Origin of the sequence: Blastomonas natatoria, from assembly GCF_003201955.1 — a bacterium.
GTDB classification, from domain to species: Bacteria; Pseudomonadota; Alphaproteobacteria; order Sphingomonadales; family Sphingomonadaceae; genus Blastomonas; species Blastomonas natatoria.
On sequence record NZ_QJJM01000004.1, the window covers coordinates 1 to 111693 of the forward strand.

Annotated in this window: 110 protein-coding genes, 1 tRNA gene, 1 other RNA gene and 1 pseudogene (1 of these 113 only partly in view); 61 read left to right on the forward strand and 52 right to left on the reverse strand. The window is 63.7% G+C overall.

Annotated features, from left to right (window positions below; translation table 11 throughout):
* The first annotated feature begins 165 nt into the window (after positions 1–165).
* Complete coding sequence (locus C7451_RS05715; protein ID WP_110298022.1) at positions 166–3639, forward strand: class I SAM-dependent DNA methyltransferase; 3474 nt, start codon at positions 166–168, stop codon at positions 3637–3639.
* Between the two features lie 93 nt (positions 3640–3732).
* Here the strand turns inward: C7451_RS05715 and C7451_RS05720 are convergent, their stop codons facing one another.
* The 3 genes from C7451_RS05720 to C7451_RS05730 all read right to left on the reverse strand — a co-directional run bounded on the left by C7451_RS05720 (position 3733) and on the right by C7451_RS05730 (position 6044).
* The gene (locus C7451_RS05720; RefSeq protein WP_110298023.1) at positions 3733–4161 is read right to left on the reverse strand and encodes a hypothetical protein; all 429 of its coding nucleotides are present in this window, start codon (positions 4159–4161) and stop codon (positions 3733–3735) included.
* A gap of 99 nt (positions 4162–4260) precedes the next feature.
* The gene (locus tag C7451_RS05725; RefSeq protein WP_110298024.1) at positions 4261–4503 is read right to left on the reverse strand and encodes a cold-shock protein; all 243 of its coding nucleotides are present in this window, start codon (positions 4501–4503) and stop codon (positions 4261–4263) included.
* A 470-nt stretch (positions 4504–4973) separates the two neighbouring features.
* On the reverse strand, positions 4974–6044 hold the full coding sequence (locus C7451_RS05730) for a L,D-transpeptidase family protein (RefSeq protein WP_167398433.1): 1071 nt from the start codon (positions 6042–6044) through the stop codon (positions 4974–4976).
* Between the two features lie 185 nt (positions 6045–6229).
* Between C7451_RS05730 and C7451_RS05735 the strand changes: the two genes are divergently transcribed.
* On the forward strand, positions 6230–6775 hold the full coding sequence (locus C7451_RS05735) for a murein L,D-transpeptidase catalytic domain family protein (protein WP_244181637.1): 546 nt from the start codon (positions 6230–6232) through the stop codon (positions 6773–6775).
* A gap of 406 nt (positions 6776–7181) precedes the next feature.
* On the opposite strand, the gene C7451_RS05740 is transcribed toward C7451_RS05735, so the two are convergent.
* From C7451_RS05740 to katG, 4 genes are all read right to left on the reverse strand, one after another.
* Positions 7182–8234, reverse strand: a complete 1053-nt coding sequence (locus tag C7451_RS05740) for a TIGR00341 family protein (protein ID WP_167398434.1) — start codon at positions 8232–8234, stop codon at positions 7182–7184.
* 108 nt (positions 8235–8342) lie between these two features.
* Entirely contained in the window at positions 8343–8897 is a 555-nt protein-coding gene (locus C7451_RS05745) for a cytochrome b (RefSeq protein ID WP_110298028.1), read from the reverse strand.
* A gap of 25 nt (positions 8898–8922) precedes the next feature.
* Positions 8923–9627: a VIT1/CCC1 transporter family protein gene (locus C7451_RS05750; RefSeq protein WP_110298029.1), complete on the reverse strand. Its 705-nt coding sequence runs from the start codon at positions 9625–9627 to the stop codon at positions 8923–8925.
* Between the two features lie 56 nt (positions 9628–9683).
* Entirely contained in the window at positions 9684–11912 is a 2229-nt protein-coding gene (gene katG / locus C7451_RS05755) for a catalase/peroxidase HPI (protein WP_110298030.1), read from the reverse strand.
* Positions 11913–12227: 315 nt separating this feature from the next.
* Here katG and C7451_RS05760 point away from each other — a divergent pair, with 315 nt between their 5' ends.
* The 9 genes from C7451_RS05760 (at position 12228) to C7451_RS05790 (ending at position 19940) form a co-directional block, all read left to right on the forward strand.
* A complete protein-coding gene (locus C7451_RS05760; protein ID WP_110298031.1) occupies positions 12228–16610 on the forward strand; it encodes a chemotaxis protein CheB in 4383 nt (1460 codons plus the stop codon).
* A gap of 142 nt (positions 16611–16752) precedes the next feature.
* Positions 16753–17160 (forward strand): glycine zipper 2TM domain-containing protein, encoded by a 408-nt coding sequence (locus tag C7451_RS05765; RefSeq protein WP_208625149.1) that lies wholly within the window; start codon positions 16753–16755, stop codon positions 17158–17160.
* 42 nt (positions 17161–17202) lie between these two features.
* A complete protein-coding gene (locus C7451_RS19915) occupies positions 17203–17349 on the forward strand; it encodes a DUF5670 family protein (protein WP_167398435.1) in 147 nt (48 codons plus the stop codon).
* A 49-nt stretch (positions 17350–17398) separates the two neighbouring features.
* On the forward strand, positions 17399–17566 hold the full coding sequence (locus C7451_RS19920; RefSeq protein ID WP_167398436.1) for a Thivi_2564 family membrane protein: 168 nt from the start codon (positions 17399–17401) through the stop codon (positions 17564–17566).
* A gap of 51 nt (positions 17567–17617) precedes the next feature.
* A complete protein-coding gene (locus C7451_RS05770) occupies positions 17618–17800 on the forward strand; it encodes a CsbD family protein (RefSeq protein ID WP_110298032.1) in 183 nt (60 codons plus the stop codon).
* A 52-nt stretch (positions 17801–17852) separates the two neighbouring features.
* Positions 17853–18179, forward strand: coding sequence for a hypothetical protein (locus C7451_RS05775; RefSeq protein ID WP_110298033.1), 327 nt, complete (start codon positions 17853–17855; stop codon positions 18177–18179).
* A gap of 54 nt (positions 18180–18233) precedes the next feature.
* The gene (locus C7451_RS05780) at positions 18234–18737 is read left to right on the forward strand and encodes a ferritin-like domain-containing protein (RefSeq protein WP_110298034.1); all 504 of its coding nucleotides are present in this window, start codon (positions 18234–18236) and stop codon (positions 18735–18737) included.
* A gap of 100 nt (positions 18738–18837) precedes the next feature.
* Positions 18838–19317: a cupin domain-containing protein gene (locus C7451_RS05785; protein ID WP_110298035.1), complete on the forward strand. Its 480-nt coding sequence runs from the start codon at positions 18838–18840 to the stop codon at positions 19315–19317.
* Between the two features lie 254 nt (positions 19318–19571).
* Entirely contained in the window at positions 19572–19940 is a 369-nt protein-coding gene (locus tag C7451_RS05790; protein WP_110298036.1) for a hypothetical protein, read from the forward strand.
* Between the two features lie 165 nt (positions 19941–20105).
* On the opposite strand, the gene C7451_RS05795 is transcribed toward C7451_RS05790, so the two are convergent.
* The 6 genes from C7451_RS05795 to C7451_RS05815 are packed head-to-tail and all read right to left on the reverse strand — an operon-like array spanning position 20106 to position 25334.
* Positions 20106–21863 (reverse strand): SulP family inorganic anion transporter, encoded by a 1758-nt coding sequence (locus C7451_RS05795; protein WP_110298037.1) that lies wholly within the window; start codon positions 21861–21863, stop codon positions 20106–20108.
* 12 nt (positions 21864–21875) lie between these two features.
* Complete coding sequence (locus C7451_RS05800) at positions 21876–23102, reverse strand: NAD(P)/FAD-dependent oxidoreductase (RefSeq protein WP_244181640.1); 1227 nt, start codon at positions 23100–23102, stop codon at positions 21876–21878.
* 27 nt (positions 23103–23129) lie between these two features.
* Positions 23130–23549 carry a protein tyrosine phosphatase family protein gene (locus tag C7451_RS20185; RefSeq protein WP_244181642.1) on the reverse strand — a complete coding sequence of 140 codons (420 nt, stop codon included), beginning with the start codon at positions 23547–23549 and terminating at the stop codon, positions 23130–23132.
* Positions 23549–23968: a DUF6691 family protein gene (locus tag C7451_RS05805; protein ID WP_110298038.1), complete on the reverse strand. Its 420-nt coding sequence runs from the start codon at positions 23966–23968 to the stop codon at positions 23549–23551. The genes C7451_RS20185 and C7451_RS05805 overlap by 1 nt, the downstream gene beginning before the upstream one ends.
* Positions 23965–24405, reverse strand: coding sequence for a YeeE/YedE family protein (locus C7451_RS05810; RefSeq protein WP_110298039.1), 441 nt, complete (start codon positions 24403–24405; stop codon positions 23965–23967). Before C7451_RS05810 ends, C7451_RS05805 begins: the two co-directional genes overlap by 4 nt.
* Positions 24402–25334, reverse strand: a complete 933-nt coding sequence (locus tag C7451_RS05815; protein ID WP_110298040.1) for an MBL fold metallo-hydrolase — start codon at positions 25332–25334, stop codon at positions 24402–24404. Before C7451_RS05815 ends, C7451_RS05810 begins: the two co-directional genes overlap by 4 nt.
* A gap of 74 nt (positions 25335–25408) precedes the next feature.
* On the opposite strand from C7451_RS05815, the gene C7451_RS05820 reads away from it, so the two are divergent.
* The 5 genes from C7451_RS05820 (at position 25409) to C7451_RS05840 (ending at position 30257) form a co-directional block, all read left to right on the forward strand.
* Positions 25409–26071, forward strand: coding sequence for a peroxiredoxin (locus C7451_RS05820; RefSeq protein ID WP_110298041.1), 663 nt, complete (start codon positions 25409–25411; stop codon positions 26069–26071).
* Positions 26071–26418: an ArsR/SmtB family transcription factor gene (locus C7451_RS05825; RefSeq protein ID WP_110298042.1), complete on the forward strand. Its 348-nt coding sequence runs from the start codon at positions 26071–26073 to the stop codon at positions 26416–26418. The genes C7451_RS05820 and C7451_RS05825 overlap by 1 nt, the downstream gene beginning before the upstream one ends.
* Before the next feature lie 235 nt (positions 26419–26653).
* Positions 26654–27415 carry a hypothetical protein gene (locus tag C7451_RS05830; RefSeq protein WP_110298043.1) on the forward strand — a complete coding sequence of 254 codons (762 nt, stop codon included), beginning with the start codon at positions 26654–26656 and terminating at the stop codon, positions 27413–27415.
* A gap of 50 nt (positions 27416–27465) precedes the next feature.
* Positions 27466–28842: an NAD-dependent succinate-semialdehyde dehydrogenase gene (locus tag C7451_RS05835; protein ID WP_110298044.1), complete on the forward strand. Its 1377-nt coding sequence runs from the start codon at positions 27466–27468 to the stop codon at positions 28840–28842.
* Positions 28839–30257 (forward strand): dihydrolipoyl dehydrogenase, encoded by a 1419-nt coding sequence (locus C7451_RS05840; protein ID WP_110298045.1) that lies wholly within the window; start codon positions 28839–28841, stop codon positions 30255–30257. The genes C7451_RS05835 and C7451_RS05840 overlap by 4 nt, the downstream gene beginning before the upstream one ends.
* Before the next feature lie 36 nt (positions 30258–30293).
* Here the strand turns inward: C7451_RS05840 and C7451_RS20460 are convergent, their stop codons facing one another.
* The 3 genes from C7451_RS20460 to C7451_RS05855 form a co-directional block, all read right to left on the reverse strand.
* Positions 30294–30548 carry a LysR substrate-binding domain-containing protein gene (locus C7451_RS20460; RefSeq protein ID WP_110298046.1) on the reverse strand — a complete coding sequence of 85 codons (255 nt, stop codon included), beginning with the start codon at positions 30546–30548 and terminating at the stop codon, positions 30294–30296.
* A gap of 104 nt (positions 30549–30652) precedes the next feature.
* Positions 30653–31144, reverse strand: a complete 492-nt coding sequence (locus C7451_RS05850; protein WP_110298250.1) for a RidA family protein — start codon at positions 31142–31144, stop codon at positions 30653–30655.
* Positions 31145–31250: 106 nt separating this feature from the next.
* Entirely contained in the window at positions 31251–32861 is a 1611-nt protein-coding gene (locus C7451_RS05855) for a flavin monoamine oxidase family protein (protein ID WP_167398438.1), read from the reverse strand.
* A 759-nt stretch (positions 32862–33620) separates the two neighbouring features.
* On the opposite strand from C7451_RS05855, the gene C7451_RS05865 reads away from it, so the two are divergent.
* Complete coding sequence (locus tag C7451_RS05865) at positions 33621–35885, forward strand: TonB-dependent receptor (protein ID WP_110298251.1); 2265 nt, start codon at positions 33621–33623, stop codon at positions 35883–35885.
* A 70-nt stretch (positions 35886–35955) separates the two neighbouring features.
* On the opposite strand, the gene C7451_RS05870 is transcribed toward C7451_RS05865, so the two are convergent.
* The 3 genes from C7451_RS05870 to C7451_RS05880 are packed head-to-tail and all read right to left on the reverse strand — an operon-like array spanning position 35956 to position 39558.
* Positions 35956–37353, reverse strand: a complete 1398-nt coding sequence (locus tag C7451_RS05870; protein WP_244181646.1) for a mannitol dehydrogenase family protein — start codon at positions 37351–37353, stop codon at positions 35956–35958.
* Positions 37350–38771 carry a glucuronate isomerase gene (gene uxaC / locus C7451_RS05875; RefSeq protein WP_110298050.1) on the reverse strand — a complete coding sequence of 474 codons (1422 nt, stop codon included), beginning with the start codon at positions 38769–38771 and terminating at the stop codon, positions 37350–37352. The genes C7451_RS05870 and uxaC overlap by 4 nt, the downstream gene beginning before the upstream one ends.
* A 1-nt stretch (position 38772) precedes the next feature.
* Entirely contained in the window at positions 38773–39558 is a 786-nt protein-coding gene (locus C7451_RS05880; RefSeq protein ID WP_110298252.1) for a FadR/GntR family transcriptional regulator, read from the reverse strand.
* 271 nt (positions 39559–39829) lie between these two features.
* On the opposite strand from C7451_RS05880, the gene manD reads away from it, so the two are divergent.
* The gene (gene manD, locus C7451_RS05885) at positions 39830–41038 is read left to right on the forward strand and encodes a D-mannonate dehydratase ManD (protein ID WP_110298051.1); all 1209 of its coding nucleotides are present in this window, start codon (positions 39830–39832) and stop codon (positions 41036–41038) included.
* A gap of 4 nt (positions 41039–41042) precedes the next feature.
* Positions 41043–41927 (forward strand): sugar kinase, encoded by an 885-nt coding sequence (locus C7451_RS05890; protein WP_110298052.1) that lies wholly within the window; start codon positions 41043–41045, stop codon positions 41925–41927.
* Here the strand turns inward: C7451_RS05890 and C7451_RS05895 are convergent.
* From C7451_RS05895 to C7451_RS05905, 3 genes are all read right to left on the reverse strand, one after another.
* Positions 41890–43155 (reverse strand): MFS transporter, encoded by a 1266-nt coding sequence (locus C7451_RS05895; protein ID WP_167398439.1) that lies wholly within the window; start codon positions 43153–43155, stop codon positions 41890–41892. The two genes, C7451_RS05890 and C7451_RS05895, sit on opposite strands and share 38 nt — an antisense overlap.
* A gap of 67 nt (positions 43156–43222) precedes the next feature.
* Positions 43223–45118 (reverse strand): sulfatase-like hydrolase/transferase, encoded by a 1896-nt coding sequence (locus C7451_RS05900; protein WP_167398440.1) that lies wholly within the window; start codon positions 45116–45118, stop codon positions 43223–43225.
* A 19-nt stretch (positions 45119–45137) separates the two neighbouring features.
* Positions 45138–47867: a glycoside hydrolase family 2 TIM barrel-domain containing protein gene (locus tag C7451_RS05905; protein WP_110298054.1), complete on the reverse strand. Its 2730-nt coding sequence runs from the start codon at positions 47865–47867 to the stop codon at positions 45138–45140.
* Between the two features lie 423 nt (positions 47868–48290).
* Between C7451_RS05905 and C7451_RS05910 the strand changes: the two genes are divergently transcribed.
* Both C7451_RS05910 and C7451_RS05915 read left to right on the forward strand, forming a co-directional pair.
* Positions 48291–48689: a hypothetical protein gene (locus tag C7451_RS05910; protein ID WP_146215294.1), complete on the forward strand. Its 399-nt coding sequence runs from the start codon at positions 48291–48293 to the stop codon at positions 48687–48689.
* Between the two features lie 155 nt (positions 48690–48844).
* Positions 48845–49234 carry a hypothetical protein gene (locus C7451_RS05915; protein WP_110298056.1) on the forward strand — a complete coding sequence of 130 codons (390 nt, stop codon included), beginning with the start codon at positions 48845–48847 and terminating at the stop codon, positions 49232–49234.
* A gap of 267 nt (positions 49235–49501) precedes the next feature.
* Here the strand turns inward: C7451_RS05915 and C7451_RS05920 are convergent, their stop codons facing one another.
* Positions 49502–50482 carry an acyl-CoA dehydrogenase family protein gene (locus C7451_RS05920; RefSeq protein ID WP_244181648.1) on the reverse strand — a complete coding sequence of 327 codons (981 nt, stop codon included), beginning with the start codon at positions 50480–50482 and terminating at the stop codon, positions 49502–49504.
* A complete protein-coding gene (locus tag C7451_RS05925; RefSeq protein WP_110298058.1) occupies positions 50479–51654 on the reverse strand; it encodes an acyl-CoA dehydrogenase family protein in 1176 nt (391 codons plus the stop codon). The genes C7451_RS05920 and C7451_RS05925 overlap by 4 nt, the downstream gene beginning before the upstream one ends.
* A 178-nt stretch (positions 51655–51832) precedes the next feature.
* Between C7451_RS05925 and C7451_RS05930 the strand changes: the two genes are divergently transcribed.
* Entirely contained in the window at positions 51833–52744 is a 912-nt protein-coding gene (locus C7451_RS05930) for an SMP-30/gluconolactonase/LRE family protein (protein ID WP_110298254.1), read from the forward strand.
* A 27-nt stretch (positions 52745–52771) separates the two neighbouring features.
* Here the strand turns inward: C7451_RS05930 and C7451_RS05935 are convergent, their stop codons facing one another.
* On the reverse strand, positions 52772–53881 hold the full coding sequence (locus C7451_RS05935; RefSeq protein WP_110298059.1) for a helix-turn-helix transcriptional regulator: 1110 nt from the start codon (positions 53879–53881) through the stop codon (positions 52772–52774).
* An 85-nt stretch (positions 53882–53966) separates the two neighbouring features.
* Between C7451_RS05935 and cysD the strand changes: the two genes are divergently transcribed.
* From cysD to C7451_RS05950, 3 genes are read left to right on the forward strand one after another with little or no spacing between them, the layout of a single operon-like run.
* Positions 53967–54896, forward strand: a complete 930-nt coding sequence (gene cysD / locus C7451_RS05940) for a sulfate adenylyltransferase subunit CysD (protein ID WP_110298060.1) — start codon at positions 53967–53969, stop codon at positions 54894–54896.
* A complete protein-coding gene (cysN, locus tag C7451_RS05945; RefSeq protein ID WP_110298061.1) occupies positions 54896–56803 on the forward strand; it encodes a sulfate adenylyltransferase subunit CysN in 1908 nt (635 codons plus the stop codon). Before cysD ends, cysN begins: the two co-directional genes overlap by 1 nt.
* A gap of 16 nt (positions 56804–56819) precedes the next feature.
* On the forward strand, positions 56820–57557 hold the full coding sequence (locus tag C7451_RS05950) for a 3'(2'),5'-bisphosphate nucleotidase CysQ (RefSeq protein WP_208625155.1): 738 nt from the start codon (positions 56820–56822) through the stop codon (positions 57555–57557).
* Positions 57558–57664: 107 nt separating this feature from the next.
* On the opposite strand, the gene C7451_RS05955 is transcribed toward C7451_RS05950, so the two are convergent.
* Positions 57665–57741: transfer RNA gene (locus C7451_RS05955), tRNA-Pro, on the reverse strand.
* Between the two features lie 208 nt (positions 57742–57949).
* Between C7451_RS05955 and yajC the strand changes: the two genes are divergently transcribed.
* The 5 genes from yajC to C7451_RS05980 all read left to right on the forward strand — a co-directional run bounded on the left by yajC (position 57950) and on the right by C7451_RS05980 (position 62307).
* Complete coding sequence (gene yajC, locus C7451_RS05960; RefSeq protein WP_110298063.1) at positions 57950–58276, forward strand: preprotein translocase subunit YajC; 327 nt, start codon at positions 57950–57952, stop codon at positions 58274–58276.
* 133 nt (positions 58277–58409) lie between these two features.
* Positions 58410–60014 carry a protein translocase subunit SecD gene (gene secD, locus C7451_RS05965; RefSeq protein ID WP_110298064.1) on the forward strand — a complete coding sequence of 535 codons (1605 nt, stop codon included), beginning with the start codon at positions 58410–58412 and terminating at the stop codon, positions 60012–60014.
* A 15-nt stretch (positions 60015–60029) separates the two neighbouring features.
* Positions 60030–61016: a protein translocase subunit SecF gene (secF, locus tag C7451_RS05970; RefSeq protein ID WP_110298065.1), complete on the forward strand. Its 987-nt coding sequence runs from the start codon at positions 60030–60032 to the stop codon at positions 61014–61016.
* 11 nt (positions 61017–61027) lie between these two features.
* Positions 61028–61420, forward strand: coding sequence for an Mth938-like domain-containing protein (locus C7451_RS05975; protein WP_110298066.1), 393 nt, complete (start codon positions 61028–61030; stop codon positions 61418–61420).
* Between the two features lie 74 nt (positions 61421–61494).
* The gene (locus tag C7451_RS05980; RefSeq protein ID WP_110298067.1) at positions 61495–62307 is read left to right on the forward strand and encodes a formate/nitrite transporter family protein; all 813 of its coding nucleotides are present in this window, start codon (positions 61495–61497) and stop codon (positions 62305–62307) included.
* Positions 62308–62330: 23 nt separating this feature from the next.
* On the opposite strand, the gene C7451_RS05985 is transcribed toward C7451_RS05980, so the two are convergent.
* The 3 genes from C7451_RS05985 to C7451_RS05995 form a co-directional block, all read right to left on the reverse strand.
* Positions 62331–63101 carry a sulfite exporter TauE/SafE family protein gene (locus tag C7451_RS05985; RefSeq protein ID WP_110298068.1) on the reverse strand — a complete coding sequence of 257 codons (771 nt, stop codon included), beginning with the start codon at positions 63099–63101 and terminating at the stop codon, positions 62331–62333.
* Between the two features lie 37 nt (positions 63102–63138).
* Positions 63139–65610 carry a TonB-dependent receptor gene (locus C7451_RS05990; RefSeq protein ID WP_110298069.1) on the reverse strand — a complete coding sequence of 824 codons (2472 nt, stop codon included), beginning with the start codon at positions 65608–65610 and terminating at the stop codon, positions 63139–63141.
* 141 nt (positions 65611–65751) lie between these two features.
* The gene (locus tag C7451_RS05995; protein WP_110298070.1) at positions 65752–65919 is read right to left on the reverse strand and encodes a YezD family protein; all 168 of its coding nucleotides are present in this window, start codon (positions 65917–65919) and stop codon (positions 65752–65754) included.
* 265 nt (positions 65920–66184) lie between these two features.
* Here C7451_RS05995 and C7451_RS06000 point away from each other — a divergent pair, with 265 nt between their 5' ends.
* A complete protein-coding gene (locus C7451_RS06000) occupies positions 66185–67186 on the forward strand; it encodes a sensor histidine kinase (RefSeq protein ID WP_110298071.1) in 1002 nt (333 codons plus the stop codon).
* An 18-nt stretch (positions 67187–67204) separates the two neighbouring features.
* Here the strand turns inward: C7451_RS06000 and C7451_RS06005 are convergent, their stop codons facing one another.
* The 4 genes from C7451_RS06005 to C7451_RS20190 form a co-directional block, all read right to left on the reverse strand.
* Entirely contained in the window at positions 67205–67648 is a 444-nt protein-coding gene (locus C7451_RS06005; protein WP_110298072.1) for an RrF2 family transcriptional regulator, read from the reverse strand.
* A 69-nt stretch (positions 67649–67717) separates the two neighbouring features.
* On the reverse strand, positions 67718–70231 hold the full coding sequence (locus C7451_RS06010; protein ID WP_110298073.1) for a penicillin-binding protein 1A: 2514 nt from the start codon (positions 70229–70231) through the stop codon (positions 67718–67720).
* Positions 70232–70336: 105 nt separating this feature from the next.
* Positions 70337–71608 carry a serine--tRNA ligase gene (gene serS, locus C7451_RS06015; RefSeq protein ID WP_110298074.1) on the reverse strand — a complete coding sequence of 424 codons (1272 nt, stop codon included), beginning with the start codon at positions 71606–71608 and terminating at the stop codon, positions 70337–70339.
* Positions 71609–71758: 150 nt separating this feature from the next.
* Positions 71759–71866, reverse strand: coding sequence for a PEP-CTERM sorting domain-containing protein (locus C7451_RS20190; RefSeq protein WP_244181651.1), 108 nt, complete (start codon positions 71864–71866; stop codon positions 71759–71761).
* A 4-nt stretch (positions 71867–71870) separates the two neighbouring features.
* Here C7451_RS20190 and C7451_RS20195 point away from each other — a divergent pair, with 4 nt between their 5' ends.
* The 4 genes from C7451_RS20195 (at position 71871) to C7451_RS06030 (ending at position 74531) form a co-directional block, all read left to right on the forward strand.
* Positions 71871–72326 carry a hypothetical protein gene (locus tag C7451_RS20195; RefSeq protein ID WP_244181653.1) on the forward strand — a complete coding sequence of 152 codons (456 nt, stop codon included), beginning with the start codon at positions 71871–71873 and terminating at the stop codon, positions 72324–72326.
* 6 nt (positions 72327–72332) lie between these two features.
* Positions 72333–72860, forward strand: a complete 528-nt coding sequence (locus tag C7451_RS20200) for a ribosomal eL19 family protein (RefSeq protein WP_244181655.1) — start codon at positions 72333–72335, stop codon at positions 72858–72860.
* A gap of 712 nt (positions 72861–73572) precedes the next feature.
* Positions 73573–74037 (forward strand): RNA polymerase-binding protein DksA, encoded by a 465-nt coding sequence (gene dksA / locus C7451_RS06025; RefSeq protein WP_171007712.1) that lies wholly within the window; start codon positions 73573–73575, stop codon positions 74035–74037.
* A gap of 122 nt (positions 74038–74159) precedes the next feature.
* Positions 74160–74531, forward strand: a complete 372-nt coding sequence (locus tag C7451_RS06030) for a PilZ domain-containing protein (RefSeq protein ID WP_244181657.1) — start codon at positions 74160–74162, stop codon at positions 74529–74531.
* A gap of 23 nt (positions 74532–74554) precedes the next feature.
* Here the strand turns inward: C7451_RS06030 and C7451_RS06035 are convergent, their stop codons facing one another.
* Positions 74555–75745: a CaiB/BaiF CoA transferase family protein gene (locus C7451_RS06035; protein WP_110298076.1), complete on the reverse strand. Its 1191-nt coding sequence runs from the start codon at positions 75743–75745 to the stop codon at positions 74555–74557.
* Positions 75746–75965: 220 nt separating this feature from the next.
* On the opposite strand from C7451_RS06035, the gene C7451_RS06040 reads away from it, so the two are divergent.
* On the forward strand, positions 75966–76160 hold the full coding sequence (locus C7451_RS06040) for a hypothetical protein (protein ID WP_110298077.1): 195 nt from the start codon (positions 75966–75968) through the stop codon (positions 76158–76160).
* Between the two features lie 146 nt (positions 76161–76306).
* Here C7451_RS06040 and C7451_RS06045 read toward each other — a convergent pair whose 3' ends face one another.
* The 3 genes from C7451_RS06045 to prfB form a co-directional block, all read right to left on the reverse strand.
* Complete coding sequence (locus tag C7451_RS06045) at positions 76307–77710, reverse strand: NAD(P)H-dependent flavin oxidoreductase (RefSeq protein WP_110298078.1); 1404 nt, start codon at positions 77708–77710, stop codon at positions 76307–76309.
* 92 nt (positions 77711–77802) lie between these two features.
* Positions 77803–78549, reverse strand: a complete 747-nt coding sequence (locus tag C7451_RS06050; protein ID WP_244181659.1) for a class I SAM-dependent methyltransferase — start codon at positions 78547–78549, stop codon at positions 77803–77805.
* Complete coding sequence (prfB, locus tag C7451_RS06055) at positions 78530–79657, reverse strand: peptide chain release factor 2 (protein ID WP_110298079.1); 1128 nt, start codon at positions 79655–79657, stop codon at positions 78530–78532. The genes C7451_RS06050 and prfB overlap by 20 nt, the downstream gene beginning before the upstream one ends.
* A gap of 111 nt (positions 79658–79768) precedes the next feature.
* Between prfB and aat the strand changes: the two genes are divergently transcribed.
* The gene (gene aat / locus C7451_RS06060) at positions 79769–80611 is read left to right on the forward strand and encodes a leucyl/phenylalanyl-tRNA--protein transferase (RefSeq protein WP_110298080.1); all 843 of its coding nucleotides are present in this window, start codon (positions 79769–79771) and stop codon (positions 80609–80611) included.
* 35 nt (positions 80612–80646) lie between these two features.
* Here aat and C7451_RS20465 read toward each other — a convergent pair.
* From C7451_RS20465 to C7451_RS06080, 4 genes and pseudogenes are all read right to left on the reverse strand, one after another.
* A pseudogene (locus tag C7451_RS20465) lies at positions 80647–80919 on the reverse strand (DUF2155 domain-containing protein); the annotation flags it as partial.
* 158 nt (positions 80920–81077) lie between these two features.
* Positions 81078–81473: an NADH:ubiquinone oxidoreductase subunit NDUFA12 gene (locus C7451_RS06070; protein WP_110298081.1), complete on the reverse strand. Its 396-nt coding sequence runs from the start codon at positions 81471–81473 to the stop codon at positions 81078–81080.
* A 185-nt stretch (positions 81474–81658) separates the two neighbouring features.
* On the reverse strand, positions 81659–82564 hold the full coding sequence (rpoH, locus tag C7451_RS06075; protein WP_110298082.1) for an RNA polymerase sigma factor RpoH: 906 nt from the start codon (positions 82562–82564) through the stop codon (positions 81659–81661).
* Positions 82565–82640: 76 nt separating this feature from the next.
* On the reverse strand, positions 82641–83615 hold the full coding sequence (locus C7451_RS06080; protein ID WP_110298083.1) for an RluA family pseudouridine synthase: 975 nt from the start codon (positions 83613–83615) through the stop codon (positions 82641–82643).
* Between the two features lie 16 nt (positions 83616–83631).
* Here C7451_RS06080 and C7451_RS06085 point away from each other — a divergent pair, with 16 nt between their 5' ends.
* The 10 genes from C7451_RS06085 (at position 83632) to rnpB (ending at position 92349) form a co-directional block, all read left to right on the forward strand.
* Complete coding sequence (locus C7451_RS06085) at positions 83632–84042, forward strand: M67 family metallopeptidase (RefSeq protein ID WP_110298084.1); 411 nt, start codon at positions 83632–83634, stop codon at positions 84040–84042.
* 141 nt (positions 84043–84183) lie between these two features.
* On the forward strand, positions 84184–84834 hold the full coding sequence (locus C7451_RS06090) for a histidine phosphotransferase family protein (protein WP_110298085.1): 651 nt from the start codon (positions 84184–84186) through the stop codon (positions 84832–84834).
* 72 nt (positions 84835–84906) lie between these two features.
* Positions 84907–87291: a chemotaxis protein CheA gene (locus tag C7451_RS06095; RefSeq protein WP_110298086.1), complete on the forward strand. Its 2385-nt coding sequence runs from the start codon at positions 84907–84909 to the stop codon at positions 87289–87291.
* On the forward strand, positions 87288–87722 hold the full coding sequence (locus C7451_RS06100) for a chemotaxis protein CheW (RefSeq protein WP_110298087.1): 435 nt from the start codon (positions 87288–87290) through the stop codon (positions 87720–87722). The genes C7451_RS06095 and C7451_RS06100 overlap by 4 nt, the downstream gene beginning before the upstream one ends.
* A gap of 117 nt (positions 87723–87839) precedes the next feature.
* Positions 87840–88205, forward strand: a complete 366-nt coding sequence (locus tag C7451_RS06105; RefSeq protein ID WP_110298088.1) for a response regulator — start codon at positions 87840–87842, stop codon at positions 88203–88205.
* Positions 88206–88230: 25 nt separating this feature from the next.
* Positions 88231–89322 (forward strand): chemotaxis protein CheB, encoded by a 1092-nt coding sequence (locus C7451_RS06110; protein WP_110298089.1) that lies wholly within the window; start codon positions 88231–88233, stop codon positions 89320–89322.
* Positions 89319–90188 carry a CheR family methyltransferase gene (locus C7451_RS06115; RefSeq protein WP_110298090.1) on the forward strand — a complete coding sequence of 290 codons (870 nt, stop codon included), beginning with the start codon at positions 89319–89321 and terminating at the stop codon, positions 90186–90188. Before C7451_RS06110 ends, C7451_RS06115 begins: the two co-directional genes overlap by 4 nt.
* A 67-nt stretch (positions 90189–90255) precedes the next feature.
* Positions 90256–91200 carry a DMT family transporter gene (locus C7451_RS06120; protein WP_110298257.1) on the forward strand — a complete coding sequence of 315 codons (945 nt, stop codon included), beginning with the start codon at positions 90256–90258 and terminating at the stop codon, positions 91198–91200.
* A gap of 67 nt (positions 91201–91267) precedes the next feature.
* On the forward strand, positions 91268–91903 hold the full coding sequence (locus C7451_RS06125) for an N-acetylmuramoyl-L-alanine amidase (protein WP_244181700.1): 636 nt from the start codon (positions 91268–91270) through the stop codon (positions 91901–91903).
* A gap of 37 nt (positions 91904–91940) precedes the next feature.
* An RNA gene (gene rnpB, locus C7451_RS06130) (RNase P RNA component class A) lies at positions 91941–92349 on the forward strand.
* 44 nt (positions 92350–92393) lie between these two features.
* Here the strand turns inward: rnpB and C7451_RS06135 are convergent.
* On the reverse strand, positions 92394–92585 hold the full coding sequence (locus C7451_RS06135; RefSeq protein ID WP_110298092.1) for a hypothetical protein: 192 nt from the start codon (positions 92583–92585) through the stop codon (positions 92394–92396).
* A 184-nt stretch (positions 92586–92769) separates the two neighbouring features.
* On the opposite strand from C7451_RS06135, the gene C7451_RS06140 reads away from it, so the two are divergent.
* Genes C7451_RS06140 through C7451_RS06150 form a run of 3 tightly spaced genes read left to right on the forward strand, consistent with a single transcriptional unit; the run spans position 92770 to position 95500 of the window.
* The gene (locus tag C7451_RS06140) at positions 92770–94608 is read left to right on the forward strand and encodes a caspase family protein (RefSeq protein ID WP_110298093.1); all 1839 of its coding nucleotides are present in this window, start codon (positions 92770–92772) and stop codon (positions 94606–94608) included.
* Positions 94609–94640: 32 nt separating this feature from the next.
* On the forward strand, positions 94641–95174 hold the full coding sequence (locus C7451_RS06145; RefSeq protein WP_110298258.1) for a J domain-containing protein: 534 nt from the start codon (positions 94641–94643) through the stop codon (positions 95172–95174).
* Between the two features lie 29 nt (positions 95175–95203).
* Complete coding sequence (locus C7451_RS06150) at positions 95204–95500, forward strand: (2Fe-2S) ferredoxin domain-containing protein (RefSeq protein ID WP_110298094.1); 297 nt, start codon at positions 95204–95206, stop codon at positions 95498–95500.
* A gap of 62 nt (positions 95501–95562) precedes the next feature.
* Here the strand turns inward: C7451_RS06150 and C7451_RS06155 are convergent, their stop codons facing one another.
* Positions 95563–95943, reverse strand: coding sequence for a glycine zipper 2TM domain-containing protein (locus C7451_RS06155; RefSeq protein WP_110298095.1), 381 nt, complete (start codon positions 95941–95943; stop codon positions 95563–95565).
* 189 nt (positions 95944–96132) lie between these two features.
* Here C7451_RS06155 and C7451_RS06160 point away from each other — a divergent pair, with 189 nt between their 5' ends.
* Positions 96133–96354 carry a hypothetical protein gene (locus C7451_RS06160; protein ID WP_110298096.1) on the forward strand — a complete coding sequence of 74 codons (222 nt, stop codon included), beginning with the start codon at positions 96133–96135 and terminating at the stop codon, positions 96352–96354.
* Positions 96355–96363: 9 nt separating this feature from the next.
* Positions 96364–97272, forward strand: coding sequence for an EamA family transporter RarD (gene rarD, locus C7451_RS06165; RefSeq protein ID WP_110298097.1), 909 nt, complete (start codon positions 96364–96366; stop codon positions 97270–97272).
* Between the two features lie 21 nt (positions 97273–97293).
* Here rarD and C7451_RS06170 read toward each other — a convergent pair whose 3' ends face one another.
* Positions 97294–97959 carry a DsbA family oxidoreductase gene (locus C7451_RS06170; protein WP_167398442.1) on the reverse strand — a complete coding sequence of 222 codons (666 nt, stop codon included), beginning with the start codon at positions 97957–97959 and terminating at the stop codon, positions 97294–97296.
* Between the two features lie 82 nt (positions 97960–98041).
* The gene (locus tag C7451_RS06175) at positions 98042–98911 is read right to left on the reverse strand and encodes a 3-hydroxyacyl-CoA dehydrogenase NAD-binding domain-containing protein (protein ID WP_110298098.1); all 870 of its coding nucleotides are present in this window, start codon (positions 98909–98911) and stop codon (positions 98042–98044) included.
* Positions 98912–98998: 87 nt separating this feature from the next.
* Here C7451_RS06175 and C7451_RS06180 point away from each other — a divergent pair, with 87 nt between their 5' ends.
* The gene (locus C7451_RS06180) at positions 98999–100042 is read left to right on the forward strand and encodes a DUF1176 domain-containing protein (protein ID WP_110298099.1); all 1044 of its coding nucleotides are present in this window, start codon (positions 98999–99001) and stop codon (positions 100040–100042) included.
* 3 nt (positions 100043–100045) lie between these two features.
* On the opposite strand, the gene C7451_RS06185 is transcribed toward C7451_RS06180, so the two are convergent.
* A complete protein-coding gene (locus C7451_RS06185) occupies positions 100046–100513 on the reverse strand; it encodes a GNAT family N-acetyltransferase (protein ID WP_110298100.1) in 468 nt (155 codons plus the stop codon).
* A gap of 141 nt (positions 100514–100654) precedes the next feature.
* Between C7451_RS06185 and C7451_RS06190 the strand changes: the two genes are divergently transcribed.
* Both C7451_RS06190 and C7451_RS06195 read left to right on the forward strand, forming a co-directional pair.
* Positions 100655–101704 (forward strand): isoaspartyl peptidase/L-asparaginase family protein, encoded by a 1050-nt coding sequence (locus C7451_RS06190; protein WP_110298101.1) that lies wholly within the window; start codon positions 100655–100657, stop codon positions 101702–101704.
* Between the two features lie 26 nt (positions 101705–101730).
* Positions 101731–103389 (forward strand): thiamine pyrophosphate-binding protein, encoded by a 1659-nt coding sequence (locus C7451_RS06195; RefSeq protein WP_110298102.1) that lies wholly within the window; start codon positions 101731–101733, stop codon positions 103387–103389.
* Positions 103390–103759: 370 nt separating this feature from the next.
* On the opposite strand, the gene C7451_RS06200 is transcribed toward C7451_RS06195, so the two are convergent.
* Both C7451_RS06200 and C7451_RS06205 read right to left on the reverse strand, forming a co-directional pair.
* Positions 103760–103942, reverse strand: coding sequence for a CsbD family protein (locus C7451_RS06200; protein WP_110298103.1), 183 nt, complete (start codon positions 103940–103942; stop codon positions 103760–103762).
* A gap of 61 nt (positions 103943–104003) precedes the next feature.
* Complete coding sequence (locus C7451_RS06205; RefSeq protein WP_244181662.1) at positions 104004–104420, reverse strand: EVE domain-containing protein; 417 nt, start codon at positions 104418–104420, stop codon at positions 104004–104006.
* Positions 104421–104492: 72 nt separating this feature from the next.
* On the opposite strand from C7451_RS06205, the gene C7451_RS06210 reads away from it, so the two are divergent.
* A complete protein-coding gene (locus C7451_RS06210; RefSeq protein WP_110298104.1) occupies positions 104493–105431 on the forward strand; it encodes an isopenicillin N synthase family dioxygenase in 939 nt (312 codons plus the stop codon).
* A 21-nt stretch (positions 105432–105452) separates the two neighbouring features.
* On the opposite strand, the gene C7451_RS06215 is transcribed toward C7451_RS06210, so the two are convergent.
* On the reverse strand, positions 105453–106397 hold the full coding sequence (locus C7451_RS06215) for a glycine-rich domain-containing protein (RefSeq protein WP_110298105.1): 945 nt from the start codon (positions 106395–106397) through the stop codon (positions 105453–105455).
* A 117-nt stretch (positions 106398–106514) separates the two neighbouring features.
* Positions 106515–107162 carry a hypothetical protein gene (locus C7451_RS06220; RefSeq protein WP_110298106.1) on the reverse strand — a complete coding sequence of 216 codons (648 nt, stop codon included), beginning with the start codon at positions 107160–107162 and terminating at the stop codon, positions 106515–106517.
* A gap of 19 nt (positions 107163–107181) precedes the next feature.
* Between C7451_RS06220 and C7451_RS06225 the strand changes: the two genes are divergently transcribed.
* Positions 107182–108333, forward strand: coding sequence for an IS110 family RNA-guided transposase (locus C7451_RS06225; RefSeq protein WP_066564845.1), 1152 nt, complete (start codon positions 107182–107184; stop codon positions 108331–108333).
* Positions 108334–108588: 255 nt separating this feature from the next.
* On the opposite strand, the gene C7451_RS06230 is transcribed toward C7451_RS06225, so the two are convergent.
* Both C7451_RS06230 and C7451_RS06235 read right to left on the reverse strand, forming a co-directional pair.
* The gene (locus tag C7451_RS06230; RefSeq protein ID WP_110298107.1) at positions 108589–108939 is read right to left on the reverse strand and encodes a hypothetical protein; all 351 of its coding nucleotides are present in this window, start codon (positions 108937–108939) and stop codon (positions 108589–108591) included.
* Positions 108940–109029: 90 nt separating this feature from the next.
* Positions 109030–109569, reverse strand: coding sequence for a hypothetical protein (locus C7451_RS06235; protein ID WP_110298108.1), 540 nt, complete (start codon positions 109567–109569; stop codon positions 109030–109032).
* 275 nt (positions 109570–109844) lie between these two features.
* Here C7451_RS06235 and rplU point away from each other — a divergent pair, with 275 nt between their 5' ends.
* From rplU to C7451_RS06255, 4 genes are all read left to right on the forward strand, one after another.
* Positions 109845–110309: a 50S ribosomal protein L21 gene (rplU, locus tag C7451_RS06240; RefSeq protein WP_060980085.1), complete on the forward strand. Its 465-nt coding sequence runs from the start codon at positions 109845–109847 to the stop codon at positions 110307–110309.
* 29 nt (positions 110310–110338) lie between these two features.
* Entirely contained in the window at positions 110339–110614 is a 276-nt protein-coding gene (rpmA, locus tag C7451_RS06245) for a 50S ribosomal protein L27 (protein WP_023839572.1), read from the forward strand.
* A gap of 177 nt (positions 110615–110791) precedes the next feature.
* Positions 110792–111334: a GNAT family N-acetyltransferase gene (locus C7451_RS06250; protein ID WP_167398443.1), complete on the forward strand. Its 543-nt coding sequence runs from the start codon at positions 110792–110794 to the stop codon at positions 111332–111334.
* A 227-nt stretch (positions 111335–111561) separates the two neighbouring features.
* A protein-coding gene (locus C7451_RS06255; RefSeq protein WP_110298109.1) for a GIY-YIG nuclease family protein crosses the window boundary here: on the forward strand, positions 111562–111693 show its 5' portion. Its footprint extends 192 nt past the window's final position; only the first 132 of its 324 coding nucleotides appear in the window; the start codon lies at positions 111562–111564; its stop codon lies off the right edge, out of view.

Here is a 111693-nt window from a genome sequence, read left to right on the forward strand (position 1 = left end):
GGCTCCGTTGGGGGCCTCAAAACTTATCGAAAAACAGAAAACTATTTGAATGCAAGGGGATACGCCAATGTTCCAAATCCTGCCACCCCAGCCAGCGCGGCAAAAGACCCGGGATGAACCATTCTGCAATTGCCGCGGCCTTGCCGGGATGCTTAATGTTCCGCCATGGGGGACGCTTCGACACAGCACCAGATTGACGCATTTATCGCCCAATGGCGCGATACGGGCGGGTCGGAGCTGGCGAACACGCAGAGCTTCATAAACGGCCTGTGCGCGCTGATCGGCGTGCCCGCACCCGATGGCAGCCGCACCGACGACGCGCACAACGATTATGTGTTCGAGCGCCGCGTGTTTCAGGACAATGGTGACGGCACGCAGAGCTTCGGCCGCATCGACTGCTACAAGCGCGACTGCTTCATCCTCGAGGCCAAGCAGGGCAGCGAGGGCGACCGCGCCGCAGCCGCGCGCGGTGAGGACGATCTCGACCTGTTCGGCCAGTCCGCCAGCGCCCGCGTCAAGCGCGGCACCGCACGGCGCGGCACGCCCGGCTGGACCCGCGCAATGCTGCAGGCCAAGGGCCAGGCCGAACGCTATGCCAAGGCGCTGCCGACCGATCATGGCTGGCCGCCGATCCTGCTGATCGCCGATATCGGCTATTGCATCGACGTCTACGCCGATTTCACCGGCACCGGCAAGGCCTATGCCCAGTTCCCCGACCGCGCGTCATACCGCATCATGCTGGACGACCTGCGCGACGACAAGGTGCGCGAGCGGCTGGCGCTCATCTGGACCAATCCAAAAGCGCTCGATCCTTCCACCCGCGCGGCCAAGGCGACGCGCGAAATTGCCGACTATCTCGCCACCATCTCGAAACGGCTCGAAGCGCGCGGGCATAATGCCGAGGCCGTCAGCGGCTTCCTGATGCGCCTGTTGTTCACGATGTTCGCCGAGGATACCGGCGTGCTGCTGCCCAGAAAGTCGTTCACCGAGCTTCTGAAGGGCCAGCTCGACCATCCCGAACACCTGCACCACCAGCTGACCGCCTTGTGGACCGCGATGGACAAGGGCGAGTTCGCCCCGTCGCTCGGCATCCCGGTCAAGCATTTCAACGGATATCTGTTCAAGTCGCGCGAGGCGCTGCCGCTGGAACGCGAGGAGCTGCTGGTGCTGATCGAGGCGGCGGGCAAGGACTGGACCGAGGTCGAGCCCGCGATCTTCGGGACTTTGCTCGAACGCGCGCTCAACCCCAAGGAACGCGCCAAGCTGGGCGCGCATTACACCCCGCGCGCCTATGTCGAGCGGCTGATCGCGCCGACCATCATGGAACCGCTGCGCAGCGACTGGGACGGGGTGCGAGGTGCGGTGGAAAGCCTGATGGGCGAGGACAAGGTCGATGCCGCCCGCGCCGTCGTCGAAGGCTTCCACGCCCAGCTCGCGCAGACCAAGGTGCTCGATCCCGCCTGCGGCACCGGCAACTTCCTCTATGTCGCCATGGCGCGGATGAAGGAGCTGGAGGGCGAGGTGCTGGAGCTGCTCGCCGAGCTGGGCGACAACCAGTATCTGGCCGAGCTGTCCGGTCACACGATCACGCCCGAGAACTTCCTCGGCATCGAGATCAACCCGCGCGCGGCGGCGATTGCGCAGCTGGTGCTGTGGATCGGCTATCTGCAATGGCATTTCCGCGTCAACGGCAAGGACCGCAGCCCGCCCGAGCCGATCCTGAAAGACATCCGCACCATCGAGAATCGCGACGCGCTGATCGAATATGACAGGCGCGAACTGGTGAAGGACGAGAACGGCAGGCCCGTCACCCGCTGGGATGGCGAGACGATGAAGCTGCACCCCGTGACCGGGCGCAAGGTGCCCGACGAGGACGCGCGGGTGGAGGTGTACCGCTATGTGAACCCGCGCGCGGCGAAATGGCCCAAGGCGGATTTCATCGTCGGCAACCCGCCGTTCATTGGTAACAAGCGGATGCGTGATCGATTGGGAAGAGAGTATGTCGATGCGCTTTTTGGATGCTATGACAGCCCTCAATCCATTGATCTAGTTATGTTTTGGTGGGACATTGCAGGCACCCTTGTTCGGCAAGGTCAAGCTAAGCGGCTCGGGTTCATCACTACCAATTCGCTCACTCAGACTTTCAATCGGAAAATTTTGTCGCGCCATTTAGCTCGCAATGGTGAAATGCACCTCGTTTTCGGTATTGGTGATCACCCCTGGATCGATGAAGCTGGCTCTGCTGCAGTCCGAGTTGCTATGTCTGTAGCAGCGCATGGTCCCGGCACAGGCCAGTCAATCGAGGTTTTACAAGAATCAGGCGTCCCGGGCGAGGAGGTTTTGGCTCGCCGGGTTGGGCTGCTGGGGGCTAACTTGGAAATCGGAGCGAACCTCCTGCAGGCCTCGCGTCTTAAAGCAAATTCTGGGTTGGCGTCGCTGGGGTCAACCCTGATCGGCCAAGGCTTCTTGCTTGAACAGTCAGACGCATACGCACTTACCGACGCGGAGCCAATATCAAGCGAACTCGTTCGACCTTATCTGAGCGGGCGCGACATCACAACGCGAGACCGGAGGCAATTAGTGATTGATGCCTTTGGGATCACCGAGGAAGCCCTACGATCCCGATATCCCCACACTTACCAATATTTGAAAAATGCAGTGTTTCCGGATCGCCAAACGAATGCGCGCAAGTCCTACCGGACCAACTGGTGGATCCACGGGGAGCCCCGGAGCGAGCTGAGGCTGGCGTTATCCGGTCTGTCTCGATATTTGGTCACAGCCCGGACCGCCAAACATCGCATGATGACATTCATGCCGTCATCGACACTGGCCGAGAGCCGCGTGGTGGCGATTGCGCTTGATGACGATTTGCATCTCGGCATTCTAAGTTCACGAGTTCATTCCGCATGGTGCGTAGCATGGGGGGCTAAACAAGGGATAGGTAACGACCTGAACTACAACGTAGGCGAGTGCTTCGACCCCTTCCCCTTCCCCGCCGATGTTCCCGAGCAGCTCAAGGACCGCATCCGCACCGAGGCCGAGGCGCTCGACGCCCTGCGCAAGCGCGTCCTCGCCGCGCATGAGGACCTGACGCTGACCAAGCTCTACAACGTGCTCGAAGCCTTGCGAGCCAATGATGGACGGGGCCGCGCGCTGACCGATCAGGAGCGCGACACGCATGATCGCGGGCTGGTCACGCTCATCCGCCAGCATCATGATGCCATCGACGCGCTGGTCGCCGAGGCCTATGGCTGGCCGGTGGACCTGTCCGACGAGGACATCCTCACCCGGCTGGTCGCGCTCAACAAGGAACGCGCCGCCGAGGAGGCACGCGGCCTGATCCGCTATCTGCGCCCCGAACTTCAGGACCCCGGTTATGCCGCCCCTGTCAACCAGACGCTCGATTTCGGCGAGGCGGCGGTCGTCCTGCCCGACAATATCATCGCCTGGCCCAAGACGCTGCCCGAACAGGTCAGCGCCGTGCAGTCCATCCTCACCGCCGCCCCCGCACCGCTGGCTGCGCAGGACATCGCCCGCAGCTTCAAGGGCAAGCGCGCCGCCACCGTCCGCCCGGTGCTCGAATCGCTGGCGATGCTGGGCATGGCCCGGCGGCTCAAGGACGGGCGGTATGCGGCGTGAAGCGCAGTGGCGGCACGGCCGGGCGCCCCATGGGACACCTTTCGATGAGACATTGGAGACCCATTCAGAACCGCTCGAATCTGTGCTCTGCGCCTAGATATCTGCTTGAGCGCGCTGTCGAGCGAATTCCGCAAGCGCCGATTGCAGATCGGTGTAGACGTACTTGCCGACGAAATACTGCTTCATCACCCGAGAGGTAATCCGCGATGGAACTGATGCCGGGCGGACAGGGTGTCGGAGGGCACCGCCTTCGTTTTCCCACGAACTTGTCGTGGGCGCCGGCATGGGCCCGACATCGCCCGTGTTTTGGGGTTTGCTATCGTCTGCCCCAATGATGACCGTTGTTGTTTCGTTGTCCTGAAGCTCGCGACCCGAGGTGCGCAGCCTTTGCTGAAGCTTGCGGATCTTCTCCGCATAGAGGCGCACCTTGTCGAAATGTCGGTCTTGGTTCTCGCCGTTTTCGGACGCGCTGGCTTTCATGGCAGCCACTTGCTGCCGAGCGAAAAGTTCGTTGAGGTCCATCGTGCCCGTCCTTGTCTGAAATCCCTGTCTGAAATCTGGTGCCAGGCGTTCTGCATATATTGGGAGCCCTTGATATCGGGCTCCCAATATCGGCACAGATCAGGTGGCCTGCTTGGTTGCCGACTCGTGCTGCCCCTGCTGCATTTGCAGCTTGGTCGCATGCGTCTTCCCGCCGTCTGCCTGAACGGTTTCATATTCGAAACGCTGTCCAGCCTTCGGCTCCTGCGCCTGCTCCTGCAGATCCGCCTTGATGAACGCCAGCGCGCTGCCACCGGTTTCCGGTGAAATCATGCCAACGCCCTTGCGGCTGTCATAGCTGTAGATTTTGCCAAAATTGCTCATAGCGACATTCCTTTCTTGCACACATCCAGGCGAAATTGCCCGGATATTGTTCAACTAAAATGCGATGCATAGAGATGGAATTTGAGATTTTCCTAACTTTTCTACAAATCTATTTATAGTCATAACAGATATGGATATTTTATCCCATAATTCAACCTTGCCACAGCAATATAATTATTAGAATACATCATTATATATTATGGAAATTTTCATGTTTTTTCGAAAACATCACAAACGATTTTTATCGATTAGTTTTGGTGGCTCTGCGTGACATGGCGTCGGGGAATGTCTTGGCTACAAGTCCGTCGCAGAATCTTACAGCCATTCCGGAGATGCCCGCAAACGGCCCTGGCCCACGGTTGCCGCTCCGCGCCTGCCGCCTTGCGGATGTTGTAGCTGGAGACTTTCGGGGTTGCGGATTGATCGGCAGTCATGCGGGGGGGTCCGACGACAGGCAGCGTCGAGAATGCTCAGCCTTTGCAGTCACGATCCCTGGTCGCAGCGATGCCGACCTTCGAATCGCGGCGATAGATGTCCGGCTGGAAAGCGATAGTCCCATCGGCATCGGGAGCGGCGGTGAAATAGGCGAGATAGATCGGCATGGCACTGGCGAGATCGAAGGTGACGGTTTTGGCCGATCGCACGGTTGCCGCGATCTCGCTCCTGGTCTTGCTGCCTTCGAGCAGCGCGGTGGCAAATCCGAGCGCATCTGCAATGCGCACGCAGCCATGGCTGAACGCCCGTGTCTCCTTGGCGAAAAGCTGCCTGCTGGGCGTGTCGTGGACATAGACGCTATAGGGATTGGGCATGACCAGCTTCATCTGACCGAGTGCGTTGCCAGGGCCCGGCTTTTGCCGCCACTGTCCGTTCGACTTCACGTACCCCTGGCTGGCTGCAAAACGCCCGCCCTTTTCGCGAACGATGCTGGCGGGAATGTTCCACCATGGGTTGAGGGTGATTCCGGTGATCTGCGCCGCAAAAACCGGCGTGGGGGTCGATGCCTTGCCCACGATCACCCGCCATGTCCGTTCCGGTCGCCCGGCCATCGCCAACCGCGCCTCGAAGAATGCAGCATTCACCAGAACGTAGTTTTCGCCGAGGCTTCGAGGCATCCAGCGCCACCGTTCCATGTTGCGCGCGATCACGGCCTTGCGGGTGCGGTCCGTTTCGGTCGCATAGGCGGCGCGCAATGCGGCATAGTCGGGATGGGCCGGGCGCATCTCGATGAAAAACCTCGCCAGTGTGTCTTCTGCCAGGCTACGGTGCAGCATTTCCCGCACATCGGTTTGCTCGTCAGTGTCGGCAATCTGCCAGCTTGCCTTCTGTTTGGCTGTGGACATGCCCAGCAGATGCAGGCGGGCAAGCGCGAGCGCCAGGGTATCTGCTGTCGCGTCCCGTGCCGGTCCGGGGCCGTCGCGCAATCCGGCGTCAAGCTCAGAGGTGTCGAGCACCGGAAGCCCGTCTTCGGGTGCGCTGGCGACGAACTCGCGCAACTGCCGGACCTGATCGGCACTCCACCCGGAGGCGTGCGCACCTGGCATGCTGCGAAAGTCAGACTCGCAAGGGCAAGGCATGCGTTCATCCGGCTTTTCGACATTTTTGGTTCGCCTGTTTGCGCTTTGCGGTAAGCGTGATTACCTGCACACTATCAGAACGCGCTGGCGACATATCTATGAAACTCACACGACGCCACTTTGTCGGGGCTTTGGGGCTTGGATCCCTGGGAATGGCCGTGCCTTCGGCATTTGCCGCTGCGCGATCATCCCCCACGCCAGACCTGCTTGGTCAGGCCAAGGCCGCTCTGGATCAACACAAGACAAAGGTGCTGCACAGGGATTTCATCGGTCTTGTCGATTTCGCAGCGCCATCAGGAAAGCCGCGCTTTCAGGTGGTCGATCTGGCCAATGGCCGGATCGTCGCCAACAGCCTTGTTGCGCACGGGCGTGGATCAGACCCCGCGAATACCGGATTTCTCCAGCGTTTCTCCAACGATCCCGGCTCGAACGCATCGTCGGGCGGCAGCTTCCTCATGGGCGAAACCTATATCGGCAAATATGGACGCTCTGCTCGCCTCCACGGGCTTGAGCCCCAGAACGACATGGCCTTTGCACGCGCGATCGTCATCCACAGTGCCGATTATGTCAGCCAGGCGATGGCCGCCGCGTCCGGCAGGGTCGGGCGAAGCTTCGGGTGCTTCACGGTACCGCATGACGATATCGGCACGGTGCTGGCTTTGCTGGGGCCCGGCAGGCTGCTCTATTCGGCCAGATAAAGACCTGCGGGCAACGGGTATGGCGTCGGGTGGCCTTCATTTGCCGGCGATAGACCCGGCTGGTTACGGCGGACCTGCGTCCAAACAGAGTTTTGTGGGTCGCATTTGATTGGTGCCCTGTCAACTGGCCGCTTGATTGATCGAGCGAAGTGATAGCTCGGCAAGCAAGCGAGTGAACGACTCGCCTGCCATCCCAAAGTGTCGGGTTTTGGCTAGAACATGCCTTTGCATCTCAGCGCGGGCTTGACGGCTCTGTCCCAAGACTTTCCGGCAGCTCCTGCGCAGACCCCGTCATTCATTTACGCCAATTTGAACGTCTGCCCAGGCCGAGAGCCGCCATGCCCTGCTTATGACCCCAGCTCGGTGGAACCTTGGAACCCAAGCCCTGACAGATCGCGAGAACGGCTCACTGCACGGGCGCGATATCGCCGATCGGACTGCCCCACGAGCCGATGCCCAGAAAAATCGTCCCGGCCATCATCGACATGAGCAGGGTCAGGATCAGCAACCACACCAGCATGATCCCCATCGTCATTCTCCAGCTTTTCGGGGGCAGGCCCTGGAACAGGAAGGTGAGAATTCCCGCAACGTTCACGCACACGAGATTGACCGTGAACAAGAACATGGCGCTTGCGCCTGCATGCGGTAACCCCGCTCCGGTATACATGCCTGCCGCAGTCAAAGGGGGAACCAGCGCTACCGCGACCATTACACCGACGAGGGAGAGCGAAGCTCCCCGGCTGAAGGCAAGCACTCCAGCCGCCCCGCAGGCGAGCGCCAGTGCAATGTCGGAGGGCTGGACCAGTGTCCGGTTCCGCAATTCAGAGGCCTGAGGGTCAATCGGGAGGATAGCACCGATGACCACGCCTGACAGCACCGCCAGCGCGCATCCGAGCGCGAGGGTGATGATCGCTTGGCGGCCAAGCTTCCAATTGCCCACCGTTGCCGCCAGCGCAATTCCCATTGTCGGCCCGAGCAGGGGGGCAATGATCATCGCGCCGATAACGACAGCTACCTGTCCGCTGCGCATTCCAAGCCCGGCGATGATGGCCGAGAACATAACGGTCAACACGAAGGAGGGACGGATCTGCAAGCTCTGGGCTATGTCGTCGTAGATCTCGTCGGTGCTCAGGCGGTCGCGGCTGAAGAAGCGTTCCAGCCGGGTCGGCGGCGGCAGATCAGACGCCAGCGGCAATTCGGTGGTCGGATCTTCTTCGATCGCCGGAAACACGGCTTCAAGCAGGGCGACGTGCGCCGTAAAGGACGGCGCTGCCGCGAACGCTTCTTCCAGCTCGATGAGCAGTCGTTCTGTGTAACGTTGCTGGACGATGCAAGTGTATTTCTCCTGCGCGCCAGGCAAGGTTTCGCGCCAGAACCTTCGTGTGTGGCGCGGCAGGATTGTTTCCAGACGCTCGATCTGGTCTTCCGGCAGGTAGATCTGAACAATTCTGGCTGACATCGATGCATCTACCCTCGGGCTTCGACCCGACGTTAACATCTCGAGCGAGCATATTCACGTAAGCCAGAAAATTGCCGAAAAATTATCAAAGGATCGGTGTCATCTCCATCAGGCACTTCGGTTGCCCGGAAGCATGCGCTTCAGGGTGTCGTCCTTGTAGTAGTAATGGTGCAACAGCGCGGCTGCCGCGTGCAGGCCGATCAGAAAATAGCCGATGGTGCCGATGGTTTCGTGCACTTCCTGGACTTGCGTAGCCAAGGCTTTGCTCGGGGCCACCAGCGGAAACAGGTGCAGTCCGTAAAACGGGATCGTTTTTTCCTCTGCGCTCAGAATTGTCCAGCCCAGCAGCGGCATCACCAGCATGAACGCATAGAGCGCCCAATGCACGCCTGTGGACATCTGAATCTGCCACGCCGGCGGCTGAGGCGTAATCGGCGGCCTTGCGGTGAGCAATCGGGCGGCAATCCGGATGACCGCCAACAGCAGGACTGACAGGCCAAGCATGAAGTGCCAGGTCTTCAAACCTTCGCGCAGGTCGCTGCCGCGCGGGAAGTATCCACGCAGCAGGATGCAGGCATAGCCACCCGTGATCAGCAGCAGCATCGCCCAGTGCAGGACAATCGAGACAGGCGCGTAGCGTTGCTTCATGATTTTTTCGGCCATATTGCACCTCTTGAGATAAAACCCATCAGACGCTCACTCCGAAAAGCCAGCCTACTGCCGCTGTAATGGCCATCGCAAAGATGCCCCAGCCCATTACGCGCACCACCGCCGGCACCAATGGCGCTGCACCGGCCTTGGCACCGAGCGCGCCCAGTATCGCGAGCGAGACAACCGATGTAACCACCACAACAAGGATTTCGGCCGAAGGCGGGGCCAGATAGGCAGCCAGCACGGGAACCGCTGCGGCCACGCTGAACGTCGCCCCTGATGCCAGCGCAGCCTGTAGCGGCCGTGCCGCAAGGTGATCGGACAGGCCCAATTCATCCCGTACATGAGCCGCAAGTGGATCAGCCAATGAAAGCTCACGCGCCGCCATCGCAGCCGTCTTGGCGCTGAAGCCGCGTGACAGATAGATCGCTGCGAGCTCTTCCAGCTCTTGCTCCGGGGATTCTGCCAGTGCTTGCTGTTCGCGGTTGATATCGGCCCGCTCGGAATCGCGCTGGGACGATACCGAGATATACTCTCCCGCCGCCATCGACATCGCACCCGCCACCAGGCCCGCGACGCCAGCCACAAGAATCGCAGCCCGATCGGGTGTGGCCGCCGACACACCCAGGATCAGCGAGGAAACCGAGACGATCCCGTCATTCGCCCCCAGCACTGCCGCTCTGAGCCAGCCGGTGCGGTGGACATAATGAGGGTCATCGGGATGCGGGCTTGCTGATAGCATTGCCTTGGCGCTCCTTTGCCTAAATGCTCGGACGGGTTTGCATCAAGGCTGCGTCCTCACCGGCGACCCCGGTTCATCACGGTGACCCATGCAGCGACGAAATCCTTGGTAAACTTATCGCGCCCGTCATCGGCGGCATAGACTTCGGCAACCGCGCGCAATTCCGAATTCGATCCAAATACGAGATCGACCGGAGTGGCGGTCCATTGCAGCGCATTTGTCGCCCGGTTGCGCCCTTCATACAGCCCGGCAGTTTGGGCCGACTTTGACCAAACGGTCGACATATCGAGAAGGTTCACGAAAAAGTCGTTCGTGAGGACACCCGGCCGCGAAGTGAAGACGCCGTTGGCAGAGCCGCCAGTATTTGCATTCAAGGCGCGCATTCCACCGACCAGAACGGTCATTTGCGGAACGGTCAGATCGAGCAGGTCAGCGCGTTCGACCAGCATTTCAGCGGGCGAAAGGCGGCTGTCGGGGGCGTAATAATTGCGGAAACCGTCAGCCTTGGGCTCCAGCGGTGCAAAGGAGGCGGCATCTGTCTGCGATTGGGCCGCGTCGACGCGCCCCGGAGTGAAGGGCACCGTCACATTCGATCCGGCTTGCTTGGCAGCCTGCTCGATCGCAGCGCCGCCCCCCAGCACGATCAGATCGGCCAAAGAGACCTGTCTGCCTGCTTTGCGCGAACGGTTGAAGTCGGTCTGGATGCCATCCAGCGTCTTGAGGACACCGCGTAATTCCGGAGGGTTGTTGGCCAGCCAGCTGATCTGTGGTTCGAGCCGCAGCCGCGCGCCATTGGCGCCGCCGCGCCCGTCCGTGACGCGGTAACTGGCCGCAGACGCCCAGGCGGTGCGCACCAGTTGCGGGACAGTCAGCCCGGACGCCATGATCTTGGCCTTGAGCACGCCGATATCGCGTTCGTCGATCGCGGCGTAATCGGCCTTGGGCAAAGGGTCCTGCCACAGGAATTCTTGGCTGGGCACGTCCTTGCCAAGATAGCGCGAACTTGGCCCCATATCGCGGTGGGTCAGCTTGAACCACGCCAGCGCAAAGGCATCGGCGAAGAGCTGCGGATCCTTCTGGAAGCGCAAGGCGATCTTCCGGTAAACCGGGTCCTTCTTCAGCGAGATATCGGTCGTGAACATGATCGGCGCGTGGGTTACGCCGGCCACATGCGCGTCCGGAACCAGACTGACGGCATCGGGGTCGCTGGGGATCCATTGTATGGCGCCTGCCGGGCTCTTGGTCTTGACCCATTCGAACCGAAACAGATTGTCGAGATATTGGCTAGTGAAGGCGATGGGATTGGATGTCCATGCACCTTCCAGCCCGCTGCTGACGGTATCCTCGGCAAAGCCTTTGCCGCAGGTGTTTTTCCAGCCAAGGCCCTGCTGCTCGATCGGGGCAGCGGTTGGCTCGGGGCCGACGCAGACGCCCGGCGGGTGGGCACCGTGGGATTTGCCGAAGGTGTGGCCGCCAGCGATCAGGGCGACTGTCTCTTCATCATTCATCGCCATGCGCGCGAAGGTGTCCCGCGTATCCTTGGCGGCTGCCAAAGGATCGGGATTGCCGTTCGGCCCTTCGGGATTGACGTAGATGAGGCCCATCTGCACCGCTGCAAGCGGATTCGCCAGCGACCTGTCACCGCCATGGCGCTGATCGGCCAGCATCTGGTTTTCTGGCCCCCAATAGACCGTGTCCGGCTCCCAATCGTCGGTTCGCCCGCCGGCAAAGCCGATGGTCTTGAACCCCATCTGCTCCAAAGCGACCGTGCCGCTGAGTTCAATCAGATCGGCCCAAGAAAGCTTGCGCCCGTATTTCTGCTTGATCGGCCATAGCAGCCGGCGCGCCTTGTCGAGGCTGACATTGTCCGGCCAGCTGTTGAGCGGTTCGAACCGTTGTTGCCCGCCGCCCGCACCGCCCCGGCCATCGGCGATGCGGTAGGTGCCCGCGCTATGCCATGCCATGCGAATGAAAAAGGGGCCGTAATTTCCGTAGTCGGCGGGCCACCACGGCTGTGACGTCGTCATTACCTTGGCAATATCGGCCTTGAGCACATCCAGATCGAGCGTGGCGAATTCTTTGGCGTAGTCAAAATCTTCGCCGAATGGGTTGGATTGCGGAGCCTCCTGACGAAGCGGCGACAGGTCGAGCCGGTCGGGCCACCAATCCTTGTTCGTCATGGCCTTTTCGGGGGCCTCCACCTGCGCTTTTGCCTCGGTGGCCATCGCGATCGGGGCCAAGGCAACAGACAGGATCGCCGCGAGTTTGATCGCTTGAATTTGCATTGGCCTGAATTCCCTTGGCTGGATTGGAAGGAGCAATATCTTGCTCGTCGGTGACGGACGGCTTGGAGCATTTGCAGTTCTTGCCCGGGCGCGAGAACGAGGCCCGCTGGCGATAGCAGAACCGCGGCGGCTTTTTGCAGGCAGGCGCACGAGGCATAGAGAGCGGCGCCATCATGGGGCAGGGTCGGAATCTACGGATATTGCCGACCCACAGGCCTCTCTCCGACACAAAGCGCGCAGTTTTGCGACCGATCCGATGTTCTTCCCGCTTTGTCGGGTGCATCCCCGCCCGTGATGTGCTAGATTTCATATCTGATGCCGAACAGCAGTCCTCCTCAAGCAGGTGGCGACAGGCTCGTCGGGAAGGTCTTGCACGCCGGGAAGGCGGAACAATGCCCTCCATCGGCAGCGACCAAACTTGGTGGCAACGCCGCATCGTCGGTGCCAGTGGTGGCGATAGGCGCTTCGGCGGGCGGGCTTGATGCGATGACTCGGCTGCTCGATGCGATGCCGGCCCATACCGGCGCTGCCTTTCTGCTGGTCCAGCATCTTGATCCCCACCACACCAGCCAACTGGCCGAACTGCTTGCCACTCACACGCCGATGCGCGTGTGCGAGGCGGGCGAAGGCATGGCGATCGAGGCCGACGCCATCTATGTGTGCCCTCCCGGCCGGTTCATGGCGATCCGGTTCGGCGTGCTGCACCTTTCGCGTCCGCAGTCGGGCGATCACGCCCGGCTGCCGATCGACTATCTGGTCCATTCGCTGGCCGATGAATGCGGCCAGCGCAGCGTCTGCATCATTCTGACGGGAACCGGAGACGATGGCAGCGGCGCGTTGCCATCGCTGCATGAACGTGGCGGACACCTCATCGTGCAGGACCTGGAGGAAGCCGAATATGACGGGATGCCGCGCGCTGCGGTGATGACCGGCCTTGCCGATGCCGTGGTGCCGCTTGCCGGGATACCGAAAGCGCTGGCGGCAATCCTGCGGCGTATGGCCGGCGCCGCCTCAACCCTTGCGATGCCGCCGGATGGATACGGTACCGCGGACATCCGATCGATCATCGCGCTGCTGCTACAGAAGGTAGGACAGGACTTCAGCGCCTACAAACACGGCACGCTGGAGCGGCGTATCCACCGCCGGATGGGGCTGCGCGGCCTGCCGGCAGGTGCGCTGGCGCGGTATCATGAGGAACTGGCCCGCAATCAGGCAGAATGCGAAGCGCTGGCCGAGGACCTGCTGATCAACGTCACCAGCTTTTTTCGCGATCCCGCAGTCTTCGCGCTGCTGGAAAGCGAGGTGCTGCCCGACGTGCTCGCCAATCTCGCAGCCAATCAGGCGCTTCGCGTCTGGGTGGTGGGATGCAGCACCGGCGAGGAAGCCTACTCCCTGGCGATCATCATGCGCGATGTCATCCTCGCCGCGCAGCGCGATGTCAAGCTGCAGGTATTCGCGTCAGACGTCGATGCCCAGGCCATCGCAGTCGCGCGCGAAGGCCTCTATTCGCTGTCGATCAAGGACGAAGTTCCGGCGGATCGATTGGCACGATATTTTGTCGAGGAGGAAGGCGGCTACCGCGTTACCCCGGCCTTGCGCGGATCGGTTGTGTTTACTGTGCAGGACGTGCTGACCGACCCGCCGTTTTCGCGGATGGACATGGTCTCCTGCCGCAACCTGCTGATCTATCTGAAGCCTGACGCGCAGGCCAAGGTAATCGGCCTGTTCCATTTTGCCTTGCGCGAAAACGGCGTGCTGCTGCTTGGCATGGCCGAAACGCCGGGCAATGTTTCCGAACGGTTTGCAGTACTGCACAAGGCCGAGCGGATCTATCGCCACATCGCCCGGAGCAAGCCGGGGGAGCCGGGCTTTCCGCTCAGCTTTGCCCAGAGCATTCCCCGGCTGACCGCCGTCGAAAGCAAGGCGCAGGTGAACCGGCAAACGGCACTGGCCAATCTGTGCCGCGATGCTGTGCTGAAAAGCTATGCGCCGGCCAGCCTGCTGATCAATGCCCAGCATCAGTGCATCTATTCGGTTGGCCCTGTCAGCCGTTATCTGCGCCTTGCCTCCGGCCCGCCGAGCCTCGATCTGCTTGCGCTGGCGCCGGATGATTTGCGTGGCACCTTGCGTTTTGCGATTTCGCGCGCGGATCGCGAGCAACCGCTGGTCACCACCGGCCTGTGCGAGACCGCAGCAGAGGGCATGGCGGTATTCTTCACTATCACAGTCCGCTTCATCGAGAGCGATGGCGAGCCGCTGCATCTGGTCAGCTTCATCGAACAGGCGTCGCAGGTCGGGGTCACCGACCCTGCCCCACAGCATGACAGTCAAGCGCCCTTGCGCGAGCTCGAACGGCAGCTCGAAAGTGCTCATGCCGATCTGCTGGCTGCGATACAGAGCCGCGATGCGCTGGTCCTCGAACAAAAGGCGATCAATGACGAAGCGCTTTCGGTCAACGAGGAGTTTCAGTCCACCAATGAAGAGCTGCTGACCTCGAAGGAGGAGCTGCAATCGCTGAACGAAGAGCTGATCGCGCTCAACAGCCAGCTGCAGGAAACGCTCGACCGGCAACGGATCGCTTCGGACGATTTGCAGAACATCCTCTACAGCACCAATGTCGCCACGCTGTTCCTCGATCTAAAGCTGCGCATCCGGTTCTTCACGCCGGCCACCAAGACCTTCTTCAGCGTCATTCCCGGCGATATCGGCCGCCCGCTGGCAGACCTGCAATCGCTGGCTGATGACGATGATTTGCTGGTCGATGCCCGAGTCGTACTGCTCCAGAGCACGACGATAGAGCGCGAAATCAGTGGTCCGGGCGGGACATGGTTCGTGCGCCGTATCTTTCCCTATCGCACCCATGATGGCCGGGTGGAGGGGGTGGTCATCACTTTCATCGATATCACCGAGCGTCGGCGGACGGCAGCGGCGCTGGACGAGGCGCGGCGGGCAGCCGAACAATCCAACCGCGGCAAATCGCGGTTTCTGGCGGTCGCAAGCCATGACCTGCGCCAGCCGCTGCAATCGCTGGCTTTGATCCAAGAGATGCTGCGACAAAGCGTCACTGATCCCAAGGCGCAGGAACAGATCGCGCGGTTTGGTTTGCTGCTCGATGCGATGGCCGGCATGCTGAACTGCCTGCTCGACATCAACCAGATCGAATCCGGTGTGCTTGAAGTTAGCACGGTGCCCTTCACCCTTGCCGACCTTTTCGATCGATTGCGTAATGAGTTTACGCCTCTGACCGAAGCGCAGGGCCTTGCCCTGGCTGTCGTGCCCAGCAGCGCCACCGTACTGAGCGATGCGCGTCTGCTCGAAGCGATGCTGCGCAATCTTCTCGCCAATGCCATCAAGTATACACCGCCCGGCGGGCGCATTCTTTTAGGGTGCCGTCATCCCGGGGCGATGCTGCGGATCGAGGTCTGGGATAGCGGGATCGGGATCAAGCAAGACCAGCTTGGACCGATCTTTGACGAGTTCTATCAGATCGATAACCCTGGATCGTCACGCGAACGCGGCTTCGGACTGGGATTGACCATCGTGCGGGAAATCGGCCTGCTGCTGGGTCATCCTGTCACGGTGCGATCACGCCCAGACAAGGGCTCGGTGTTTGCCGTGACCGTTCCGTCAGCCCCGTCCGGCGATTATACGGAACAGCTCGCGCCAAGGCTTGTGCCGACCGGCCCGACAAGCGGATGCACCATCGCGCTGGTTGAGGATGATCCGGGTGTGCGCGAGGCGCTGGAAGCGCTGCTGACCGAGGCCGGGCATACCGTGATCTGTGCAAGAGACGGCCCATCGGCACTGGCGCTGGCAAGCGAGGGTGCAATCCTCCCCGATCTGGTGCTGACCGACTATAACCTGCCTCGCGGCATGAACGGCGTGGTTGTGCTGGCCAACCTGCGGGAAGTGCTGAAGCGGCATATTCCCGGAATTGTGCTGACCGGCGATATCTCGAAGGATGCCTTGACCGAAATCGAGCTGGCCGACTGCCTGCTGCTGAGCAAGCCGGTGACCGCCGCCAGACTGCACGCGGCAATCCGCAAGGTGACGCCCGCAAAGGGCACCGATCATGGCTCCAGCGCGCCGCATCCGACGCGGCTGATCTGCATCCTCGAAGACAACCCGGACATGCGCAAGGCGATGTTGAGCGTTTTGGGGTATGAAAATTGGCAGGTTACCACCTATCCCAGCGCAGAGGCCTTTCTGACCGCTGAAAGCAAGGGTGCTGACCGGTGCCTGATCATTGACACCAACCTTCCTGGCATGAGCGGCATCGCCCTCATAGAGATGCTGCGCGCGCGGGGTGACCGCCTGCCCGCCGTGCTGATCACCGGCACCGGCGACATAGCGATGGCGGTGCAGGCGATGCGTTCAGGTGCGAGCGATTTCATCGAGCGGCCTGTCAGCCGGAGAGACCTGATCGATTCTATCAAACGGGCGGTCTCCGGTACCAAGGCCGGGCGCGGGCTGGACGCTGCCGAGGAGGCGATCGCTCGGAAAATGGCCACTCTTACTGCTCGGCAAAAGGTCGTTCTGACTATGGTCATGGCCGGGGAGCCGAGCAAGAACATCGCCGCCGATCTTGCGATATCTCAGCGCACCGTTGAAAGTCACCGCGCGCAGATCATGCAAAAGCTGGGCGTGCGCACGATCCCGGATCTGGTCCGCGCCGTGCTTTCCGCCGGGACTGCCTGACACCTCACTCTGCGTAGATTCCGAGTCTGATCAATCAGCTGAAATACGTCCATTCCTTCCCTGCGACCCGGACTAGGGCGTCCGGATTGAACGTCAGCCCCTGATCGCCGTCTGGACGCCCGCTCTTTTTGAAAGGTAAGCCGTGTTCAAATTGGCTCTTGTGATTGTTGCGGCCGGATTGCTGTCGGGCTGCATCACGGCCCCGCAGAATCGCGATTATCGCTCCGACTGGTCACGCTACGACTACGATCGGCCCGATCCTGCTTATGGCAATTACTATGCCGACCGTTATCACCGCGACGACAACCGACGCTATCGCGAACGCCAGCTCAAGCGCGAAGAACGCGTCTATCGCGGTCAGGACGGGCGCTATTACTGCCGCCGTTCCGATGGGACGACTGGTCTGATTGTCGGCGCGGTGGCTGGCGGCGCGCTTGGCAATGTCATTGCGCCGGGCGGCTCGGAACTGGTCGGCACGATACTCGGCGCCATTGGCGGCAGTGTGGCTGGCCGAGCGATCGACCGCAATCGGGAAGTACGGTGTCGATAGGCTGACGAGTGCCGGCAGCAGCGGGAAAAACGGAGGCGGGCAATGCCCTACAAAGTCATCGCGATCCCGTTGCTGTTTTGGTTGGCCGGGCTGGCCACCTCAGTCATGCTGGGCGGCTGGATCCACCTGCTGTTCATCATCTCGCTCTTCCTCTTCGTCGCAGAATTGATGGCAGATAAAACGGCGTGATGCGTTTCAAATCGGATTTAAGATACAATATTGAATCAAGGAATTAAGCATGACGCCGCTATTCAACGTTATAGTTACTCTTATAGTTGTTGGCATCATTCTTTATCTGATCAACAACTACATGCCAATTGACGGCACTATCAAGAGCATTCTTAACATTGTCGTGGTGATTGCGGTCATCCTATGGCTTCTGCGATCGTTCGGCATGCTCGGCTGACCAGCAAACACTGCCGCAGAACTGTTCTGCGATCATTCAAGGAGACGTATCATGGGTGAATTCAAGGACAAGGCCAGGGGCGCCGCTAACGAAGCCATCGGCAAGACCAAGGCTGCCGCCGGCCGTGCGACCGACAACCCCGAACTGGTCGCCAAGGGTATTGCACAGCAAGCCAAGGGCAAGGCGCAGAACATCTCTGGCACCGTCAAGGGCGCACTTGGCGACAAGATCTGATCTGTCTGCCTTCCCCCGTCGCAACCCGGCGGCTCAATCAAGGAACAACCTGATGTCCAACTCCACCACCGAAACCCTGTCCAGCCAGTTCCAGGACAGCGTCGATACCGCCGCTCATGCGCTGAAGGCTGCCGCTTCGAGCACGCAGGAATTCTCTGCAGAAGCGGGCGAAGTGCTCGCCACTGCAACCACCGAGATCTCAAAGTTGGCCGAAAGCCTGCGCACCCATGCGGTCGATGCTGCCAAGGACGCCGCGCAATTTGCCAAGCACGAGGTCGAAGCCCATCCGCTGGCATTACTCGCCGCTGCGCTGACAGCAGTTGTCGCCGTGATGGGGGTGGTCGCGATGGGCCGCAGTAGCAAACATGCCGCGGAATAAGGCGCGCGCCATCGGCTACACGCTTCACCCAACTTTTCGCGACAGGAGACTTTCATGTCCGAAACATCGCATGACATATCGACGCTGAATGAGCAGAGCGCGACGACCTTCGATAGCATCGATGGCTATACCGACGCGTCCAAGAGCTCGGACAATCCGCGCTTTGCCGCCCTGCTCACCGCGCGTTCGGTGGAACGCGAGGCCGCGATCAGAATGCTGCGGACCGAAGTGATCCGGCTGGGCGGCAGGCCGGATGACAGTGGCACCGTGCTGCGCGGTGCGCACAGGATGTTCATGAACCTCAAATCGGTCATCATCGGTCGAGGCCAATCCGCGATAATCGCCGAGGTCGAACAGGGCGAAGATCACATCAAGGCCAAGTTCGAAGACGCGATCGCCGACGGCGATCTCTCCCCGCAGGTGATGCATACGATCCGCGAATGCTATGTCTCGACCAAGCAGGGACATGACGAGATGCGCAACCTGAAGCTTTCAACGAACCTGACGCATCCGCCACGCGTGCGGGCGACGGGGTTGCCCCGGCACCGGTCCGCATAGCTTGGCCGGTATATTGCTGCGCTCGTGAAACAGGCACTATCGGGCGCAGTAATAGGTTTGCCGCCAACCGCACGCCGATGCCCGTTCGAGGAGACAGATCATGAACCGCGATGCCTCGAGAATCGCAGATATTGGACCGCAGCCCCAATCGTTCGATATTGAACGCGCGACGAATGCGAACCTGGATTACCGGTCAGTTGCTTGGAGCGGTCGATACCTGCAGGTCACGCTGATGGCAATCCCGGTCAGGGGCGACATTGGCCTGGAGGCGCACCCCGAGACCGATCAGTTCATCCGGCTTGAGGCAGGCAAGGGCCGGGTGCGGATGGGCACATCGGCGGATTGTTTGACGTTCGACAGCGAAGTGTCCGATGGCTGGTGCGTCATCGTGCCAGCGGGAACGTGGCACAACATTGCCAACACCGGCACCGTCCCGATGCAGCTCTACACGATCTACGCGCCTGCCCATCACAAGCCCGCAAAGGTGCAAGCTACGCAGGCCTTGGCGGCAAGCGATGATGATGACCGGCCCGCAGACTGGTCAGTCCAGCCCCATCAGGAAGCCGACAAGCACGGCTGACCACCATGTCCTCCGAGCGCAGCAATGTGTGCAAAAGACGATATCCCAACCGGCGTCGTTGGTTTGAAAACTCTCGCCACTTTTCCCGCAGAGCGGCATCATTGTCCCCGACGGATGGGTCGTGTACGCTTTTGCGGTCGGCTTCGATGATACGGCAAGCCCACCGTTCGCTCATCCAATTGTGCGGTAGGTCCGACAGCACCCGCGCAAAGGGCGGAACCGCGCGGCGCTGCACGCCCGGATGGACCCGCGCGATGCTGCAGGCGAAGGGTCAGGCCGAACGCTATGCCAAGGCGCTGCCGATCGATCACGGCCGGCCGCCGATCCTGCTGATCGCCGATATCGGCTATTGCATCGACGTGCACGCCGACTTTACCGGCACCGGCAAAGCCTATGCCAAGTTCCCCGACCGGGCGTTGGACCGCAGGATTCTGGACGACCTGCACGACGATAAGGTGCGCGAGCGGCGTTCAGTTCCGCGTTTTGAACTCGGCAGCAGGGCGCGCGGTCGTGCCCGTTTCGGGGGTGAATACCGCAGTGAATTCAGCAGGATTTCCGAAAAAGCACATCCAGGGATCGTCCGCCCGATCGTGCCTTCTGATCGCTCCGGAGTTGATGCCTAAAGCGGATCACTGCTTTGCAGGCGACCGTTATTCGGTGAATTCTTGACGAAATACCACTTCTCATTGGCTCAGGATGAGCATGAAAGCGGACAAGCTGGACGCAATGTGTCGGCATTGGACAAGATCAGTTTCATCAATCGGAAATCGATCCGGATTGCCTCTGCCTCAAATCAGACCGCGTGCCTCGTCGGCCAGCGGCGAAGGAGCATCCTCACCCGTGTCATTGGCCAGCGCGGCAAAGGCGCTGTCCTGCGACAGGAACACCTTGCCGGAAAGATGTTCGAGCAGATGGCTCCGCTTCAGCCGGTCCATTACGGGACCCTTCACTTCCGAAAGGTGCAGCCGGATTTCGCCATCGGCAAGGCGGTGGTTGATCGCTTCAAGGCTTTCGAGGCCAGAGGCGTCGATCGCGTTGACCGCGCTCGCCATCAGCACCACGTGCCGCAGGGCGGGCCGCTCGGCCACCTGCTCAAGCACATATTCTTCCAGCCAGCGGGCGTTGAGATAGGTCAGGCTTTCATCGACGCGTATGGTCAGCAGGTGCGGCAGGGTGAGCACCTTGTGGCGCTCCACATTCCGGAAATGCTCGGTGCCCGGCACTCGCCCTACAATCGCGGCGTGAGGACGGCTTGCGCGCCACAGATAGAGGAGCAGGCCAACGCCGACGCCCGCGATCACGCCCATCTCCACTCCGGCCAGCAGCGTGACCGCAATGGTGGCGGCATGGGCTGCGAAATCTGCCCTGGAATAGGCCCAGAGATGACGCGGGGTCCTGAAGTCGACGAGGCTCAGCACCGCGACGATGATCGTCGCGGCGAGGGTCGCATGGGGCAGATTGTAGAGCAGCGGCGTCAGGAACAGGCTGGCAAGCGCGATGCCGACGGCGGTAAAGGCCCCCGCTGCCGGGGTCTGCGCGCCCGCATCGAAATTGACCACCGATCGTGCAAAGCCACCTGTCACCGGATAGCCGCCCGACAATGCGCTGGCGATGTTCGAAGCCCCCAGCCCGACCAGTTCCTGATCCGGCACGATCCGCTGGCGCCGCTTGGCAGCGAGCGTCTGCGCAACCGAGACACTCTCGACAAAGCCGATCACCGAAATCAGCAGCGCGGGCACCCATAGCGACTCGATCAGGCCAAGGTCGGTCGACGGCAGCATGAAAGGCGGCAGGCCCTGCGGAATCGCGCCGACGATCGAGACGCCGCGCGCCTCCAGACCGAAGCCCATGACCGCCAGGATCGACAGAGCCACCGCCACCACCGGTCCGGCCTTGGCGGTCATGTCAGCTGCGCGAGGGGAAAGACCCAGGCCTTGCAGGGCAGGTTTCAGGCCCTTTCTCACCCAGAACAGGAACAAGGTCGCGGGGATGCCGATGGCCAGCGTCGCCAGGTTGATATTTCCCAGCTGGCTCACGAGACCGGCCAGCATCTGCGGCCATGTCTCCCCGCCTGCCTTGACGCCGAGAATGTGCTTCAGCTGGCTGGTGGCGATCAGCACGCCGCTCGCGGATATGAACCCGCTGATCACCGGATGCGAGAGCAGGTTGGCGAGGAAGCCCAGTCGCAGCAGGCCCAGCACCACCAGCATCGCACCCGAAAGCGCGGCGAGCGTGATCGCCGCCTCCCAATAGGCCGCCGTCCCCGGCACCGCCACTGCGCCCGCCGCGCTCGCGGTCATCAGCGAGACCACCGCCACCGGGCCGACGGCCAATGTCCGGCTGGTCCCGAACACGGCATAGGCGAACAGTGGCAGGATCGAGGCGTAAAGGCCGACGACCGGCGGCAGCCCCGCGAGCATCGCATAGGCAAGGCTTTGCGGGATCAGCATGATCGTCACGATCACCGCCGCCAGCAGATCGCTGGTCAGCGCAGGACGATCATATTGCCGGCCCCATTCGAGGATGGGGAAGAAGCGCGCGAGCATGACGGGACGCCTTTACTGAGCGATCAGGCCGCCGGGGCCGGCCAGCCATTCGCGGCCCTTGAGCATCCCGTTCCAGTAGATCCACGGTAGCAGATCGGCCTTGAGCATCCAGGACAGGCGCGCAGGCCGCGTGCCGTCTATCAGCCAGGTCGGAAAGCTGGGGGCGAGCTTGCCGCCATAGGCAAATTCGGCGAGCACGATCTTGCCGCGCTCGACCGTGAGCGGGCACGAGCCATAGCCATCGTAACCCGCTGTCGGGCCCTTCCGGTCGAGCTGTCTGAGGGCGTTCACCGCGACCACGGGCGCCTGCTTGCGGGCTGCCGCAGCCGTCTTGGCATTGGGCGTCGAACCGCCGTCGCCCAGGCCGAAGACATTGGGATAGCGCACGTGTTGCAGCGTATGCTGGTCGACATCGGTAAAGCCGCTCGCCGCTGCCAGCGAACTGTCCGCAAGAAACTGCGGGGCGACCTGCGGGGGAACGACATGGAGCATGTCGAAGCCGACCGTCTCCTCACCCTCGGCAGTCGTGAAGGTCGCCTGCCTGGCGGGACCATCCACCGCCACGAGATTGCTGCCAAGCTCCAGCTGGATGCCGTATTTGTGGACATATTCCATCAGCGCAGGAACATAGTCCGCCACCCCGAACAGGACCTGGCCCGCGTTGCGGAATTGCACCTCGATATCGCCCAGCACGCCCGTTCGCCGCCAGTGATCGCAGGCGAGATACATTGCCTTTTGCGGAGCACCTGCGCACTTGATCGGCATCGGCGGCTGAGAAAATATCGCCCGCCCGGCCCGCGTGGCCTGAACCAGCTCCCAGGTATAGGGGGCAAGATCGGAGCGATAGTTGGACGTCACCCCGTTCCGGCCCAGCGCGGCCTCGAGCCCTGCGATCTTCTCCCAGGCCAGGCGGATGCCGGGGGCGACGATCAGCACGTCGTAGGTCAGCGTGCTGCCGTCCGCGAGTGTTACCTGATTGGTGTCGGGCTGGAAGCTGGCACAGGCCTGTTTCACCCATGTCGTGCCCTTGGGCATGACGCTTGCCATCGGGCGCATGGTCGTGGCCACATCGAAAACGCCCCCGCCGACCATCGTCCATCCCGGCTGATAAGCATGGGTATCGGATGGTTCGACAATCGCGATGTCGAGGCCGGGTCGGCGCTTCAGCATCGAGGCTGCTGTCGCGATCCCGGCTGCGCCGCCGCCGATCACGACGACTGTGTGCTTGGTGTTGACCATGTCCTATCCCTCGCTGAGCGCGCAGCCCTAGCCGCTTGCTTCCATCCGCTCGGCGAGCGCCGAGAGGTCATATCCGGCCGCACCAGCACGGCTGAGCCGCTCGGCGACGGTCCGTCCGTGCACGTTCGCCAGTGCATCGAGCGTCGCGGCTCGGGTGCCTGTGCGGCAATAGGCCAGCACCCTGCCCTGCGTTCCGCGCCGGATCGCGCCAAAGGCCGCGATGGCAGCGGGCGGGAAGATGCCGCCGGTGACCGGAATGTGATGAAAGGCCATACCTGCAGCCTGCGCCGCATCGCGCATCGCATCGAGCGGCGGCTGACCCGGCTCCTCGCAATCCGGGCGCGTGCAGATGACGGCGACAAAGCCATGTCCGGCAAGAGCGGCAAGCTCCTGCGGCTGTATCTGCCCGGCAACAGCAAGGCCATCGTCGATCACTTTGAGTTCCATCACCCGTGCCCTTCCATCAGCCGGACCACCAGCATTCCGGCAAGCATCGCAGCGACGAAGATCGCTGCCGAGCCGGGTGCGATCGCGAGCGCCGCAAAGCCCGGCCCGGGGCACAGCCCGGCAATCCCCCAGCCAATCCCGAACAGCGCCGATCCTCCGACCAGGCGGGGGGTCAGGTCGTTGCGGTCGGGCAGCGAGAACCGTTCCGCAAAGACGGGGCGCTGCATCCGCCGCTGCATCATCCAGGCCAGCGCCATGACCAGCACTGCTCCGCCCATCACGAAGGCCAGCGTCGGGTCCCAATCGCCGAACAGATCAAGAAAGCCCCGCACCCGTGCCGGATCGGTCATGCCGCCGACAGTCAGCCCCGCGCCGAAAATCGTGCCAGCTGCGAGCGGAACGATGATACGGCGCATCATGGCAGCACTTCCAGCCCGAGCGCGTTCATCGCCGCGACGGTGGCAAAGCCGGTCGCCATGAAGGTTGCCACCGCGACGAGCGATCGTTGCGAGAGTCGGCTGATGCCGCACACCCCGTGTCCGCTGGTACAGCCCGAGCCGAGCCGCGTACCGATGCCAACGATAAGCCCCGCGATCATGAGCGTGCCAGGGGCGGCAAAGCTGGGCGTCGGCAGCTCGGTGACAACAACCGCTCCAAGCGGAAGGCCGATGACGAAGGCCCACGCACCTATACGCGGCATGGAGCTGTCCGCCAGCCCGAAGGCGCGGGCGGCGATACCGGACACCCCGGCGATCCGCCCGGCCCCCAGCAGCATGATCGCAGCCGCCAGCCCGATCATCACCCCGCCCGCAAGACCCGCGAGCGGGGCCGCATCAGGAAATCCCGGCAGGGTCATACGGCATTGACCGGGATCTTGAGGTAGGTGACGCCGTTATCGTCCGGCGGCGGAAAATGACCGGCGCGCATGTTCACCTGCACGCTCGGCAGGATCAGGCGCGGCATGTCGAGCGTCGCATCGCGTGCCTCGCGCATCTGCACGAACTCGTCCTCGGTGATGCCGTCATGGGCATGGATATTGCCCTCGCGCTCGGCTGCTACCGTGGTCTCCCACACATAGGTCGTGCGGCCCTTGGGCAGATAGTCGTGGCACATGAACAGCCGGGTTTCCGGCGGCAGCGAGAGGATGCGGCGCAGCGAACGGAACAGCTGGCGCGCATCACCGCCGGGAAAATCGGCGCGCGCCGTGCCGTAATCGGGCATGAACATCGTATCGCCCACAAACACCGCCTCACCCACGACATAGGCAATGTCGGCAGGGGTGTGGCCGGGGACGTGCATCACCGTGACCGGCAGACTGCCGATGGTGAACGTGTCGCCATCCCTGAACAACGCATCGAACTGAGACCCGTCGCGTTCGAAATCGGTACCGGCATTGAACAGCTTGCCGAACACGTTCTGCACCGTCGTGATATTGGCACCAATCGCGATCTTCCCGCCCAGCTTCTCCTGCAGATAGGGAGCAGCCGAGAAATGGTCGGCATGAGCATGGGTCTCGAGCAGCCATATCACTTTCAGATTATGCGAAGTGATATAGTCAATCACTCTGTCGGCAGACGCAGTGGCGGTGCGACCAGAATTGGGATCGAAATCGAGCACCGAGTCGACGACCGCCGCCTCCATGGTGGCCGGATCGTGGACCACATAGGTCACCGTAAAGGTTGCAGGGTCAAAAAAGCTCGCGATTTCGGGGCGCACCGCAGCATCAGAAGCAGCGCGTAAAACCTGTTCGGTCGCCGTATCAAGCACAGCATCAGTCCGGGTCATGGCATCTCTCCAAATCACTTTCATAAAATGAGTATATATATTGCAATCCTGATGTCAAGTGATATGAGGACGCGATGAACCAGCCCAACCCTTCCGCCCCCACGAATGCTCCCCCGTGCGCCGGTCTGCGTATCGGTGATCTTGCGCCCGATTTTGAAGCGCGCAGCACGATCGGCCCGGTCCGGCTTTCATCGTTCCGAGGACGCTGGCTGATCCTGTTCTCGCATCCGGCGGACTTCACTCCGGTATGCACGACGGAATTCATCGCCCTTGCCCGCGAGGCCGCCGCTTTCGACGCGCGCGATTGCGCGCTGATGGCGCTCTCCGTCGACAGCCTGTTCTCGCACTTTGCCTGGCTGCGAATGATCCGCGACCGCTTCGGGGTGGAGGTGCGCTTTCCGATCCTCGAAGACCCGACGCTGGTGATCGGCCGCGCATTCGGCATGGTGTCTGCGCAGGACAGCGACAGCGCGACGGTGCGCACGACATTCTTCATCGATCCCAAGGGCGTGATCCGGGCGATGACATGCTATCCGGCCAATCTCGGCCGCTCGATTCCCGAGATGCTGCGCATCATCGACGGCCTTCAGGCGATCGATGCGCGGGGCGGCCTTGCGCCGGCCAACTGGCAGCCTGGCGAGGCGCTGCTGTGTCCGCCAACCCATGATCTGGACGCTGTCTTCAAGTCCGAGGACGCTGTCGGCTGGTTCCTGCGCGATAGCGGAGATCAGGGCTGATGAGCGACGACGATCTGATCGAAACGCTCAAGGCGCTGGCCCATCCCGTGCGCTGGCGCGTTCTGTGCGCCCTCGCCACCGGCGAGCGCAATGTTGGCGAGATCGAAGCGGCAACCGGGATCGGTCAGCCCGGGCTTTCGCAGCAGCTTGGCGTGTTGCGCAAGGCGGGCCTGGTGACCACTCGCAAGGAAGCCAAGCTGGTCTTCTATGCCATTGCCGACAATCCGGTCGAAGGCGCGCTCGCCCGGATCGCCGCGTTGAGCGGTGACGCGCGTACCCCTGCCCCGCAGTCCGCCGTCATGGAAACACCGGCGCCTGGCGTCGCGAATTTCGCAAGAATGTTCTGACTTCCCGGCCGATCGGCTTCAGCGCAGCATGCGTGCCGCCACAAGTCCTTCATGTCAGCGGGTCCCGCCCCGTGCCTAAAAAGTCCGTGGCCCTGGTGCGAGCAGCCCGCACGAGTTCGCCTGATGCCGCCGATCTGCGGCGCTGATCCAGCCGGTCGGAAAAGGCCCGCAGGAACTCTCGGGGCGCGCGCTCGTAACCCTGTTGCCTGTGCCGGCATCAAGGATTGTGAGACGCGTGAGACAGCTACATCAGGATTACTGGAATTTCCGCGGCTCGTTCAAGATTGCCAGGATCGTCGACATTGGTACGCACATGTCGCTCGTACGGCGCGGCAACGGCCGCTTTCTCGCGCTCGACAGCTATGAACTCGACGATGACGATCGCGCCCGGTTGCTTGAACTGACCGATAATGGCCGCCTTGTCGATGCCATCCTCAATGTCCACCCGTTTCACACGCTGCACTGCCCGGCGCTTGCCGACACTCTGCCCGGCGTTCGTCTGATCGGCACACGTCGGCATCTGGCGCAGCTTCCCGGGTTGAACTGGGATGAGCGTGTAATCGAGGATGCTTCAACCCAGGCGGAGTTTGCCGACGACCTGTCCTTTTCGATACCCGCGGGCGTCGATTTCATCAGCGACGACGAGAAGGTGCATGTCGCCTCGGTCCTGGTGCGCCACCGCGCGAGCGGGATCGTGCATGTCGATGATACCATCAACGTGCTGGCGCCGCCGGAGCTCCTGTCGGCGATCCTGCCGGAGCAGAAGCTGCGCTTTCATCCGATGCTGGCCAAGGCTCTCGAGCAGCGCAGCGGCGCGGCGGACGACTATGCGCGCTGGGCAGAGAGCCTGTCACGGGAATGGTCCGATACACCCTTCGTCTGTGCCGCGCATTCCACCGTCCGCGAGCTGCCGCCCGGCGGCTGGCAGGCCGAGATTCTGGCGGCGCTCGACGATGTCGAGAGCACGCTAGCAAAGCACCGCGCGGCGCACGGCTGAAGCCGTCGCTATCCGCGCCTTTCACCCCCCTTTTCCATGGAGATTGCATTATGACTGACCGCAGCTTTGAAACCGTCAACCCGCTGACCGAAGAGACGATCCAGACCTACCACTATATGACCGACGAGCAGGCCGAAGCGGTCGTCGTGAAGTGCCATCAGGCGTTCCAAGACTGGCGCATGCGCAGCCTCGACGAGCGCGCCGAGGTCATCGGTCGGATCGGTGAGGAACTGCGCGCCTCGAAGGACGAATTCGCGCAGTTGATGACGCAGGAAGTGGGCAAGCTGCTGCGCGACAGCCGCCAGGAGATCGATCTGGTGGCGGCGATCTGCGATTACACCGCCCAGAACGGCCCCCGGGCGCTGGCCGATGAGAAGCGGCAGACGCCGAATGGCGAGGGCTATGTCACCCATGCACCATTGGGTGTCATCTATGGCATCCAGCCCTGGAACTTCCCCGCCTATCAGGCCGTGCGCTACTCGATCTCCAGCCTCATGGCGGGCAATGGCGTGCTGCTCAAGCATGCGGAAAGCTGCACGGGAAGCGGCTTGTTCCTGCGCGACGTGTACGAACGCGCCGGGTTGCCCGAGGGCCTTTTCGGCGTTCTCCTGATCGATCACGACCAGTCCGATCGCATCATCGAGAACAGGCTGGTGCGTGGCGTGACGCTGACCGGGAGCGACAAGGCAGGCCGCACGGTGGGTGCCAAGGCTGCATCGGTCGCCAAGAAGACCGTGCTCGAACTGGGTTCCAACGACGCCTATATGGTGCTCGACGATGCCGACCTCGATCTTGCGATCGAAACCTGCGTGCAGGGTCGTATCTACAATAACGGCCAGACCTGCGTGAATGCCAAGCGCTTCATCGTGACCGATGCCAATTACGATGCCTTCGTGAAGGGCTATGTCGAGAAGTTCGAAGCGCTGAAGATGGGCGATCCCTCGGCCGAGGATACCGAGCTTGGCCCGCTGGTCACCAAGCGCCAGCGGGATCAGTTGCACGATCAGGTCGAGAAGAGTGTGGCCAAAGGTGCACGGGTGCTGACCGGCGGCGAGATTCCGGACCGCAAGGGATGGTTCTACCCGGCCACCGTGCTGGTCGATGTTCAGCCCGGCCAGCCTGCCTATGACGACGAGCTTTTCGGTCCTGCAGCATCGATCATTCGCGCGAAGGACGACGAGGATGCGATGCGCATTGCCAATGACAGCCGCTACGGCCTGGGGGGCGGCATTTTCTCGCGGGATATCGAACGCGCAAAGGATCTTGCGGCACGGCATTTCGATACGGGGATGGTGTTCATCAACAATTTCAACGTGGCCTCGCCCGACATGCCCTTTGGCGGCGTCAAGGACTCGGGCTATGGCCGCGAGCATGGCGACGAAGGCTTCAAGGAGTTCGTCAACGCCAAGGCGATTCTTGTCGCATGAGCCAGCCCCGCACATTTCAGTGCGATGTCGCGATCATCGGGGCCGGCACTGCCGGCCTCGCGGCCGAAAGGGCCGCACGCGGCAACGGTGCATCGACGCTGCTGATCGATCCGGATTTCAGCGGCACGACCTGCGCGACCGTGGGATGCATGCCTTCCAAGCTGCTGATTGCGGCCGCGAAGGCGCATCACGCGGTATCGCGCGCCGATCAGTTCGGCATCACCGTCGGCGAGGTCGGCCTTGACGATGCCGCCATCTTCGGCCGCGTTCGGGCAGAGCGTGACCGGTTCGTGGCGCTGACGCAGAAATCGATCGGCGAGATTCCCGAATCGGTCAGAATAAGGGCGCGCGCGAGATTATCCGGCCCTGGCAAGCTGGAACTGGATGACGGACGGCATGTCGAAGCCCGTGCCATCGTCATCGCCACTGGCTCTCGCCCCGCCATGCCCGACGCGCTTGCCGCGCTGGGCGATCGCGTTCTGACCAACGAGACCGTGTTCGAGCTGCAAAGGCTGCCCCGCCGCCTCGCGGTGATGGGATCGGGAGCGATCGGGCTGGAAATGGCCCAGGCCTTCGCCCGGCTGGGTGTGGAGGTTGCATTGTTCGACACGTCCCGCACCATGGCGAGCCTTCGCTGCCCGCGCGTGCACGCGGCGCTGCAGTCGATTATTGCGCGGGACGTCGATATCCATCTTGGGGTAGACGCCAGACCTGAGCCCTGCGGCGACGGGATACGGATGCATTGGACGGGCGCGAGCGACGGCGAGGCGACATTCGACCAGGTGCTGGTGGCAATTGGTCGTCCGCCGGCGCTCGACGGCCTTGGCCTCGACACGGCCGGGCTGGCACTCGATGACCGGGGCGTTCCATGCCATGACCGCAACACCATGCGTTGCGGCAACAGCAACGTGTTTCTGGCTGGCGATGTCGCTGGCGACCATCCGCTGCTCCACGAAGCCTCGCACGATGGCGCGATCGCGGGGCGCAATGCTGCCGCCTGTCCTGCACCGATCAAGGTCGATCGCCATGTGCCGTTCAGCATCATCTTCACCGACCCGCAGGTCGTGACCATCGGCCAATCGGAAGCAGACAGCGCCGTAAGCGGAACCGCCGATTTCGGAGACCAGGGCCGCGCACGCGTGGAAGCGCGCAACGAGGGCGCGCTCACGCTCTACGCCGCTGCGCCCGATGGCGTGCTGATCGGCGCGGATCTGGTGGCACCTGACGGCGAACATCTCGGCCATCTGCTGGCATGGGCGATCCAGCAGAAGATGACCGCGACCCAGGTGCTGCAAATGCCCTTCTATCATCCCACGATCGAGGAGGGCCTCAAGCAGGCCTTGCGCACCGTCTGCGCGGCCACCCCGATCAGCATTCCCGACGATCAGGACACAGGTTCGCCGCCCGGCGCCTGAACAGGTCGCCGCAAGCCGGAGCTGCGAGCAACCGCTTCAGCCGCGCCGCCGCCGATTGACGACCGGGTCTGCGCGCAGTCTGCTTGTGGCGTAATCGACAAAGCTGCGCACCTTGGCCGAGGCGCGGCGACCTTCAAGATGGACCAGATGCACCGGCAGGGGCTGACGCTCGAATGCCTCGAGCACCAGCCTTACCCGGCCGTAAGTGACCGACGGGCCGACCTGACAAAACAAGAGCCGGCTGACGCCCCCGCCCTGCTCGACGACATGCAGAAACGGCGGAATTGGTATCGCACGTCAGCGAGGGGTGGATCCGGACCGTCAGGCGATCGTCCTCGCCAAAGCGCCATTCCCGGCTGCTGAGCGCACTGGTCGCCACGATCAGCCGGTTGCTGCTACCTGACCTTGGCTGCGGTCGCTTCGATCTCGATCAGGAACTGCGGCCCGGCGAGCGCTGCGACCTGAACGGTCGAGCGGGCGACCAGATTGGGATTGGCCGCCGTGCCGAAAAACTCGCGATAGCCGGCATTGAACCCGGCAAAGTCCATCTTGCCGCCCAGCTTGGGGTCGCCGACGACGAAAACCGTCAGCTTGACGACATCGGACATCGCATAGCCCTGTTTGGCCAGCGCTGCCTCGATCTTCCGGAAAGTGCTGACCGTCTGCGTCTTCGTGTCGCCATAGGCCTCGATGCCTTCAGTTCTGGCGGGATCGATCGGGCTGGCGAGCTGGCCGCTCAGCATCAGAAGCTCCGCGCCCGGCGGAATGGTGACACCGCCCAGGATGATCGCGGGCGGCGGATTGGTGTGGCGCACGATCGTCTGCGCCTGGACCGGGGCAGCGGAGAGAATGGCGGCGAGCGCGGGTGCGGCAAGATATCGGATCAACACAAGTTCCTTTCGCGTGGACAAAGTTCGAGGTGTAAAGCCCGGAAGGCCAAGTCGCAGCATATCTGCCGCAACCGGACGGACATTTGCGGGGCCTGGCCGATCTTCATGCTGCAGCGGCTCGCACCCGCGGTTCGGCGAGCGCCCGCGCACGCATCTGGTCGACCAGCGCAGCGACGGTGGCATGCGCCGATTGCAGCGCCCCTTCCTGCCAGCCGGGCGTCTGGCTGAGCGCGGCGCTGGCGAAGAAGATGCGGCCATCGGGCTGGTTGAGCAGACGGAACGCTGGCGTATCCGTCATCGGATGCTCGCCGCGATTGCGCACGCCAGGGATCCAGTTGGGCCAGGGACCCAGGCTGTAGGGTATCTTGCGCCAGTTGACGACCAGCGGCGCGCTGCAATCGGCGCCATGGCCCGGATGGACGCTGTCGATCGCGGCGCGCGCCATGGCGATCTGTTCGGCCATCGGCCGCCTGGCGAAGGCCTTGCCGGGCTCGCCCGAACTGTAGCAACCGACGATCATGCCGCGATCCTCATGCAGACCCCAGGAAGGATACCAGATCAGGCTGGTCTCGCCACCGACAAAGGTCAGTCCGCCATAAATCTGGTCGCGTTCCCAGAAACGCGGTGCCTCGAATGCGACCTTGTTCGAATCCTCGTAAACCACGCTTGCGATGGCGCTGGCGACGGGCGCCGCAAAATTTGCCTCGATACCGGCGAGCACCGGAAATGGTATGGTGCACACGCAATAGTCGGCGCGCATGATCCGGGCCGCGCCGCTCGACTTGTCGATCCAGGCAATCTCGACCCCGGATTCCAGCTGGCGTATGCGCAGAACCTCTGCATCCAGCACCGCACGCTTCTTCAGATGGCGTTCGATGCCCAGCGAGATCTGGTCCATGCCGCCCACCGGCTGGAACATCGTCGCCTGCATGTAGAGATTGTCCTCGAAGCCCATCATCGCGAGCTGCTCATTGGCCAGCAGATCGGCGAGCGGCACCGGCGCGTTGGCGGTCTCGAAGCTCGAAACCCCCGCCCCCGGCCCGGTCCGGAACCCCGAGCGCGTCGTGCCCTTGAACGCATAATCGCCCTGCAGATCGCCATAGGCCTTGAGAAAGGGCAGCAGCTTGGCCTTTTCGTCCATGCTCAGCGCGCTGTCCAGCGCACCCTGGTTGACCGCCTTGGCCAGAAGTTCCGATACATGGCCGCGCATGTCGTTGATCGCGGTGCGCATCCGCAGCTTGTTGCCGTTCTTCGCGACCAGATAGGCCGATCGGCTGGAATTGACCTCCACCTCCAGCGGCACGCCAAAGCGCTTGGCATAGCCCAGAATGCCCTGATGGAAGCTTGGCAATCGCGCGGGGCCGGCGTTGAAATACAGCCCTTCGGAAAAATGCGCGATCTGGTCCTGCTCACCCTGCATCGCGATGCGGTCGCCATCGCGCACCGTCCAGGCCTTGCCGCCGACACGGCCGCGTGCCTCGATCACGGTGACGTCAAAACCGCGCTGTTCCAGTTCGAAAGCAGCTACCAGCCCTGCAATTCCCGCACCCAGTACCACCACCGAACGCCCCTGGCCGAGATCGCCAGGCATCTCCTCGAGCGACGCCGCCCGTGCGACCCCGAACCACCCCATCGATTGCATGGCACCGGCGACCGCCGTCAATCCGCCGACAGCGCCGATCCGGTGCAGCATGGTCCTGCGTGTTATCGTCATGAATGCCCCCATTCTTCCCAATGCAGGCCTTCAGTTCATCCGTCTCCCTGACCATCGCATGTTCCGGAGTTCGCGGAGAGAATTCGACCCATGGGTCAAAATCGACCGTCTCATCCGGCTGGCTGGCCTATTGTGCAACGCAGCGAAATTGAACGAGAAATCCGACGTGCCGCGCAACAAGATTACGCCTCACGCCTATAGAACAGCAGAAAAATCCAAACTTGGCTGGTCCGGAAATATGAACATTTTGCGGAAGATCGATCAAGAGATTCTTTCGCACCTGCAGCATGGGGATGCTCCCCTGCCGGATCGGGGGCTGAAATCGGGCAACTGCATCTCCTTTCGGAGGTCGAATTGCCCCCGCAGTGGCAGGCCGGGCATCTGGGCCCTTTCACCCCTTGCAGGGCGCCGGATGGTTGGCCAAGCGGGCCTCATGCCCGAACACGCGTGAACCACACTGGTCAGGCCATATCCGGCATTTCGCGGCTGCTGATACGAAAGAGGTTTTGCCGATTTGCCACATATGGGGCAGCCGTCCGCCTGCCGGCTCAGGCACCCAGCGCCGGGCATCAGCATCGCCTCCTGGATACCGTCACGACAAACTCGCCCGAGCCACCGGTCTGTTTCATCTATGGCATCCGGGATACCCCAGCCGAAACGATAAGGCAGATCGATAGTTTTGAATAGCACATATAAATTTGCATGGCCTATCCAAATATGCAAACTGGCATGACCAATAAGCATAAGGGAGGATTTCTGATGTCCGCATCCAGGCCATGGGCCACCTACGCATCCCGTACCGCCATCGCCCTCGCGTCCGCAGCCTTGGCCTTCTCCGCAAACGTCCAGGCGCAGGATGCCGATGCCGAAAGCGAGGCCAGCGCCGAAGACAATGTCATCATCGTCAGCGCGCAGAAACGCGATCAGAACATTCTGGACGTGCCGGCAGCCATTTCGGCCGTGGGCCAGGATGTGCTGCAGGCGGCGCAGGTCGACCGCTTCACCGAGCTGACCGCCATCTCGCCGTCGCTGACCATCACGACCAGCGGCAACCGCAACCAGAATCCCATTTTCCTGCGTGGCATCGGGACATTCAGCTTCTCGACCGCAGCCGAACCTGCCGTGCTCGTCATGATCGACGATGTACCGCTGCTGTTGCCGGGACAGGCGCTCAGCAACTTTGCCGATGTGGCCCGAATCGAGGTTCTGCGTGGTCCGCAGGGCACGCTGTTCGGCAAGAGCGCATCGGCGGGCGTGATCAGCATCGTCTCCCAGGCGCCGGCAAACCAGCTGACCGGGTTTGTCGAGGCATCACTCACGGATGACGAGGAATTCCGCGTCCAGGGCGTCATCTCCGGCCCCGTGGACGAGAATGGCGGCTTCCGAATTTCCAGCTTCTACAACAATTTCAACGGCTTTTTGCGCAACACCCTTACCGGAAACAAGCTCGGTCAGGAAGAATCCTGGGGCCTGCGCGGACGGTTCGATTACGAGATCGGCAGGGCCCAGCTTCAGCTGACCGCTGATTACAGCGAATTCTTCGACAATGGCGGCGACAATACCTATCGCCAGGTCACCCGCACCCGGCCCGATGGCACCCCGGCCAATCGCCAGCTGGATCTGACTGGGATCACGCCGGGGCCGACCAACCGGAACCTGCGTATCAACGATGAGGCGGTGAACGATTCCAAACAGTTGCTGCTCTCCAGCCGGTTCAGCCTGGATCTCGATTTCGCGACACTGACCTCGATCACCAGCTATCAGTCGTGGAAATACGAAGCCCAGAATGACCAGGATCTCCAGCCAGTCCGGGACAGCTTCCAGGATACCTTCTACGACACCCGCACCGTCACCCAGGAGCTGAGGCTGACCTCGCCGACCGATGGAGCATTCGATTATATCCTTGGCGTCTATATCGCGGACGGCGATACCGACCGGAGCTTTCTCCGCATCGCGCCGAACACGCCGCCGCTGCGCCAGAACTGGGATTCCAACGCCTCGGTCCGCAACTATGCAGCCTTTGCGCAGCTGGGATACGATCTGTCGCCCAAGACACTGGTGTCGCTCGGCGCGCGCCTGAACTATGAAAAGATCGACGTCTTCTTCCAGGACAACCGGACGGCGATACCGGGCATCTTCCGGGGATCGGATTCGGACACCGCCTTTACCGGGAAGCTGTCGCTCCAGCACTTCTTCGACAGTGGCATCATGGCCTTCGCTTCGGTCGCCACCGGCTACAAGGGGCAGGCCTATGACATCTCGTCGGGCTTCAACCAGCGGCGCGCCGACAATCCGATCCGGTCGGAAAGCAGCGTGGCCTATGAAGTCGGCCTCAAGGGCCAGGCACTCGACGGCAAGGCCCAGTTCCAGCTGGTCGGCTTCTGGGTCGATTATGATGATTTCCAGGCGCAGGGTATCAACAACGAGCTGATCGTGCCGCAGTTCGAGCTGGTCAATGTCGGCAAGCTGCGGACCCGTGGCGTCGAGCTGGAAACCTCGATCCGGCCGACCGATGGCCTCACCGTCTTTGCCTCGGGCGCCTATGTCGATGCGCAGATCAAGGAATTTGCCGGTGCGAACTGCTATTTCGGCCAGACGGTAGCGCAGGGATGCGTCCGCAATCCGACAACCGGTCTGTTTTCGCAGGACCTGGCAGGCAAGCAGCTCAACAACTCGCCCGACTTCAAGTTCAATGTCGGACTGATCTACGAAAAGCCGATCTTCGGGGATGTCGAGCTGGTACTCAACGGAAACTATACCTGGCAGAGCGGTGTCAATTTCGACATCGGCAACAATCCGCGGACAAAGCAGCCGGCTTATGGCCTGGCCAATGCCTCGATCGGCCTGCAGGGCGATGACAAGAACTGGCAGGTAAGCCTGTTCGTCAACAACCTGTTCGATCAGGATTACGTGACCCAGATCATCGACGATACATCGACCCGCGTCGATCCGTTCATCCTGCTGCAGCAGATTCCGCGCAACGCGAACCGCTTCTTCGGCATCCGCGCCCGTTTCGGCTTCTGAGCCAGGGCATGCAAAGGGCCGCCCACCGGGAAACGGTTGGCGGCCCTTCTTGCAGGTTCAGCAGGTTCAGCTAGCCGAGCTGCTGGACCAGATATTCCAGATTTTCCGGCGGGGCCTGCCAGGTCGCCCCGAACAGCCCATCCGGCCCGAACAAGGCTGCAGCCATTGAGCCTGCGCCATGGCGCTGCCAGAGCGCCGCCAACTGTGCGGCCTGCGGATCGTCGACGACGCGCACATCGCCGCGCACGTGCCGCATCCAGGCGGCGAGCGCCTGCAGTGTGGCCGGGCTCGATCGGCCTGCGGCCTGATTGATCGCCAGCGGCTCGAGCCAGCGCTGCGGGATCTTCTGCGATCCATCCATCGCGATCTGCATCAGCTTGTGCTGCAATGCGCTGTTGGCGAAACGATCGAGCAGCTGGTCGGCATAGGCTGTCGTGTCGATGCCGCTCGCCTGATCCAGCGTGGCGGCGGCTTCCTGCCGCATGATCGTCTCGATCACCGAGCGGATGGCGGGATCGGCCACGACCTGATGGACATATTCGTGCCCCGCATCGAGCCCGAGATAGGCCAGGGCCGAATGCGCGCCGTTGAGCATCCGCAGCTTTGCCGCCTCGTACGGGCGCACGTCCTCGACCAGCTGTGCGCCCACCGTCTCCCAGCGCGGACGCGGCCCGGCAAAGTCATCCTCGATCACCCATTGGGTGAACGGCTCGGTGATGATCGCGCCTTTGTCCTCAAGGCCGATCTGCCCGGCCACCCAGGCCCGGTCTTCGGCCGTCATCGCTGGCACGATGCGGTCGACCATCGTGCCGGGGCAGCGGCAATGCTGCGCGAACCAGTCGGCCAGCGCCGGGTCGGTGGCCGTGAGATAGCTGCGCATCAGCGTGCCCAGCTGGCGGCCATTGTCGGCAAGATTGTCGCAGCTGAGCAAGGTCAGGCCGGGCAGACCCGCCGCCTTGCGCCGGGCCAGGCCTGCAGCGACGAAGCCGTAGATGGTGCGCGGAACGCCGCCCGACAGATCGGCCGCCAGCGCGGCATTGTCGGTGTCCAGCGTTCCGTCGGCGCGGCGGACATAGCCCTTTTCGGTGACGGTGAAGCTGACGATATGCGTGCTCGCGCTGGCAATGGCGTCGATCACCGCTCCGGGGTTTTCGGGCGCGACGAGAACGCTCGCTACCGATCCGATCAGCCTTGCCGATACCGTGTCGGACGACCGCTCGATCAGGGTATAGAACCCGTTCTGCGGGTTCAGTTGCTGCGCCACATCCGCCGATCGCAGCGACACGCCGATGATGCGCCAGTCAGCATCGCCCGCCGCCATCGCAGCGTCGGTATAGGCCGCCTGATGCGCCCGGTGGAACGCGCCGATGCCGAAATGGACGATGGCACAGGCCTGCGCCGCCCGGTCATAACCGGGGCGTTCGACACTCGCGGAAAGCTGCGCCGCCGTCTCGCAGGTGAGCCTCACAGCCTGTATGCCTTTTTCGCAAGGGTATAGCTCAGGTCGTGCGCCAGCTCGGCCGCTTCCCATTCCTCGATGCGGTGCTCGGCGACCAGTTGCGCCAGGAAGCCGCAATCGATCCGCCGCGCGACATCGTGCCGCGCCGGGATGGACAGAAATGCGCGGGTGTCGTCGTTGAAGCCGACGGTGTTGTAGAAACCGGCCGTCTCGGTCATCGCATGGCGGAAGCGGCGCATGCCTTCGGGACTGTCGTGGAACCACCAGGCAGGCCCCAGCTTGAGCGCAGGATAATGACCCGCCAGCGGAGCCAGTTCGCGCGCATAGACCGATTCATCCAGCGTGAAGAGGATGATCGTGAGATCAGGATTGTTGCCGTGCCTGGCGAGAAGCGGACGCAACGCGTTCACGAAATCGGTGCGGCTGGGCATGTCGGCGCCCTTGTCGCGCCCGAACCGGGCGAAGACTGCGGGGTTGTGGTTGCGGAAAGCACCGGGATGGATCTGCATCACCAGCCCATCCTCGGCGCTCATCGTCGCCATTTCGGTGAGCATCTGCGCGCGGAACAGCTCTGCCTCGCCCGGTGTGACATCGGGGCGGATCACACGGGCGAACAGCGCTTCGGCTTCATCTCGCGGCAGGTCTGCGGTCTGCGCGGTCGGATGACCGTGGTCGGTAGAGGTGGCGCCGTTCTGCGCGAAGAAGGCGCGGCGCTTGCGGTGTGCGGCCAGATAGCCGGACCAGTTGAACACATCCTCGCCGGTCAGCTCGCCGAACCGCGTCAGATTGTCGAGAAAGCCCTCGAATTCCGGATCGATCACCGGATCGGGCCGATAAGCCGTCAGCACCCTGCCCTGCCAGCCGCTCGCCGCAATGGCCTGGTGATGTTCGAGCGTATCGAGCGGCGATTCGGTGGTGGTGATGACCTCGATGCCGAAGCGATCGAACAGCGCGCGCGGGCGAAATGCAGGCGTCGCGAGCTGCGCAGTGATATGGTCGTAATAATGGTCCGCCGTGCCGGCATCGAGCTGAACGTCGATGCCGAACGCTTCGGCAAACACCCAGTCGAGCCACATGCGCGAAGGCGTGCCGCGGAACAGATGATAATGGTTCGCCAGAATGCGCCACGCCTCGCGCGGGTCGACCGCAGGTGCACTTGTTCCAGACACCGGTGTCAGCCCAAGAGACTCCAGCGAAATGCCCTGGCTGTAGAGCATGCGGAACACATAATGGTCCGGCTGCAGCAGCAGCGCGGTCGCGTTCTCGAACGGCGCATCGCTGGCAAACCAGGCAGGATCGGTATGGCCGTGCGGGCTGATGATCGGCAGATCGCGGACCGCAGCATAGAGCCGCCGCGTGATGCTGCGAACCTCGGGATCGACCGGAAAGAGGCGGTCGGGGTGAAGCTGTAATAGTCGTGTCGTCATGTCAGAGTTGCGCTGCCCTTGCATAGCGTTCGCGGGTGGAGGCGACGTTGCGCCTCGCGGCCTCAATAGCCTCTTCTTCGGTGGCGAACAGCAGGTGATTGATAACGGCGGACATATGGCCGCGCATCGCGGCGCGGGCGGCGGCCGGATCGCGCGCCTTGAGCGCATCCAGCACGGCCTTGTGCTCCTCGACGACCGGCTGGACATTGGCGGTCCGCGCCTTTTCGAGCAGCAGCGCGCAATTGGGCGAGGTCGAACGCAGCCGCCACATTTCCTCGATCTGGTTGCGGATCACCGCATTGCGGGTCGCGGTGGCGATCAGCATGTGAAAGGCATAATCGGCATTGGTGCTGCCGCCGGGCAGACGGTTTTCCTGCTCGATCTCGGCGACAAGTTGCTCGAGTTCGGCCAGTTCGTCCTCGCGAATATGCACGGCCGCCAGCGCTGCCGCCTCGCCTTCGATCAGCAGCCGCGCCTCCATCAGCTCGAATGCCGTCACGGTGAAGCCGGGGGCATCGGACTCGCCGGGCAGCTTGCGCACATAGGCGCCCGAGCCGATGCGGACCTCGATCAACCCCTGCACTTCCAGCGCGATCATCGCCTCGCGCACGGCGGGACGCGAGACATTGTACTGCACGGAAAGCTCGCGTTCGGCCGGCAGGCGATCGCCCACCGCATAACGCCCGGCAACCAGATCGGAAAACAGGTCCTTCGCCAGTTTCTGATAGAGCCGCTCGGGCGGCAGCGCGGGTTCGATGGCGGGTGCGTTTTTCCTGGGTCGCGCCATGCGCTGCTGCTCCTGATCAAAGGCCTGACCAATTGCTGGCAACCGGCCACCGCCATCCATGCCACAGCCCCGGCTGGATCGACAATGCCTAATGCGCCGCGCGATGATCGGCTGAGGGTCGCGAACCGGAGCCGGGGTGATGGAGCCGACGAGCGGAATGATCAGCTTCAAGACAGGTTTTCTAAATAGGTATTACCAATTCTGTTGCAATTGATGTCCGGGGCGTTACCAATGGCCCGAGATGTTGACCAGCAGGGGAGAGGCGTATCTCATGAAGATACAATCGGCCAAGGTGATCGTGACGTGTCCCGGGCGCAATTTCGTGACGCTCAAGATCGAGACCGATCAGGGGGTGTACGGCATTGGCGATGCGACGCTGAACGGACGCGAGCTTTCGGTCGTCTCCTATCTGGAAGACCATGTCATCCCCTGCCTGATCGGCATGGACCCGCAGCGGATCGAGGATATCTGGCAATATCTCTATCGCGGTGCCTATTGGCGGCGCGGGCCGGTGACGATGCGCGCGATCGCTGCGGTCGACATGGCGCTGTGGGACATCAAGGCCAAGCTGGCGGGGATGCCACTCTACCAGTTGCTCGGCGGGCGGAGCCGAGACGGCGTGATGGTCTATGGCCATGCCAATGGCAGCGATATTGCCGAAACCGTCGAGGCGGTCGGCCAGTATATCGACATGGGCTACAAGGCGATCCGCGCGCAGACCGGCGTGCCGGGCATCAAGGACGCCTATGGGGTCGGGCGCGGCAAGCTGTACTATGAACCGGCGGATGCCGCCCTGCCCTCGGTCACCGGCTGGGACACGCGCAAGGCACTGAACTATGTGCCGAAACTGTTCGAGGAATTGCGCAAGACCTATGGCTTCGACCATCATCTGCTGCACGATGGCCATCATCGCTATACCCCGCAGGAGGCGGCAAATCTGGGCAAGATGCTCGAGCCCTATCAGCTGTTCTGGCTGGAGGACTGCACGCCGGCCGAAAACCAGGAAGCGTTCAGGCTGGTGCGCCAGCACACCGTCACCCCGCTGGCTGTGGGCGAAATCTTCAACACGATCTGGGATTGCAAGGACCTGATCCAGAACCAGCTGATCGACTATATCCGCGCGACCGTGGTCGGCGCAGGAGGGCTGACGCATCTGCGCCGCATCGCCGATTTCGCCAGCCTGTACCAGGTGCGCACCGGCTGCCATGGCGCGACCGATCTGTCGCCGGTGACGATGGGATGTGCGCTCCATTTCGACACCTGGGTGCCCAATTTCGGCATACAGGAATATATGCGCCATACCGAAGCCACGGACGAGGTCTTCCCGCACGACTACCGGTTCGAGGCGGGGCTGATGTATTGCGGCGAGACGCCCGGCCACGGCGTCGATATCGACGAAGCACTCGCTCAGAAATATCCCTACAAGCCTGCCTATCTGCCCGTCGCGCGGCTCGAGGACGGGACGATGTGGAACTGGTGAGGCGATGCGCATCGTCCTGATCGGCGAGGCCATGCTGGAGCTGAGCCAGCGGGGCGAGCATTGGCATATGGGCCATGGAGGCGACACGCTGAACACCGCGCTGCATCTGGCGCGGGCCGGGCATGATGTCGGCTTTCTGACCGCCCTGGGCAGCGATCCGTTGAGCGCCGGATTGATCGACCGCTGGCGCGCAGAGGGGCTGGACACCGCGCTGGTGCTCCACCACCCCGACCGCTCGACCGGGCTGTATGCCATCAGCACCGATGATCGCGGCGAGCGCAGCTTTGCCTATTGGCGCGACCAGAGCGCTGCGCGCGCGATGTTTGCGCTGCCCGATGCGGCAAGGGCACTGGATCAGGCCGCGCAGGCCGACATGATTGCGTTTTCGCTCATCACCCTGGCCATTCTGCCACCCCAGGGCCGCGAGGCGCTTTACGCGCTCGCCCGTTCGGTGCGCCAGCGCGGCGGACAGGTGGCGTTCGATGGCAATTACCGCGCCAGGCTTTGGGCGGATGGCGCAGAGGCCCTCGAGGAGCGCGACCATGCCATCGCGCTCGCCACGCTCGGCCTGCCGACGCTCGACGACGAAGTGCTGCTGTCCGGCGAAACCGACGCGGACGCGGTCGCCGCGCATTGGCAGGCGCTGGGCTGTAGCGAGACCGTGGTCAAGCTGGGCGAACGCGGATGCCGCCTTGCCGATGGCGCGATCGCCGCGCCCCCCGAGATACTCGACCCGGTGGATACCAGCGGGGCTGGCGATGCCTTCAATGCGGGCTATCTGGGCGCACGGATGAAGGGAGCGACGCCGGTCGAAGCGGCGCAGGCCGGGCATGTGCTCGCCGGGTGGACCGTCATGCGGCCCGGCGCGATCCCCGACCGCGATCCCTGAGCAGCGCCCAAAGCACTGCCGCGGCGAGCAGATCGAGGCCGGCCAGCGCGACGAACAGCGGATCATAACCGAAACTGTCTGCGCTCTGCCCGATCAGCAGCGTGAACAGCATGCCGCCGATCCAGGCCGACGTTCCCGCCATGCCGCTTGCGGTTCCCACGGTCTTCTTGTCGAACACGTCGGCGCACAGCGTGATCAGCGCGCCATTGAGCATCTGGTGCGCAAATCCGCCGATGCAGAACAGCGCGATCGCCATTCCGGGCGACGTTGCCAGGCCGATGCACGCCGGGCCGACCATGCACAGGGCGCCGATCGTCATCGTGATCTTGCGGCTGGCCAGCAAGCCCGCCCCGCGCTGCATCAGCCAGCCTGGGAGCAGCCCCGCCGCGAGGCTGCCGAAATCGGCTGCAAGGAATGGCAGCCACGCCCAGAGCGCGATTGCCTTGAGATCGAGATTCCAGGCCGAGACCAGATAGAGCGGGATGAAGAAGTTGAACGTCTGCCATGCCGGTTCGGACAGGAAACGCGGCGTCGCGATGGCCCAGAAAGATCGGCTGCGCAGCACGTCGCGCTTGGTCGCCGGCTTGGCCATGACATCGTCGGCACGTCCTGCCTCGATCAGGTCGCGCTCGCCCTGCGAAAGCCGGGGGTGGTCGGCCGGGTCGCGATAGCCGAACCACCACAGGCCCGCCCAGACCAGGCTGAGCACGCCGGTGACGATGAAGGCGGCTTCCCAGTTCCAGGCGAGGATGCAGAAAGCGACCAAAGGCGGCGCAATCATGTTGCCGACACTGGTGCCCATCTGGAACAGGCTGGTGGCGAGCGACCGTTCGCGCGGCGGGAACCAGGTCGCGACGGTCTTGGCCCCGGCCGGGATCGCCGCCGCCTCGGTCGCACCGAGCAAGGTACGAAAGAATGCAAGGCTCTGCCAGCCAGTGGCAAAGGCATGCGCCATGTTCGAAAGCGCCCAGCCGATCGCGAACAGGAAGAAGCCGAGCCGCGTGCCCAGCGCATCGAGCACCGTGCCCGCCACGGTCTGCATCACGGTATAGCTCGCCTGAAACGCGAGCACGACCCAGCTATACTGTTCGGTCGTCATCGCAAATTCGGTCTTCAGCGTCGGCGCGGCGACCGAAAGCGTCGAGCGCGCGAGATAGTTCAGGATCGTCCCCAGCGTCACCAGACCGATGATCCACCAGCGCAAGCGCCCGGCCCGAATTGCATTCATCGGCTTGCCTTCAAGAAAAAAGGGGCCGGGCACGCGGCCCGGCCAAGGGGAGATGATCGGGCATCCGTCAATTGCCCGCGGGCGCACCAGCGGCGCGCGGTCTGCCGGTGGGCATGGCGGGACGGAAATTGCCTTCCAGCACCGCGACCAGATAGCGCGCGGCGCGGATGACATAGTCGTTCTCGTCATCGACGATCGCCTTGATCGCAGGCAAGGCCGGGCGCGCGCGTTCATCAAGCGCATCGAGCGCGTTGAGCGCCATCAGCCGCTGCTGGAACGGCTTGCCCGAAGCGACAGACTGTTCCAGGACCGCCAAGGCGATGCCCGGATCACCGATATTGCCGAGCGCTTCGGCGGCGGCGATCCGCACCGCTGGCGACGCATCACGGGCGACAGTCTCGGCCAGCGCGGCTTTGGCAGGCAGCGCTGCCTCGCCCAGAACCACCAGCCCGGTCGCCGCCCAATAGCGGATCACCGCATTGCGGTTCCGCAGCAGCGCCGCCAGCCGCCGGGCATTGCGCGCCTCGCCGCGCGCGGCGACCGACGCCACCTGCATGATCTGGCGCAGCGGATAGGCCGCCTCGCTGCGCGTCGCTTCATAACCCTCGCCCGGCTCGCCTTCGGGAAGGAAGCCGTTGTCGCGGATCGCCAGCATATGTGCATCGAGCGCCTTGCGGAAACGCGCAAGCGTGGCGGCCTGTTTGGCCTCATTCGCCAGATTGGTGAGCTGATAGGGATCGGCCTCGAGATCGTAGAGCTCCTCGTACGGCTTGCGTCCGAAGAAGCGCGACTGATCGGGCGTCAGCGTCCCGGCGATCCGCGCCTCGTCCCACGACTGATAGCCCTTGGCGATCCATTCGAACGACGAATAGGCGCCCCAGGGCCGGTGCGGCATGTAGTTGCGGATATAGCGATAACGCCCGTCACAGGCGGTGCGAACCATATCGTAACGCTCGTCCATGCGGTCGCGCATGCCGAAGGCATAGGGCGAGCGCTGGCCGACCTCGCTGCCCAGAAAAGCCTGCCCATGCATCTGCGTCGGTTTTGCCACCCCGGCCAGCGAAAGGAGCGTGGGTGCAAGATCGACCAGGCTCACCGGCTGGGTCACTGTGCTGCCCATCGGCACCGGCGCGAGGTGCTGCCATTTGGGCGGGAAATGCGCGATCAGCGCGACGCGCAGGCCTTCTTCGTAACAATAGCGCTTGCTGCGCGGCAGCACCCCGCCATGGTCCGAATAATAGAAGACAATGGTGTCTTCGGCGAGCCCGTCCGCCTCCAGCTCCTTCAGCCGCGCGCCAATCTCGCCGTCCATCCGCGCGATCAGGTTGTAATAGCTGGCAAAATCGGTGCGCATCGCCGGGGTGTCCGGCAGATAGGGCGGAATGCGGACCAGATCGGGCGTAACCGGCCCCTCGACCGGCCTGGGCCCGAACAGCCGCGATTCATGCGTGGTCATGTGATTGAACACCGCCATGAAGGGTGCGCCGTCGGGCCGGCCCCGCCAGTGCGCCTTCGCGCTGGACTCGTTCCAGATTCGCTCGGGCTCGACGTTGCAATTGTAATCGGTCTTGTCGTTGTTGGTGCAGTAATAGCCCAGGCTGCGCAGATATTCGGGATAGGTGCGCATGACCGTCGGCAGGTTCGCCATCGCGCGCATGTGCTGCGCAGGCGCGTTGCTTTCAGGATGGCAGCCGGTGAGAATCGCGAAGCGCGACGGCGCACATACCGGCGCATTGGCATAGGCGCGAGCATAGAGAATGCCCTTGGCAGCCAGCGCATCAATGTTGGGCGAATGCGCGATGGGATCGCCATAACAACCCAGGAACGGGCTGTGATCCTCGCTCACCAGCCAGAGAATATTGGGCAGCGCCGGGCTCCGCTTGGTGGCGTGCGCGAGTGTCGGCGCGGAGGCCGCCACCCCGCTTGCCGCCAGCGCCTTGATTAGGCCGCGCCTTGAAACCATGGCCTTGCCCTCCGAACCGTCAGCGCGCCGGGCTGACGGAAATTGCGGAGACCACTGCACCGCCATCGCCGCCGCTGAAATCGAGCTTCAGCCCGCCGCTCGATGTCACGTCGAAGCGGTGGGTCACCGCCTTGAGCGACCCGCCGCCTGCCTTGGCCGGGTTGAAACCGGTCAGCACCGGTTTGCCATTGGCACGCACCGTCATGCTGCGCGCTGCGGCCTTTGCGGCATCGGTTTCGGGCTCGAACAGGTGCAGCGTGACCGTCCAGCGGCCATCGGGCAGCGGCAGGTCGTACGTGAAGGCACCCTGGCGATAGGAGGCGTAAAGCTCGGGATCGGTAGTACCGGTGACGTTGCTGGGCGCGATTCTGGTGCGGCCTGCCATGCGCAATTCGGACGCCTTGCCGCCGGTAAAGAAATTGTCCGAACCGAAGCGCAATCCGGCAGACGTCGTCTGCCCGGTCAGATGGCCAGCGCGGACATGCAGCCCGTTAGCTGAATCCGGCGCCGTCCAGGTCAGGCTGTCGGTCAGCGCCTTCCCGCCGCGCTCGGCCGAGGCGGCGATCTGATTGTCGCCTGCGCGCAACCGCACGCCGGGCCAGACGCAGATGCGGTCAGGGCAGTCCACCGTGCCGATGGCCTGGCCGTTGACCGTCAGGCTGGCGCGCGGCGCATTGCTATAGGCGCGCACGTCCAACACCGGATAGGCGCGGTCGATATAGCGTCTGCCGGTCAGGTGCAGCACCGGCTCTTCGGACCATTGCGCCTTGTAGAAATAGAAGGCGTCCTTGCGGGTCTTGCGGTCATAGCTGACCAGTCCCTTGTCGTTCAGGTCATAGGCCTCGCCTTCCTCGCGACTGGTGGAGGCGAAATCGAACATGTTCCAGATCCAGCTGGTCGAGAGGAAATTGGCCTGCTTGAGAACCTTCCAGTTCTGTTCATGCACCCAGGCCTGGAACTCCTCGGGATGCGGGCGGCCATTGGCGTTGACCGGCCCGCCGAGCGGATTGTCGGTATGCTGGCTGAATGCGCCGCCTGCGCCATATTCGGTCACCGCCATCGGCCGGTCCGGATAGCGGCTGCGAAGGCTGGTCAAGGCGCGCGACAGGTCCTGAGGCTGGCCGTAATACCAGCCGAAATAGCGATTAAGCCCGACCACATCGGTAATGTCGTTGAGCACTTGCGCGCCCGGACGAGCGAGGGGAGACGGCGTGCCCTCGCAGCAATCGGCATAGAGCGTCGGCCGGGTGGAGTCTTCCTGCTTCGCCAGCGCGTTCAGTTCGACCAGCATGTCGCGCGATTTGGCCGGAGCGCCCTTGCCGCCCTTCATCAGCGCGGCGATGGCGGCGCCGATATCGATCTCGTTGCCCACCGACCAGAGCATGATCGAGGGGTGATTGTAATTCTGCCGGATCAGTTCGAGCAACTGCTGCCGCGCATTGGCGACCAGCTCTGGCGCGGGCAGCGATTCATCGAAAGCGGACTGGTGCACGAACGGCAGCTCTGCCTTCACCACCATCCCGTTGCGATCGGCAAGGTCGCTCCATTCCTGCGCGTGCTGGTAATGCGCATGGCGCACCGTATTGACGCCCATTTCGGCCATGATCGCCATGTCGGTGGCATGATCTTCGGCGGTGAGCGCCCATCCCTTGCCCTGCCAGTCCTGATGGCGCGAGGCACCGTGCAGCCGCATCGGCTTGCCGTTGAGAATGAAACCCTGGTCCGCGTCCCAGGCGAAGCTGCGCACGCCGAGCGGCTCTGTCACGCTGTCGATCACGCGGGCGCCGTCGCGCAGCTCGACGGTGACCGAATAGAGATAAGGGTCGCTGCGTCCCTGCCAGAGCCTGGGATTGGTGAGAGAAAGTGGCGTGGTCAGCTCGCTTGTCTCGCCCGGCCCGAGCCGCCGGGCAGGCCCCGACGCGCTCGCAACCGTCCGGCCATCGGCATCGGCGATGCGGGTGACCACGGCCAGCTTGCGCGCCTTTTGCCCCGAATTGCGCAGCCGCGTGAGCACCGCAACCTCGGCCTTTTCGGGTGTGACGCTGGGGGTCGAAACATAGATGCCGGGCCCGCCGTGGTCCATGAGATCGATCGACGCGGCATCGACCTCGATCAGCGAGACGCCGCGATACAGGCCGCCATGGATGAAGAAATCGCCCCCCAGCGGGATGACATGCTCGGTGCTGCTGCCCTTCTCGGGCTTGCTGTTGTCCGCACGCACGACGATGATGTTCGCCTGACCCGGTTTGAGATGATCGCTGATGTCGAAGCGGAAGCGCGAGAAGGCGCCCTTGTGCTGCCCGACATGCTGGCCATTGACCCACAGGTCGGCAATCGCGCCGACGCCATCGAACTGCAGGATTGCGCGCTTGCCCCTGGGCAGCGCCACCTCGCCCAGCCGCATCCGGTACCAGCCGGTCCCTTGGCGAACGTCCGAACCCTCGGCGCGCACGGGCGCGTAATTGCCCATGCGATTCCAGCTGTGCGGCAGGCTGACCTGCTCCCAGCGGCTGTCATCGAATTCGGGGGTGCGAACGGAATCAGGGACGTCGCCAAACAGGAACCGCCAGCCCGTGCCAAGCTCCATGACCTTTCGGGCGTCGCTCGCAGCCGGGCGAGCCGGTGCTGCAGGATCTGCTGCTGCTGGCTGTGCCAGGCCCGGCCCCGCCGTGACCAGCACCGCCACTCCCAGCGCTGCCGCGGCCGCACCCCGCAGCGCGCGCGATCCCGTGCCGCGTCCCTCAGTCATTGCACCACTCCCTGATTATTGGTTAGACCAAATACGATTAAACTGAGGGTGTCAACCTTAAATGAAACCGGCCGGCATGCTGCGGCAATGCCAGGGCGCGGCTCGCACTGACCGAGCGCCTGAACAGCCAAAATCGGTTTCGAGATACGATTTCATGACAGCGATCCTGCAGGATCAGCAGGTTCGGGCAACAACCCTGCGCAACCAGCCAGCGCTTTGCATGGCCCCCGAGGCGTTGACAGATATGGTGGATCGATCAGAATTGGTAAGATCAAATTCTGGAGCAGTACAGGCAGACCCGCGCCAGGCGGCATCGAATGCCACGACCAGCTGAGCGGCAGCTATCGCTTCAACTCGGCCGAAACCGGAAATTCGTTTTCCGACCCCGTAGCGGACAATCTTAGACACTGATAAGTTGAGTTCGTGAACCTTTTTCGATTCAATGCCGGTGTGATGTGGCTTGCCGCCCTTTGTCTATCAGGCTGTGAAACGAATGCGCCGACAGAACCGACGCCGTCGAAGCCTTTCTGGTTGTCCAAGCCCCGCCTGCCAGAGCGCCCCAAAGACTTCTGTATCATCGCTTCTTCGCAATTGCGGGACACTCTTGCAGCCACCCAAATTCGATGCTCCGAGACCCTAGCCGGCGCTAACGGGATTAGAGGGAAGACCAAATATGCCGAGATCGTGATCTTACAGGGCGCGAACGAGGAATGGACGGCTTTCGCGTATCTGGCTGGCGGGATAACTCAGAGTCACGAGACGCCGAGCGAAGCCGAACTGAACGAGGTCGTCGCGCGAATTGAGGCTGCATTCGATCGCTAGCGAGAACGTCCCCAATCCACCCATTTCCGGTCATGAGCCGGGCCGAACTTCGGTCCCAAAACCCTCCAGGCCGCTTTGCCCTGCTCGCGAAAAATTTCTGCCATTCAGCAAACGACCCCGTTGCTGCCGTTTCAAGAGAGGGTTAGTTTGCGCCAGTGATCCGCGCTTTGCTCCTGTTGGTTCTGTCCATTGCTGTGGGCGCCTGTGATGACGCTTGCACCAACGAAGTCATAACCCGACTTGTTTCGCCAGATGGCAAGCACGAAGCGGTGATGTTTCAACGCGACTGCGGCGCGACTAGCGGATACTCGACGCAAATCTCGATTATGGAAGCCGGACAAGCCGCAGCGGGCAGAGGCAATACGTTCCGCGCAGATGACGATCATGGGGCCGCAAAAGTCGGAGATTGGGGCGGCTCATGGGCTGAAATCAAATGGCTTGCTTCAGACCGCCTACTCATCCGGCATGCCGAAAAGTCTCGGATCTTTGAACAGGATAACTCGGTTGCTGGCGTTTCGGTCAGCTATGAAACCGTCTCAATGTAAGCGGCAACTTTCCACCCAGTTGCAGCAATTCAGACAGCCGGGCGTTTTCATGAGGAGCGGACCGTATCGGGATACTCGATAGAGCGCAGCCGTGATCACCTGCCCATGACCGCTTCCCTCGGGCCGCCGATCAGCACGAGACAGCGCACCGGATGCTCGGCCATGGTCCGCCGGTTGCCACAGGCTTTGCGATAGCCGGCCGGGGCGTTTTCACAATGCCCGCAACGCTGCTGAACTCCTCCCGTCAGCATGGCGCCCGGGCCGCATTCAACGGCAATGCAACCGGGCGAAATCGACCGCCGTATCGGCGCTGGCCAGCATCGCTCCGCCCAGCAGATCGTTCCAATAGCCTTCCGACCCGTCGCTGAGCCGCCATTCGTACAGCCTGCGCGTGTAAAGCTGCAGGTCATGATCGTGGCTGATGCCGATCGCGCCGTGCACCGCATGGGCGGTTGCGGCGATGCGGACTGCGGCCGCGCTGGCGACCGACTTGGCGCAGGCGGCAGCTGCGAGCGACGGGGTCAGGCCCGACGCACAACCGATCTGCGACGCGATACGCGCGGCCAGCGCCTCTTCGGCCATGACCGCCAGATTCTGCTGCAACGCCTGCTGCCGCCCTATGGGCTTGCCGAACTGCACCCGATCATTGCAATAGCCCGCCGTGACGGTGACCAGGTGATCGGCCGCACCGGCGATCAGCGCGGCGCGCAGCACGGCAGCCATCGCGCGCAGCCCGCATTCGGGCCTTGCGATCCACGCGAGACCTTCCAGCGTCTCCCAGCGCATGCTTGCGCCAAGGTCGCCTGCCACACCGGTCGGCTCGCCACGCGCGGATGCAGCAGGCGCCAGATACAATTGCCTGCCGTCGTCGACCAGCACATGCTCTGCGACCCGCCCCAGCGGCACCATCGCGTCCTGGCCCGGCGCTGCCACCGCCAGCGCGATCGGGCCACCGGGAGCCGGAACCCCTGCCCCCGCCAGCAGCGCCCGGGCGATCATGGTCTCGCCGACCGGCAGCGGAACGATGTGGCGCCCCAGCTCCTGCCACAGGCCATGCGCGCACAGGCCATCAAGGCCGGCACCGCCGTCGCGCTCTGCAACCAGCGCATCGAGATAGCCCGAGCCCGCGATCTCGGCCCAGAGCGCGTCGATACGGGCGCCCTGCTCGATCGCGCGAACGGTGGATGCGGGCGCGATGGCCTGCAGCATCCGGGCAAATGGCTCGACCAGTTCCTGAATATCCATCATCTCAGCCCCATTCCCCGTGCAATGATCCCGCGCAGGATTTCGCGCGTGCCGCCGCGCAGCGAGAAGCTGGGAGCAAGGTGTGTGACATAGAGCAGCGTGCGGTGCAGTTCGGCATCGACCGGCTCGTCGGGATGCGCTGCAAGGTCATCGCCGATCCGCACCGGCAGTTCCTGTTCGAAACTGGTGCCCAGATCCTTGACCAGCGAGGCTTCGACGACCGGGCTTTCGCCCGCTGCCAGCCGCGCGGTGCAGGCGATCGACATCGCGCGCAGCATGGCGAGCCGTGCGGTGAAATCGCCGACCAGCGTGCGCGTCGCGCGGTCGTCGCGACCCACCGACCGGAGATGGCCGACCCAGGCATCGAGCAGCACGACACTCGAATAGATCCGCTCCGGGCCGCTGCGCTCGAAGGCGAGTTCGGCAACGACCTGCTGCCACCCTTCGCCCTCGGCGCCGATCAGCGCGTCCGCAGGCAGATCGACATCGGTGAAGAAGACCTCGGCAAAATGCGCGTCCCCGGCCAGATCGACGATGGGGCGGATGGTAACGCCGGGCGCCCTGAGATCGATGATCAGCTGCGACAGGCCATTGTGCCGGTCTGCCGCCGTTCCCGATGTCCGCACCAGCGCGATCATGTAATCGCTGTGCATCGCATTGGTGGTCCAGATCTTCTGCCCGTTGAGCCGCCAGCCGGCCGCGGTCCGCTCGGCACGGGTCCGAACGCTCGCCAGGTCCGATCCCGATCCCGGCTCGCTCATGCCGATGCAGAAGAACAGCTCGCCCCGGCAGATTTTCGGGATATAGGCCTGGCGCTGCTCCTCGGTGCCGAAATTCAGGATCAGCGGCGCGCTCTGCCGATCGGCGATCCAGTGCGCCGCCACTGGCGCTCCCGCCGCAAGCAGTTCCTCGACCACCACGAACCGGGCAAACGGCCCGCGCCCGCCGCCGCCATAGGCGCGCGGCAAGGTCAGCCCCAGATAGCCCTCCGCTCCGAGACGGCGGCTGAAATCGGCATCAAATCCGGCCCAGGACCGCGCCCGGCGATCGGTCGGAAGTGTCGCGATCGCATCGGCAATCAGCGCGCGAATGGCAGGACGGATGTCCTCGTCCTCCGGCGGCAAGGCTGCAAGGGTCAGGCTGTCAAACACACGCTCTCCTGCGGGTCGGGTCATCGTGCCCCTGTCTCGGGAAGGGCTTTATCGCTGCCATAACGCGGGGTTGAAGCACCGCAAAGTTCAAAGCGATGCGATCGATCGGCCAGAGCCGGTCATGGGCATCGGCACGCGGGAAAGCGCTGGACCTGGTGCAGGCCGCAGGGCAGTCTGGTCGGGACCGGAAAGGGAGCGGGCAATGAGAATGATGGTGATCGCGCTGATACCGGCGCTTCTGGCGAGCGCGCCGGGATCGGCGCAGGAGTTCAAGGCAGGCGAACCGCTGGGGACCGTCAACGAAGCGGGCATCGCCACCCCGATCAGCAGCAACGTCCGCGTGTTCGGCAGCTTCCGCTTTGCCGAAAGCTGCACCTATGATCCTGACCGCAACCTCATCGTCGCGATGAACGCCGGCGTCACCCAGGACCTGCAGCAAAATGACGGTTTCGTCTCGCTGATCCGTCCCGATGGCAGCGTCCATACATCCAAATGGATCGGCGCCACCCGCGATGGGCTCGTGCTCAATCACCCGCTCGGCAGCGCAATTGCCGGGGGCATTCTCTACGCGGCGGATATCGACACGGTGCGCCGTTTCGATCTGGCGACGGGCAAGCCGCTTGGCGCGACGACGGTTCCGGGGGCGACCTATCTCAACGGCATCGCGGTGGCACAGGACGGCACGGTCTATGCCACCAACACCCGGCCGGAATCGCGCGTCTATCGCATCGCGCCCGACGGGTCCGTTTCCGTATTCGTCGAGGGCGCGCCGCTCGCCAATCCCAATGGCATCGCCATCGATCCCGAAGGCCATGTCGTGGTCGTCAATCTGGGCGACAATGCGGTGATGACCTTCCACCCCGACGGGCGGCTGATCCGGACCGAGCGCTCTGCCGAAAGCGGCAATGACGGTCTGGTCATCCTGAAGGACGGCACCAGATATGTGAGCAGCGTGCGCTTCGGCAGCGTGACACGCATCCGTCCCGGTTCGGCTGCCGAGGTGATCGCGGTCGGCATCCCCAGTGCGGCATCCATGTGCCATGACCCGGTGCAGAACCAGCTGGTCATTCCGATGAACCCGCATAACGCGCTGGCCTTCCTGCCGCTCGGCTGAAGCCCCGATGTCCGGCGCTGGCCGACATCAGGCCAGAGGTGCCAGGCCGCACAGGATGGTCCGCACCAGATCCGCCTGCCCGCGCGATCGCGTCTGCGCGTAGATGCGCTTGGAATAGTTCCGCGCGGTTTCATCGGTAAGATGCAGGTGGCGCCCTGCCTCGACAATCGTTTCGCCCCGGCTGATCTTCTGCGCCAGCGCGGCTTCGCGCGGGGACAGGCGGAACTGGGCACGCAGCACCGCAGCACCCTGGCGCTCGTCCTCGCGCGCCGCGATGCGCAGCGTCGCGATCGCCACGAGCTGCACCATCGCCTGAGACAGCGGCAAAGCTGCCGGCTGCAGCATCAGCATCATGCCATCATCGATCTGGATCAGCACCGGCTCCGCATCGGCGTTGCCTGCCCCCACCGCTGCGCAGTAGCGCTCGAGCCGGTCGGCCGCCGCAGCGGGCAGCAACAGCTTCCTGCCGGGCCGACCATCAGGCGTCTCGACAAAGCCGAGATGGCGCTCTGCCACCGCGTCGGCCACCATCACCCGAGCAGAATGATCGAGCGCAATCTGTCCGATGCCCAGCCGCTGCAACGTGGCCTGCGCCATGGCCCGCGCCAGCTGCTCCTCCGACAGGGCCATGAAGGCGCGCAGCGCCGCGCGCACATAGGGTGCGGTCGAGGACAGGGTGGCCACCGCCGCAGAGCTGAAATCCTCCCGCTCGCGGGTCAGCAATATCCAGGCATCGGTCAGCCGGTCGACCGTCACCCGCATCCATCGGCCGAACCGGATGCCCTGCGCGTCCAGCATCGCGCGCTGGCGATCACGTGTGGCCGGGTCATCATGATCGAGCAGTTCCTCGATCGCATAGACCCGGCCCGGACGCAGCGAGCGAAACGAGCGCAGCCCGATGTCATGCAGCAAATCCCTGTCGATAACCGGATCGTGCGCCGCGCGTGGCGCGGCAAGATGCAGAAAGCTGGGCTCGTCCTCGGACGAAGCATTGGCCTGCGCGATCAGCATCACGGCATGGCGGGCCTGGGTCCGCGCCATCAGTGCCGCAAGGAACCGCTGCCATTGTTCGACCTCGCGAATGCCTTCGACCAGCGGCAGAAAGATATCGTCCTGGCGGGACATCTCGATGATCATGCCATTTTACTCCCATATGGGAGTTATGGAATAGACCGCCAGCCACGATTGGCAATGGCAAGAAAATCTTCGGACGGGGAATGCAATGCCACAAGAAGGAAATCCGTCGGTGCTGACACATCTCGAGCGCCTTGAGGCCGAGGCGATCCACATCATGCGCGAGGTGGTGGCCCAGGCCGAAAAGCCGGTGATGCTCTATTCGGTCGGCAAGGACAGCGCGGTGATGCTGCATCTGGCACGCAAGGCCTTCTACCCTTCCCCGCCGCCCTTCCCGCTGCTGCATGTCGACACGACCTGGAAGTTCAAGGACATGTATGCCCTGCGCGACAAGATGGCGCGCGAGAGCGGCATGGAACTGCTGGTCCATCAGAACCCCGAGGCGGCAGAGCGCGGAATCAACCCGTTCGACCACGGCCCGCTGCACACCGACATGTGGAAGACCGAGGGGCTCAAGCAGGCGCTCGACCTGCACGGCTTCGATGCAGCATTCGGCGGCGCGCGGCGCGACGAGGAGAAGAGCCGCGCGAAGGAGCGCATCTTCTCGTTCCGCACCGCCAGCCACGGCTGGGACCCGAAGAACCAGCGGCCGGAACTGTGGAACCTCTACAACGCGCGCAAGAACAGGGGCGAGAGCATCCGGGTCTTCCCGATCAGCAACTGGACCGAGCTCGACATCTGGCAGTATATCCAGCTCAACGACGTGCCCATCGTCCCGCTCTATTTTGCCGCCGTTCGCCCGACCTTCGAATGGGAGGGCCAGCTGTTCATGGCCGATGACATTCCGCGGCTGGAAAAGGTGCTGGGATGCACGCCCGAGATCACCGAACGCTCGATCCGCTTCCGCACCCTGGGCTGCTTTCCGCTGACCGGCGCGGTCGAGAGCACCGCCAGCACTTTGTCCGAAGTGATCCAGGAAACGCTGCTCACCACCACCTCCGAACGCCAGGGCCGCGTGATCGACAAGGATGCAGGCGGCGCGGGCATGGAGAAGAAGAAGCAGGAGGGGTATTTCTGATGAGCGAGCCCGTTTACCAGACCGAGGCGCTGATTGCCGAGGACATCGATGCCTATCTCGCCACGCATCAGCACAAGTCGATGCTGCGCTTCATCACCTGCGGCAGCGTCGATGACGGCAAGTCGACGCTGATCGGGCGACTGCTCTATGACAGCAAGATGATCTTCGAGGATCAGCTCGCAGCACTGGAGGCAGACAGCAAGCGCGTCGGCACGCAAGGCGCCGAGATCGACTTCGCGCTGCTCGTCGACGGCCTCGCCGCCGAACGCGAACAGGGCATCACGATCGATGTCGCCTATCGCTTCTTCAACACCGAAAAGCGCAAGTTCATCGTCGCCGATTGCCCGGGCCATGAGCAATATACGCGCAACATGATCACCGGCGCGTCGACCGCCGATCTCGCCGTGATCCTGGTCGATGCGCGCAAGGGCGTGCTCGTCCAGACGCGCCGCCATTCGTACCTCTGCCACCTGATCGGCATCCGCAACATCGTGCTGGCGGTGAACAAGATGGACCTGGTCGGATACGATCAGGCGGTGTTCGACGACATCGTCGCCGACTATGCCGAATTTGCGCAGAGCATCGGCATCGAAGGCTTCACTGCCCTGCCGATTTCCGGCTTCAGGGGCGACAATATCACCGCGCCTTCCGAAAACACGCCCTGGTATACCGGGCCCAGCCTGGTCGAGCATCTCGAGACGGTCGAGGTGCTGTCCTCGGTCGAGGCGGGCAAGCCCTTCCGCCTGCCCGTGCAATGGGTCAATCGGCCCAATCTGGATTTCCGCGGTTTTTCCGGGCTGATCGCGACCGGCTCGGTCAAGCCGGGGGATGCGGTGCGCGTGCTGCCCTCGGGCAAGACCAGCACGGTAACGCGCATCGTCACGCTGGATGGCGACCTTGAACAGACGGTCGCCGGTCAATCGGTCACGCTGTGCTTCGCCGACGAGGTGGATTGCTCTCGCGGCGATGTGATCGCATCGGCAGAAAACCCGCCCCAGGCCGCAGACCAGTTCGAGGCGACCCTGGTCTGGATGGATGACGAACCGCTGATCGTCGGGCGCGGCTACTGGCTCAAGCTGGGAACCCAGACTGTCTCTGTCACGGTCCAGCAGCCCAAATATGCGGTCAACGTCAACACGATGGAGCATGTCGCGGCCAAGACGCTTGACCTCAACGCCATTGGCGTGGCCGAGATCATCACAGACAAGCCGATCGTATTCGAACCCTATGCGGACAATCGCGCGCTGGGCGGTTTCATCCTGATCGACAAGATCACCAACCGCACCGTCAGCGCCGGGATGCTGCATTTTGCGCTGCGCCGTGCACAGAACGTTCACTGGCAGCCGACCGATCTCAGCCGGGAAGATCATGCCCGGATGAAGAACCAGACTCCGAAGGTGTTGTGGTTCACCGGCCTTTCGGGGGCGGGCAAGTCGACCATCGCCAACGAGGTCGAAAAGCGGCTCGCCTTGATGAACCGGCACACCTTCCTGCTCGATGGTGACAATGTCCGCCACGGCCTCAACAAGGATCTGGGCTTTACCGAGGCTGACCGGATCGAGAATATCCGCCGTGTCGGCGAGGTCGCCAAGCTGATGGCGGATGCAGGGCTGATCGTGCTCACCGCGTTCATCAGCCCTTTCCGCGCCGAGCGCGAGATGGTGCGCAAGATGCTGCCCGAAGGCGAGTTCGTCGAGATTTTCGTCGATACGCCGCTCGAAGTGGCCGAGGCACGCGACGTGAAGGGCCTGTACAAGAAGGCGCGTTCGGGCGCGCTCAAGAACTTCACCGGCATCGACAGCCCCTATGAGGAGCCATTGTCGCCGGAAATCCGGATTGATACGGGTGCGATGACGATCGAGGAAGCGGCCGAATACGTGATCCGCCAGTTGCTGCCGCTGAAATAAGGGAAACCCGATGGCCATGACCGACGCCGAGCTTGCCGCGCACCTTGCCGAGGTGACCGGCAGGCTGTTGACCGAGGTGCGCAGCAGCGGGGTCCTCAGCCTCAAGGCGCTGGGCAAGGCGGGCGATGCCGTCGCCAACCAGTTCCTTTGCCATGCGCTGCGCGAACAGCGGCCCGGCGATGCCCTTCTGTCCGAGGAGGAAAAGGACAATCTCGATCGGCTCGCAGCCTCGCGCTGCTGGATCGTCGATCCGGTTGATGGCACCCGCGAATATGGCGAGGCCCGCTCCGACTGGGCGGTACACGTCGCGCTCGCTGTCAATGGCGCCGCCGCTCTCGGCGCGGTGGCGCTGCCGGGGCTCGGCAAGGTGCTGCGTTCGGACCAGCCGGTCGTTGTTCCGCCTGCCCCCGATGTTTTGCGCATGGTGGTCAGCCGCACGCGCCCCGCCCCCGTCGCGCAGGCGGTGGCGGCCAGCCTGGGCGCAGAGCTGGTGCCGATGGGCAGCGCCGGCGCCAAGGCGATGGCGGTGATCCTGGGCCAGGCGGATATCTATCTGCACGCGGGCGGCCAGTATGAATGGGACAGCTGCGCCCCCGTCGCGGTGGCGCTGGCGCATGGGCTCCACGCTTCGCGCATCGACGGCTCGTCGCTCATCTACAACCAGGCCGATACCTATATGCCCGATCTGCTGATCTGCCGAAAGGATCATGCCGCGGTGGTGCTCGACAGGATAGCAGCGCTAAAGCCGGGCTGACGATCCGGCTGCATCGGGAGCGAGGCGCACATACGGCGCAAGCGAGCATGAAAGTGTTCGAGGGCAGGAACCTGACGCCGCGCGCCAACAGGGTTCTTTGAACATATTGGTCGGGACGAGAGGATTCGAACCTCCGACCCCCACACCCCCAGTGTGATGCGCTACCAGGCTGCGCTACGTCCCGACCGTGGCCCTGCCGCGTCTGCGGCAAAAGCGAAGCGCGCGTATATGGCGATGCGACGCGCTTGGCAACCCCGTGATGCACAAGAACGCCAAGGTGATCGACAATTGCCTTAAGCTGCCGATGATGATAGGCGCGCGCATCACTGCGACCGGCTGTCTACAGGCCTGGCGCTCCCCTTTTCCTTTCAGACATTCGGATATTACAGCCCATGGACTCGACACTCTTGCTTGCACTGGCCGCCGCCGCCCCCGGCGCTGCTCCGGCCTGGACCCAGCTTCTGATGTTCGTGCCGCTGCTGGCGATCTTCTATTTCCTCATCATCCGCCCGCAGCAGCGCCAGATGAAGGCGCACAAGGCCAAGATCGATGCCGTCAAGCGTGGTGACCAGGTGATCACCGGCGGCGGACTGGTCGGCAAGGTGACCAAGGTGGACGAGGCCTATGTCGAGATCGATCTGGGCGGCGCCAAGGTGCGCGCCGTCAAGGCGACGCTGAGCGATGTCGTCCAGCCCGGTGGCGCGCCCGCCAACGACTGAGCGGCGACAGGAAACGACCTGCCGCCTTGCCGCCTGTTGCGCGCATGAATATATGGCCCGCACATCCGGCCAGCACTCGGGCGATACTGCAAGCCGCCGCGCCTGAGCCAGCACTGCCAAGGAAGCAATAAGAATGCTAGATTTTCCGCGCTGGAAAACGATCTCCATCAGCCTTGTACTCGCCTTTGGCGTGCTGCTGGCGATCCCCAGCCTGCTGCCTGCAGGCGCGGCCAAATATTATCCCTCCTTCCTGCCGCAGGAAATGATCAACCTGGGTCTCGACCTGCAGGGTGGCAGCCACATCCTGCTGGAGGGCGACCCCAGGGATGTCGCGGCGCAGCGCCTGCAGAACATGGAAGAGACCGTGCGCGCGGCGATGCGCAATGCCAAGCCGCGCATCGGCATCGGCGACATCTCGCGCGAGGGCGGCAAGCTTTCCTTCCTGGTGCGCGACGTGTCGCAGGTCGATGCCGCGCGCGAGCTGATCCTGCCGCTGACCAGCGGCGCGGGCCTCACCGGGCAGCGCGACTGGGATATCGAGGTGCGCGATACCAGCCGCATCGTGCTGACGCCGACCGAAGCGGGCCTTACCCAGGCGCTCGATCAGGCGATGGAAACCGCGACCGAAGTGGTGCGCAAGCGCATCGACGAAATGGGCACGCGCGAACCCACGATCATCCGCCAGGGCGACAACCGCATCGTGGTGCAGGTGCCCGGCCTCGACGATCCCGAGGCGCTCAAGGAACTGCTGGGCCAGACCGCCGAGCTGGAATTCAAGCTGGTCGACCAGAATGCCAGCCCCGAGGATATTGCCGCGGGCCGCGCGCCGGTGGGCAGCGAAATCGTGCCCTATCCCACCAACCCCGCTGGCGGCACGCCGATTGCCGTGCGCCGGCTGGGCGGAATTCGCGGCGACAAGCTGACCAACGCCCAGGCGAGCTTCGACCCGCAGACCAACGAGCCGGTCGTGTCGATCACCTTCGACCGCGATGGCGGCGCGCGGTTCGCGCGTCTGACCCAGGAAAATGTCAACAAGCCCTTCGCCATCATTCTCGATGGCGAAGTACTCTCCGCCCCCAATATCAACGAACCGATCCTCGGCGGATCTGCCCAGATTTCCGGCAGCTTCACCACGGAAAGCGCGAACCAGCTCGCCATTGCGCTGCGCTCGGGCGCGCTGCCGGTGGAACTGAAGGTGGTCGAGGAACGCTCGGTCGGGCCTGATCTGGGTGCGGAATCGATCCAGCTCGGCCTCATTGCAGGCGGCATCGGCACGCTGGCGGTGCTGGTGTTCATGATCCTCACCTATGGCCGGTTCGGCGTCTATGCCGATATTGCGCTGGTTCTGAACATCCTGCTGATCCTCGGCATCATGGCATTGATGAATGCCACGCTGACGCTGCCGGGCATCGCCGGTTTCGTGCTCACCATCGGTGCGGCCGTCGACGCCAACGTGCTGATCAACGAGCGCATCCGCGAGGAACGCAAGAACGGCAGGCGCATCATCCAGGCGATCGAGGTGGGCTATACCGAAGCATCGCGTGCGATCTTCGATGCCAACATCACCAACGTCATCGCCGCAGTGCTGCTGTTCCTGTTCGGCTCCGGTCCGGTGCGCGGCTTTGCCGTCGTGCTGATGATCGGCATCGTCACCTCGGTATGGACTGCCGTCTATGTCACGCGCATGTTCGTGGCGCTGTGGCTCAAGCGCGCCCGCCCGCGCGAACTGCACATTTAAGGAAGGCTTGACCCCATGAAGCTCCTCAAGCTTGTCCCCGACAACACCAATTTCCGCTTCCTGCGCTGGCGCAAGCTGGCTATGGCGATCAGCCTCCTGTCGATCGTCGCCTCCATCGTGCTGGTCAGCGTGCGCGGCCTCAACCTGGGTGTCGACTTCGTCGGCGGTCAGATGATCCAGGTGACCTTCGACAAGGTGGCCGAAGCCCCGGTCGGCGAACTGCGCGACGATATCGAGGCGCTGAACCTGGGTGAATCGACCATCCAGCGTTTCGGTCAGCCCAATCAGGTCTCCGTGCGGATGCGCCTTGCCGGCGACAATCCGGATGAAATCGCCGCAGTGACCCGGCAGGTCACGACGATGATCACGAAGGAATATGCCGCCCAAGGTGCGCGCATCGATGGCGTCGATTCCGTGTCGGGCAAGGTTTCCGACGAACTGCTGACCACCGGGGTCTATTCGCTGGTCTTTGCGATGATCGCGATCGCCATCTATATCTGGTTCCGCTTCGAATGGCAGTTCGGCGTCGCCGCGCTGTTCGCGCTGTTCCATGACGTGGCGCTGACTTTCGGCTTCTTCGCGCTGACCCAGCTCGAGTTCAACCTGAACATCATCGCGGCGCTGCTGACCATCATCGGCTATTCGCTGAACGACACGATCGTGGTGTTCGACCGCGTGCGCGAGAACCTGCGCAAATATCGCAAGATGGACATGATCGCGCTGCTCGATCTTTCGACCAACGAGACTCTGGCGCGCACGGTGATGACGTCGCTGACCATGCTGATCGCGTTGCTGGCGCTGCTGCTGATCGGTCCGGGCGTGATCTTCGGCTTTACCGCTGCCATGACGCTTGGCCTGTTCGTCGGCTGCTATTCGTCGATCTACATGGCCAACCCCATCCTGGTCTGGCTGGGCGTGGGTCCGCACAGCTTCGTGCCGGAACAGACCGATGCCGACAAGGCCGCAGCCAAGCTGAAGGAAGGCATGGGCGGACAGCCCTGAGCCGATAGCCGATGGCCGAATTCACCCAGGACCCCCGCGCCTCCGGCCCGGTCATCACCGGATTTACCGCCGGCGGCTTCAAGCTTGATGGCGACAATCTGGGCCCGCGCAGGGTGGATGGCAGCCTGGTGCTGACCCCTGTGTCGGCCATGCCCTGGAATGCGCCTGCCATCGACGCGCTCGATGTCTCGGCAATGGCGCAGGTGCTTTCGCTCACCCCTGCGGCGGAATTCATGCTGCTGGGCACCGGCAGCTCCATGGTTCACCCGCCGCGCGCCTTCATCCGGGCGATGGAAGAGCGCGGGATCGGCGTCGAGGTGATGGACAGCCGCGCCGCTGCGCGGGCCTGGGGCATCCTGCGCTCCGAGGAACGCTGGATAGCTGCCGCCATCATGGGGCTTTAGCCCGGATCTACGCCCCTGCAACGATCCCGTGCACTGCGCGTTATGGACGGCAGACGCGTTCAACCGGGGGCAAAATGGCACGAAACAGCAGACGCAAGGCAGCAGAGCCTGCGCTCGACGAACTGGCAGACGTCACGACGGCCCTAATGTACCGCGCGATCAGCCGTTCCGGCCGTCACGAACTCAACCGCTCCTTTTCCGCGCTCTGGTGGTCGGGCGTCGGTGCCGGCCTGGCGATCAGCCTGTCGATCCTGTGCAAGGGTCTTCTGACAGCCATGCTCCCCGATACCGCATGGGCGCCGGCGGTCACCAACCTGGGTTATTCGGTGGGTTTTCTGGTCGTGATCATGGGCCGGATGCAGCTGTTCACCGAAAATACGGTCACGCCCATCCTGCCGCTTCTCGCCTATCCCTCGGCATCGCGCCTGACCCAGACGGCGCGGTTGTGGGTGATCGTCTTCGCCGCCAACATGACCGGATGCCTGCTTGCAGCCATCCTGATGGTGCATGCAGGCATCGTCCCGCCCCTGCAGATGGAAGGCGTGCTTGCGGTCTCGCGCCATTATGCCGAGATCGCGCCGCTCGATCATCTGCTCTGGGGAATGCCTGCAGGATTCATGATCGCTTCGCTCGTCTGGATGCTCCCGCGCATCGAAAGTGCGGGCGAGGTGCTGATGATCACGATCGTCACCTACATGATCGGGCTCGGCGGCTTCTCGCATGTCGTCGCCGGTTCGACCGAACTGTTCATCGTCATGCTGAAGGGTGAGATCTCGCCCCTCGCCGCCATCGGAGGAGGCATCCTGCCTGCCCTGGTCGGCAATATCATCGGTGGCACCGTCATCTTTGCAGCGATGGCCTATGCACAGGTGCGAGAGGAGATCTGACAGGCCTCCCCTCGCCCACCGTCTCAGCCCAGTGCCTTGTAGATGCTGTAGATGCTGGTGACGGTGAGCACCGTGCCGACCATGAACAGCAGCAGGCGGGGGCGAACATTCTTGGCCAGTATGGCGCCGAAAGGCGCAGCAATGACCCCGCCCAGCAGCAGGCCGACGGTCGCGGTGGTGAAGGCCTCGAACCCCATGGTCAGGATGAAGGTGACCGAGATCGAGACGGTGAGGAAGAATTCGGACGCGCTCACCGTACCGATGGTCTTGCGCGGCTCTCCCCCCTGGATGAGCAGGTTCGAGGTCACGACCGGCCCCCATCCGCCGCCGCCAGCCGCATCGAGGAAACCGCCGGCCGCACCGAGCGGCGCCACGATGCGCGGGTCCTCGAACCTGGGTGTCGGAAAGCGCCAGGCGCGATAGAGCAGCACCAGCCCGATACCGGTCAGATAGGCCATGACCAGTGGCCGGGCCACGCCTGCGTCGATATTGGCCAGCACATAGGCTCCCAGCACCCCGCCTGCGACACCCGGCAGCACCAGCTTGGCGAACAGTCCCCAATCGATGTTGCGGTGCCAGGCATGGCTGAGGCCGGATGCGCCCGTCGTGAACACCTCTGCCAGATGGACCCCTGCCGAGGCCTGGGCGGGCGGCACCCCCAGCACCGAGACGAGCAAGGTGCTGGAAATGACGCCAAAGGCCATGCCCAGCGCACCGTCCACCATCTGCGCGGCAACACCGACCAGCAGATAGGGCCACAGATCGGAAAAGTTCAGTATTCCAAGGTCCGGCACGTGCGGTCCCTTCTGCAGGAGGAGCGATCAGACACCGTCAGAACCGCGCCGAGACCGTGAGGCCGGCGGTGCGGGGATCGGGCATCTGAGCGGAAATGAGGCCAGTGTTACCGGGCGTGACGGCAAGCGATTCGAAATAGTTCTCGTCAAAGGCATTGCGGATCCAGACGAAGAAATCATAACGGTCGTTGCGGAAACCGGCGCGGAAATTGTGCAGCGAATAGCCATCGATATCGGTATAGATCGATCGCGACGCGTTGGACGAGAATTTCGAGCGATAGTTCGCATCGTATCCCGCATAGGCATTGCCCTCGATCCCGAACACGGTGGCGGGGACATTATATTCCGCGCCCCAGGAAAACGCCCATTTCGACACGCCCGGCAGCCACTGGCCCGATACATCGCAATTGGCCGGGCTGAGCGCGCCTGGGGTCGCGGCAGGCCCCGGCACCTGATTGCCGGTGACCGTGGTGCCACCCGCAAGCTCGGGAGGGCACGGCGCATCGACGAAGCGCACGAACCTGGCATCGGTGAACGCACCGCTGACATAGGCCGTGAAGCGGTCCGACGGCTGTATGCTGAAGTCCGCCTCGACGCCGCGGCTGCGCACCTGGTCGGCATTGGCGAGATAACCGCGCAGCACATTGCTGCCGCTGACATTGCTGATGACGCTGGCCTGGAAATCCTGGATGTCGGTCCAGAAGGCGGCGAGGTTGAGAGTCGCCTTGCGATCCAAGAACTGCGTCTTCAGACCGATCTCGAAATGGTCGACCTTTTCCGGCCTGATCACCGCGACTTCCAGCGCCGCCGTACCGTCCGCACGGCTGGGCACGCCGTTCAGATTGACCCCGCCCGTCTTGAATGAGCGCGCATAGGTGGCATAGGCGTTGACGGTATCGCTGATCGCATACCCCAGGTTGAGGTCGTACGAGAGATTCCAGTCGCTGAAATCGACCTCGAAGAATTGCGAGGCCTGTACACCGCGTTGCGCGGCGATCCAGGGGTCGTTGAAGAAGGGGCTCGTCGGCACATTGCTGACGATCTGCCGGGTGCCGTTGGAAGCATTGCCAGTGACGACCGAATCGTACTGGCCTTCCTTCTTGTCGTAGTTGATGCGGATGCCGGGTGAGACCGTGAAGCGGTCGGTGACTTTCCAGTTGAGCTTGCCGAAGGCTGCGAAACTCACATTGTCGAGCCGGATATCGTTGTTCGCGATCACGCCGTTCAGCACCGCCGGATTGTTCGATAGCGCGCTGGTCGGATTGAGCAGCCAGGCGCTCGCCGCCGGCCCCTGTTCCTGCACGCCCTGGGTACGGATCTCCTGATAGAAGGCAAAGGCTCCGACGACGAAGTTCAGCCGCTCGGCCTCGTAATTCAGGCGGAACTCCTGGGTGTACTGCTTCTGCTGGGTGGGGTTGTTGACCTTGAGGAAGATCGGCAGACCGGTAAAGTCGCGGTCATTGGCCGGCGTCCAGTCCCAGTAGCGATAGGCACTGACCGAGGTCAGCGAAACCTTGTCCAGCTCCCATTCCGCCAGCGCCGACACGCCGCCATGCTCGTTGCGCGCGCGAATATTGGCGTCGAGATCGGTCAGGCGGTCGAACGGATCGGTGCTGGGCACGCGATAGCCTGGAAAGCGCGCAATCAGCGCGGCATATTGCCGGTTTGCAGCGCGCTGCGTCGTGCCGACGCGTGCATAGATCTGTACGCAGCAGATCGGGTCCTGAACGTTGTAGTCGCCCGACAGCGTGACCTTGAACGTATCGCTGGGCTGCCAGAGGACAGCCCCGCGAATGCCCAGATTGTCGAGGCTGTTGACGTTCTGGCCTGTTGTCACGTTGAGGATGGTACCGCGCCGGTCGGTCGAGGACAGGCTGAGCCGCGCGGCGATGGTGTTCGAGATCGGACCCGACATCGTCGCCTTGGCCTGCTTGAAATCGTAATTGCCGACGCTGATTTCCGTCCGGCCCTCGAAGGTGAAGCTGGGCGCGCGCGTCCTGATGTTGATGGCCCCTGCGGTCGTATTCTTGCCATAGAGCGTGCCCTGCGGCCCGCGCAGCACCTCGACCTGCTCGACATCGACGAAATCGAGCGTCGCCGAGGCTATGCGGTTGTAATAGACCTGGTCGATATAGATGCCGACACCCTGTTCGAAGCCATCGTTGGTGAGGCCGAACGGCGCGCCGATGCCGCGGATGTTGATGAAGGTGTTGCGCGGATTGGTCGAATAGAATTGCAGGGTCGGCTGGACCTGAGTCAGCCGGTTGATGTTGAACAGTCCTTGCGAATCCACTTGCGCTGCGTCGATCACGGACAGCGCAATCGGCACGTCCTGCACATCCTCGTCGCGGCGGCGGGCGGTCACGATGATCACGTTGTCGCCCTGCTCGTCGGCAGTATCGGCCTGTGCGGCGTCCTGATTGATTTCAACTGCCTGCGCCGGGAACGGAACAGCAGGCGCAAGGGCAAGCGCAGCGATCGACGCGCGCACAGGTACGGAACTGGACATTGGGAAAGACCCCCTGGTTGGGAAGTGCTTCCGGCTGTCCGGTCGGCACGCTGTTCTGGTTGCAGCATCTGGATTGCTCGAAAAATGCCGGTCCGGTCGGCCCGGTCCCGGCAGTCAGAGGGATAAGGTCGGCATGTCCGATCAGCTGAACCGCTGGCGCTCGGTCACGTCCATCTGCACCAGCTTGCCGTCATGGACGGTCAGTGTGATGGCACCATAGCGCAGGCGGGAAATCGCATCGGAGATTGTCGAGAGCGGCAGTGGCGCGCGCAGCGCGCCATTGTCGGGCTTGGCAGGAGGCACAGGCATTCTCCCTAAAGGAAACTGGTGCGGACCGGCTGCATGCAGCATGGCCCGCAGGAGGAAAGCTATTCTCTACCATTTAACTTGGCAAGATAGTTTTTCTTGCCCCCCTGCCCCGCTGGACGAGCCGCCCTGCGACTGCGCCCAAGTGAGGCGATAGCCCAGAATTGGCTCTATTCCGCACATCCCGGCCCTTGCCCGCAGTTTTAATGGCTTTTACAAGCAGGCTTTGCCGACGTTTGCAGCCACAGCCTGCCGGATGAGAGTGACAATGGATCGGTTCTTCAGGGCAGGCATCCTCGTTCGCCGCGACTGGCGATTGGGCTATGGCCTGGCCCTGGCCAGCTTCGCGCTCGCCCTGTTCGGCCGCTTTCATCTCCAGGGAACGCTTCCACCAGGCTTTCCCTATCTGACCTTCTTTCCCGCGGTCATCGTCACGACCTTCATCGCCGGGCTGTGGCCGGGCATCCTGTGCGCCGTGCTCTGCGGTCTTGCTTCGCTCTATTTCTTCATCCCGCCGTTCAACAGCTTCACCATGGATGGCGCGAGCGCGATTGCCATCGGCTTCTACGTGTTCATCGTCACGGTGGACATTGCGCTCATCCATTTCATGCACCGCGCGGCCGATCGGCTGGAGGCGAAAAAGAGGGTGACGGAAGAGCTTTATGATCAGCAGCGCACGATGTTTCAGGAACTGCAGCACCGTGTTGCCAACAACATGACCTTCGTGTCGGCGCTGCTGCAATTGCAGAAGCGCAAGATCACTGCGGATCCTGCATCGGCAGCCAGCGCAATTGATGAAGCGCAGAGCCGCATCGAGACCATGTCGCGCATCCATCGGCGGCTGTACGACCCTGCCTCGGTCGATCTGCCGGTCGCGGACTATTTCCAGGAAATCTGTTCGGATCTGCTGCAGGCCACCGGCGCACGCAACATCGTGTGCCTGGTCGACATGCCGGCGGTGAAGCTGGACATTGCGCGCCTGACCACGCTGTCGCTGCTGGTCACCGAACTGGTCACCAACAGCCTGAAGCACGCGTTTGTCGATGGCGGCGGCACGATCACGCTCAAGCTTGAGCGGCTCGATCCGGCACGTCTGGCACTGACCGTCAGCGACAATGGCCGCGGCATTCCCGCTGACATCGACATGGCTGCGAGCAAGGGACTGGGAACGCGGATCATCCAGTCGCTGGCAGCGCAGCTGGGCGGGGAAGTGCAGGCCTTGAAGGGGTTGCGGCAGGGTGCTGCCTGGCAGGTCGTGTTCGCGGCCTGAGGCCGTGCGACCGGACGATCAGTCGGTCATGGCCGCATCCAGGGCGCCGACCGGGGCGATCGGATCGGCGAGCGTGATCTGATCGAGGATCACCGCTGTCTCGTCACGAACCTTGAGCATCAGCGCGCGCAACCGGCACTCGTCCTCGGCCAGGCAGTTCTTGCACTTTTCATAGGCATAGCGGCTGGCACAGGGCACCAGAGCCAGCGAACCACTGGTGATCCGGACGATATCGCCATAGCGGATGTCGATGGGGGAAAGGCCAAGCTGATAGCCGCCGTCCTTGCCCCGCTGAGAATGGACCAGCCCGGCGCGCGCCATTTCGGACAGGATCACCGTCAGGAACTTGGGCGGAATGTTCTGCGCCGTGGCGATGTCGTCCAGATGCACCAGTCCCTCGCCATAATGGTCGGCAAGGTGCTGCAGGGCACGGATGGTGTAACGGACTTTCTGACTGAGCATGGTCAGATGCTCAGTAGCGCCACAGCCCCACTTTTTCAACCCGAATGGTAGAGTGAGCCTGGGTTGCGGTCAGTAGATGCCGCCCTGCTGTTGCAGGAACTCGCTGTCGCTCCGCGCCCGTGCGGCAGGTCCGGTCCGCTTCTGGACCGCCTTGACCGCGGCCATCTCTTCCTGGCGGATCGTGCGGCGCGGTTCGGTTTCGGGCTTGAACGCTTCCCAGATCACGGCCGCCTTGGCTTCGTCGCCCGGCCATGCCCCATAGACGCGGCGGCCCGATCGGCGATCGATGCGCACCATGCGGGTCCCGGCGGGCGCAAGGAACTCGCTGACCGGCATGGTCGGCAGGACCTGCTTGGCGAACTGCTTGAAGATCGGTGCAGCCAGCCTGCCACCCTGGGCATAGCCGCCCATGCTCCGTGGCTGATCGAAGCCCATGTAGATGCCCGCAACCATGTCGGGGGTGCCGCCGACGAACCAGACGTTCGTCGGGCCGCTGGTCGTTCCGGTCTTGCCGAACATCGGACGCTTGAGGTCCGCCAGCGTGACTGCGGTGCCGCGCGTGATCACGCCTTCCAGCATGTGCACGACCTGATAGCTGGTGATCGGGTCGAGGATCTGGCGCCCGCGCTGGGCAAAGCGCGGCATCGGCTTGCCATCCCATTTGGGCATGTTGCAGCGTTCGCAGGTGCGCGGATCGGAGCGGAAGATCACCTTGCCGCGCCGGTCCTGCACATAATCGATCAGCGTCGGCTTCAGCTCGCGGCCATGGTTGACCAGCATAGAATAGGCGTTGGTAATCTTCATCACCGTCGTGTCGCCCGCGCCCAGAGCGATCGAGAGATACGGCTTGTAGTCGCCGATGCCGACCGCCTTGATCGTCTTGACCACATTGGTCATGCCCGCATCATTGGCGGCGCGCACCGTCATCAGGTTGCGCGACTGTTCAAGGCCCCAGCGCATCGTCTGCGGGCCCGCCCCGCGCGAGCCGCCGAAATTGCGGAAGCATTTGCTGCCCAGGCTTGCCGACTGATAGACGCAGAACGTGCCATCGACGATCTGCGTCGCCGGGGTCATGCCATTGTCGAGCGCGGTCGCATAGACGAACGGCTTGATCGTCGATCCTGGCTGGCGGTCGGCCTGGGTGGCGCGATTGAACGGGCTGATCTGCGAATCGAACCCGCCCTGCATCGCATAGATCCGGCCCGAGCGCGGGTTCTGCACCACCATGCCGCCCGAAATTTCCGGCACGTTGCGCAGCGCATAGGTGTCCCCCGACATCGGCGCGACGGCGATGATGTCGCCCGGCTTCATCGAATCGAACGCGGTACCGCCAGCGCGCTTGCGCGGCATGGTCGCGGTCGATCGGGGCAGCACACCCTTGTCGCCATTGGCAAAACCGATTTCGGCCGCGCTCGCCGACTTGTCGATTACCACCGCGACGCGCCAGTTCTCGTAATCGATATCGATATAGGTCGATGCCAGGCGCGAGGCCCATTGATCGTCCATCTCGATCCTGTTGAGCGGACCGCTCCAGCCGCTGCCGCGATCGTAGCGCAGCAAGGCGTCGCGCAGCGCCTCGGTCGTCGCGCGCTGCATCAGCGGGTTGAGCGACGTGCGCACCCACAGACCGCCGGCATAGACGCTGTTCGGCCCGTCCTCGCGCTTCTCGCCGAACTTCTCGACCAGCTGGCGGCGCACCTCCTCCACGAAATAGCCACCGATCTTCTCGAAATTGTCGCCGGTGCGCGGGATGGTGCCGAGTGGCTCGGCCTGCGCCGCGCGCATCTGCTGCTGCGTGATCCAGCCATTCGACTGCATGGCACCCAGTGCCCAGTTGCGGCGCTCGAGCGCACGCTCCATGTTGTTTTCAGGGCGATAGTTCGACGGCGCCTTGGGCAGGATGGCGAGATAGGCCGCCTCGTGCAGCTTGAGATCGGCGACATCCTTGCCGAAATAGGCCCGCGCCGCCGCCTGGACACCATAGGCGTTGCGGCCCAGGTAGATCTCGTTGAGATAGAGTTCCAGGATTTCCTGCTTGGTCAGCACAGCCTCGATCCGATAGGCAAGGATGGCCTCGCGGATCTTGCGGGTGATCGAATATTCGTCGCCCAGCAGCAGGTTCTTGGCGACCTGCTGAGTGATGGTCGATCCGCCGCGCGCGCGCTGGCCAGAGCCCAGCTTGGTGACATAGTCGAAGACGGCGGAGGCCAGCCCCGGATAATCGAGACCGTTGTGCGAGAAGAAATTCTTGTCCTCTGCCGACAGGAAGGCGCGGATCAGCGGCAGCGGATAATCCTTGTACTGCAACTGGACGCGGCGTTCGCGGGCATAGCTGTTGATGATCTCGCCATCGACGCCGCGCACCATGGTGGGAAGGTCCGGCTCGTAATCGACCAGCGTTTCAGCTGAAGGCAGGTCGCGCGCAAAAATGACCCAGATCAGGAACACGCCGACCAGCGCCAGCCCCAGAAGATAGGCGGCCCAGCGCACCCAGCGCTTCTGCCACGCATCGCTCAGGGGCGATCCCCCGTCATCACCGCGCCGCATGCTATAGGCGGAACTGCCGCTGTCACCCTCGCTCATGACCGCGCGGTTAGCACAGGATTCCCGAACAAGGCCAGAGCGGATTGGCGCAAGCGGCGGGATGCGCGGTCAACGCTTGCCCGGCCGCCGCCAGCGCCATCGCGATCAGGGGCGCAGCACATCCAGCCCGCCCATATAGGGCTGCAGCGCGTCAGGAACGCGGACAGAGCCATCGGCCCGCTGGTAGTTCTCCACGATCGCAACGAGCGTCCGCCCGATCGCGAGCGCCGAGCCGTTCAGCGTGTGCACGAACTCGGTGCCCTTCTCGCCCTCGGGCCGATAGCGGGTGTTCATCCGCCGGGCCTGATAGTCGCCGCAGTTCGAGATGCTGGCAATCTCGCGATAGGCGCCCTGCCCCGGCAGCCAGACTTCCAGGTCATAGGTCTTGCGGCTGGCCTGGCCCATGTCGCCGGCACACAGCAGCATCTTGCGATACGGCAGCCCCAGCGCCTGCAGGATCGCCTCGGACGCGGCGCACATGCGCTCATGCTCGGCTTCCGACTGGTCGGGCGCAGCGATGGTGACCAGTTCGACCTTCTCGAACTGGTGCTGACGGATCAGGCCGCGCGTATCGCGCCCGGCAGAGCCTGCCTCCGACCGGAAGCACGGGGTCAGTGCGGTCAGTCGGATGGGCAGCTCGGCCGCGGTCAGGATCTGCTCGCGCACGCTGTTGGTCAGGCTGACTTCGGAGGTGGAAATGAGCCAGCGGCCATCGGTGGTCTGGAACAGGTCCTCGGCAAATTTGGGCAGTTGCCCCACGCCGAACACCGCCTCGTCGCGCACCAGATAGGGCGTCGCACATTCGGCATAGCCGCGATCGACCTGCGCATCGAGCATGAACTGCCCCAGCGCCCGGTTCATCCGCGCGATGCCGCCGCGCAGGAAGGTGAAGCGCGCGCCGGAGATCCTGGCCGCCGTCTCGAAATCCATGCCGAGCGCAGGACCGATATCGGCATGTTCCTTCGGATCGAAATCGAACTGCGGCAGATCGCCCCAGCGGCTGATTTCGACATTGCCGGTCTCGTCCACACCTTCCGGCACGTCGGCAGCGGGAAGATTTGGCAAGGCCGCCAGCCGCTCGGCCAGTGCGGCGTCGCCCGTCCGGGCCTGCTCTTCCAGCTCGGCCAGGCGGGTCTTCAGCTCCGCCACTTCCGCCTTCAGCGCCTCGGCCGTCGCCATGTCCTTCTGCGCCATGGCCTGGCCGATCAGCTTGGATGCTTCGTTGCGGCGGGCCTGTGCCGCCTGCGATTCGTTCAGCGCCTCGCGCCGTCTCGCATCGAGCGCGATGATCTCGGCGGCAACGGGCTCGGCGCCCTTGCGGACCAGACCGGCGTCAAAGGCTTGCGGATTTTCGCGGATGAATTTGATGTCGTGCATGGGCTGAGCCTATGCCCTGCCCGCCTGCCCCGATGCAATCGGTAAAAGCGGGGGCGGGGCATGCAAAAAGGGCGACCCTGGCATGACCGGGATCGCCCTTTTCGGTATGCGGTCGATGGCGGGCAGCGGTGACGGTCGCTGCCGGCCGGATCAGTCCGCGTTGCGCTTTGCATCTTCCTTGCGCTTGGCGAAGCGGCGACGGGCCGCCAGGGCCACCGCGCCCGCGCCGAACAGCAGGATCGCGGGCGGCGCCGGCACATCGGTGCCGCCATCGGGGGGCGGCGGGCCACCGCTCGAACCGGACGACGTGCTCGACGAAGAAGAGGAGGAGGAACTGGAACTCGACGAGCTGCTGCTCGATCCGGTCGAGCTGCTGCTGCCGCTGCTGGTGCCGCCGAAGCTCGACGAGGTGCTGCTCGAGGTCGCGCCCGAAGAGGTGCTGGTCGAGGAGGAGCTCGACGAGCTGGAGCTGCTGGACGACGAAGAGGAACCTGACGAGCCGCTGGAGCCTGACGAGCCGCTCGAACCTGACGAACCGCTCGAACCACTCGATCCCGAAGAGCCGCTGGAGCCCGAAGAGCCAGTCGAACCCGATGAACCGCTCGAACCCGACGAGCCGGACGAACCACTCGATCCCGAAGAGCCGCTGGAACCGGACGAGCCGCTGGAGCCCGACGAACCGCTCGATCCACCCGGCTTGCCGGGCTTGCCCGGATAGCCAGGCTTGTCACCGCCCGAGGACGACGAGCTCGACGAAGACGAACTGGACGACGACGAGCTCGAGGAGGATGAAGACGAGGACGACGAGGAGCTGGAAGAGCTCACATTGCCCGAAGAGGTGCTGACACCGCCGGTCGAGGTCGAGGTGCTGATGCCGCCGGTGGACGTGCTGACGCCGCCGGTGGACGTGCTGACACCGCCCGTCGAGGTGCTGACGCCCCCGGTCGAGGTCGAGATGCCACCGGTCGAGATGCTGCCCGACGAGGTGCTGGTCGAGCCGCCGGTGCTGGTGAAACCGCCGGTCGACGTGCTGGTCGATCCGCCGGTGCTGGTGAAGCCGCCGGTCGAGGTGCTGGTCGAGCCGGTCGACGAAATCACGACGCTGCCGCCGCCTCCGCCACCGCCGCCGAAGAAGCCGCCAAAGAACCCACCACCGAAGCCGCCGCCGAAACCGCCGAGACCGCCGCCGACAACGACGGGGAAGCCGCCGCTGCCGCCACCGGAAAATCCACCCGAATCCTGCTGCGGATAGGCGGGCAGCGGCAGAGGGATCGGCGCCTGTTGCGTGGTGACGGTAATCACCTGCGGCTCGACCGGCGTGCGGGCGACCATCCGCCTGGCGCGCTTGACCTTGCGGACAGGCGCCTTGGCGATCTTGCGACCGCGAATCGGCTTGGTCGTCTTCACCTGCCGGTACTGCTTGACCTGTGCGGGCGGCGTGTCGGCCACATGCACCGCGCCCCCCCCGATGATCGCGCCACCGCAGGTGCATGCACACAATTTTGCCAGGGCCATCCGTACAGACATGGTGTTTTCTCTCTCAGACCTGGGATCGTTCCTCGGCCGGTGGCCTTGCAGCCATGGGCGGATTGGCATCCCGATATGCATGGCAAGCCAGAACAAAGCGTTAAGCTCAATGGTGTTAACCCTGATTTGGCGAGCCGTGCGACAAAAAACTGTGGGGTTCCGGGCTTCCGAAGCGGGCGTGTCCCGATTTGAAACCGAAAGCCAGCGCCAAATTAACCCAAATCAGTCTCGATGGCGCGGTCGGCCTGACGATTTTACATTGACGGTACGTCCGGCAGGGGTTCGTCCCGGAAAGCGCCATTAGCCGCTGATTCTGCAGCTTTTGCCGCTTGTATGCCCCCTTGCCGCTGGCTATAGGCCGCTCAACCAAAGGCCGACGGGACGTGTCCGACCGAGGGCACGTGGCGGCGGTGCTGCAAGACCACCGGGAGCATTTAATGGCGTCTATCTCCACGGCTATCGACGACATCGATGTGCTGGCCAAGGCGCGCAGGAACATCGCGGGCGATTATTTCCCCTCGCCTGACGAAGAATACATGTCTCCGCGCCAGCTCGAATATTTCCGAACGCTTTTGCAGGAATGGAAGCGTTCCATCCTGGCGGCATCCAAGGACACGCTCCAGCAGCTGCAGGATGGCCCGATGCGCGAGCCCGATCTTAACGATCGCGCCTCCAGCGAAACCGATTGGGGGATCGAACTGCGCACCCGCGACCGGCAGCGCAAGCTGATCGCCAAGATCGACTCCGCGCTGCGCCGGATCGACGAGGGCGAATATGGCTATTGCGAGGTTACCGGCGAGCCGATCGGCCTTGGACGACTGGTCGCCCGTCCGATCGCGACGATGACGGTCGAGGCGCAGGAAGCGCATGAACGGCGCGAAAAGATTTCCCGCGACGACTGAGGTTTAACCCGCCGGAAAGGCCGGAAATTAACCAATTGGCTACGGTCTTGGCGGTATAGACTGGCAATGCAATGCCTCGCCCGGACAGGGCGGGCATCCATTGCCATCTGGAAGCCCGTTCGATGAACATGCCCGTCAGCCCGCAAAGTCTGGACAGCCAGGAGACCCGTGCAAGGGACAGCCTGTTCCTGCTCGCCGAGCTTACCGTGGAAGACACGGGCGGGCAGCACAAGGTCAAGGTCCGCAACCTTTCGGCCGGCGGCATGATGGTCGAATCGGACATCGAAGTCAGCCAGGGCCTGCGGATCGTCGTCGATCTTCGCAACATCGGCCCGGTGCGCGGGCAGATCGCCTGGGTGCGCAGCGGACGCTTCGGGGTGGCCTTCGACCGGTCGATCAATCCCAAGCTGGCTCGCAAGCCGGTGGGAGCCCCTGCCGAAACCCCGCGCTATCTGCGCACCCCATTGACATACAGCGCCTCCTTCCCGCGCTGAACAGCCGACGCGGGTCGGATCGCTCAATCGTTGGCCGGCTGCGGAAGTTCGGCGTTCTGCGCCCCGATGCTCTGCGGTGCCAGGCGCTGGTTCGCGGGGCTGCCGCCGAAGGCGATGGGATGGCGCAGCGTCCGATAGGCCCCGATATGCGGCGCTTCCATGTCCATGAAAAAGCCCGTCGCCTTCAGATGCGGATCGTCTGGCACCGTCTCGATCGGGTTGAAGCGCATCGCCGGAATGTCTTCCTTGTCGAGCAGTTCGACCCATTCGTCGGTCGTCTTGGTTGCCGCCACTTCCTCGATGATCGCATACAGGTCGCCCGTATGCTTGGTCCGCTCCTCATAGGTTGAAAAGCGAGGGTCGTCGAAAACGCCGGGTCGCCCGCCAATCTCGAAGAAGCGCGCCCATTGCCGGTCGACATAAGGCACGATCGCGATGAAGCCGTCCCTGGTCGGATAGGGCCTGCGCCGCGGATTGATCGAGCGGGTGTAGCCGAACTTGCCGTTGCCGGGAAATGTCTGGCCGTAGAGATTTTCCACCATGTTGAAGAAGGTGAAGCACTCGAACATCGGCACCGATACGAACTGCCCCTCGCCCGTGCGCTGCTTGTGGACGACGGCAGCCAGCGTGGCGATGGTGGCGAACAGGCCGACTGTCTTGTCGGCGACCAGCGACGGCGTATAGCTCGGCGGCCCATCCGAACGCTTGGCATACAGGTCTGCCCATCCCGATGCGGCCTGGACCAGATCGTCATAGGCCTGGCGCTTGCCATAGGGGCCGTCTGCACCATAGCCGCAGCAATGGATGTAGATGATGTTCGGGTTGATCGCCCTGACCGATTCATAGTCGAGGCCCAGGCGCGCCATTCCCGCCATGCGGACATTGTGAAAGAACACATCGGCCTCGCGCAGCAGGGTTTCGAGCTGTGCCTTGCCCAGCGCATCGCGCCCATCGATGGTCACCGCCTTCTTGTTGCGGTTGAGCGCCATGAAGATCGGACCCAGATCGCCGGTCGGCGAAGACCCGGCATAGCGCATCATGTCGCCGGAATGGGTGCTGCCCTTGTTCTCGACCTTGATGACATCGGCCCCCATGTCGCCCAGCATCATCGTCGCAAGCGGCCCCATGACCACGCTCGACATGTCGAGCACCCTGACCCCCGCAAGCGGACCCGTCGCGGCGATGTCGCTAATCTTCCAGATTGATTCTGCCACCTGGTTGCTCCTTCATCCTAAAATTTTTGTCCGGGCTCATGTCAGTTTTCGGGACGACCTGCGTCCTATCGCGTAAAATCTGGCAGAAAGACCTGCCAAATTGGGTAGCGGCGCCCGTCTCGCGGTTGCGAAATCCACCATTTTAAGGCTATCATCTGCCCAGGGACGAGGGGTGCGTCCATATTTCAGCACGGATCGCAACGCGTCCCCTGGGGGGTTTATGGTATTGAGCTTGTTCGAGAGCGCGACACAGCGTCGGCGCGACGATGATGAATTGAAGACGATGCACCGCAAATATGGGGCGGAGATCGTCAGCGTGCTCGAGGCACGCACGCAGGACACCAGCCTTTCCGACCGCGACCGCAAGCACTGGAACCGGTTACTGCGCAAGGCTCGCTCGCGTTTCGCCGATTGAGCCGGGCAGAACCTGCTGCTGCAGCGACAAGCTGATATCCATCTCCCGCATCCCCGTGTTAATCGTCCGGTTAACATGGGGATGCGGGAGAAAAGGGCCTGCGTCAATGGCCAGTTGTTGCTGGCACGGCAAAGCCTGGCAGTCGGTCAGTCCCCGGTCAGGATCCGATCCACGAGCTGCTTGACCGTGGGCACGAAACCATTGGAATAGAACGGATCGGTGCCGAAATTGTACGCGGCATGGCCTGCGAACATCAGGTTCTTGTCCGGATCCTCGCCATGCGCGATGTTCTGCAGCGCCTTCTGGATGCAGAAGCTGCGCGGATCGGCGAGATAGCCCGTCGAATTGTTGTCATGGTCCTTCCAGGACGAAAACGCGCAGTGCGACAGGCAGCCCATGCAATCGGTCTGGTCCTTGCGGATTTCGGCGCGCTCGTCCGGCGTGACGAAGACCAGCGTGTTGTCCGGCGTCTTGAGCGCGGTGGTGAACCCTTGCGCATCCCAGCGGCGCGCGCGGTCGAGATCGGCCGGTGCCACCCAGAAATTCTTGCCCTTGACCCCGCAATCAAGCTGGACGGTATGTTCGCCCGCCATCTCGGTCGAGAACGGAATCTGCCGTTCCGAGCGCGCTTCCAGCGATTGCAGGAAGGGGTTGCGCACCGCGCTGGAATAGAAGCCGGTCGGGCTGAAGCGCTGCAGCAGCACGTCGCCTTCCTTGATCTTGGTCAGCTCGTCCTTCCACTTCTGCGGGATCGGGCTTTCCTGCGTCAGCAGCGGGCGGGTACCGTACTGGAACGCGATCTGGCCGAGCTCTGGATTGTCGATCCAGTTCTCCCAGTCGCGCAAGTACCAGACGCCGCCAGCCATGATGATCGGCACGTCGTCCGAAATGCCCTCGGCGCGCATCGTGTCGCGCAGCGCCTTGACGCGCGGATAGGGGTCCTGCGGCTGGCGCGGGTCCTCGGCATTGGACAGGCCGTTATGCCCGCCTGCCAGCCAGGGGTCCTCATAGACCACCGCCGCCATCAGTTCGCTCACCTTGTGATAGGCGCGCTTCCACAGCGCGCGGAAAGCACGGGCCGAGCTGATGATCGGCAGGTAGTTCACGTTGTATTGCGCAGCAATTTCGGACAGCTTATAGGGCATGCCGGCGCCGCAGGTGACCCCCGCGACCATGCCGCGCGTGCGCTCAAGGATGCCGTGCAGGATATGCTGCGCGCCGCCCATTTCCCACAGGACGTTGATGTTGATCGCCCCCTGCCCGCCGGCGATCTCGAACGCGCGCTTTACCTGCGCGACACCTCCTTCGATGCCGTAGCGGATCAGCTCCTGGTGGCGTTCCGCGCGGGTGCGGCCATGATAGATCTGCGGGATCACATTGCCGTTTTCGTCATAGCTGTCGGCATTGACTGCCGAGACCGTGCCGATGCCGCCTGCTGCGGCCCATGCGCCGGAACTTGCGTGATTGGTGGCCGATACGCCCTTGCCCCCTTCGACCAGCGGCCAGACTTCCCGCCCGCCATAGACGATCGGCTTCAAACCCTTGAACACGTATTCGCTCCCACATTGCCCCATGCCGGTATAGGCATGCTGCGCACAAAAAGACCAATGAAAAACCGTTCAGCCCCGGCCAGGGTTGCGTCTCACGCCCCCGGCTGATCGCAACCCCTGATCGCGTCCGGCTTCAGGGCGGGGCCCTGCGCCTCGAAACGCGCGAAATAGCCTGCGATATCGGGCTTCTCGATGAACTCGACCAGCTTGTAGCCCACCGCCTCGAACTCGCAGAACAAGAGCTTGGGCGGGATGCCGTGGCGGTTGGTCGGACGGTCGACATCGACCACGATGACCTGCCCACCCTTTTTCAGCGCCGGGCGCAGCCGCCAGATAAATGCATAGGGCTCGGTCACCTCATGATACATGTGCACCATGAAGATGCGGTCGAAACTGTTTTCCGACAGGCGCGGATCGTCGATATCCCCCGGCTTGATCGAGACATTGTCCAGCCGCTCCCGCTCGACACGCACGCCAAGCCGCTTGAGCGCGGCATCATCGATATCCTGCGCCAGCACGCGGCCCTCGGCACCGACCCGCTCGGCCAGACGCACGGTATAATAGCCATTGCCCGCACCGATATCGGCAACCGTCATCCCCGGCGCGATCCCGGCCAGGTCCATCACCTTGGTCGCTTCATTGCGGTCGTCGCGCGCTTCCTCATTGGAAAACTCGTTGCTCACGACACCTGCCACAGGCCGGTCGGCACGCGGAAAGGCGCGTGCGGTCTCGGGCCGATCGCCCTCGTCACCCGACGCGGGCTGACAGGCGGCCAGCACCGCCGTCGCCAGCAGCAGCAAGGAAAACCGACCCGGACGGTCAGTCGACATCTTCGACATCGACCTTCTCGCCGGTCACCTTCTGCGACAGCGCCGCCGCCATGAACGGATCGATCGCGCCATCGAGCACATCGCCCGGAGAGGTGGAGGTGACGCCGGTGCGCAGGTCCTTCACCAGCTGATAAGGCTGCAGCACATAAGAGCGGATCTGGTGGCCCCAGCCGATCTCGGTCTTCGCGGCATATTCGCCCGAAGCCTCGGCCTCGCGTTTCTGCATCTCGGCCTCGTACATCCGCGCCTTCAGCATGTTCATCGCGGTCGCGCGGTTCTTGTGCTGCGATCGGTCGTTCTGGCTGGCGACGATGATGCCCGATGGGATGTGCGTGATACGCACTGCGGAGTCGGTGGTGTTGACGTGCTGACCACCCGCACCCGATGCGCGATAGGTATCGATCTTGAGATCGCTTTCCTTGATGTCGATCTCGAAGCTGTCGTCGATCACCGGATATACCCAGACGCTCGAGAAGCTGGTGTGCCGCCGCGCCGAGCTGTCATAGGGCGAGATGCGCACCAGCCGGTGGACGCCGCTTTCGGTCTTGGCCCAGCCATAGGCGTTCTCGCCCTTGATCAGCAGGGTCGCAGACTTGATGCCCGCCTGCTCGCCCGCATGATAATCAACCAGCTCGACCTTGTAGCCGCGCCGTTCGGCCCAGCGCGAATACATGCGCTGCAGCATCTCGGCCCAGTCCTGGCTTTCGGTCCCGCCGGCGCCGGCATGGACTTCCAGATACGTGTCATAGCTGTCCGCCTCGCCAGCGAGCAGCGCCTGCACCTTGTCGCGCTCGGCGCGCTCGGCGAGCGCCTTCAGCGTCGCCAGCCCTTCGGCGATGGTCTCGTCATCGCCTTCCGCCTCGCCCAGTTCGACGAACTCGATCGCATCGGCCATTTCCTGGCTGATCTCGTTGACGGTGCCGATCGCCTGTTCCAGCCGCCGCCGCTCGCGCATCACCTCTTCGGCCGATTTGGGATCGTTCCACAGGGTGGGGTCCTCGACGCGCGCATTCAGCTCGTCAAGACGACGCAGCGCGCGGTCCCAGTCCAGGAACTTGCGGACCAGCGCCAGCGCGGCGTTGATGGTATCGATATGGGCCTGCCCTTCGGCACGCATGGGGGTCACTCCTGAATAAATCGAGCCGCGCTCTAGCCGATTGCCCGGCAATCGCAAAGCCCTGCCCGCAATGCCGATTGAACTTGCCCTCCAAGCGCCTAGATTGATGGCATGCACGGCACCCCCGGTCCGGTCACCATCGATCTCAACATGCTGATGCGGGCCTATGCCATCGGCATCTTCCCCATGGCCGATGCGCGCGACGATGTCGATGTCTTCTGGGTCGAGCCCGAGATGCGCGCCATCCTGCCGCTGGACAATTTCCACTTCTCGACCTCGCTGCGCAAGGCAGTGCGCCAGGACCGGTTCACCGTCACCTGCAACCGCGCGTTTGCGCGCGTCATCGCCATGTGCGCGCAATCCGCTGAAGGCCGCGAGCAGACCTGGATAAACCGCACGATCGAGGCAAGCTTCATCGCGCTGCACAGCCAGGGCCGCGCGCACAGCGTGGAATGCTGGCGCGATGGCGAGCTGGTCGGCGGATTGTACGGGGTGGAGATCGGCCGCGCGTTCTGCGGCGAGAGCATGTTCAGCCGCGCGACCGATGCGAGCAAGGTCGCGCTCGCCTGGCTGGTCGCGGCGATGCGCAAGGGCGGGCTGACCCTGCTCGACTGCCAGTTCATCACGCCGCATCTGGCCTCGATGGGAGCGATCGAACTGCCGCAGGGCGAATATCTGGCGCTGCTGAACGAGGCGATAGCCGATTCGCCCTATGCGCCGCCACGGGTCCAGCGGCCGCACCCGGTCATGCCGGGGCTTTATTCGGTATCGGTCGCGGGCGTGGCGGGACCGGAGGCAGGCCGAGGCGCGGAATCGGGACTGGTGGCCGGATTTTCCGCATTGGCAGGGGCCGAAGCCGTGGGCGCAGCCGATGGAGCACCCTTGCCGGCTTCTTCCACCGGCGCGTCCTCGCCCGGATATTCCATTGCGCAGTTCTTGACCCAGACGTCGTAGATCGGGTGTTCGACGACGTTGAGCGAGGGCGATTCCTTGAACACCCAGCCGGAAAACACGCGCTTCCAGACGGGCTCTGACGACCGGGTTTCGCGTTCCTGGACCAGCAGCTGAACGAAGGCGCCGGTTTCCGGCACCTGCTCCCACGGCGCGGTGCGCTCGCAGGCCGACAGGCGGACGATCGCATTGCCGATGCGGCGCGATTCGCCTGGCTTCATCTCCAGGTCGCGGATCTCGCCATTGCGCTTGTTGAGCAAGGCGAGGGTGGCAACCCGTTCGGCCAAGGGTGTGGCATCGCCCTCGGTCATCTGCACGGGCGTGGGCGCGGGTGCCGCCAGCGGGACACGCTGCGAGGCGGCGGACTTGCCCGAATTCAGCAGCTGCCGGCCGTATTTATAGCCGCCAAAATACCCGGCCCCTGCAAGCGCGGCGACAACGATGAGAATGGCGATGATTCGCCCGCGCGTCACGCCTCGGGCGTCCACGCTTCATAATCGCCGGTGGCAGCAGCACGCACACCGCCGCGCTCGAGCGCGCCGGCAGGGCGATAGGCGGCGGACGTGCCGGTCAGATTGGGAACATAATCCTTTTCCCAGATCCGCGGCGGCGGCAGATGGCTTTCGGGAATGGCGTCATAGCTGTGGTGCAGCCAGCCATGCCATTCGGACGGCACCCGGCTCGCATCATTGGCGCCCTTGTAGATCACCCAGCGGCGCTCCTTCATGCCCTTTCTGGGCTTGGAGCGGAAATAGGTGTTGCCCTGATGGTCTTCGCCGACCTTCTCGCCGTTCAGCGCGCTGAACAGATGCGTTCCGACGGTCGCGCCGTCCCACCAGGTGAAGATTTTAGCCAATAGTCCCATGAGCGCCCGCTTAATGCGTAGCGACGGAAAGGGGAAGATGCTTTTGCATCGAAAAGCCCCGGCAACAGGCCTTTGTTGTCGTGCATGAAGGTGAAGCGGGACGGCAGAGCCATCCCGCTTCTATCCATCAGGTGCGACCCGTCGGGATCCCTGCGGCCGGGACAGCCTCGCCCCGGCAATCACGATTAGCCGGCCAATGCCATCTGCTTGTCCGAAACAAGCCGGTGCATCGCCTTTTGCAGCTTTTCGAAGGCGCGCACCTCGATCTGGCGCACACGCTCGCGACTGACATTGTAGACCTGGCTCAATTCCTCAAGCGTCTTCGGATCATCGACCAGACGCCGCTCGTTGAGAATGTGGCGCTCGCGCTCGTTGAGCGACTGCATCGCCTCGCCCAGCAGCGCATGGCGCATTTCAGCCTCCTGCGCATCGGCCACGGCGACATCCTGCAACGGACTCTCGTCCGCCAGCCAGTCCATCCATTGGCCGTCGCCATCCTCGCGCATCGAGACGTTCAGCGACGCATCGCCGCCCATCGCCATGCGACGGTTCATGTTGACGACTTCGGTTTCAGACACGCCCAGCTTGGTGGCGATCGCCTTGACGTCGTCGGGATGCAGATCGCCGTCCTCGAACGCGCGCAGGTTGTTCTTCATCCGGCGCAGGTTGAAGAACAGCTTCTTCTGCGCGGCGGTGGTGCCCATCTTCACGAGGCTCCAGCTGCGCAGGATATATTCCTGGATCGACGCCTTGATCCACCACATCGCATAGGTGGCGAGGCGGAAGCCGCGATCGGGCTCGAATTTCTTCACACCCTGCATCAGACCGATATTGCCTTCGGAGATCAGCTCGCTCACCGGGAGGCCATAGCCGCGATAACCCATCGCGATCTTCGCCACGAGGCGCAGATGCGAGGTCACCAGCTGGGCCGCAGCTTCGGGATCCTGATGTTCCTGATAGCGCTTGGCCAGCATATATTCCTGCTCGGGCTTGAGCAGCGGATATTTGCGAATTTCGGTGAGGTAACGGTTCAGGCTGGCCTCGCCTCCAAGGGCGGGGATCGTTGCCGGGACACTTCTGGTCGCGCTCATTTTTTCCCTTTCTGCCAATCCGTTATGCGGGCCTCGATGGAGCACCCTTCATGGGGATCGCATTTCGACTTGCAACCTAAACACGCAATCTATCCAAAAGTTCCGCCATGTCGGCCGGAATCGGACTAAAAAAGTCGCATTCAGATCCAGTCACAGGATGTATAAAGCCCAGCCGCTGGGCATGCAATGCCTGACGACGGAAATCCGCGGCTTTCAGCAGGTCGCGCAGGCCCTTTGGCGGGCGCGAATAGAGCGGGTCACCGAGCAGCGCATGCCCGATGCTGGCCATGTGCACCCGCACCTGATGGGTGCGGCCGGTCTCCAGCCGGCACTCGATCCGCGCTGCATCCCTGAGCCGTTCCTCGGTGGTGAAATGGGTCACCGCATGCTTGCCGCGCCCCTCGCCCACCAGCGCCATCTTCTTGCGATCATGATCGGACCGGCCGATATTGCCGCGCACCGTGCCATTGGCGGGACTGGGCCTGCCCTGCACGATGGCGACATAGCGCCGGTTGATCGAATGCTCGGCGAATTGTGCAGCAAGGCCCAGATGCGCGGCATCGGTCTTGGCAACCACCAGCAACCCCGATGTGTCCTTGTCGATCCGGTGGACGATGCCGGGCCGCGCCACCCCGCCAATGCCCGAAAGCTGGCCCGCGCAATGGTGCAGTAGCGCATTGACCAGCGTGCCATCGGCATGGCCGGCTGCGGGATGCACCACCAGCCCGGCGGGCTTGTCGACGACCAGCAGATGCTCGTCCTCGTACACGATATCGAGCGCGATGGCCTGTGCCTCGGCATCGAGCGGCTGAGCTGCAGGCAGGCGTATGACATAAGCCATGCCCGCTGCCAGCTTGCCCGAGGGCCGCGTGACAGGCTTGCCATCCAGCATGACCGCGCCTTCCAGGATCAGCGTCTTGATCCGTTCGCGCGACAGGTCGGGCGCGGCCAGCGCGAGGCCCGCGTCGATGCGCAGACCTGCCGCCGCATCCGGGACGAGCCCGGTTCTCACCTCGGCTGACGAACTGCCACTGGATTGCCCATCATTCATCGCTATCCTCTGGCCGATGCCGGTCCTGCTTTCAAGCGCACTCCACCAACAGTTGCTGGCCGAGGCCGCAGCAGCGCATCCGCTTGAATGCTGCGGGCTGCTGCTGGGAACGGCGGATCGCATCGCGGCTGCGCTGCCCTGTGCCAATGTCGCGGATGATCCGCACGTCCGCTTCGAAATAGACCCTGCCGCCCTGATCGCTGCCGAGCGCGCCGCGCGCGCGGGCGGGCCGCAGGTGCTGGGCCATTATCATTCGCACCCCAATGGCCTCGCCACCCCTTCCCCGCGCGATGCTGCCGATGCGGCGCGCGACGGACGGATATGGCTGATCGTCGCGTCCGGGCAGATCACGGCCTGGCGCGCGGTGACCAGCGGCGTGCTGCACGGCGCGTTCGATCCGATCGAGCTTGCACTGCCTGCCGCATGACGGGCACCGCCAGACGCCATGACGGCCCATTGCCTGATTAACACTTGAACCCATGCGGCATTTTCGCCACATCGACGCATAGCGGCATCAGCCGGTATTTCTCTTCTACTTTTGTCTCCGCCACAAGGCCAGCACCCCATCATGCCCAGCTCTGCAGATCTGAACGAAACCGAACTCGCCAGCCTGTTGTGCTCGCGCCTCTGCCACGATCTGCTGAGCCCGATCGGCGCGATGAACAATGGTCTGGAACTGCTCGCCGACGAGACCGATCCCGAGATGCGCGCGCGCTGCGTCGAACTGCTGACCGACAGCGCACGGGCCTCTGCCAACAAGCTCAAGTTCTTTCGCCTCGCCTTCGGCGCAGCCGGCGGCTTTGGCGACAAGGTTGATGTCAGCGAACCGCGCCAACTGATCGAAGGACTGGTCGCGGACAAGCCGCGCGTCGAGATGCAATGGCATGTGCCCAGCGCGATGCTCGCCAAGCCGGCGGTCAAGGTTCTCCTCAACCTGGCGCTGGTCGGGCTCGACGGGCTGGTGCGGGGCGGGCAGCTGATCATCGCGGCAGAAGAGCAGGATGGAACCTGTGAAATCGCGGTCAATGCCACTGGCCCCAAGGTGGTGATCGATGAATCGCTCGCCGCTGCGCTGCAGGGCGACATCGCAAACATGGTGCTGAGCCCGCGCACCGCGCCTGCCTTCATGATCGAAAGGATCGCGCGGGCCCATGGCGGCACCATCCAGCTGGCCGCCGCACCCGAATCGCTGGTGATCGGCGCCATGCTGCGCGTCTGACCTTCAGCAAGCGCAACCTGATCTTAACCATATTCAGCGCACACCGTCCGCCAGCGCTTGCGGACGGTGAAAATGGACGACCTGATTCAGGAATTTATTGCTGAGACCCGCGAAACGCTGGACGCGCTTGCCAGCGAGCTGGTGCTGTGGGAACAGAACCCCAGGGACAGCGCGCGACTGGACGCGATCTTCCGCTTCGTCCACACCGTCAAGGGCAGTTGCGGCTTTCTCAACCTGCCCCGGTTCGAGCGGCTGAGCCATGCCGCCGAAGACGTGCTGGCCCAGGTGCGCGACGGCAAGCGCGAGGCATCCGGCCCGCTGGTCGACGCCGTGCTGGCTATCATCGATCGCATCGGTGAACTGATCGTCGTCATGGAAACGGGAGATGCCCTGCCCGATGGCGCCGATGCCGACCTCATCGCCGCGCTCAACCGCAACATTGCCCCGCCGACCGCCGATCCCGACGAGGAAGAGATCACTGTCCGCGACGAACCCGATCCGGTCCGGCGACAGAATGTCGTGCGATCGATTCGTGTACCGCTCGAGCTGATCGACCATCTGATGAACGGTGTGTCGGACATGGTCCTGGCGCGCAACGAGGTCGCCCGCTGCCTGCGCGACGAGCATAGCGGGGCAAGCCTGGAAAACGCGTTCGAACGCCTATCCGCCTGTATCGCCGACATGCGCGATGCCATCGGCCAGACGCGCATGCAGCGGATCGAGCGCATCTTCTCTCCCCTGCCCCGCCTGGTGCGCGACCTCAGCACCGAACTCGGCAAGCAGGTCGATCTGCGCACCTCGGGCAACAATGTCGAGCTGGACCGCGAGATGATCGAGATGATCCGCGATCCGCTGACCCATATCATTCGCAATGCCATCGACCATGGCATCGAGACACCCGCGAGGCGACGCGTGGTCGGCAAGCCGGAGACTGGCAGGCTCAGCATCTCGGCCCGCCAGTCGGGCAACCAGATCCTGATCGAGATCGCCGACGATGGCCGGGGCATCGACATCGAGAAGCTGACCGCGCGCGCGCTGGCCGCCAAGGTGCGCAGCTCGAGCGAAATCAACGGCATGAGCGAACGCGCCAGGCTGGAACTGATCTTTGCGCCCGGCCTGTCCACGGCCGACAACGTGACCGCGATTTCGGGCCGGGGCGTCGGCATGGATGTCGTGCGATCGAACATCGAGCGGATCGGCGGCTCGATCGACCTTGAGAATTATCCGGGCCGCGGACTGCGCGTGATCCTGCGCGTACCGCTGACGCTGACGATCATCCCGTGCCTGACGGTGCGCGCCGGCGGCCAGGAATTCGCCATGCCGCGTTCGGCGATCCGCGAGATCCTGTTCGACAGCAACAGCCAGGTCCGCATCCAGCAGGTCGGCGGCAGCGACCTTGCCTATATTCGCGGGGAATGCCTGCCCTATGTCGCGCTCGAAACGCTGCTCGGGCTCGATATGGACGCAGAGCCCCAGACCCGGTACCGCACGATCGTGACCGTCAACGCGGCATCGGACCTGCGTTATGCCCTTTCGGTCGAAGCGGTGATCGACCATGAGGAACTGGTCGTGCGCCCCGGCGCCCCGGTGATCATGGCCGACGGGCTGTATGCGGGCACGACCTTGCCCGATAACGGGCGTCCGATGCTGCTGCTCGATCCATTGGGCCTTGCCCATCGGGCACGGCTGAACGAAATGCCCAGGCCCGAGCGCAGCCCGGCCGAAACCGACGAGGCCTCGCCCGAAAGCGATGGCGGATCGGCCCTGCTGTTCCGCGAGCTGAGTGGCCAGCTGCGCCTGATCGCGCTGGCCGCAGTCGAGCGGGTCGAGGACGCCGACACCGCCCGCATGGCGATGGTCGCCGGCAATGTGCGGCTCAACATCGACGGCGAAAGCCGCCCGGTCATCGGGCTGTCCGCCTTGCCCGAAGAGGACTGCGCCAAGCTGCTTCACCTGACCGACGGACGCCTGCAGGCGCTGTATGCGGTCGACGACGTGATCGATATCGTCCGGCTGCCGTCGCGGATCGACCCCGCATCGCAACCGGGTCTGGTCGGCGGCATCGCGCTGATCGGCGATCTGCAGCTCGAGGTGGTGGACGTGCACTGGATCTTCAGCATGCTGCTCGGCGCGCCACCGGAAAGCGTGCGCCCGGCCTGCGGGCTGATCGGCGGCGACGATCCGTGGACGCGCCACATTCTGGCACCACTGGTTGCAGCGGCCGGCTATCGCCCGGTCATGGTCGACGGCGAGGCAGGCGGCCTCGACGGTCTGGACCCCGCCATCACCATCATCGTGGGCGACAGCGCAGCATCGCCCGGCCAGCTGCGCGGCCAGGTCATCCGGCTCAGCGACACGATGAACGCAGCGGGCGCCGACCCGGACACCATCTATCGCTACGATCGGGCGACCCTGCTGGGCCGACTGATCGCTGGCCAGCAAAGGCAGAGCGCATGAAGGATCTCTACCTGATCGCGGTGATCGCCGGCGAAACCGTCGCGATCCCGTCCGAGCGCATCGACAGTGTGGTGAAGGTCCGCGAATCGGTTCCCGTGCCGTCCTCGGCACCGTTCATCACCGGTCTTTTCGCGCTGCGCAGCCGGGTGCTGACGCTGATCGACTGCCAGTATTTCGTCACCGGCGAACCGGCCGACCTGATCGCGGGCCAGCCGGCGATCGTCGTGGATATCGGCGGTTGCTGCTATGGCCTGCTGGTCGATGACGTCCTCGACGTCCTTCCCATCCCGACTGACACGCTGCCGCTGCCGAGCCAGCTTCCGGCCGGCTGGAGCGAGATTGGCCGTGCACTGCTGGAACTGGGCGGCGAGACCTATCTGCTGATCGACCCGGATTACATGGTCAATCCGGCCATGCGCCGCGCGGCATGAGCTGATCTGCCCCTTTTTGCGACAAAGCGCGGAACGACGGCGGGTCCGTTAAGGTGCTACTTACCAATCGGCCATAAGGTCGGGCACCGGCACACATGCCGCAGGGAGGCCGCTTTGATGAAAACATGTCTGGTCGTTGACGACAGCAAGGTGATCCGCAAGGTCGCGCGGCACATTCTCGAGACGCTGGATTTCGCCGTTGTGGAAGCTGCCGATGGCAGCGAAGCGCTGGAACAGTGCGGTCGTGCGATGCCCGACGTCGTGCTGCTCGACTGGAACATGCCGGTGATGGGCGGAATGGAATTTCTCTGTGCACTGCGCAAGGAAGAGGGCGGCGATCGCCCCAAGGTCGTTTTCTGCACGACCGAAAATGGCAGGGGACATATCCAGGCGGCGATCGAGGCGGGCGCCGACGAATATGTGATGAAACCCTTCGACCGCGAAACGCTGCACAGCAAACTGCAAATTGTCGGCTGCGCCTGACCCGCGATTCAGGGGGCGTCGCGCAATGCCACGATCGGTAGAGGGGGCGACAGCCCGCCCCGGACCTTATGGGGTGCCGCCCCTGGTCGCGGACTGCCGCGTCCTGATTGTCGATGATAGTCTGGTGACGCGCTCGATCGTCCACCGTATCGTCGATTCGCTTCCCGGGTTCGGAGTCGCAGCCAGCGTCGTATCGGCCCATGCCGCTCTGGCCTTTCTGCAAGGGCATACCGTCGACATCATCCTCCTCGATATCGAGATGCCCGATCGCGACGGGCTGGATGCGATGGCCGATCTGCTGCAGGCTGGGTATCCGGCCCGAATCCTGGCGCTGTCCTCGCATTGCGGCATAGGCGCGCCCGCCACGATCAAGGCACTGGCCATGGGGGCCAGCGACACGCTAGCCAAGCCCGACCGCCATTTCTACCATGATGCGTTCGTCGAAGCGCTGCACCAGCGCCTGCAGGTGCTGGCCGAACCGCCGACCGCGCGCGCCGCACGGCCGGTCGTCGTCACCCGCCCGATCCACAAGCCATGCGCGCTTCAGTGCATCGCGATCGGATCGTCGACCGGCGGCATTCCCGCCATCCACGAATTGCTGGGCGCACTAGACCCCCGGGTCGATGCCCCGATCCTGATCACCCAGCATCTGCCGCCCGAGTTCATGCCGCATTTTGCGCGGCATATCGAAGAGCTGGACCTTCGGCCGGTGCACGTGGCGAGCCATGGTGCCTGGTTGCGGCGGGGCCATGTCTACTGCGCCCCGGGCGATGCCCATCTCGGGCTCGAACGCGCCAATGGCGACGTCCGCATCGTGCTGCGGCCCGATTGGTCGGCCAGCGCCTACAAGCCCTCGGTCGATCCGATGCTGGAGTCCGTCGCACGCTGTTTCGGCGCGAATGCGGCGGGTGTGATGTTGAGCGGAATGGGTTCCGATGGCCTGGCCGGCGCGCGCATTCTCGCCGAACAAGGAGCGCCGATCTATGTTCAGGATGTCGATACCAGCACCGTCTGGGGCATGCCCGGCAGCGTCGCGCGCGCCGGGCTGGCCAGCGTGATGCTGCCACCTGCCGAAATCGCCCGTTTCATCGCCGAATGCTGGCTGGAGGACGCATGATGCACGCCCAACCTGCGGCGGATGCAACGCGCATCCTGGCCGGCCTACTGGAAAACCGCACCGGCCAGCAGATTGCGCCCAGCCGCTACTGGCGCATACAGACCGCGCTGGCGCCACTGCTGAAGCAGCACGGCATCCCTGATCTGGACGCGCTGGTTGCCGTGCTGTCCGACCCGGAAAACGAGAGGCTGCTGCAGGAATCGCTGGAACTGATGCTCAACAACGAAAGCTTCTTCTTCCGAGACATAGCGCTGTTCGCCTCGCTGCGCAGCGAGGCGCTGCCCATGCTGCGCCAGCGTCGGGCCAGCCGCAAGACCCTGCGCATCTGGTGCGCAGGCACATCGACCGGCCAGGAAGCCTATTCGGTCGCGATGCTGATCGACAGCGACCGCGAGCTATGGGCCGACTGGAAGATCGAGATTATCGGAACCGACATTTCCGCTGCGGTCATCGCCAAGGCACGATCGGGCCGCTACAGCCAGTTCGAGATTCAGCGCGGCCTTTCGGTCGATTACATGCTGCGCTATTTCGCCCAGGATGGCGACGACTGGATCATCGACCCGCGCCTCCAGCAGATGGTGCAGTTCCAGCAGGAAAACATCCTCAAGCCGCGCACCGATCCCGGCAGGTTCGATATCATTCTGTGCCGCAACGTGCTGATGTACTTCGCGCCGGAAACCCGGGCGATTGCCTATGCCAAGCTCGAACGCGCGCTCGAGGATGACGGCCTGCTGATGCTGGGCGCGGCGGAAACCGTGATGGACCAGACCCAGCTCTTTTCCGGTACGCGCGAAATGCGCGGCCTGTATTGCAAGGCCACGCCGGGACTGAGCGGGCGATCGGCGCTGCCGCCGCCGCTGTCCTGACCCGCTGATCCTTCGCACACGCAGCAAAAGGCTGTCCTGCACCGGCATTTGTCCTATGCCTGCGCGCATGCAGCCCGATTCGCAACTTCAAGACCTGCCCGACCGCGGCTTCAACCGCCTCGACTGGGCCGTGGCCGTGATGATGATGCTTCTGTGGGGGTTCAATATCATCGCCATGAAATCGGCTGTGGACAGCGCCGGCGCGCTGCCCGGCGCGTTCCTGCGCCAGGCGATCGTGGCCGTTGTCTGCCTGCCCTTCCTGCGCATTGTGCCGGGGCGGATGAAGCTGATCTGTACCTTGGGCGTGCTCAGCGGTGGGCTGTTCTATGTCGCGGTGGGCCTGTCGCTCAAGGTGACCAACAATGTCAGCGCGCTGGCCATTGCAGGCCAGCTCGGCGTGCCCTTCTCGCTGATCCTCGCGGTCATCTTTCTCAAGGAGAAGATCGGCATTCCCCGCCTGATCGGCATCGTGCTGGCGCTGTTCGGCGTGTTGCTGCTGGTGTTCGATCCGGCGGCAGGCAAGGAACTGCCAGCGATCGCCATCTCCGCTGTCGGCAGCCTGATCTGGGCCACCGCGACGCTGATCCAGCGCAATCTGGGCGGCATTGGCGTGCTCAACATCAGCGGCTGGCTGGGGCTGATCGGCTCGCTCGTCATCCTGCCCTTTGCGCTACTGCTAGAACCCGATGGCATGGCGCTATTGCCGCACCTCAGCGCCGAAACCTATGCCTGGACCGCCTATGCCGCCATCGGCTCCAGCATCGGCGGGCATGGCGCGATGGTGTGGCTGCTGCAGAGGCACAGCGTCTCCACCGTCAGCCCGCTCACCATCCCCACCCCGGTCATCTCGGTCGCCTTTGCCACCTGGTGGTTCGGCACGCCGCTCACCTGGCTGATGATCGCTGGCGGATTGATCGCGCTGCTGGGCGTGTCTATCGTGGCGGTCCGCAACGCCCAGAAGGCGCGCGAGCTCGCCGAAGCGCGGCTGATGAAGGAAGGCACACGGTCATGACGGAAGGAATGGCGGCTTGATCGACACCCCGTCGCCCAATTTCGACGAGCGCAAGCTGCCGATCACCATGCTGGTGCTGCACTATACCGGCATGCCCGATGCGCCCTCCGCCATCGAATGGCTGGCCAATCCCGCCTCCAAGGTGTCCGCCCATTATGTCGTGACCGAGGACGGCCAGATCATCCGCATGGTCGAGGAATCGGGCCGCGCCTGGCATGCAGGCCGCTCGCACTGGCGCGGCATCACCGATGTGAACAGCGCCAGCATCGGCATAGAGATCGTCAATCCGGGGCATGAATTCGGCTATCGCCCCTTCCCCGAGGAACAGATGTCGGCGCTGATCCCGCTCGTTGCCGACATTGTCGACCGCTACAACATCCCGCGCGCCAATGTGGTCGGGCACAGCGACATCGCGCCTGCGCGCAAGCAGGATCCGGGTGAGTTGTTCGACTGGCAGCGGCTGGCGCGCGTGCGGCTGGCGCTTCCCATCCCCGACGGGCGGCTGGTCGATCCCTATTGGAGCGACGGCGCGTTCATGCTCGCGCTCGAACGCTTCGGCTATGACATTTCCGACGGTCGCGCGGCGACCACCGCCTTCCAGCGGCGCTGGCGGCCCGGCACGATCACCGGCGAGATCGACGGCGAATGCCGCGCGATCCTGTTCGCCCTGCTGCTCGACCGCGATGCGGGGCGCACGCGCTGATTGCGCTTTGCCCCGTTCCGCGCTAGGCCGCACGCAGCCAGAGGGTCGGGCAGCCGCGGCCCCGTTGAAGAACGGGGGCGAGGAAAGTCCGGGCTCCACGAAACAGGGATGCCGGGTAACGCCCGGCGGGGGCGACCCCAGGGACAGTGCAACAGAAAGCAGGTTGCCACAGGCTTCGGCCCGGTAACAGTGAAAGGGTGCGGTAAGAGCGCACCGCGCGGCCGGCAACGGTTCGCGGCACGGTAAACCCCATCCGGAGCAAGACCGAATAGGGGCGGATTTGGCGATACGGTTTCCGCAAGTCGGAGGCGCGTCCCAGGGGAGTTTCGGCCCCTTGCCGCCCGGGTTGGTTGCTTGAGCGGTGCAGCAATGCCCCGCCTAGAGGAATGGCTGCCCATGACCGGCAACGGTCAGGACAGAACCCGGCTTACAGACCCTCTGGCGATTTTCCTGAATCGGGCGAGCGCGAAACGCCCCTCCCCCGCAAGCCTCAGAGCGAGGCAAGCACCAGCTTCGACGGCACCGAATAGTCGATCGATGCGGGCGACTGCTCCAGCTCTTCAAGATCGCACTGCGCAAAATCCTGCGCCGCATCGCCACCGGCATAAGCCGTGGAGCCGAGCACGAACGTCGCCATCATCGCGATGGAGAGCATGGCTGCGAACATCAACTGGCGGCTCATTGTCGGCAAATCCCTGAAACGTCTTGAATTGCAATCTATGCTGCGGATGCGAGGTAGTTAGCAGGCCAGTGGTTTCAAGACCCTTAGCGTTCGACGAACGACATGGGGGAGCGATGAAGGGGGCGTGGCCGTTGCGCAATTGCCGCGCCGGCTGTAGTTTCCCCCCCAGATCAGGGGGATCGCCATGGGGACGCCAAAGTCGCTGGTTCATCATCTGCTCTCCGGGGCGGCTCTAACGCTGGCCGCCATGGCGCCCATGGTCGCCTCTGCACAGGCGCCCTTGAGCAAACCCGGCGCCGGGCGCAAGGAATGCGGGGCGGCGGCGCAAACGCAGCGGGTAGCGTTGCTGATCGGGAATGGCGGCTATGACGGGGCGGACTGGGACGGGCTGAACAACGCGGCCAATGACGTCGAACGGCTGTGCGATGTCTTTGCCCAGGCCGGGTTCCGGGTGATCCGGCTGGTCGATGTCAACGCTGCCGCTGCGCGCAGGGCCGTCGACGAGTTTGCATCGCTCTCCGCTTTGGCCGATACCGCGCTGATCTATTATGCCGGCCATGGCTTCGAATTTGGCGGAGAGAATTATCTCGTCCCCGTCGATGCTCCGCGATATGCCAGCAAGAACGGGCTCGCCGAGCATTTCCTGCCGCTCGATGCGCTGATGGGGGCGGCCCGGGCGAAGCGGTTCAACCTGTTCTTTCTCGATGCCTGCCGCTCGTTCGATGCGGTGGTCGAACTGACCGATCTCGACCCCGGCGGGCGCGATGGAACGGTGAGCACCATCGGTCTGCCGCGCGGCGGCAAGGGCGTGGTGTTCTATTCAACCGTCAAGGGCAGTCCGGCGCTCGACGATGCCCCGCCCGAGGCCGATGCGATCAGCCCGTTTGCCGCCGCGATCGCCAAGTACAGCGCCACGCCGGGGCTGGAACTCGACCAGTATCTCAAGATCGTCGCGCGCGATGTCGAGGAGCGCACACGACCGGTGATCGATCCGGCGCAATATCCGGTGCGCTACGGGCAGTTTCGCGAGGATTTCTTCCTGATGCCGCTTCCCGGCAGTTCGACGCAGAATGCCATAAAGCCGCCCGCAGGCGCGGCGATCGGCGGGATTGCAGGGGCGCCTGCCCCCACCGCCCGTGTCCGCACGGGGGCGATTCGCAGCAGCCCCGGCGCGCTGCTGATGATGATGCCGCAGACGATGACTCTGCTTGCCGACTTGACGCTGGAACGCTTGGGGACCGAGGACGAACCCTATCTCGTCGCCGATCTGCTGACCCGGTCGAACGTGCCTTCGCTGGTAACCGCAGCGGAAACGAACGACGATCCGGTGGCGCAATATCTGCTGGGCTATATGTACGAATTCGGGGTGGGCCTGCCAAAAGATCTGGTCGCAGCCCGCACCTGGCTCGAGAAATCTGCCGCGAAGGGACATCCCGCAGGGCAGTTGGAACTGGGCTATTTCCTGCGCGCGCATGCGCCGCAGGAAGCGGCGCGCGCCCGCGAACTCTACGAGCTTTCAGCAGCGCAGGATTATGCCAAAGCCAAGTCGCATCTGGGCGATCTGCTGATCGTCGAGGCACGCAGCGAGCGCGATCTGGCGAAGATTAAGGCACTAACGGACCGGGCACGCACTCTGTTCGAACAGGCAGCCGCCAAGGGCCATCCCTTCGCTATGTTCGCTCTGGGAGCACATATCGGCGATACGAAGACCGCCACGACGATGCTCAATGCGCTCGCCGACAAGGGCAATCGCGAGGGCGACCATTGGTTGTGCGAACTGGCTTATTTCCGCAATGCGCTGAGCAGCGCCGAGGCCGAGCGCCACTGCACGCGCGGGGCTAGCGGCGGCTTTGCAGGGTCGCAGTTCCTTCAAGCGCGGCGCCATGCGGACGGGTTGGGCGTACCGCGCTCGCCCAAGGAGGCCGACTACTGGGCCAGGCTGGCGCTTTCGCACAAGGAACTCGATCCGGGTCGGCGCGCCGTGCTTGCCAGCATCGTGCTGCCCGATCGCGCTACCCCCTAGCCCTTCCCCGCTCGCATCGCTAAATGCGCGTGATGGCAGGCAGACGATCCACCGACTGGGGTTTCCCGCGCTGGCGGGGCTATGGCGCTTCGCGTGACGCGCAACAGGTGCGGATGTGCGACCGGCATGGCTGCGATCAGCCGGGCAACTGCCCTGCGCCAAAATCGCCCAACAGCCGCGATCGCTGGTATTTCTGCGAACGCCATGCGGCCGAATACAACCAGGGCTGGGACTATTTCGCGGGCCTCGACAAGGAAGAGGCAGCGGCGCGGGCGGCCGAAGAGCAGCGCGACGCTTCGGGTTATCGCGAATCCGCCTTTCACGGCTGGACCGGCTCGGGCGACGGATCGCGCAGCCGTGACGAGATGCGCGCGCTCGACGTGCTCGAATGCGATGTCCATGCCGAGTTCGAGGACGTGAAAAAGGCCTATCGCCGCCTCGCCAAGGCCAATCACCCCGATACCAACCAGGGTGACAAGGAAGCCGCCGCGCGCTTTCAGGCAATCCAGGCGGCCTATGCTGTGCTGCGCAGCGCCGAGGAGCGAAAGACCTGGAAGGGCGTGTAATCGGGCCGCTGCGCCCCTATCTGTCGTCCATGAAAACCGAAATCAACGCCAACTGGTCGCATGCGCTGCTGGTGTGCAAGAAGTGCAGCAAGCGCGCCAAGGCCAGTTTCGGCCCAGAGGGCGACCGCTCGCTCGCCAAGGCGCTGAAGCGCCGCCTGCCCGCTGGCAAGGGCCGCAAGGCGCGGCTCGGCGTGATCGAGGTGCCCTGCCTCGACATCTGCCCGAAAAAGGGCGTGGTCCTGATCGACACGCGCCAGCCCGATCGCTGGCAGATCGTGCGCGAGGATGCCGATATCGACCGGCTCGCCGAACAGCTGTCCGCATAGCAAAAGGCCCCTCCCGTTCCCGGGAGAGGCCGTTCACTTCGGTCAGGGAAGACGCGAAAAACTTAGCGGCAGCGCACGTTGCCGCGGTCGATCTCGCGACCGATCGCTGCGCCACCCAGGCCGCCGATCACGGCGCCGAGGGTCTTGTCGCCGCGGCCTGCAATGGCGTTACCGGCCAGGGCGCCGACGCCTGCTCCGACCAGCAGACCGGTGGTGCCGTTGTCGCGGCGGCAATAGTAGCGACCGTCATTACCGCGCCAGTAGCGATCGCGGGCCTCGCGGCGACCGTCACGACGGCCTTCGCGATAGGCGCGGCGTTCGTCCCGACGCTGGAAATCGGCAGCTTCCTGCGCATAGAAATTGGTGCTCACCGGAAGCGCGGCAGGGGCAGCGGGCGCGGGGTTCAGGAACGCGGCGGCGCTGGCAAGGGCAAGGTTCAGCATGGTTTGTCTCCACATGATGCTCCGGACGTTTGGCCCGGCTCGAACCTAACAACATTCATCCTCAAAGGCAGTTTCATGAACGGGAAACAACAAGGCGGAATCCGACGGTTTTGCCGGTGAAACGAGCTTTTTCAGCGATGAACCGTGAAAACTCTTGCAACGAAGCGCTGTCTTATCCATATAAGACACATGCTCAACATCCTCTCGATCATCATCGGCCTGGTCGCGCTCGTGCTCGCGATCCCGGCCTTCCTTCCACTGCTCGGTGCGCTCAACTGGCTGATCGTGCCGATCGCGCTCGTCGGTGTGCTGCTGGGCTTTCTGTCGAGCAGCAACAGCGGGCGCAACCTGTGCCTGATCGTGCTGGCCGTATGCATTATCCGGCTATCGCTGGGCGGCGGCATCCTCTAACGCGCCGCCATGAGCGGTGATGCCAAGCGCCTGAATGGCCTGCCCGAAGCGGTAGGCGCCTATACGATCTGGGGCTTCATGCCGCTGTTCTTCAAGCAGCTGCAGGGCATTTCCCCGGTCGAAATCGTCGCGCACCGGGTGATGTGGTCGGTGCTGCTGGTGCTGGCGATCCTCTGGGCACGCAAGTCGCTGCACGAATTCCGCACCGCGATCGCCGATCCGCGCACCCGGCGGTTCATGATCGCCAGCACCACGCTGATCGCAGCCAACTGGCTGATCTATATCTGGGCGATCACCAACCAGCACATCCTCGCGGGAAGCCTGGGCTATTACATCAATCCGCTGATCAACGTGGCGCTTGGCGTCCTGTTCTTCGGCGAGCGCATGAACCGCACGCAGATGATCGCGATCACGCTGGCGGCAGCGGGCGTGCTGGTGCTGGCAAGCGAGTCGCTGGCGTCGATCTGGATCAGCCTGTCGCTGGCTGGCTCGTTCGGCCTGTATGGCATGGTCCGCAAGATGGCGCCGGTCGGTTCCCTGCCCGGCCTGGCCTGCGAAACGGTGCTGCTGCTGCCCTTCGCGATCGGCTATGCGCTCTGGGCGCACCTGTACGACCCGACGCCGGGCTTCGGCTATTCCACCTATACCGATGCGTTCCTGATCGCCGGCGGCGCGATCACCACCGCGCCCTTGCTGCTGTTCGCCAGCGCGGCGCGCAAGATGCCGCTTTCGACGCTCGGCTTCGTCCAGTTCATCGGCCCGACCATCCAGTTCATGCTCGGCGTCTTCGTCTATGACGAGCCGTTCACCCGCGCGCACGCGATCTGCTTTTCGCTGATCTGGAGCGCGGTGGTGGTCTTCTGTCTGGATGGCGTGCGCCGCTCGAGGGCCGCACGGCTGGCGCAACAGGCGGCGTGATGCCGCCTGGGCTGCTGGCGGTCAGGCCAGCGCCTTGTCGCGCACCTTGCGGATCACGTTGACGAAGGTTTCTGCTTCCTGCGCGCCGGGGACCAGATACTTGCCGTCGAAGATGATCGCGGGAACGCCACTGATGCCCTGTTCGATCCAGTGGTCGAGATGCGCGCGGACTTCAGCCTCGTTGTCGGGATCGTTGAGCACCGCGCGGCCTTCATCGGCATCGAGCCCGGTATCGGCGACGACCTGCAGCAGCACCTCCTCGTCGCTGACGTCGAGATTGCGCTGGAAATAGGCTGCGAACAGCGCCAGCTTCAGCCGCGTCTGTGCCGCGCTGCCATAGATGTCCCCCGCCCAGGTGAGCAGCTGGTGCGCCTTGAACGTGTTGTAGATACGCATGTCCGGGCCGTACTGGAACGCGAAACCCAGCCGGTCGCCGAGCTCGGTCAGCCGCTGGCGGTTGCCTGCGCTCTGCTGCGGCGTCGCGCCGTATTTGCGCGCGACATGCTCGGAAATCGCCTCGCCTTCGGGCACCATCTTCGGGTTGAGCTCGAACGGATGCCAGGTGATGTCTGCCTCGACATCGTCGCCCACCATCTCGAGCGCCTTTTCGAGCTGCTTGTAGCCGATGATGCACCACGGGCAGACCACGTCGGAGACGATATCGATCTTGAGCTTGTGGGAAGTCATCAGCGGTCTCCGAGTAATGCAGCCTGGCCCGACGGCGCGAAGTCTATCGCAATCCGCCGGGCCTGTCAGCAACAGTTGACACTCAGCGTGTCGGCACCGGGGTTTCGCCCGAATAGTCGTAGAAACCGCGCTTGGTCTTGCGGCCCAGCCAGCCGGCCTCGACATATTTGACCAGCAGCGGCGCCGGACGGAATTTGGGGTCGCCGGTGGTGCTGTGCAGCACCTGGGTGATGCTGAGGCAGGTGTCGAGCCCGATGAAATCGGCCAGCGTCAGCGGCCCCATCGGGTGGTTGAGCCCGAGCTGCACCGCCGCGTCGATGTCCGGAATCGTCGCCACGCCCTCGCCCAGCGCGAAGCAGGCCTCGTTGAGCATCGGCAGCAGGATGCGGTTGACGATGAAGCCCGGCGCGTCATTGGCCTGGACCACGCGCTTGCCGATCCGCTCCGCATAGCCGCGCACCGCATCGACCGTCGCGTCGGAGGTGGCAAGGCCGCGGATAAGCTCGATCAGCCCCATCACCGGCACGGGGTTGAAGAAATGCACGCCGACGAAGCGTGACGCATCGGGGCTGGCGGCGGCCATGCGCGTGATCGGGATCGAGGAGGTGTTGCTCGCAAGGATCGCGTCTGCGCCAAGCACCTTTCCGACAGCCTCGAAGATCGCACGCTTGATGTCCTCGCGCTCGGTCGCCGCCTCGATGATGAGGCCCGCTTCGGCCATCGGGGCATAATCGCCCACCGGCTGGATGCGGCCCAGCACCGCTTCGGCCTCGCTCGCCTCCATCTTGCCCTTGTCGACCGCGCGCGCCAGCTGCTTGCCGATCCCCGCCTTGCCCTTTTCCGCCAGCTCGACCGAGACGTCGGAGAGGAACACGTGGATGCCGGCCTGCGCGCTGACCTGCGCGATGCCTGCGCCCATCTGGCCTGCGCCGATGACTGCCATTTTATCCATGATGCACCTCTTTCTGCTGCTGCCGGAATCGGATAGGGCCGGCGCATAACCCAAGACCCCGAGTCTGGCTAGGAGCGAAAATCCACGATGTTCAGCCCGTTTCTGCTGCTCGCTGCCGCCGCCGCATCCCCGACAGGCCCGGTTCCGGGCGAGGTCAGGATCTTCAAGGACTGGTATGTCGCCTGCGACAATATCTGGTCGTGCGAGGCGGGAACGCTGTCGGATGACAGCAGCGAGCTGTTCACCGCGCAGGTCGTGCGCATCCGCCGCGAGGGAGGGCCCGATGCGCGCTTCCGCATCGTGCTGCGCCCGCAGGAAGAGCAGGCCAAGGGCGCAGCCACGCTGGTGATCGATGGCGCGGCGCCGCTCACCGGCGAGCCGGACAGCGAGGGCGATACCTGGCTCGACGAGACACGATCGATGGCCACCGCGCGCGCGCTCGCCAATGGCAAGTCGGCCAGCGTGAAGCTTTCGGATGAAAGTGCGATCCCGATCTCGCTCGCCGGATCATCGGCGGCCTTGCGCTATATCGATGCCATCCAGCAGCGCGCGGGAACCTCGGGCGCGATCGTCGCCACTGGTCCGAAGCCCGATACTGCCCTGCCCCCCGCTGCGCCCGAGCTGATCGCCCGCGCCGCCACCAAGCTGATCGCGCTGCCCGATCTCAAGCGCTATCCGGAGGTCATCGCCGAGACGGGATGCGAATATCGCATGGAAGGTGCCGAGGACACGGTCGAGCCACTGGGACAGCGCGGCGGCAGGGACATGGCGCTGGTGCTGATCGCATGCGATTCGGGGGCGTATAATTTCGGATCTGCGGTGATGATCGCCGAGCGTCCGATGGAGGACCCCAATGCCGACTGGACCTTCACCAGGGCAAGGTTCGACAGCGAGACCGGCTGGGGCGAGAATGCGGACGTTGCCCAGGTGGTCAATGCCAGCTTCGAACCGGCCACCGGCCGCCTGGCCGAGTTCGCCAAGGGGCGCGGCCTCGGCGATTGCGGCACCGCCAGTCAATATGTCTGGGATGGCGAGCAGTTCCGCCTGGCCGAGCGCCATGTGATGGACGACTGCCGCGGCGCGTGGGACTGGCCGCGCGTCTGGGTGACGGACGTATCGGTCGTCAGGTGATGGTCATAGCGCCCGCGTCATGCACAGGCTGAACGGGTCTTCGGTGTAATCGCCAAAGGGCGGACATTCGCTGAAACCGTGCTTGCGATAGAGCGCATGCGCCGCGTGAAAGGGCTCGGGCTTGCCGGTTTCCAGGCTCAGCCGCGCATAGCCCCGCGCCCGCGCCTCGGCCATCAGGTGCAGCAGCATCGCCTCGCCAAGGCCGCGTCGCAGGAATTTCGGATCGGTGCGCATCGACTTCAGTTCGCCATGGCTTGCGTCGATCTGCTTGAGCGCGCCGCACGCGGCGAGCTGGCCGTCGACGCGCAACGCGTAGAAGCTGACATCGGGCGCGCGCAGCCGCTCGACGGGAAAGGCATGGACCGAGCATATCGGCGAGTGCCGGACCATCTGATCGAGGTGATAGCGCAGCAACGCGACAATATCCGCACCGGTCAAATCGTCTTCGGCAATCGTGATCTGCGCTTGCATCGTCTTCCCCCGGATGGAACCTTTGCCCCTGCCCGGACATTGCGACGGTAGGGCGGATCAATCCACACAAAGTTTGCGTGGAAGGGCAAAGCCGCCTAATCGCGGCCCCCTGTTTCCCCGCCTCACCCGGAGCCTGCCCCCATGTCCGATGTTTTGTCCGAAACCACCGCCGATCATGGCTGGTCGCTGGTCATTCATGGCGGATCGGGCCAATTCGAACGCGGCCGTCTGAGCGCAGAAGCCGATGCGGGCGCGCGCGCCGGGCTCGATCGGGCGCTGGCGGCGGGATCGGAGATCCTGGCGCAGGGCGGCAGCGCACTGGACGCGGTCGAGGCGGCGATCGTCGTGCTGGAGGACGATCCGCATTTCAACGCCGGGCACGGATCGGTCTATACCTATGAGGGCAAGATCGAGCTCGATGCGGCGGTGATGAACGGGGCGAACCGCACCGCCGGCGCCATCGCCCGCGCGCACCATACGAAAAACCCGATCCTGCTTGCGCGCAAGGTGATGGAAGACAGCCCGCATGTGCTGCTCTCCGGCGAAGGGGCGGACCGCTTCTCGGCGGAAATGGGCCTTACCCAAGTCGACAACGCCTATTTCGGCACGCCCGAGCGCCTGCGCCAGCTAGAGGAATTGAAGGCCAACAGCACGGGCTGGTTCGATGTCGACATGAAATACGGCACGGTCGGCGCCGTCGCGCGCGACATCAACGGCCATGTCGCCGCAGGTACCTCGACCGGGGGGCTGACCGGCAAGCGCTATGGCCGCATCGGCGATTCGCCGCTGATCGGCGCAGGCACCTATGCCGATGACCGGTCGTGCGCGATCTCCGCCACCGGCGCGGGCGAATTCTTCATTCGCGTCGGCGTGGCGCACGAAATCTGCACGCGCATCCGCCTGAAGGCCGAGGCACGCGCCGAGTTTCTGGCGCAGGAGGCCGAGCGCAGCGGCGCACCGCTCGATGAACCAGCGCGCGGCAGGCTGCTCGCCACCGCGCTGTCATCCGAAGAGGTGCAGGAGATCGTCGATGCGGTGATGGCCGAGATGGTCGATCTGGGCGGCACCGGCGGGGTCATCTACCTCACTCCCTGGGGCCATCAGGGCTATGCTTTCCGCACGCCCGGCATGTATCGTGGCATGGCAACAAGTGCCGGGGCGAGCAGCGTAGCCGTCTACGGCGACGAATAAGCAACGATAACAGGCGAGGACGTTTGATGACTGGCATTTCCCCCCGCACCGGCGGGCGCATTCTTGTCGATCAGCTGGTGGCGCAGGGCTGTGACCGCATCTTCACCGTGCCGGGCGAGAGCTTCCTTGCGGTGCTTGATGCTCTGCACGATGTGCCCGAAATCGACACCGTGGTCTGCCGTCAGGAGGGCGGCGTCACCTTCATGGCCTGTGCCGATGGCGCGATGACCGGACGGCCGGGCGTCGCCTTCGTCACGCGCGGGCCGGGGGCTACCAATGCCAGCATCGGAGTGCATGTCGCCATGCAGGACAGCAAGCCGATGGTGCTGTTCATCGGCGATGTCGACCGGGGGATGAGGGACCGCGAAGGCTTTCAGGAGGTCGATTTCCAGGCGATGTTCGCGCCCTTGTGCAAATGGGCGGCGCGGATCGACGATGCGGCGCGCATACCCGAATATGTCGCGCGCGCCTTTTCGGTGGCGATCTCCGGACGGCCCGGCCCGGTGGTGCTGGCGCTGCCCGAGGATATGCTGAAAGATGTGGCGCAAGTCGCCGACCGCCCGCGTGTCACCCGCCCGGCGCAACCGGTCTGCCCCAATGGCTTTGCCGTGCTGATGGAGATGCTAGGCCAGGCGAAAGCCCCCATTGCGATCGTCGGCGGGGCGGACTGGTCCCCGTCGGCGCGCGCGAATTTCCGGATCTTTGCCGAGCGCATCGGCCTGCCGGTGGCCTGCGCCTTCCGCCAGCAGGACGCATTTGACAACGCCTCGCCGGTATGGGCGGGCAATCTGGGCTATGGCCCCAATCCCAGGCTGGTCGCGCGGGTCAAGGCGGCGGACCTGATCCTCGCGGTCGGCGCGCGGCTGGGCGAGGCGACCACCGATGGCTATACGCTGATCACGACCGAGCATCCCGGCCAGACGCTGGTGCATGTCCATCCCGACCCCAATGAGCTGGGCCGGGTCTATCGCACCGACCTGCCGCTCTGCGCCGACATGGACGAGTTTGCCGAAGCTGCCGCCCTATGGGATGAGGACGACGTGCATTTCGCTAGCGGCGCCGAGGCGCATGCCGAATGGCTCGCCTGGTCCGACCCGCAGCCGACCGGCGCTACGCTCGATCTCGGCCAGTGCGTCAAGGCGATGCGCGAGGCGATGCCTGCCGATACCGTCATCTGCAACGGTGCGGGCAATTTTTCGGGCTGGTGGCACCGCTACTGGCCTTATGGCGAAAAGCCGAGCCAGCTTGCGCCCACCGCCGGCGCAATGGGCTATGGCGTGCCCGCCGCCGTCGCCGCCGCGCTGCGCCTCAAGCACCGCAAGGTGGTAGCGCTGGCGGGAGATGGCGATTTCCTGATGAACGGGCAGGAACTGGCGACCGCGGTGCAATATGGTGCGGACCTGCTGGTGCTGGTGATCGACAATGGTGCGTACGGCACCATCCGCATGCACCAGGAGCGCGAATATCCGGCGCGGCTCTCTGCCACCACATTGCACAATCCCGATTTCGCGATGCTCGCGCGTGCCTATGGCGGCTGGGCGGCGACGGTCGAGCGGACGGAGGAATTCGCCCCCGCGCTCGCCGAGGCGCTGGCGCAGCCGGGGCTGAAGCTACTGCATCTGAAGACCGATATCGAGAATATCGCCGCGAGCGGGGCGACGGTGACGGGATTGCGGGAGCGCTGACCTCAACCGCTGCTGCCCCCTCTCCCAGCTCCGGCTAGGTTCGCTGCGCGCACCAAGCCTGCGCAACCCTCTTTCTCGGAGGGGAGAGGGCTAACACTGCGCGCCACTCAAACCTTCTCCCTTGATGGGAGAAAGATACGCAGCCTTGCTAAGCGCAGCGAAGCTAGGCGGAGTTGGATGAGGGTGATGTGCGCGAACGGTGGCGCATCTTCACCCTCACCCCGCTTCGACTAGGGCCATGCGGCCCAAGTCTTCGCAGCCCTTTCCCATCAAGGGAGAGGGATTGACCACCCGGCACACAAAAAAACCGGCGCTCCCTGTTAGCTCGGGAACGCCGGTTTTTTCAAATCAGCCAAAGTGGATCAGAAGATCACACCTTGTCGCCGAACGCGCCTTTCACGTCGCCGCTCAGCTTCTGGGTCTTGCCCTTGAGCTGCTGCGCTTCGCCTTCGGCTTCGAGTTCGGGGTTGTTGGTGGCGGCACCGATGCCTTCCTTGACCTTGCCGGCCAGATCGTTTGCGGTGCCTGCGGCCTTGTCCTTGAGTTCACCCATGATAATGCTCCTTCTTGCGGCAAGTCGGGGAGGCCTGCCTTCGGAGCATTTACGCAAGGCCTTACTCGGCGTTCCCGGCGAGCCGGAGAATCTCCTTCCATTCGTCGCAAGTTACGCCAGCGACCGACAGGCGCGACTGGCGCAGGATGGCCATATCGGCCAGTTTCGGATTCGCCTTGATCGCCTTGAGCGAAACCGGCCGCTTCAATGGATCGACCGGCTGCACCTTCACCGCGACCCAGCGCCCGGTCTCGTCCCTGGGATCGGGAAACGCCGCCGCGCTCACCCGCATGATGCCGACGACCTCCAGCCCGGTGCGCGAATGGTAGAACAGCGCCAGATCGCCCTCGCGCATCGCTTTCAGGTTGTTCGAGGCCTGCGCGTTGCGCACCCCGTCCCATACCCCCTCGCCGTCGCGCACGAGGTCGTGCCAGCCATATTCCTCGGGTTCGGACTTCATCAGCCAATATTGGGTCATGATTTTTCCCGTCTGAGCGCCTAAGTGAGCGCATCGCTCGAACTTCGAGACTCAGCTATTGCGGACGACCTCATGATACAACTGCCCATTCTCTCGCTCACCGACGAACCTGCCGCGCTCGCGCAGAAGCTCGGCGACAGTTTCTCCACCTATGGCTTTGCGATGATCAAGGATCATGGCCTCGATCCCGCTTTGGTGCGCCAGGGCTGGGACAAGACGGCCGAATTCTTCGCGCTGCCCACCGACGAGAAGCGCCGCTATTATGACGCTGAGGCCGGCGGCCAGCGCGGCTATACGCCGTTCGGCACCGAGATCGCCAAGGATGCCAAGGCGCACGATCTCAAGGAATTCTGGCATGTCGGGCGCGAGATCGACCCCGCAAGCCCGATCGCGCACACCATGCCCAGGAATGTCTGGCCCGAGCGCCCCGAGCATTTCCGCGAGACCTTCGAGCCGCTGTTCGCCGAGTTCGACCGGGTCGGCAATATCATCCTGTCGCGCATTGCGGTCTATCTGGGCCTGGATGCCGACTGGTTCGAACCGGCGGTGCACGAAGGCAATTCGATCCTGCGGCTGCTGCATTATCCGCCGATGGATGCCTCGCAGGGCGAAGAAGGCGCGATCCGCGCGGGCGCGCACGAGGATATCAACCTCATCACGTTGCTGCTGGGGGCCGAAGAAGGCGGTCTCGAGATTCTCGCCAGGGACGGATCGTGGATCGACATGCGCCCGCCCGAAGGCGCGCTGGTCGTCAATGTCGGCGACATGCTGCAACGGCTGACCAACCACGTCCTGCCCTCGACCACGCACCGCGTGCGCAACCCTGCGGGCGACCGCGCGCGCTACAGCCGCTATTCGATGCCCTTCTTCCTGCACCTGCGGTCGGATTTCCCGATCCGCACGCTCGAAGGCTGCATCAGCGCCGAGCGGCCCAACCGCTATCCCGATGCGATCCTGGCCGACGATTATCTGCACGAGCGGCTGGTCGAGATCGGTCTCGTGAAAGCCTGAGAGGCTCGATCGGCGGGGGCGTCAGTCCCCGCCGCACCCTCCGCAGCCGCTACTGCAGCCGCTGTCACCACCCGAATCGCTGCCGCCGGCCCCGTCATCCCAGCTGGCATCAGCCCCGCCACCGCCAAAATCGCCGCCAGCTGCAAAGGCTGCGCCGCCCGCCGCTGCGGTATTTCCTCCGGCAGACGACCAGCTATCGAAAGACCCGCCCGAACTGTCGCGGCTGCTGTCGTCCCGCCGACGCCGCCGCGCGACTGCCCTCGATCCTGCCCCCGATCCTGCCGACGCGCGCCGCCGAGCCAGCAGCATTCCGACGAGGATGAGGAGCGCGAATATCGCGACGATCAGCAAGGGGATGCCGTAATCCGACTGGAGAAACGCGTTCCAGCCCGACCCGGAAGCGATATCGGATGCAGGTCCGCTTGTCCTGGCAACCAGCGCGGTACAGGCCGCGAGCAATGCCGCACCGCCTGCCATGCCCGCGATCGACACCATCCTGCGCGGCAGCAGAAAATGCCGGCGGGTATCGACCCATTGATAGCGCGTCCCGAAACGCAGGTCGGAGGGCGGCCAGATATCGCATGGCGGTTCCTGCCCGAACGTCTCGCGGTAGCGCCGCAGCGTCTCGGCATAAAGTGCGCGGTACTTGCGCCCTTCGGATGCACCGCCCGCGGTCGGGCCATGGTGCAACGGCCGCCCGATGATCCGTGCGCACAATTCTTCCCAGTAATGCCGGGTATAGGTCAGGTGCAGATGCCAGGCCTGATCGACCTGATCGGAGGGGGTGACCTCGCCGCTGCCGGTTGCGGCGAGATAGAGGAAGCGGCGGTATTCGTGGAAAACCGCCTCGGCATGGCTGCGCGACCAGCCATTTTCGCGGGCCAGCCGCCGGGTGAAGCCGAGCGCCGCGCCCTCAGGCTCGATACGCATGGCAGCCAGCGCCTGCCAGATCGGGTCATCCACCATCACCGCCCTCCCGCCGTATGGTGAACGGGAAGCTATCGACTCATTTCCGACTCGGCAATCGCGAATGTAAAACGAGGCAACATCGCTTCCGTCGAAGGGATGCTGCCTCGTTCCGGGTCAGCGACGCACGCGGGCACGCGTCTCAAGATCGGTCAGCCGGCGATCGAGATAGGCGCGATCATCGGCGCTGGCGTTGAGCCGTGCATAGGCGGCCTCAAGCCGGGTCAGATCCTCATGCTCGACACGCAGCTGCGCCTGACCGCTGGCGGAAAGGCCGCTGGAAGGCAGCGCCCGGGCGATGGCATCCAGACGCGCACGCGGGGTCTGCACCGCGCTGCCGCCACCGGTCGAGGCCATGTCGCCGACGCGGGCATCGAGCGCCTCGAGCCGGGTATAGAGATCGTCGCGCTCCTGATCGGTGATGCGGCCATCGCGCAGATAGGTCGCCTCGGTGCGCACCAGCGCCGCGTAATCGGTCTTCAGCCGCGCGCCAGCCACGCGGGTGATGCGCCGTGCGGACACCGCAGCATCGACACGCTGGTTGAATTCGGTCTGCCCATCGGCCACCGAGATGCCGATGTCCGATTCATATTCGTCGCCATAGGCCCCGTCGGCGATCACCTGGGTCAGCCGCGCATAGCGCTCGGCCAGTTCCTCGCGCTCCTGCACGGTGAAGCGACGGTCGGCGCCGTAACGCGCCTCAAGCTGGACGAGATCATAATAGATCCTATGCAGGCCGGATCGGCTATGCCGTTGTTCCGTCAAACCCCACGGAGAACGCTAAATGGAGAACTCGTCGTCAGATTACTGCCCCAAGACTTCTGTCATTGTCAGCGTTGAGCTCAGCAAGCGCAACTGGCTTGTTGCTTCGCTCTCGCCAGGAGCCGCGAAGCCTTCGCTACGGACAATTCCTGCCGGGAACAGCGCGGCACTGATCAGTCACCTTCGCAATCTTGAGTGCAAGGCCGCTGATCGTATCGGTGAACCTGCCGCCATTCGCCTGTGCTTCGAGATTGGATATGATGGCTTCTGGCTCGCAAGGCTACTGCGGTCGAACGATATCGATACATATGTGCTGGATCCCGCCAGCTTCCTCGTGTCGCGGCGAGGCAGGCGCGCAAAAACCGACCGGATCGACGCCGAAGCAATGATCGGAATCCTCAAAGCCTATCTCGCTGGCGACAAAAGCGTGTGCCGTGTCGTGGACGTGCCCTCCCCCGAGGAGGAGGACGCGCGCAGAGTAATGCGGGAGCGCGGCGATCTCGTGCACGAGCGCACCCGAATTATCTCTCGGATCAGGGGGCTACTTGCATTACAGGGCATACGATCTGTCAAAGCCATCAAGGGCGGTGACTGGTCAAAACAGCTCGACGACATGCGCACCGGCGATGGGCGGCCTTTGCCACCAAACCTTCGTCGACAAATTGAGCGCTGTTTCGAACGGCTCGCGTTGCTCAACGATCAGATCAAGGACATCGAGCGGGACCGGGCTGAAGTTGTGCTCCATGAGGAGTCTACCTTCCCATGCCGAGAGAAAGCGGTTCGCCTTGAGCAGCTGAAGGGCATTGGTCCGAACAGCGCGGCAATGTTGGTTGCTGAGGTTTTTTGCCGAAAGTTCGAAAGCCGACGACACGTCGCGGCCTTCCTTGGGTTAGCTCCGGCGCCCTTCGCCAGCGGCGACGTGTCGCGTGATCAGGGCATCAGCAAAGCCGGTAACCGAAGCACACGTGTGCAGATGGTGGAACTTGCCTGGTGTTGGTTGAAATATCAGCCAAGTAGCGAACTGACCGTTTGGTATCGCAACCGGTTCAAAGGCAACGGCGCTCGCGCGGCAAAGGTGGGGATCGTTGCGCTCGCCCGAAAATTGTTGATCGCGCTTTGGCGCTTTGTGGAGACCGGTCTGGTCCCTCAAGGTGCCGAGCTCCGCGCCGCCTGATGCCTATGTTGCAACAGGCTCGATAAGGCGACGCGGATTGGTGTGATGCGTGACCGGGAAAGTTGATGGCGCCTGAAAACGCCCAGTAGTAGTTTGGTCCGCATCCGCCTTTGCTCGATCCGGGGATGTGAATACGGATTATGGTGCGCGGGAACGGCCGCGACCGGATACAAGTCTATGCACGGATAGTGCATCAGCTGACCTCGGAACGAATGAAGCCAATCCTTGAGCATTGCGTGTGGGGCCCCCAACGCGTCAACAGAAGGAACCGTTCAATGCGATCTTGACAAGGCCCGGATCATACAAGTCGCTCTTCAGCCGGTCGCCGGTGCGGCGGTCGATCTGGCCCGAACGCACATCGGCATCGACCCGCGCCTCGAACTGCCCGCGCTGGGTCGCGAGCGGGGTGCGCCCGAACGACCATTGCGCCTCGATCGACTGGGTCGATCCGGTACGGTCGCCGAACAGCGCGCCGAAGATCGAGTTCAGCCGCTCCTGCTGGCGCGAGCGCTGCTGGTCGGTGGTAGTAGTGTCGGCCTGAGCGAACGCGCTGGTGCCGGTCAGCATCAGGGCGGCAGCGGCGGTGGCGGTATAAAGGCTCTTCATGACGCAAATTCCTCGTTGAACGATGCGGGCAATACGTGCCGCTGCGACGAGGGTTGCGACGAGCCGAGGGGCGCGCCCGGTAAAATCAGGTCAACTGGCGAGGCTGGCCTTGAGACGGGTGATGACCTCATTCTGATTGGCAAGAAGCGCCAGAACGTGCTGCCGCGCCTGTTCGATCTGGTCGCTGCCGCCCGATTTCAGCTCGCCAGCCGCCTCTTTCTGCAATCGCGCGACATAGAGCTCCTCCAGATCGCCGAGGATCTGCGCCAGTTCGCGCCGGGGCGCATCGAGCGCGCTGATCCGGGTCTGCGCCACCGACCAGAGCTCGCTGCCCACGTCCTTGCCCCGCGCGGCGCCTGCCGCCTGCTGCGCGGCAGAGTGCGCCACGGCAAAGTCTGCCTCCGCCGTGTCCGCGCGCGCCAGCATCGCGGCCAGATCGCGGGCCAGCGCCGGATCGACCGCGGATTCCACCGGCGGCGGCGGCGCCTTGGCCTCGGCCTCGCGATCACGCAGCTCGACCGCGCGACGTTCTAGCGAGGGCAGTTCGGCCATGGGCTTGAGACACCCTCCCAGCAGCAGCGGGGCAGCGGACAGCACAAGGCGGGCGATATTTGCCGGGGTGACTTTCATGGCCCCAGGCTCTAGGACAGCACGCAATCGCGGGCAACCGGCTTGCGTCGCGGCGCAGCCTTGATGCGCATAACCGCCCAAAAAAGCCGCCGCGGCGGTTGACAGCACCGCCGCTTTCACCTAACGGGCATGGCTTTCCGGCGCGGGACATCCCGTCGCAGGGCAGTGGTTTTCACTCTGCCGATTCGGGTCTGGCAACAGGCAAGATGAAACAGGCGATCATCACAATTTGCGTGCCCGGAACCCGATTGAAGCAAACAGAAACGAGACAACCCATGTTCGCTATCGTGCGCACAGGCGGCAAGCAGTATCGCGTTGCAGCCGGAGACAAAATCGCAGTGGAAAAGCTGGCCGGCGAGGCTGGCGACGTCATTGCGCTGAACGACGTTCTGCTGGCCGGCGACGGCGGCGAGGTCAAGGATGTGGCCGGTGTGGTCGTCTCCGCCGAAATCATCGCCCAAGCCAAGGCTGAAAAGGTGGTGATCTTCAAGAAGAAGCGTCGCCACAACTATCGCCGCAAGCTCGGCCATCGTCAGCAGCACACGATCCTGCGCATCGTGGCCGTGGGCGAAGAAGCCAAGAAGGCTGCGCCGAAGAAGGCCGCCGCTGCCAAGACCGAAGCTCCGGTCGAAGCCGCTGCCGAAACCCCCGCTGCCGAGGCTGCACCCAAAAAGGCTCCGGCCAAGAAGGCTGCCACCAAGAAGGCCGCTGACACCGATTCGTCGGCTGACAACGCCTGATCGCGCGCGAACCCAAGGAGTTTTGAGAAATGGCACATAAGAAAGCAGGCGGTTCGTCGCGCAACGGTCGTGATTCCGCAGGTCGTCGTCTCGGCGTGAAGAAGTTCGGTGGCGAGCCCGTCATCGGCGGCAACATTATCATCCGCCAGCGCGGAACCAAGGTCTATGCCGGTGCCAATGTCGGCATGGGCAAGGACCATACGCTGTTTGCGCTCACCGAAGGCCGCGTGAAGTTCCACGAAGGTCGCCTTGGTCGCAAATACGTATCGGTCGTGGCCCCGGCCATGGCGGAAGCCGCCGAATAACGGACGATCGATGACGGGTCGTCCTTCAAGGGATGACCCCGGCCGGTGAAAACCCGGACCAGATGACAGGGAGATGGGGTCCGTCCCGTCTCCCTTTCTTTTTGTCTCCCTGTCACCGCACTGACTCCGGCCTGTCATCATAGGCTGGCATGGCGCGGGCAACACAGGAGAGACATAATGTTCGCAAGAACGCAAAGATTGTTGCTGCGGCCAGTCTGGCCCGAAGATGCAGAAGCGCTGTTCGCAGGCATCAACGACGCAGGCATCGTGTGCAATCTTGCCCGCGCGCCCTGGCCCTATAGCGCTGAACACGCACGCGAATTCGCCGCGCGCGCGCAGGACCCCTTCTATCCGCATTATCTGCTGACCCTGCCGGGCGATGCCGGGCAGACGCTGATCGGCAGCTGCGGTCTCGGGCAGACAGATGCGGGCGAGGCCGAGCTCGGCTACTGGATCGCACGCGACCATTGGGGCCAGGGCTATGCGACCGAGGCGGCGCGCGCGGTGATCGCCAATGCCTGGACACTCGGCCACCGCCGGATCGTCGCCAGCCACTATATCGACAACCCCGCGTCGGGCGCGGTGCTGCGGCGTCTGGGCTTCACCCCCACCGGCACCACCCGCCCCCGCTTCAGCCTGGGCCGTGGCTATGAGGCGATGGCGCAGGAATATGCGCTGGAGAGCGACATGGCGGAGGCAGAACGACCGCTCGCGGCGTGAGTGGTTGGGGGGTGAGGGATGAGCGGCGAGCGACGCTCCCCCAAGCCCCACTCCTGCCCCGTCACCCCCGCGAAAGCGGGGGTCCCGCTTTGCGGTATAGCTCGAGGAAATTGGCTCGCTGGCCCTAAGGCCGCTCAGTCTGCGCTTGCCAAAGGCAACGCGCCCTCTGCACCACCCCCGCTCAGCCTGAGCTTGTCGAAGGCCCCGCGAAACCGCTATTCTGGGCTATGGCCTTTTACGCGTATCTTTTGCGATGCAGCGACGGCAGTTATTATGCCGGGCATACTGACGACCTCGAATACCGGATGTCCCAGCACACCAGCGGTTCCTGCGGGGGCTATACCGCGAAAAGACGGCCT

Excerpts from the sequence above, each read along its gene's own strand:
- C7451_RS06175 (WP_110298098.1), bottom strand. The coding sequence starts at position 98,911 with ATGGATAAAATGGCAGTCATCGGCGCAGGCCAGATGGGCGCAGGCATC.
- C7451_RS06205 (WP_244181662.1), bottom strand. The coding sequence starts at position 104,420 with ATGACCCAATATTGGCTGATGAAGTCCGAACCCGAGGAATATGGCTGG.
- C7451_RS05895 (WP_167398439.1), bottom strand. The coding sequence starts at position 43,155 with ATGAATGCAATTCGGGCCGGGCGCTTGCGCTGGTGGATCATCGGTCTG.
- rpoH (WP_110298082.1), bottom strand. The coding sequence starts at position 82,564 with ATGAGCGCGACCAGAAGTGTCCCGGCAACGATCCCCGCCCTTGGAGGC.
- yajC (WP_110298063.1), top strand. The coding sequence starts at position 57,950 with ATGGACTCGACACTCTTGCTTGCACTGGCCGCCGCCGCCCCCGGCGCT.
- C7451_RS05890 (WP_110298052.1), top strand. The coding sequence starts at position 41,043 with ATGCGCATCGTCCTGATCGGCGAGGCCATGCTGGAGCTGAGCCAGCGG.
- secF (WP_110298065.1), top strand. The coding sequence starts at position 60,030 with ATGAAGCTCCTCAAGCTTGTCCCCGACAACACCAATTTCCGCTTCCTG.
- C7451_RS06235 (WP_110298108.1), bottom strand. The coding sequence starts at position 109,569 with ATGAAAGTCACCCCGGCAAATATCGCCCGCCTTGTGCTGTCCGCTGCC.
- C7451_RS05920 (WP_244181648.1), bottom strand. The coding sequence starts at position 50,482 with ATGATGGATATTCAGGAACTGGTCGAGCCATTTGCCCGGATGCTGCAG.
- C7451_RS06095 (WP_110298086.1), top strand. The coding sequence starts at position 84,907 with ATGGACGACCTGATTCAGGAATTTATTGCTGAGACCCGCGAAACGCTG.
- C7451_RS05990 (WP_110298069.1), bottom strand. The coding sequence starts at position 65,610 with ATGTCCAGTTCCGTACCTGTGCGCGCGTCGATCGCTGCGCTTGCCCTT.
- C7451_RS06005 (WP_110298072.1), bottom strand. The coding sequence starts at position 67,648 with ATGCTCAGTCAGAAAGTCCGTTACACCATCCGTGCCCTGCAGCACCTT.
- rarD (WP_110298097.1), top strand. The coding sequence starts at position 96,364 with ATGAGCGGTGATGCCAAGCGCCTGAATGGCCTGCCCGAAGCGGTAGGC.
- C7451_RS06030 (WP_244181657.1), top strand. The coding sequence starts at position 74,160 with ATGAACATGCCCGTCAGCCCGCAAAGTCTGGACAGCCAGGAGACCCGT.
- C7451_RS05740 (WP_167398434.1), bottom strand. The coding sequence starts at position 8,234 with ATGTCAGCCAGAATTGTTCAGATCTACCTGCCGGAAGACCAGATCGAG.
- C7451_RS05770 (WP_110298032.1), top strand. The coding sequence starts at position 17,618 with ATGGGTGAATTCAAGGACAAGGCCAGGGGCGCCGCTAACGAAGCCATC.
- C7451_RS06150 (WP_110298094.1), top strand. The coding sequence starts at position 95,204 with ATGAAAACCGAAATCAACGCCAACTGGTCGCATGCGCTGCTGGTGTGC.
- C7451_RS06040 (WP_110298077.1), top strand. The coding sequence starts at position 75,966 with ATGGTATTGAGCTTGTTCGAGAGCGCGACACAGCGTCGGCGCGACGAT.
- C7451_RS05995 (WP_110298070.1), bottom strand. The coding sequence starts at position 65,919 with ATGCCTGTGCCTCCTGCCAAGCCCGACAATGGCGCGCTGCGCGCGCCA.
- C7451_RS05905 (WP_110298054.1), bottom strand. The coding sequence starts at position 47,867 with ATGACTGAGGGACGCGGCACGGGATCGCGCGCGCTGCGGGGTGCGGCC.
- C7451_RS05730 (WP_167398433.1), bottom strand. The coding sequence starts at position 6,044 with ATGCCAGGTGCGCACGCCTCCGGGTGGAGTGCCGATCAGGTCCGGCAG.
- C7451_RS05865 (WP_110298251.1), top strand. The coding sequence starts at position 33,621 with ATGTCCGCATCCAGGCCATGGGCCACCTACGCATCCCGTACCGCCATC.
- C7451_RS06200 (WP_110298103.1), bottom strand. The coding sequence starts at position 103,942 with ATGGGTGAACTCAAGGACAAGGCCGCAGGCACCGCAAACGATCTGGCC.
- C7451_RS06050 (WP_244181659.1), bottom strand. The coding sequence starts at position 78,549 with ATGTCGAAGATGTCGACTGACCGTCCGGGTCGGTTTTCCTTGCTGCTG.
- C7451_RS05805 (WP_110298038.1), bottom strand. The coding sequence starts at position 23,968 with ATGATGCGCCGTATCATCGTTCCGCTCGCAGCTGGCACGATTTTCGGC.
- C7451_RS05950 (WP_208625155.1), top strand. The coding sequence starts at position 56,820 with ATGACCGACGCCGAGCTTGCCGCGCACCTTGCCGAGGTGACCGGCAGG.
- C7451_RS06215 (WP_110298105.1), bottom strand. The coding sequence starts at position 106,397 with ATGGTGGATGACCCGATCTGGCAGGCGCTGGCTGCCATGCGTATCGAG.
- C7451_RS05835 (WP_110298044.1), top strand. The coding sequence starts at position 27,466 with ATGACTGACCGCAGCTTTGAAACCGTCAACCCGCTGACCGAAGAGACG.
- C7451_RS05925 (WP_110298058.1), bottom strand. The coding sequence starts at position 51,654 with ATGACCCGACCCGCAGGAGAGCGTGTGTTTGACAGCCTGACCCTTGCA.
- C7451_RS06090 (WP_110298085.1), top strand. The coding sequence starts at position 84,184 with ATGCCCAGCTCTGCAGATCTGAACGAAACCGAACTCGCCAGCCTGTTG.
- C7451_RS05900 (WP_167398440.1), bottom strand. The coding sequence starts at position 45,118 with ATGGTTTCAAGGCGCGGCCTAATCAAGGCGCTGGCGGCAAGCGGGGTG.
- C7451_RS06225 (WP_066564845.1), top strand. The coding sequence starts at position 107,182 with ATGGAGAACTCGTCGTCAGATTACTGCCCCAAGACTTCTGTCATTGTC.
- secD (WP_110298064.1), top strand. The coding sequence starts at position 58,410 with ATGCTAGATTTTCCGCGCTGGAAAACGATCTCCATCAGCCTTGTACTC.
- C7451_RS06170 (WP_167398442.1), bottom strand. The coding sequence starts at position 97,959 with ATGACTTCCCACAAGCTCAAGATCGATATCGTCTCCGACGTGGTCTGC.
- C7451_RS06080 (WP_110298083.1), bottom strand. The coding sequence starts at position 83,615 with ATGAATGATGGGCAATCCAGTGGCAGTTCGTCAGCCGAGGTGAGAACC.
- C7451_RS05800 (WP_244181640.1), bottom strand. The coding sequence starts at position 23,102 with ATGGTCAACACCAAGCACACAGTCGTCGTGATCGGCGGCGGCGCAGCC.
- cysN (WP_110298061.1), top strand. The coding sequence starts at position 54,896 with ATGAGCGAGCCCGTTTACCAGACCGAGGCGCTGATTGCCGAGGACATC.
- C7451_RS06210 (WP_110298104.1), top strand. The coding sequence starts at position 104,493 with ATGATACAACTGCCCATTCTCTCGCTCACCGACGAACCTGCCGCGCTC.
- C7451_RS05790 (WP_110298036.1), top strand. The coding sequence starts at position 19,572 with ATGCTGCAGGCGAAGGGTCAGGCCGAACGCTATGCCAAGGCGCTGCCG.
- C7451_RS06230 (WP_110298107.1), bottom strand. The coding sequence starts at position 108,939 with ATGAAGAGCCTTTATACCGCCACCGCCGCTGCCGCCCTGATGCTGACC.
- C7451_RS06190 (WP_110298101.1), top strand. The coding sequence starts at position 100,655 with ATGTCCGATGTTTTGTCCGAAACCACCGCCGATCATGGCTGGTCGCTG.
- C7451_RS05735 (WP_244181637.1), top strand. The coding sequence starts at position 6,230 with ATGGCCGTGCCTTCGGCATTTGCCGCTGCGCGATCATCCCCCACGCCA.
- C7451_RS06195 (WP_110298102.1), top strand. The coding sequence starts at position 101,731 with ATGACTGGCATTTCCCCCCGCACCGGCGGGCGCATTCTTGTCGATCAG.
- C7451_RS05725 (WP_110298024.1), bottom strand. The coding sequence starts at position 4,503 with ATGAGCAATTTTGGCAAAATCTACAGCTATGACAGCCGCAAGGGCGTT.
- C7451_RS06125 (WP_244181700.1), top strand. The coding sequence starts at position 91,268 with ATGCTGGTGCTGCACTATACCGGCATGCCCGATGCGCCCTCCGCCATC.
- C7451_RS06100 (WP_110298087.1), top strand. The coding sequence starts at position 87,288 with ATGAAGGATCTCTACCTGATCGCGGTGATCGCCGGCGAAACCGTCGCG.
- dksA (WP_171007712.1), top strand. The coding sequence starts at position 73,573 with ATGGCGTCTATCTCCACGGCTATCGACGACATCGATGTGCTGGCCAAG.
- C7451_RS05750 (WP_110298029.1), bottom strand. The coding sequence starts at position 9,627 with ATGCTATCAGCAAGCCCGCATCCCGATGACCCTCATTATGTCCACCGC.
- C7451_RS06155 (WP_110298095.1), bottom strand. The coding sequence starts at position 95,943 with ATGCTGAACCTTGCCCTTGCCAGCGCCGCCGCGTTCCTGAACCCCGCG.
- C7451_RS20185 (WP_244181642.1), bottom strand. The coding sequence starts at position 23,549 with ATGGAACTCAAAGTGATCGACGATGGCCTTGCTGTTGCCGGGCAGATA.
- C7451_RS05780 (WP_110298034.1), top strand. The coding sequence starts at position 18,234 with ATGTCCGAAACATCGCATGACATATCGACGCTGAATGAGCAGAGCGCG.
- C7451_RS05815 (WP_110298040.1), bottom strand. The coding sequence starts at position 25,334 with ATGACCCGGACTGATGCTGTGCTTGATACGGCGACCGAACAGGTTTTA.
- manD (WP_110298051.1), top strand. The coding sequence starts at position 39,830 with ATGAAGATACAATCGGCCAAGGTGATCGTGACGTGTCCCGGGCGCAAT.
- C7451_RS06160 (WP_110298096.1), top strand. The coding sequence starts at position 96,133 with ATGCTCAACATCCTCTCGATCATCATCGGCCTGGTCGCGCTCGTGCTC.
- C7451_RS06085 (WP_110298084.1), top strand. The coding sequence starts at position 83,632 with ATGCCGGTCCTGCTTTCAAGCGCACTCCACCAACAGTTGCTGGCCGAG.
- C7451_RS06120 (WP_110298257.1), top strand. The coding sequence starts at position 90,256 with ATGCAGCCCGATTCGCAACTTCAAGACCTGCCCGACCGCGGCTTCAAC.
- prfB (WP_110298079.1), bottom strand. The coding sequence starts at position 79,657 with ATGCGTGCCGAAGGGCAGGCCCATATCGATACCATCAACGCCGCGCTG.
- C7451_RS06110 (WP_110298089.1), top strand. The coding sequence starts at position 88,231 with ATGCCACGATCGGTAGAGGGGGCGACAGCCCGCCCCGGACCTTATGGG.
- uxaC (WP_110298050.1), bottom strand. The coding sequence starts at position 38,771 with ATGACGACACGACTATTACAGCTTCACCCCGACCGCCTCTTTCCGGTC.
- C7451_RS19915 (WP_167398435.1), top strand. The coding sequence starts at position 17,203 with ATGCCCTACAAAGTCATCGCGATCCCGTTGCTGTTTTGGTTGGCCGGG.
- C7451_RS05745 (WP_110298028.1), bottom strand. The coding sequence starts at position 8,897 with ATGGCCGAAAAAATCATGAAGCAACGCTACGCGCCTGTCTCGATTGTC.
- C7451_RS05880 (WP_110298252.1), bottom strand. The coding sequence starts at position 39,558 with ATGGCGCGACCCAGGAAAAACGCACCCGCCATCGAACCCGCGCTGCCG.
- C7451_RS05825 (WP_110298042.1), top strand. The coding sequence starts at position 26,071 with ATGAGCGACGACGATCTGATCGAAACGCTCAAGGCGCTGGCCCATCCC.
- C7451_RS06140 (WP_110298093.1), top strand. The coding sequence starts at position 92,770 with ATGGGGACGCCAAAGTCGCTGGTTCATCATCTGCTCTCCGGGGCGGCT.
- C7451_RS06115 (WP_110298090.1), top strand. The coding sequence starts at position 89,319 with ATGATGCACGCCCAACCTGCGGCGGATGCAACGCGCATCCTGGCCGGC.
- C7451_RS05795 (WP_110298037.1), bottom strand. The coding sequence starts at position 21,863 with ATGCTCGCGCGCTTCTTCCCCATCCTCGAATGGGGCCGGCAATATGAT.
- C7451_RS06135 (WP_110298092.1), bottom strand. The coding sequence starts at position 92,585 with ATGAGCCGCCAGTTGATGTTCGCAGCCATGCTCTCCATCGCGATGATG.
- C7451_RS05785 (WP_110298035.1), top strand. The coding sequence starts at position 18,838 with ATGAACCGCGATGCCTCGAGAATCGCAGATATTGGACCGCAGCCCCAA.
- katG (WP_110298030.1), bottom strand. The coding sequence starts at position 11,912 with ATGCAAATTCAAGCGATCAAACTCGCGGCGATCCTGTCTGTTGCCTTG.
- rplU (WP_060980085.1), top strand. The coding sequence starts at position 109,845 with ATGTTCGCTATCGTGCGCACAGGCGGCAAGCAGTATCGCGTTGCAGCC.
- aat (WP_110298080.1), top strand. The coding sequence starts at position 79,769 with ATGCACGGCACCCCCGGTCCGGTCACCATCGATCTCAACATGCTGATG.
- C7451_RS06250 (WP_167398443.1), top strand. The coding sequence starts at position 110,792 with ATGTTCGCAAGAACGCAAAGATTGTTGCTGCGGCCAGTCTGGCCCGAA.
- C7451_RS05820 (WP_110298041.1), top strand. The coding sequence starts at position 25,409 with ATGAACCAGCCCAACCCTTCCGCCCCCACGAATGCTCCCCCGTGCGCC.
- C7451_RS05810 (WP_110298039.1), bottom strand. The coding sequence starts at position 24,405 with ATGACCCTGCCGGGATTTCCTGATGCGGCCCCGCTCGCGGGTCTTGCG.
- C7451_RS06000 (WP_110298071.1), top strand. The coding sequence starts at position 66,185 with ATGGATCGGTTCTTCAGGGCAGGCATCCTCGTTCGCCGCGACTGGCGA.
- C7451_RS06105 (WP_110298088.1), top strand. The coding sequence starts at position 87,840 with ATGAAAACATGTCTGGTCGTTGACGACAGCAAGGTGATCCGCAAGGTC.
- C7451_RS06180 (WP_110298099.1), top strand. The coding sequence starts at position 98,999 with ATGTTCAGCCCGTTTCTGCTGCTCGCTGCCGCCGCCGCATCCCCGACA.
- C7451_RS05975 (WP_110298066.1), top strand. The coding sequence starts at position 61,028 with ATGGCCGAATTCACCCAGGACCCCCGCGCCTCCGGCCCGGTCATCACC.
- C7451_RS05775 (WP_110298033.1), top strand. The coding sequence starts at position 17,853 with ATGTCCAACTCCACCACCGAAACCCTGTCCAGCCAGTTCCAGGACAGC.
- C7451_RS19920 (WP_167398436.1), top strand. The coding sequence starts at position 17,399 with ATGACGCCGCTATTCAACGTTATAGTTACTCTTATAGTTGTTGGCATC.
- C7451_RS05980 (WP_110298067.1), top strand. The coding sequence starts at position 61,495 with ATGGCACGAAACAGCAGACGCAAGGCAGCAGAGCCTGCGCTCGACGAA.
- C7451_RS05935 (WP_110298059.1), bottom strand. The coding sequence starts at position 53,881 with ATGATCATCGAGATGTCCCGCCAGGACGATATCTTTCTGCCGCTGGTC.
- rpmA (WP_023839572.1), top strand. The coding sequence starts at position 110,339 with ATGGCACATAAGAAAGCAGGCGGTTCGTCGCGCAACGGTCGTGATTCC.
- C7451_RS05930 (WP_110298254.1), top strand. The coding sequence starts at position 51,833 with ATGAGAATGATGGTGATCGCGCTGATACCGGCGCTTCTGGCGAGCGCG.
- C7451_RS05855 (WP_167398438.1), bottom strand. The coding sequence starts at position 32,861 with ATGACGATAACACGCAGGACCATGCTGCACCGGATCGGCGCTGTCGGC.
- C7451_RS06070 (WP_110298081.1), bottom strand. The coding sequence starts at position 81,473 with ATGGGACTATTGGCTAAAATCTTCACCTGGTGGGACGGCGCGACCGTC.
- C7451_RS05715 (WP_110298022.1), top strand. The coding sequence starts at position 166 with ATGGGGGACGCTTCGACACAGCACCAGATTGACGCATTTATCGCCCAA.
- cysD (WP_110298060.1), top strand. The coding sequence starts at position 53,967 with ATGCCACAAGAAGGAAATCCGTCGGTGCTGACACATCTCGAGCGCCTT.
- C7451_RS06145 (WP_110298258.1), top strand. The coding sequence starts at position 94,641 with ATGGCAGGCAGACGATCCACCGACTGGGGTTTCCCGCGCTGGCGGGGC.
- C7451_RS06185 (WP_110298100.1), bottom strand. The coding sequence starts at position 100,513 with ATGCAAGCGCAGATCACGATTGCCGAAGACGATTTGACCGGTGCGGAT.
- serS (WP_110298074.1), bottom strand. The coding sequence starts at position 71,608 with ATGCACGACATCAAATTCATCCGCGAAAATCCGCAAGCCTTTGACGCC.
- C7451_RS05720 (WP_110298023.1), bottom strand. The coding sequence starts at position 4,161 with ATGGACCTCAACGAACTTTTCGCTCGGCAGCAAGTGGCTGCCATGAAA.
- C7451_RS05760 (WP_110298031.1), top strand. The coding sequence starts at position 12,228 with ATGCCGAACAGCAGTCCTCCTCAAGCAGGTGGCGACAGGCTCGTCGGG.
- C7451_RS05840 (WP_110298045.1), top strand. The coding sequence starts at position 28,839 with ATGAGCCAGCCCCGCACATTTCAGTGCGATGTCGCGATCATCGGGGCC.
- C7451_RS06010 (WP_110298073.1), bottom strand. The coding sequence starts at position 70,231 with ATGAGCGAGGGTGACAGCGGCAGTTCCGCCTATAGCATGCGGCGCGGT.